Raw genomic sequence first — 115343 nt, forward strand, 5'->3', positions numbered from 1 at the left:
AGCACGCTGCCCGAGACCGGTTCGTCGAAGCCGATCAGGAGGCGCAGCAGCGTCGACTTGCCGCAGCCGCTCGGGCCGACGACGGCGACGAATTCGCCGGGCCGGACCGTCAGTGAGACGTCGTCCAGGACCAGCGGCCCGTCGTCGGTGTAGCGGAAGGAGACGCCGCGTGCCTCGATGCCGCCCCGCAGCTCGCCCGGCTGCGTGCTCCCGGCGCGCACCTCGGGCGCCGCGTCGAGCACCGGCTTGATCTGCTCGAACATCGGGAGCACGGCGGCCGCCGAGATCAGCGCGCCGGTGAGCTGCGTGACGGACGTCAGGAGCATCGTCACGGCGGTGCTGAAGGTGAGGAATTCGCCCGCGGTCAGGCTGCCCCGGGCCGGGCCCGCGAGCAGGACGAACATGACGAGCGTGCAGAGCGGCAGATACACCGCGTTCAGGACCGTCGTGATGTTCTTGATGCGGCCGGCCCGCCGCTGCAGCTCCCGGCTGCGCGCGAACTCGCCCGCCCACGCCGCGTACGCGAAGCTCTCCGCGCCCGCCACCCGGAGCTTGGGCAGCCCGCGCAGGCTCTGGAACGCCTGGTTGTTCAGCTTGTTGGCGAGCTCCACCAGGCGCCGCTGCCAGCGCAGTTCCCACAGGCCGAGCGTGAGGAAGACGCCGGCGATGACGGTCAGCATCGCGAGGGCGGCCAGGGCGAGAGGGACGCTGTAGAGCAGCAGCAGGACGAGGTTCATCGCGCCGACCGAACCGGCCTGCAGGGCGACGGGACCGATCCCCGAAAGGACCCGGCGGATCGCGCTGACCCCCATGGCCGCGCTCGCCAGCTCACCGGTGGAGCGGGACGCGAAGAAGCGCGTGGGCAGCCGCAGCAGCCGGTCCCACACCGCAGGCTGGAGCGTGCTCTCCATGCGGCCCTCCATCCGCAGGACCGTGAGGTTCTGGAGCAGCATGAACGCCGCCGACACGACGCTGGTGATCATCACGGCCAGGGAGACCTGGACGATGAGGCTCTTCTCGCCGTTCGGCACGAACACACCGAGCACCTGCCCCGTCGCGATCGGCACCAGCGCGCCGATCACGACCGTCACCAGACCGGCGAGCACGAGGTTGCGCACGTCGCCGCCGGTGCCGCGCAGGCTGAAGCGGAACAGCCGCCAGGGCGTCAACGGCCGCTCGGGCAGCGGCCGGTAGAACATGACGCCCTGCGGCTCGAACTCGTCCGCGTTGGCCGCGTCGACGCGGGTGCGCCGCCCGGACGTGGGGTGCACCGCCTCGTATCCGCCGCGCCGCCACAGCAGCGCGACCGGTGTGCCGCTCGCGGCCCGGTGCCCCACCAGCGGGCCCGCGTTCTCGCGCCACCAGCGGCCGTCGAGCCGGACGGCACGGGTGCGGATGCCCGATGCCACCGCGACCTGCTCCACCGGATCGATCCGGTCGCTCACCGCACCGCCCTCGGCGGCGCCGGACAGCGTGATGCCCGCCGCGTCGGCGATCAGCCGGCAGGCGGCGTACGTCGCGTCGTGACCGCCCCCGGAGTCCGTACGGCGCACACCGCGCGCGCCCGAGCGGCCGATGGAGGCGATCAGCGTGCGGTCGGCCTGCTCGCGGACGCTCTCGCCCGCCTTGATGCCGGCCGCCGTGCGGTCCTCGTGGGCCCGCTCCAGGCGTTCGATCCAACGGTCGAGAGTGGCGAGCAGCCGGTACTGCTGGTTGACCATGCGCTGCCACATCGCGGCGTCCACGAGCAGGTCGCCCGCCGCTTCCGCGCTGTAGGCGGAGCCGTACTGCACGCTGCCCGGCGCGACCGGCATCCAGAGGATGTCGTCGTCGGCCACCACGTCGTCGCCCACCGTGCGGCCGTCAAGCGGCGCCTCGAACAGGACCCGGTGGCCGCGTCCGATGCCGAGCGCGAAGGCGTGCTCCAGCAGGCTCAGGGCCGCGTCCTGCGTGTCGTACTGGGAGGGGTACTGCTGTTCGTACGACCAGGTGTCGCCGTAGTCGGGGCGGTAGAGCTCGCGCAGCGGGATGCGGCGCAGCTCGCAGCCCTGGAGGGGGCGGCCCACGAGGGTGTGCTGGGGTCCTTCGACCGGGCCGAGGAGCAGCGCTCCCGGTTCGAGGCGGCCGAGGTAGTGCCAGTGGCCCTGCTGCACCGCGTCGACCGCGAACAGGTCGAGCGCGCCGGCCACGACGAACCACAGCACCTGTGGCCCCTCCAGGTGCACGCTGCGCAGCCCGGCGCAGTCGGCCGGGGTGCCGAGCGCGCCGAAAGCCGCACCCACCGCGTCGTACGCGTGCTGCTCGGGTGGTGAGGTCACCTCAGTGCTCCTTGACCAGGTCGGCGTAGGGGCCGCCGGCGGCGACGAGGTGTTCGTGACGGCCGCGCTCCACGATCCGGCCGTGGTCGAGCACCACGATCTCGTCGCTGTCGCGCACGGTGCTCAGCCGGTGGGCGATGACCACGCAGGCGCAGCCGCGGCGGCGCAGGTTGTCGATGATGACCTGTTCGGTCTCGGCGTCCAGGGCGCTGGTCACCTCGTCGAGCACGAGGATGCTCGGGCGGCGGACCAGGGCCCGCGCGATCTCCAGGCGCTGGCGCTGCCCGCCCGAGAAGTTGCGCCCGTCCTGCTCCACGCGGCCGTGGATGCCGCCTGGCCTGCGGGCCACGACCTCGTACAGGCAGGCGTCCTTGAGGGCGGCGACGACGTCCTCATCGGGGATCGACGGGTCCCACAGGGCGACGTTGTCGCGGATGGTGCCCTCGAAGAGGAAGACGTCCTGGTCGACGAAGGAGACGGAGGCGGCGAGCGCGCCCCGGGGGATGTCCTCCAGACGCTGTCCGTCGATGCGGATCGTGCCTTCCCAGGGGCTGTAGAGCCCCGATATCAGCCGGGACACCGTCGACTTGCCGCTCCCGGAACCGCCGACGAGCGCCACCTGCTGCCCCGGCCCGACCGACAGCGAGAAGCCGGTGAGGAGCGGCTTGTCGAGCGGGCTGTAGCCGAAGGTGATGTCGTCGAGGGTGACGTGGCCCTTGAGGCGGCGGGTGCTCGCGGCCGGTTCGGGGCGGGAGTAGAGCGGGTCGACGGGGAAGTTCTCGACGTCCTTGAGGCGGGCGACGTCGGCGGCGAAGTCCTGGATGCGGCCCGCGACACCGTTCAGGCGGGTGATCGGCGCGGTGAAGCGGGTGACGAGGGCCTGGAAGGCGACGAGCAGCCCGATCGACAGATGCCCCTCGACCGCGCGCAGACCGCCGATCCACAGGATCAGCGCGCTGTTGAGGGTCGCCAGCGTCGGCGCGACGACACCGAGCCAGGCGCTCGGCACGCCGAGGCGCTGCTGCTCCTCCAGGGTGGTGGCGTGCTGGCCTGCCCAGCGCCGGAAATAGCCGTTCTCACCTCCGGTGGCCTTCATGGTCTCGATCAACTGGAGGCCGGTGTACGAGGTGTTGGTGAGCTTGGCGCTGTCGGCGCGCAGCTTCTGGGTGCCGGTGGCGCGCAGCCGGATGACGACGCGCATCGCCACGATGTTCAGCAGGGCGATGCCGACACCGACGAGGGTGAGCTGCGGGTCGTACGTCCACAGCAGGGCCGCGTAGAGGAGCACGACGACGCCGTCGACCCCGGCGGCCGTGAGGTCGCGGGCCAGCGTCTCGGCGACCGCGTCGTTGGAGGCGAGGCGCTGCACGAGGTCGGCGGGGCTGCGCTGGGCGTAGAACGTGACGGGCAGGCGCAGCAGATGGCGGAAGAAGCGGGCGCTGCCGAGGGTGGAGGAGATGATGCGGCCGCGCAGCAGGTTGGCCTGTTGCAGCCAGGTCAGGACGACGGTGAGCGCGACCATGGCGCCCATCGAGGCGAACAGCGCCCCCAGCAACGAGGTCTGATGGCCTATCAGAAACAGATCGATGTACGTCCGGCTGAGCGCGGGCAGCGCCGCGCCGACCGCGACGAGCAGCAGGCTGGCCAGGAGCGCGGCGAGCATCGTGCCGGTGGTGCCGCGCAGCCGGGCGGGGAGGGCCTTCAGCACGCCGGGCCTGCGGCCTCCGGGACGGAAGCCGTCACCGGGTTCGAGGACGAGGACGACTCCGGTGAAGCTGGTGTCGAAGTCCTCCGACGGCACGAAGCGGCGGCCCTTGTCCGGGTCGTTGATGTACACGCCCCGGCGGCCGAGGCGGCGCCCCATGCCGTCGTACACGACGTAGTGGTTGAACTCCCAGAAGAGGATCGCGGGCGCCCGGACCTCGGCGAGCGCGGCCGGCTCCATCTGCATGCCCTTGGCCGTCAGACCGTAACCGCGCGCCGCCTTCAGGACGTTGCTGGCCCGTGAGCCGTCGCGGGAGACGCCGCACGCGATGCGCAGCTCCTCCAGGGGGACGTGCCGACCGTGGTGGGCGAGGACCATGGCGAGGGCGGCGGCGCCGCACTCCACGGCCTCCATCTGCAGGACGGTGGGCGTGCGGACGGTCCGCGGGCGCCTGCCCTTCGACGCGGGGCGCGGGGCCGCGCGGCGGCCGCGCCGCGGGGGCTCGGGGCGGTGCCTGCGGCGGCCGCCGGGGGGCGGCAGCTGCTGCTGGTGCGCGGGGGAGGGGTGCGGTGCTGCGGTCACGGAAGCAGCCAATCGATCGGGCGCTGCTCGGCGAGGTGGAAGGCGCCGGTGGCCAGGGTCATGGAGTCGAGCGCGAAGGGCGGCCCGTCGGCGGTGGACCAGGCGTAGCCGGACGTGGTGCCGGCGGACTCGTCGAGCCGTACGAGGACGGCGACGGGCGGCCCGTCCTTCGTGAACTGCCCGGCCAGCTCCTTGTCGCCGAGGAACCCGGCGATCTTCTGCCGGGTCTGCGCGGCACGCCCGACCGCCTTCACCTTGCCGCGCAGGGTCCCGTACTGCTGGGTGGGCACGGACTGGACGGTGAGGTCCACCGACGCGCCGACGGGGACGGTGGCCGCGCTGTCGGCGGGTACGTAGACCGTCGCGAGCAGCGGGTCGTCGCTGCCCGCCACCCGCTCCAGGGTTGCGACGTCGGCGCCGGTGGTGACGACGGTGCCGATCCTGGCGGCGAGTGAGGTCACGCGGCCCGCGGCGATCGCGCGTACGATCTTGTCGCCCTGGTCCGTGCGGACCTCGAGCACGGGAGCGCCTGCGGCGAGGCGCTTGCCCTCCTCGGCCAGGACGCGGGTCACCTGACCGGTGACGGGGCTCTGCAGGACGTAACTGCCCTGGCCGTGCGTGAGGATGCCCGGCGCGCGGAGCGTGGAGGAGACCGAGCCGGTCACGGCCCAGACGCTCGCGGCGGCCATGACGACGAGGGTGACGGCGAGGACGAGCACGCCCTGGGGGCGGGCGTAGCGCACCGGAAGGTCGAGTTCCTCGGGCGACTGCAGCTTGGACAGGGCCTGCTGGCGGAACTGCACGGAACGCTTCCCTTACTGTGCCTGTGGCGACTGTGCCTGTGCCGGAACCTGTGGCGACGGTGCCTGTGGCGTCCGTGAGCCCCGGAACCAGAGGCTCCGGGGCTCACGAATCATGGCGTCTCAGTGAGCGAGAGGCTCAGAGACCGGCGGTCAGGCCGGAGGCCAGGCCGGTGACGGCACCGGTGTTGATGCCGGTGGCACCCTCGACCGTGCCGACGACGCCGGCGACGACGCCCGAGACGGGGGCGATGGAGTCAACGGTGCTGGTGACGTTGCCCGCGACACCGGCGACGAGGCCACCGGAGACGTTGTCGAGGTCGGCGTCGGAAATCTCGAGGGTCTCGACCTGGGGGACGTTGTTCATGGTGTGAGCTGCCCTTCTCATGAATGGTGCATAGGTGTTTCCAACTCCGCGGAACCTGGGGATTCGAATTCCGCGGCGAGCCAGGATCAAAGCACGTTCGCAGCTCGTACATCCAATCGACGGAGCGGCCGTCGGGCACGGTTGCGGCGCCGAATCACCGCTGCGTGCAGGCGGTTTCACCGCGTGACGGCAGCTCCTTCACAAGATTCACAGAAGGAAATCGAGGGCACGGCGGGACTCCCTTCAACAAAACGGACATGCGCGCGCCGGAAAGTCGGCCCGGTGGTCGATGCAGGGAAATTCACGCGGGGCGCGGGTCGAATTGCGTGACCGGACTGCGCATTCGATGTGCAGGTTTTTTGAAGGCGTGCGCCGGGTGCTCCCGGGGCGGGGCCTTAATCCGTTGTTAACTCTGCGTAACTCGATCGTACTTGACCGTAGTTGCTCGGGAAGGTTGACTTCTCGTTCGCCGGCACCGCACCGCACCGCACTGCCCCGCCCCGTCCTCGACGCGAGAGCGAGTCCGTGACTTCATCGTCTGTGCAGAGCTCCGACCTGCTCGTACCTCTCGATCTGGCTTTCTGGAACATCGAGACCGCCGAACACCCCATGCATCTGGGCGCGCTCGGCGTCTTCGAGGCCGACGGGCCCGGCGCGGCCGACCGCGCCACCGACCTCCTCGCGACCCGCGCGGCGGCCGTCCCGGGACTCCGCATGCGCATACGCCCCGTCCTGGTGCCCGTCGGCGGGGCGGTACGCGTACCGGCGCCCGCCTTCGACCCCCTGGAGCACATACGCCTCGCGGCGCCCGTGGCGGACTTCCACGCCGCCGCGGGGGAGCTGATGCGGCGGCCGGTGGAGCGTGGGCGGCCCCCGTGGGAGGCGCACGTGCTGCCGGGTGCGGACGGCACGTCCTTCGCGGTCCTCTTCAAGTTCCACCACGCGCTCGCCGACGGGCTGCGCGCGCTGACGCTCGGCGCGGCCCTCCTGGACCCCGTCGACCTCCCCGCGCCCCGGGAGCGGCCATCGGCCCCCGCGGCCTCCCGCTGGTCGGTCCTGGACCCGCGCACCCTGCCCGACCGCGTCCGCGGCACGGTCGCGGAGGTGGGCCGGGCCCTCGGTATCGGCACGTCCGTCGCACGTGCCACCTTGGGCGTACGCTCCTGCGCCGCGCTCACCGCGGCCGCCTCCGGCACCCGCCGCACCGCCGGGGTCGTCCTCGACCTGGACGACGTGCACCTGGTGCGCAAGGCCGTGGGCGGCACCGTCAACGACGTACTGATCGCGGTGGTCGCCGGCGCCCTGCGTCGCTGGCTCGACGAGCGCGGCGACTGCAGCGAGGGCGTCGAGCCGCGCGCCCTCATCCCGGTCTCGCGGCGCCGCCCGCGCTCCGCGCAGCCCCAGGGCAACCGGCTCTCCGGTTATCTGGTCCGGCTCCCCGTCGGCCACGAGGACCCCCTGGACCGGCTGCGCGCCGTACGCGCCGCCATGGACCGGAACAAGGAGGCGGGCCCGGAGCGGGGCGCCGGAGCCGTGGCGCTGCTCGCCGAGCACGTGCCGCCGCTCGGACACCGGATCGGCGGGCCCGTCGTCGCGCAGGCCGCGCGGCTGCTCTTCGACATCCTCGTCACCAGCGTCCCGCTGCCCGGCACCGGCCTGCGGCTCGGCGGCTGCCGGCTCACCGAGGTCTACCCCTTCGCGCCCCTCGCCCGGGGGCAGTCCCTCGCCGTCGCCGTCTCCACCTACCGGGGCCGGGTCCACTACGGACTGGTCGCGGACGCCGCCGCCGTACCCGATCTGGAGCTGCTAGCGCAGAGCGTGCGGGACGAGATCGACAGCCTCGTCGCGGCCTGCGCCGAGCAGGCGGGTTTGGCGACAGGGCCCGCCGCTACGTAAAGTTCCGCTTTTGGAGCTTCCGCGGACGACCCGACGCACCGCGGCACGGAATGACATGAGGACAGCGGCGATGACGGTGACAGACGAAAGCCAGGAGGAGACCGTTTCCTACGGCCCGGGCATCGACCCGGACCGTCTCGCCGTCTGCCTCAGCGTGCTCGACGAACTCGACAAGCTCGACGTCGACCACCCGGACGCGATCGCCGTGCGCCGGGCCACGGCCGGGATCTACCGGACGGTGAAGCAGCGCCGCCGCCAGGAGCGCCGCGCCGCCAAGACCGCCCACGACAAGGCCGTCACCGAGGCCACCGCCACCGGTTCCGCGCAGCGCATCGACGACGAGACCGAGGGCCTGCTGCCCTCCTCGCGGACCGAGGAGGGCAGGATCGCGGGGATACTCCAGCGCCCGCGCTCCTGCTACACCTGCAAGACTCGGTACGTGGAAGTCGACTACTTCTACCACCAGCTCTGTCCGGAGTGCGCCCACCTGAACCGGAGCAAGCGCGACGCCCGCGCCGACCTCACCGGCAAGCGCGCCCTGCTCACCGGCGGCCGCGCCAAGATCGGCATGTACATCGCGCTGCGGCTGTTGCGTGACGGTGCTCACACCACCATCACGACGCGGTTCCCCAAGGACGCCATCCGCCGCTTCAAGGCGATGGACGACTCGGCCGACTGGCTCCACCGCCTGGAGGTCGTCGGCATCGACCTGCGCGACCCGGCGCAGTCCGTGGCCCTCGCCGAGCAGGTCGCCGCGGCGGGCCCGCTCGACATCCTGATCAACAACGCGACGCAGACCGTGCGCCGCCTGCCCTCCGCGTACGCCGCGCTGGTGGACGGCGAGAGCGCGCCGCTGCCCGCCGGGGAGCTGCCCGCCCACTCGGTGATCGGCGCCTTCAACTCCGGAGCGGTGGACGGCCTGGCCGCGCTGCCCGTCGGCACCAGCAGCCTGGACGCGCAGCAGGTCGCCGACCTCGCCCTCGTCGCCGGTAACGCCAGTGTCGCCCGGCACCTCGACGGCACCGCCATCGACGCGGGCGGCCTGGTCCCGGACGTCGTCGACAGCAACACCTGGGTGCAGACCATCGAGCAGATCTCCCCGGTGGAGCTGCTCGAAACCCAACTGTGCAACTACACCTCGCCGTTCATCCTGATCAGCGCGCTGCGGCAGGCCATGGCCGACGCCGCGAAGAAGGCGCCGAGCGGCCGCGCCTACGTGGTCAACGTCTCCGCGATGGAGGGCGTCTTCGGCCGCGGCTACAAGGGTGCGGGCCACCCGAACACCAACGCCGCGAAGGCCGCGATGAACATGGTGACGCGGACCAGCGCCCAGGAGATGTTCCAGACCGACGGCATCCTCATGACCTCGGTGGACACCGGCTGGATCACCGACGAGCGCCCGCACTACGACAAGCTGCGCCTCGCGGAGGAGGGCTTCCACGCCCCGCTCGACCTGATCGACGGCGCCGCCCGCGTGTACGACCCGGTCGTGCGCGGCGAGGCGGGGGAGGACCTGTACGGCGTCTTCCTGAAGGACTACGCGCAGGGCAAGTGGTAGTCAGCACGTCGTAGCCGAGAGTCGTCTCAGCTTTTGGACAGCCGGTCCGGGTGTCGCGCGGTGCGCGTCCCGGACCGGCTGTCTGTTTCTCGCCAGTCGTGGCCCGTCCCGCACCCCCGGCCCCCGCAGCCGCAGGCCGCCGCGCGGGGTCCGTTGTCCGGAATCCACCCCGACTCAGCTCCCCATCGAGCGCCGCGCCGCTCATTTGGTTAATGTAGGGCGAACGGGCGGCCACGAGAGATCCACAAGCATCCCTCGGCCGCTCCGGGGACAGGCCGGCACCACGGCTGCGGTCCCGCCAGAGAACGGCGCCACCGCGACCGAACTGCCCTTGTCCTTCCGTTACGCGACACAAAGGAGTGCGCGGTGACACCAGATCTGACGAAGCACGAAAAGCGACCGGCGGAACGCGGCGGCGAACGGGCCGGCAGGCCCAAGAAGCTCCGCAACCTGGAGGCGTGGTCCAAGGCGGCCCCCATCCGTCTGGCCGGCTACGAGGACGACCTCGCCGAGCCGCACATCCTCCCCGGCATCGACTGAGCCGCCGCCGGGCCCGGTTATCGCACCGGTGCACTTCGCTCTTCGCCCTGTGCCCCCTGCCGTCGACGGCAGGGGGCGCCGGTGTGTCCGGGCCCGTCGACGTGAGACGCATTGACCCCCACAGTGTCAGCACGATTGCATGCTTGTGGTCCTCCGGTGGGGAGCCGGAGGGGAGACCATGTCCTGGCTGGGGGGAAAATGAGTGGAAATGCGAACCGGAGCACCGTCAGACGGGTGCGGACCGCGCTGAGCGCGGCGATCGTGGTCTGCGCGGTCACAGCGGTCCTGCCCGGAGCCGCCGCGGCCGAGCCCATGAGCGCCGCGGCCGAGCCCACGACCACGGCGGGCGTCGAGAGGATCAGCGTCGCGGGCGACGGCACCCAGGCCGACGGCGACTCCGCCGGCGCCTCGATCACCCCCGACGGCCGCCGCGTCGTCTTCTCGTCGGCGGCGAAGAACCTCACCACCGACACCCCGTCCGAAGGCGACAAGGTGTACGTCCGCGACCGGCAGGCGGGGCAGACCCACCGGATGGGGCACCTGACCCCGGTCCAGCCCCCGGTGATCAGCGGCAACGGAGAGTACGTCGCCTATCCGCTGCAGTGGATGAACAACGTACGGATCCGCCACTACGAGGTCAGCACCGGAAGGACGGCCTCCGGCAGCTGCGCGCTCTTCACCTGCAACCAGCCGTCGATGAACGCGAACGGCCGCATCACCTCGTATGCCAGCATCTCCTACCGGCAAGCGACGTACGGACAGCGCGTCCAGGTCGAGAACTGGGACACCAACACCGTCGAGACCGTCGCCACCTTCGACCACACCGTCCCCTCCCGGCCCTCCCTCAGCGGCGACGGCCGCCACATCGCCTACCAGGACGGCAAGGCGCAGGACGTCTTCGTGCGGGACCGGACCGGCGGCACCACCTCGGGACCGATCGAGGGCCCGGCCAAGGACGCGACACTCGTCCAGCTCAGCGAGGACGGCGGCACGGTCCTCTACCTCTCGGGCTCCGACACCTACGTCCACGACCTGGCCTCCGGCACCGCGCAACAGGTGCCCGACGTCCGGGGCGTCGCCATCGACCCCACCGGCCGCTATCTGCTGTACGCCCCGCACGACACGACCGGACCGTCGCTCGTGCTGCGCGACCTGACCACCGGCACCGACAGAATTGTCTCCGACCGGCCCGCATCGGCCGTACCCGACGCGGTCAGCGCCGACGGGCGCGACGTGGTCTTCCAGTCCGCGGTCGACGACATCGTGCCCGGCGACACCAACGGCAAGTCGGACGTCTTCGTCCGCCACTTCGACTGATCGTTCCGCGTTGACATGTGAGGGAGTGAGTGTCTGTAATGGTGCTCGTGCCGCGTGGCGCCGACCAAAGAGCAGTGGGCAGGCCGGCGATCGGGCGAGCACCATCACTCAAGGACGACGCCGATGACCACGTCGTGAGTTCACACCGCGCGTAACGGCCCATGCCGTTCGCGGTCTTCGCGCCCCAGGGCTTCCGCCCGATCCGCGCGCCCTCGCGCGCCCCGGCCACGCCTCATCCGCGTGACCCTCCCTCACTTGACCGCGCCCGACGCGGACTTGAACATCCGTACGGAGACCTGACACCGTCATGCCCACACCCTTCAACCAGTCCGTCATCGACGAGTTCCGCGCCAACGGCGGCAAGGTCGGCGGCCCCTTCGAAGGCGGCGACCTCCTGCTGCTCACCACCACCGGCGCGAAATCCGGCAAGGAGCACACCACCCCGCTCGGCTTCGTCCGGGACAGCGAAACGCTCCTGGTCATCGGGTCGAACCTCGGCGGCCCCAGGCACCCGGACTGGTACCACAACGTCCTCGCCCACCCCACGGTGACCGTCGAGCTCGGCACCGACACGTTCGAGGCGATCGCCGTCCCGGCCGAGGGGGAGCGGCGCGACCGGCTCTTCGAGCGCGCGGTCGCCGCCGAACCCGGATACGGCGACTACCAGACACGCACCAGCCGGATCCTGCCGGTCGTCGTCCTGGAACGGCCCGCGCACGCGGCCGACATCCCCGAAGAGGCGGCCACCTTCGCGGACAAGATGGTCCAGGTCCACCGCTGGCTCCGCGGCCAGCTGCGGCACGTACGCGACGAGACCGACGCGTACTTCGCCGCGCTCGCCGCACACCGGGGGCCGGGGGTGCCTCCGTCGCCGGGCCTCGGGCTGCAGATCCGCCAGCACTGCCTGGCGTTCTGCGACGCCCTGGAGTTCCACCACACCGGCGAGGACGCCCACCTCTTCCCCGTCATGGCGGGCCACCACCCCGAACTGCGCGAGACCTTCGACCGGCTCGCCGAGGAGCATCGGGCCATCGGCCGCGTCCAGGGAGACCTGGCCGCACTCCTCGCGGCCGTCGGGGGTGCGGAGCCCGAGCGGTTCCGTGCCGAACTCGCCCGGATGAGCGAGGAGTTGACCGCTCACCTCGATTACGAGGAGGAGGCTCTGCTGCCGGTCCTGGCCGGGCTCCCGTGGCCTCCCGTGCCCCCGGACGGGGAGTGAGCCCAAGCCGGAGCGGGCTCAGGCCCGCGCAGGCCCCGTGCTCTCCCGTTCGATGAGCCGCGGCAACGGCACCTGAACCGTCGCCGCGGGGCCGCCGTCGAGGAGGGCGAGGAGCTCGCGGGCCGCCGTCCGGCCGAACGACAGCGTGTCCCGGGACAGGGCCGTCAGCCACGGATGCACCATGCGGCACAGCGCCGAGTCCTCCCAGGCGACGACCGAGACGTCCTCCGGGACCGCGAAACCCAGGGAGCTCGCGGCGGCGACACCGGCGACGGCCATCACGTCGTTGTCGTACACGAGCGCGGTCGGCGGCTCCGCGGACTCCAGCATCCGCCGGGTGGCCGCGGCGCCCTCGGCGTCGGAGTAGTCCGTCGTCACCGAACGCACCCCCGACAGGCCCCGGCCCGCCGCCTCGACGCGCAGCGTCCTGATCCGCCGCTCGGTGTGCGCCAGCCCCTCCAGGCCCGCGATGTGCACGATGCGGCGGTGCCCGAGCGCGTACAGATGGCCCACCACCGAGGCCATCGCGCCCGCGTCGTCCGCCCACACCGTGGACAGGCCCGGCGGCCCGGCCTCCGGGTCCGGCACGCCGCCCGTCACCACCGCGGGCAGCCCCAGCTCGTCGAGGAGCGCGGGGCGCGGGTCGTCCGTGCGCGGGTCCACCACCAGGACGCCGTCCACCCGGTGCTCGGCCCACCAGCGGCGGTAGACCGCGCACTCGGCGGCCACGTCCTCCACCACCTGGAAGAGCAGCCCCAAGTGCCGCTCGGTGAGCACCTGCTGGATGCCCGAGATCAGCTGCAGGAAGAACGAGTCGACGCCCAGCGTCGCCGCCGGGCGCGCCACGACGAGGCCCACCGTCGCCGAGCCCTCGCCGGACAGGGCGCGCGCCGCCGTGCTGGGCCGCCAGCCCAGCTGCTCCGCGACCCGGCGCACCCGGTCACGGGTGATGTCGGAGACGCCGGGCCGGCCGTTGAGCGCGAAGGAGACGGCGCTCTCGGAGACCCCGGCCCGGCGCGCGATGTCCTTCATGGTCGGCCGGCGCGCCGGTGACCGCTTGCCTTGCACCCGTTGCCCCTTTCCTGGCTGCCGGATACTAATGCGCTTGAGCGGTGAGACTCTAAAGCGCATTAGTCAGCGACTGCAAGGCTTTCAACACACCCATCTGACCTGGGGAGTTGTCCCCCAGGTCGCCCGGTCTTCGAATTCGGTTCCCCGAATCCATTGACTTTGCGCCACCGTTCCGTGCAGGGTCTGCCTCGGCGTGGATTGCCCGGCTCGGACGGTCGCAGTCACCGCCGCCTCACGCTGGGCCGAGCAAAGGAGCCGTTTCACCGTGCGTATCTCCCGTATCCCCCGCAGAGCGGTCGCCGCAGGCGCCGTCCTCGCCGTCCTGCTGCCGCTGAGCGCCTGTGGCGACGGAGGTGACGACAGCGGTTCCACGGACGCGTCGGGGAAGATCGAAGGCAAGATCACCTTCCAGACCTGGAACCTGAAGGCCAACTTCAAGCCCTACTTCGAGGGGCTCGTCGACGAGTTCGAGAAGAAGTACCCCGGCACCGAGGTGAAGTGGGTCGACCAGCCCGGCGAGGGCTACGCCGACAAGATCAGCGCCGACGCCGCCGCGGGCACGCTCCCCGACGTCGTCAACGTCTCGCCCGACCTGGTCGCCCCGCTCGCCAAGGCCGGCCTCGCCCTGGACCTCGGCAAGGCCGCCGGGAAGTACGAGAAGGAGTACCTCCCGGGCGCCTGGAAGAGCCACCAGATACCGGGCATGGACGGGACGTACGCCTTCCCCTGGTACCTCAACACCGGCCCGCTCTTCTACAACAAGCGCCTCTTCAGGGACGCGGGTCTCGACGAGAACAAGCCCCCGAAGACGTACGACCAGCTCTTCGACAACGCCCTGGAGCTCGCGGAGAAGAGCGACGGCAAGGTCGCCACCCTCGCCAACGTCCCGACCATCGAGGACTTCGGCCGCTACGGCGTGCCGCTCATGAACAAGGAAGGCACCGGCTTCACCTTCAACGACGCCAAGGGCGTCGAACTCCTCACGAAGTACAAGAAGTTGTACGACGCCAAGGCGCTCGACGGGCAGGCGCTGACCGCCACGCCCGAGTCGACGGGCAAGAAGTTCCTCACCGAGGCCGTCGCCATGAACCCCGGCAGCGCGCTCGACCTGGAGAAGTTCAAGAAGGACGCGCCGAAGCTCTACAAGAACATCGGCATCACCCCGCAGATCAGCAGCACCGGCAAGGACAACATGTACGTGATGGGCGTGATGGTGAACGCCCGCACCAAGCAGACGCCGGCCGCCGTCGCCTTCGCGCACTTCGTCACCGACGCCAAGCACCAGATGGAGTTCGCCAAGAAGGTCGCGATCTTCCCCAGCACCAAGGGCTCCCTCGACGACCCGTACTTCACGAAGCAGGACGGCAAGGAGGAGACCCGGGTCCGCGTCGCCGCCGCGAAGTCCATCAAGACCGCGGTGAACTACACGCCCGTGCTGTTCAGCGAGCAGATGAAGGTCGAGCTGCGCAACGCCGTCGCCAGGGCGCTGCAGGGCAAGGAAAGCCCGAAGGAAGCGCTTGACAACGCTGTCAAGAACTGTGACCGGCTGTTGAAGACCAGCTGAGGCCAGGGACCCGTACGACCATGAAGAGCCCCACCGCCGCCACGGCGGCCACATCCGACACCGGCGCCGCCAACCCCGCGCTCGCGCTCAAGGGGCCCGGCCCCGACGGGCGCGGCGGCCGCCGCCGCATCCGCCGCCAACTGCCCACCAGCCCCTGGCTGTTCGCCGCCCCGGGGCTCGTGATCGTCGCGGTCTTCATCCTCTATCCGTTCGTCAGCACCCTCAACAACGCCTTCACGGACAAGCGGACGCTGATACCGGGGGAGTACGTCGGCCTCGCCAATTTCCGTGAACTGCTGCACGACGACATGTTCTGGATCGGCCTGCGCAACAGCACGATCTACGTCCTCGTGGTCGTCCCGGCCCTCGTCCTGCTGCCCCTGCTCCTCGCGATGCTCGTCCAGAAGCACATCCCCGGCATCACCTTCTTCCGGTCCGCCTTCTACACCCCGGTGGTCGCCTCGATCGTCGTCGTGGGCCTGATCTGGGTGTGGATGCTGGACGAGCGCGGCCTGGTCAACGCCGTCCTCGAAGCGGTCGGCGTCGGGAAGGTCGGCTTCCTCAGCGACCAGTGGCTGCTGCTGTTCAGCGCCATGGCCGTCACGGTCTGGAAGGGCCTCGGCTACTACATGATCATCTATCTCGCGGCGCTCGCCAACGTGCCGCGCGAGCTCCACGAGGCGGCGGCGGTCGACGGCGCCGGGGCGTTCCGCCGCTTCCTCACCGTCACCGTGCCCGCCGTGCGCTCCACCATGGTCCTGGTCGGCGCGCTCTCCTCGGTCGCCGCCTTCAAGGTGTTCTCCGAGGTCTATCTGATGGCCGGGCCCACCGGCGGCCCGGCCGGCGAGGACACCACGCTCGTGATGCTGGTGCAGCGCGTCGGCACCGGCCTGACCGGACGGGTCGGCTACGCCTCGGCCATCTCGGTCGTCGTCTTCGTCGTCACCGTCGCGCTCATGCTGCTCGTGCTGCGGGCGGACCGGAAGGAGGACGCGTGACCACCGTCGACAAGATCCCCCCGACGGCCGCCGAGCGCGCCGCGGCCCCAAAGCCCCGCCGCCGCCGGATCACCGACGAGAACGGCCGCCGGATGCCCGTGTGGGAGATCGTCCTGCGCTACGGACTCCTCCTCGCCGTACTGGCGTTGATGATCGGCCCGTTCCTCTGGCAGCTCTCCACGTCCCTGAAGGGACCGCACGAGGACATCTTCAGCTCCCCGCCGAAGTTCCTGCCGTCCGACCCCACCTTCCACAACTACGAGCGGGTCGCCGACACCATCCCCGTCTGGGACTACGCCCTCAACTCCCTGAAGGTGGCCGCCGCCAACGTCGTCACCAACTGCGTGGGCGCGACGCTCGCCGGATACGCGCTCGCCCGCCTGCGCTACCGCGGCCGCAAAGCGGCGACCGTCGTCTTCATCCTGGCCATGCTGGTCCCCGTCGAAGGCATCATCATCGCCCAGTTCACCACCATGCGTGAGCTCGGCCTGAACAACACCCTCGTCGGCGTGCTGCTGCCCGGCTGCGTCTCCGCGCTCAACGTCCTGCTGATGCGCAACGCCTTCCTGAACGTGCCCTACGAGATCGAGGAAGCCGCGTTCGTGGACGGCGCCAACGTCTGGCAGCGGTTCCTGCGCATCGCGCTGCCCGCCGTCAAGGGCACCCTCGCGGTCGTCGCGATCTTCGCCTTCATGGGGGCCTGGGACGACTTCCTGTGGCCGCTCATCGTGCTCAGCGACCCGGAGCGGTTCACCCTCACCATCGGCCTGAACTACCTGCACGGCACCTTCGCCAACGACGAGCGCCTCGTCGCCGCGGGCACGGTCATCGCCGTGCTCCCGCTGATCGTCCTCTTCGCCTGCCTCCAGCGGTACTTCTTCCGCGGCGTCGGCGAAGGCGCGGTCAAGGGCTGACCCCGCTCCTCCTCGACGGCGCTCCTCCTCGACGGCGCTCCTCCTCGACGGCGCTCCTCCTCGACGGCCTCACCAGAACCAGGATCCGCATTTGCCTTCCGCATCGCCTTCGGGCACGCCGCGCTTCGGCGCCAACTACACGCCCGCCCAGGGGTGGTTCCACCACTGGCTCGACTTCGACATCGACGCCGTACGCACCGACCTCGACGCGATCGCCTCGCTGGGCCTCGACCACATCCGGGTCTTCCCGATCTGGCCGTACTTCCAGCCCAACCGCACCCTGATCCGGCCGCGCGCCGTCGACCAGCTGGTCCAGCTCGCCGATGCCGCCGCCGAACGCGGACTCGACGTGAACGTCGACGGCCTCCAGGGGCACCTGTCCAGCTTCGACTTCCTGCCCGCCTGGACGCAGACCTGGCACCGGCGGAACATCTTCACCGACCCCGAGGTGGTGTCCGGGCAGGCCGCGTACCTGCGCACGCTCGCCGCGGCCCTCGCCGACCGGCCCAACTTCATCGGCATGACCATCGGCAACGAGATCAACCAGTTCGCCGCGGGCCCGCACCCCGACCCCGACCGCATCACCCCGGAGCAGGCGGAGAGCTGGCTGCGCACCGTCCTCGCCGCCTGCGAGGAGGGTGCGCCCGGCAAGCTGCACCTGCACGCCGAGTACGACGCCGCCTGGTACCAGGACGACCAGCCCTTCACCCCGGCGCAGGCCGCCCGGCTCGGCGCCGTCACCGCTGTGCACTCCTGGGTGTTCAACGGCACGGCCCAGCGTCACGGGCGCACCGGCACGGCCACCCGGGCCCACGCGGCGTACATGATCGAGCTGTCCAAGGCCTGGGCCGACGACCCGCGCAGGCCCGTCTGGCTCCAGGAGGTCGGCGCGCCCGCACCGCTGATTCCGGCGGAGCACGCAGCGGAGTTCACCGAGGAGACCGTCGCCGCCGCGCTCGACTGCCAGGACGTGTGGGGCGTGACGTGGTGGTGCTCCCACGACGTCTCGCGCGATCTCGCGGACTTTCCCGAACTGGAGTACAGCCTTGGTCTGTTGACCAATGGCGGTGAGGTCAAGCCGGCGGGGGCCGCGATCGCCCGCGTGGCGAAGGAGTGGCGGGGGCGGGAGTACGCTCCGGCGGCCCGGACGACCGCGCTCGTCGTCGACGACGCCGTGGGGCGGCGGTCCGCGTGTGCCCCCGGGGGAGCGGTCTTCGAGGCGTTCGCCCGCCTTGCCGCGGACGGGGTGCGACCCGCGGTGGTCCTTGCCGGACGGGTGGGGGACGCCGAGTACCTCGCTGCGCGAGGCATCAGCGATGTGGTGCTGCCGGCCGACGTCGGGTAGCGCCCCGTCGCGCACGGGGCTCCGCCCTGGGCCCTCGCCTCCTCGCCACGGGGCTCCGCCCCGGACCCCGCTCCTCAAACGCCGGAGGGGCTGAATTTGCCCCCCCTCACCGACCGACCCTCCTTGGAGAACCCTCATGCATGACGACCGCACCCTGGTCGAAGCCCGACTCAAGCGCGTACTGGACGAGCGCATCCGGCCCGCCGTATATCCCGCCTCCGTACCGCTGGACGTCGCGGTGTGGAACGCGCCGGGTGAGCCGGTGCCGGTGGCCGAGGGGCTCGCCGCCGAGCCGTCGCCGACGGCGGTCGGCGAGAAGTGGGGCGCGCCCTGGGGGACCAGCTGGTTCCGGGTGACCGGGACCGTGCCGAAGGAGTGGGCGGGGAAGACCGTCGAGGCGATCCTCGACCTCGGCTTCGACGAGAACATGCCCGGTTTCCAGTGCGAGGGCCTCGTCTACCGGCCCGACGGCACCCCGGTGAAGGGCCTCAACCCGCGCAACCAGTGGGTGCGGATCGCCGCACCCGCCGAGGGCGGCGAAGACGTGCGGCTGCACATCGAGGCCGCGTCCAACCCCGTCATCCTCGACTACCACCCCTTCCTGCCCACCCAGCTGGGCGACAAGGAGACCGCGGGAAGCGAACCCCAGTACAAGCTGGAGCGCATGGACCTCGCCGTCTTCGACGAGACGGTGTGGCAGCTCGTCATCGACCTGGAGGTCCTCGGTGAGCTGATGCAGGAGCTGCCCGAGGACTCCGGGCGGCGCTACGCCATCGTGCGCGCGGTCGGCCGTGCGCTCGACGCCGTCGACCTCCAGGACGTGAACGGCTCGGCCGCCGCCGCACGGGCCGAGATCCACGACGTGCTCACCACCCCCGCCGAGCCCTCCGCCCACCGCATCAGCGCCGTCGGCCACGCCCACATCGACTCCGCCTGGCTGTGGCCGCTGCGCGAGACGGTGCGCAAGGTGGCGCGGACGACGTCGAACATGACCGCGCTCATCGAGGACGAGCCCGACTTCGTCTTCGCCATGTCGCAGGCGCAGCAGTGGGCGTGGATCAAGGAGCACCGGCCCGAGGTATGGGCGAAGGTCAAGAAGGCGGTCGCGGACGGCCGGTTCGTGCCGGCGGGCGGCATGTGGGTCGAGTCGGACACGAACATGCCGGGCTCGGAGGCGATGGCCCGTCAGTTCGTGCACGGCAAGCGGTTCTTCCTCGACGAGTTCGGCGTCGAGAACGACGAGGCGTGGCTGCCCGACACCTTCGGCTTCGCCGCCGGGCTCCCGCAGATCATCAAGGCGGCGGGCTCCAAGTGGCTGCTCACGCAGAAGATCTCCTGGTCGCAGACCAACCGCTTCCCGCACCACACCTTCAACTGGGAAGGCATCGACGGCACCCGCATCTTCACGCACTTCCCGCCCGTCGACACCTACAACTGCTCGATGAAGGGCAGCGAGATCGCCCACGCGGCGAAGAACTTCAAGGACAAGGGTGTCGCCCGGCACTCCCTCGCACCCACCGGCTGGGGCGACGGAGGCGGCGGCACCACCCGCGAGATGATCGCGAAGGCCGCGCGGATGCGGGACCTGGAGGGCTCGGCGACGGTTCAGTGGGAGACGCCGCAGGAGTTCTTCGAGAAGGCCGAGGCCGAGTACCCGAACGCCCCCGTCTGGGTCGGAGAGCTCTACCTCGAACTGCACCGCGCGACGCTCACCAGCCAAGCGGGCACCAAGCAGGGCAACCGCCGCAGCGAGCACCTGCTGCGCGAGGCGGAGCTGTGGGCCGCGACGGCCGCCGTCCGGTGCGAGGAATTCACGTACCCCTACGAGCAGTTGGACCGCATCTGGAAGACGGTGCTGCTCCACCAGTTCCACGACATCCTGCCCGGCTCGTCCATCGCCTGGGTGCACCGCGAGGCCCGCGCGACCTACGCGGCGCTCGCCCAGGAACTCGACGGCATCATCGCCAAGGCGCAGCGCGCACTCGCCGGTGACGGGACCGACGCCCTGGTCTTCAACTCCACGCCGCACACCCGCGACGGCGTCCCCGCGGGCGGTGCCGGGGCCGCCGAGACCGACGGCGAGGCGACGGTCACCCCGCGCGCGGAGGGCGGCTTCGTCCTCGACAACGGCCTGCTGCGGGTGGAGATCGACGGGCGCGGTCTGATCGTCTCCGCGTACGACCTCGTGGGCGGCCGGGAGACCGTCCCGCCCGGGCAGGCGGCGAACCTGCCGCAGCTCCACGCCGACTTCCCGAACATGTGGGACGCGTGGGACGTCGACGAGTTCTACCGCAACACCGTCAGTGACCTCACGGACGCCGACGAGGTCGTGGCGGGCGAGGGTGCGTCGGTCCGGGTCGTGCGCACCTTCGGCGACTCGCGCCTAACGCAGGTGCTCTCGCTCACCCCCGGCGGTCGGCGCCTCGACATCGACACCGAGGTCGACTGGCACGAGACGGAGAAGTTCCTCAAGCTCGCCTTCCCGCTGGACATCCACGCTGAGCGGTACGCGTCGGAGACCCAGTTCGGCCACTTCTACCGCGCCACGCACACCAACACGAGCTGGGAGGCCGCCAAGTTCGAGGCGTGCAACCACCGCTTCGTGCACATCGAGGAACCGGGCTGGGGCGTCGCCCTGGTCAACGACTCGACGTACGGCCACGACGTGACCCGCACCGTCCGCGCCGAGGACTCCGGCACGACCACGACGGTCCGCGTCTCGCTGCTGCGCGCCCCGCGCTTCCCCGACCCCGAGACGGACCAGGGCGTGCACCGCTTCCGGCACGCGCTGGTGCCGGGCGCGGGGATCGGCGACGCGGTGCGCGAGGGCTACCGCGTCAACCTGCCCGAGCGCCGGCTCACCGGTGGCTCCGAGGTGGCGCCGCTGGTGACGGTCGACGACGACGCGGTGGTCGTCACGGCGGTCAAGCTCGCCGACGACGGGAGCGGTGACGTGGTCGTCCGCTTCCACGAGGCACACGGCGGCCGGGCCCGCCCCACCCTGACGGCGGGCTTCCCGGTCGGCTCGGTCACGGTGACCGACCTGCTGGAGCGGCCGCTCGACGGGGTGCCGGCACCGGACCTCGCAGCTGGCGCGGTGTCGCTGCGGCTCCGGCCGTTCGAGCTGGTGACGCTGCGCTTCACGCGGGCCTGACGCGCTCCGGTCAGTCCCTCACCCGTCGGCCCGCAGCCACACGCGCAGCGGGCCGACGGGTTCGAAGCCGTGGCGGAGCGCGGCGGTCAGGTCGTCCCCGTGCTCGTAGCCGACGACCGGCACACCGGGCCAGAGCCGGGCCGTGGCGTCCAGACAGGAGCGCCATGCGGTGTCGAGACCGTCGTCGGCGGCGAAGAGATTGGAGATGCCGACGACGCCGGCGCCGGGGTAGGCGACGGCGCCCGCATGGATGCGGCCCTCGCCCGTGCCCGCCAGGAACACCGCTCCGTCGTCGAGCAGCGGCGGCCGGAACAGATCGCCGCTCTCTCCGTCGCCGCTCCACGCGGCTTCCCACGCGGCGAGCCCGTCGGCGTCTTCGACGGGTCGCCAGCCTTCCGGCCCGGGCATGGGTTCCCCCGCGGGCCGGTGGATCCACCGCGCCTCGAACAGCACCTCGAAACTGGCCCCGGACAGGTCCAGCGTGCCGAAGCTGTCCTTGACGGAGGCGCCGGGGGAGGCGAGATCGATGCGGGGGAGTACGTCGTCGGGCGTCACGTCGGGCGAGAGCGTCACGGCGTCGGGGTACAGCGGGGGAGTACGCCGGGGACTGGCCCACACACCGCCTTCGACGGCACCGGGCACGCCGTGGGACCGGCAGACGGCGTCGCACCAGGCGGCGTTGTTGCGGACGGCCGCGGTCAGGAGCGGGGTGGCGCGCGAGTCGGTGATCACGGGGGGATGGTGCCAGAACACCTCGCGCCCGTCGCGCGCTTTTCTTTCGGCCGCCTTGCCGCCGAGGGGTGCCCGGGCGGTGGGCAGGTGGCACATGATGAGCCCCTGGGGCTGTCGAGCAGCGGGGGTACGGCATGGGGTCGACGGAGCTCGCGGCCATGGCGGTGGGTGTGGTCACCGCCGTGGCGACGGGGGCGGCGAGTGGCGTCGGGGAGGGGGCGGGGGTCGCCGTCACCGAGCTGGTGCGGGCCCGGCTCGCCGGAACCGAGCGGGGGCGGGCGGCGCTGGCCGGACTCGACGACGCGGGAGCGGGCGACTCCGCACGCGCGGCGGCGCAGGCGGTCCTGCGGGAGGAGATCGACGGCGACCCGGAGCTGGAGCGTCAGCTGGCCTTCCACCTCCACGCGCCCACGACGTACTACCGCGACTCCATGGTCATCGACCGCAGCACGATCTCGCGCAGCCAGATCTCGTTCGGCCCCCTGACCATCACGAAGTCCCCGGGTCCCCTCGCGGTCCTCGCGCTGACCGGCGTACTGCTGCTGGCCCTGGTGGCGCTCGGCGTGTACGGGGGGACGCGGCTCCTCACCGACGACGGCCCCCGGGACACCGCGGCGCAGCGGAGCGCTGAGAGAGACGGCAAGGGCGTGTCGGAGGGGAAGGGGACTGCCGGCGCGGACATCGGCAGCGGCGCGGCCGACCGCACCCGCGCGCTGACCGTGGCGCAGACGCGCGGCGCCCTGCCCGCCCGGCAGGACCTGCGGCCCGGCTGGGTCCCGCAGGGCAGGGCCGGCGCCAAGGAGGCCGAGCGGTCCGGCGGCTGTCACGAGGGAGGCGTGCTGTACGCGTTGGCGTCGCCGGGGTCCGGCTACGTCCGCGCCGAGTTCCGGATCTTCGCCTGCACCTCGCCCGCCCAGGCGGGACGCGCGCACCAGCAGCTCGTCGAGGATCAGTCCGGCTACGACAGGACGACACCGCTCTCGCTGCCGCCCCTCGGCGACAAGAGCTCGACCTTCACGTACTACAAGGAGCCCGAGGACAGCACGAACGCCATGGCCGTCGTCCGGGTGGGCAGCACCGTGGCCTGGCTGCGGCTCGGAGAGGTGGGCGACCTGCCCGGATACGAGGCACAGCTCGAAGAGCTGGCCCGGGCCTTCGTCGGGCGGATCGAGCAGACCCTGGCCGACGACTGACCGCGCCGACCAGCTGGGTTCACCCCTCCCACTGCGCCCACAGTTCACCCCTCCCACTGCGCCCGCAGCCAGTCCTCCACCTCGCCCACATGTGCCGCCGCCGCGGCCCGGGCCGCCTCCGGGTCGCGTGCCACGAGTGCCCGGTGGATGCGGGCGTGTTCGCGGCGGGTGCGTTCGAAGGCGCCTTCCTCCTGGTAGCCGCGCCACACCCGTGCGCGGAACGTGCGCGAGGAGAGGCCCTCCAGTATCGCGGCCATCGTGTCGTTGCCCGCCGCGAAGGCGATCGTGCGGTGGAACGCCAGATCGTGGGAGAGGATCTCCTCCGGGTCGTCGGTGGCGTTCATGGCCTCCAAATGCTTCTCCACGTCGGCCAGTTGGGTCTCCGTGATCCGGGCCGCGGCCAGTGCGGTCGCCGTGGACTCCAGGACGCGGCGTACTTCCAGGAGCTCGACGAGTTGCGGTCCGCGGGACAGGTCCGCCACCACGCCGAAGGTCTCCAGGAGGTCCCCGGCCTCCAGCTGCGTGACGTAGATGCCGGAGCCGTGCCGTGCTTCGAGGACGCCGAGCACCGTCAGCGCGCGGATCGCCTCCCTCATGGAGCTGCGGGAGATGCCCAGCTGGACGGCCAAGTCCCGTTCCGTGGGCAGACGTTGGCCCGGTTCGAGACGTCCCTCGCCGATCATCGCCTTGATCTGCTCGATGGCCCGCTGCGTCACGGTGCCCTTCTGCGGGGCGGACTGCTCTGGCTGGTCCACGTAACGCTCCTCTGCTGGCCGAGTGCGCCGCAGTCTAGCCAGAGATGTGGTCTGACCACTACGGCCGGAGACCGCGAAAAGTCGGCGTCGAGGGGTGTTGTGGGCGGCAAGTGGTCTGATAAATATTCGCGTCATCAGGCCCCGGAAACCCGCTCGATCACTCTCGATCACGCTCCACCCTTCTTCGTTCACCTTCGGTGAGGAGCCGTCAGATGGCCGGCAGGAAAGTGCGCAACAGGCCCAGCAGCACGCGGACGTCGCGGGCGGTGCGCGCCGCCGCCGCGGCCGCCTGCGCGTCCCTCGTCCTCGCCGCGTGCGGCAGTACGAAGGACGCCGCGTCGCCCGGCGGCGGAGGCGGCGGGGAGGGCAAGGTCGGGGTGATCCTGCCCCTGCTGACCTCGCCGTTCTGGCAGTCGTACAACGACTACGTCCCGAAGATGGCGAAGTCCGAGGACGTCGACGCCATGAAGACGGTCAACTCCAACAGCGACCCCTCGCAGCAGATCACCGACATCAACAACCAGCTGAACCAGGGCGTGCGGGGCCTCGTCGTCGCGCCGCTCGACAGCGCCGCGATCGCCGCGGGCCTCGACCAGGCCGAGCGCAAGGGCGTGCCCGTCGTCGCCGTGGACGTCGCGCCCGAGAAGGGCAAGGTCGCCATGGTGGTGCGGGCGAACAACGTCGCGTACGGCGAGAAGGCCTGTGACTACCTCGGCGGCCGGGTCAAGACCGGCAAGGTCGTGCAGGTCATGGGGGACCTCGCGTCCGTCAACGGCCGCGAGCGGTCCAAGGCCTTCCGCGACTGCGTGAAAAAGAAGCACCCGAAGCTGAAGATCCTTGAGATCCCCGCCAAGTGGGAGTCCGACACGGCCGCCGCCAAGCTGGACACGCTGCTGAACTCCCACCCCGACATCAAGGGCATCTACCTCCAGGCGGGCGGCGTCTACCTCGCGCCCACCCTGCAGACCCTCAAGTCCAAGGGAATGCTGAAGAAGGCGGGTGAGAAGGGGCACATCACCGTCGTCTCGAACGACGGCATCCCGCAGGAGTTCGACGCCATCCGCAAGGGCCACATCGACGCCACCGTCTCGCAGCCCGCCGACGCCTACGCCAAGTACGGCATGCACTACATCAAGGCCGCGATGAAGGGCGAAAAGTTCAAGCCGGGCCCGACCGACCACGGCTCGACCATCGTCAAGCTGCCCAGCGGCATCCTCGAGGACCAACTGCCCGCCCCGCTCGTCACCAAGGAGAACGTCGACGACGCCGAGCTGTGGGGCAACACGGTCGAATGAATGCGCACCCGAGGAACATCCCGCTCGTCGAGGCGTCCGGCATCGTGAAACGGTACGGGCCCACCGTCGCGCTGCGGGACGGCCGCCTCACCGTCCTGCCGGGCGAGTCGCACGCCCTCGTCGGCCGCAACGGCGCGGGCAAGTCCACCCTCGTCACCGTCCTCACCGGCCTTCAGGCACCCGACGCGGGCACCGTCCGCTTCGACGGGGAACCCGCGCCGCCGCTGACCGACCGCGACGCCTGGCGCCGCAAGGTGGCCTGCGTCTACCAGAAGCCCACCGTCGTACCGGACCTGACGGTCGCCGAGAACCTCTTCATCAACCGGCAGCCGACGGGCCGCGGCGGCTTCATCAGCTGGCGGCGGCTGCGCACCGAGGCGGCGCGGGTCCTCGACACCTGGGACGTCCGCGTCGACCCCGAGGCCCGCACCGCCGACCTCAAGGTCGAGGACCGCCAAATGGTCGAGATAGCCCGCGCGTTGAGCTTCGGCGCGCGGTTCATCGTCCTCGACGAGCCGACCGCGCAACTCGACAACCGAGAGATCGAGCGCCTCTTCACCCACATGCGCGCCCTCCAGGAATCCGGCGTCACCTTCCTGTTCATCTCGCACCACCTCCAGGAGGTGTACGAGGTGTGCCAGACCGTCACCGTGCTGCGCGACGCCCGCTGGATCACCAGCGCACCCGTCGCCGAGCTGCCGCGCGCCGCGCTGGTGGAGGCCATGGCCGGCGAGGTCATCGCGCGGCAGGCCGACGCCGAGGACGCCGTCGCACGCGCCGGGGTCCCCGCCGACGCCCCCGTGGTGCTCGACGTCAAGGGCCTGACCGGCGAGTCGTACGCCGACATCGACCTCACCGTGCGCCGGGGCGAGGTCGTCGGCCTCGCGGGATCCAGCGCCAGCGGCAAGGTCCACCTCGCGGAGAGCTTCGCCGGACTCCACACCCCGACCGCGGGCTCCGCCCGACTGGGCGGCGAGCGACTGCCGTTCGGGGATGTGCCCGCCGCCCTGCGCGCCGGAGTGGGCTGCGTCCCGCGCGACCGCCACGTCCAGGGCCTCGTCCCCGGCATGACCGTCGGGGACAACGCCACGATGAGCGTCCTCGACCGGCTCGGCCGCCACGGCTTCGTCGGCACCGACGCCAGACGCCGCTTCGCCGATGACCTCATCGAGCGCCTCGACATCCACGCCGACGGCCCCGACCAGCCCGTCTCCGACCTCTCCGGCGGCAACGCCCAGAAGGTCGTGATGGCCCGCGCCCTCGCCTCCGACCCGCGTCTGCTCGTCCTCATCAACCCGACCGCCGGCGTCGACGTGAAATCCAAGGAGTCTCTGCTCGCCCGCGTGGACCACGCCCGCGAGGACGGCACCGCCGTGCTCGTCGTCTCCGACGAACTCGACGACCTGCGCCGCTGCGACCGCGTGCTGGTCCTCTTCCACGGCCGGATCGTCGCGGAGCACGCGGCGGGCTGGCCGGACCACACCCTGATCGCGTCGATCGAGGGCGTGGACCGGACGAGCCCCGTCAGAGGCGCGGAGAACGGCGCGACCAGCCACAACACACTCTCGGGCGAACCACAAGGAGACCACCATGGCTGACCTCAAGGCCCCGGCCGTGACGGCGGCCACCCCCGGACGGACGGGCCGCGACGCGGCCTCGGCCAGATCCGTACTCCTGCGCCGGGCCCGCGAACTGGCCCTGGTTCCCGCCCTGTTGCTGCTCGTACTGCTCGGCGCACTGCTCAACGACACGTTCCTGACCGAGCGGAACCTCATCTCCGTCCTCGGCGCGTCCGCCGCGCTCGCGATGGTCGTCCTCGCCGAGTCGCTCGTCCTCATCACCGGCAAGTTCGATCTGTCCCTGGAGTCGGTCGTCGGCATCGCGCCCGCCGTCGGCGCGCTCCTCGTGCTGCCCGCCGCCCAGGCCGGATTCGGCACGGACCTGCCCGCCGCCGTCGGCATCCTCGCCATCCTGCTCGTCGGCGCGGCCATCGGCGCCTTCAACGGCGTCCTCGTCGTCAAGCTCAAGCTCAACGCGTTCATCGTGACGCTCGCCATGCTGATCGTGCTGCGCGGCCTGCTCGTCGGCGCCACCGAGGGCAAGACCCTCTTCGGCATGCCCGAGGCCTTCTACACCCTCGCCACCTCCACCTTCCTGCACGTCCCCCTGTCGGTGTGGCTCGCGGCGGCCGCCTTCGGCATCGCGGGCTTCGTGCTCAAGTACCACCGCGTGGGCCGCGCCCTGTACGCGATCGGCGGCAACCCGGAAGCGGCGCGGGCCGCCGGCATCCGCGTCGAACGCGTCATGCTCGGCGTGTTCGTCGTCGCGGGAGCGCTCGCCGCGATCGGCGGGCTCATGCAGACCGGCTACGTGGGCGCCATCAACGCCAACCAGGGCCAGAACATGATCTTCACGGTGTTCGCCGCCGCCGTCATCGGAGGCATCAGCCTCGACGGCGGCAAGGGCACCATGTCCGGCGCCCTCACCGGCGTCCTGCTCCTCGGTGTCGTACAGAACCTGCTCACCCTCGCCCAGGTGCCGTCCTTCTGGATCCAGGCCATCTACGGCGGAATCATCCTGGTCGCCCTGATGATCGCGCGCGTCACCACGGGCCGCGCACAGGACTGACCCCGCAACGGTCCGCCGCCCCCTGCCTGCGCGACCCGCCCCTTCCGGAAAGGCCTCCTGTGTCCCCGACCACCACCCGCATCACCGCGGTCGACACCTACGACATACGGTTCCCGACCTCACGGGAACTGGACGGGTCCGACGCGATGAACCCGGACCCCGACTACTCCGCCGCCTACGTGGTGCTGCGCACCGACGCGGGCGACGGCCTGGCGGGGCACGGCTTCACCTTCACCATCGGCCGCGGCAACGACGTCCAGGTCGCCGCGATCCACTCCCTGCGCCACCACGTGATCGGCCGCCCCGTCGACGAGCTGTGCGCCGACCCCGGCACGCTCAACCGCGACCTCGTCGGCGACAGCCAGCTGCGCTGGCTCGGCCCCGAGAAGGGCGTGATGCACATGGCCATCGGCGCCGTCGTCAACGCCGTCTGGGACCTGGCGGCCAAGCGGGCCCGCAAGCCGCTGTGGCAGCTGCTCGCCGACGCCACGCCCGAATGGCTCGTCTCCCAGGTCGACTTCCGCTACATCGCCGACGCCCTCACTCCGGACGAGGCCCTGGGGCTGCTGCGGTCCGGCCGCGCGGGCGCGGCGGACCGCACGGCCCGGCTCAAGGAGCAGGGCTTCCCCGGCTACACCACGTCGCCCGGCTGGCTCGGCTACAGCGACGAGAAGCTCACCCGGCTCGCCCGGCAGGCCGTCGCCGACGGCTTCACCCAGATCAAGCTGAAGGTCGGCGCCGACCTCGCCGACGACATCCGCCGCTGCCGCACCGCCCGCGAGGCCATCGGCCCCGACATCCGCCTGGCCGTCGACGCCAACCAGCGCTGGAACGTCGACGAGGCCGTCCGGTGGACGCGCGCCCTCGCCGAGTTCGACCCCTACTGGGTCGAGGAGCCCACCAGCCCCGACGACGTCCTCGGCCACGCCGCGATCCGCACGGCCGTCGCCCCCGTCAAGGTCGCCACCGGCGAACACGTGCAGAACCGCATCGTCTTCAAACAGCTCCTCCAAGCCGGCGCCATCGACATCCTCCAGATAGACGCGGCACGGGTCGGCGGGGTCAACGAGAACCTCGCCATCCTGCTGCTCGCCGCCAAGTTCGGCGTGCCCGTCTGCCCGCACGCGGGCGGCGTCGGCCTGTGCGAGCTCGTCCAGCACCTGTCGATGTTCGACTACGTGGCGCTCGCGGGCACCACCGAGAACCGCGTCATCGAGTACGTCGACCACCTCCACGAGCACTTCACCGACCCGGTGCTGATCCGCGCGGGCCACTACACGGCCCCGACCGCACCGGGCTTCTCGGCGACCATGCGGGCCGAGTCCGTCGCCGAGTTCACCTATCCGGACGGCACGTTCTGGGCCGCCGACCTCGCACAGGACGGCCCCGTAGAGGACGGCCCCGCACCTGACCACCTCGCACAGGACAAGGGAGCAGCCGCATGACCGACTTCCACGGGCTCAAGGCCCTGGTCACCGGCGGGGCGTCCGGCATCGGCCGGGCCACCGCCGAACTCCTCACCGCGCGCGGAGCGGACGTGGCCGTCCTCGACCTCGACCCGAGCGGGGTGCACGAGCCCCTTCGCGCGTACGTCGCCGACGTCAGCGACGACGCGTCCGTACGGGAGGCCGTCGCCTCGGCCGCGGCCGACCTCGGCGGCCTCGACGTCCTGGTCAACAACGCGGGCATCGGCGCGCAGGGCACCGTCGAGGACAACGACGACGCCCAGTGGCACACCGTCCTCGACGTCAACGTCCTCGGCGTCGTCCGCACCAGCCGCGCCGCCCTGCCCCACCTGCGCGTCTCGACGAGCGCGGCCATCGTCAACACCTGCTCCATCGCCGCGACCGCCGGCCTTCCGCAACGCGCCCTGTACGCGGCGTCGAAGGGAGCGGTCCTCTCCCTCACCCTCGCCATGGCCGCCGACCACGTGCGCGAAGGGGTGCGCGTCAACTGCGTCAACCCCGGCACCGTCGACACCCCGTGGGTCGGCCGGCTCCTGGACGCCGCCCCCGATCCGGCCGCCGAACGGGCGGCGCTCGCGGCCCGCCAGCCCACCGGCCGCCTCGTCACCGCGGAGGAGGTCGCGGGCGCCATCGCCTACTTGGCGAGCCCCATCTCCGGAGCCACCACGGGCACCGCGCTCGCCGTCGACGGCGGCATGCAGGGCCTGCGGCTCCGGCCGGTGAACCGGTGAGCGGCCCGGTGCGGCGGCGCGCCCTCGGACGCAGCGGCGTCGAGGTGACCGAGCTGTCGTTCGGCGCCGCCGGTATCGGCAACCTGTACGCGCCGGTCACCGACGAACAGGCGGCCACCGCCCTCGACCGCGCCTGGCACGTGGGCATCCGCTACTTCGACACCGCCCCGCACTACGGCCTCGGCCTGTCCGAGCGCAGGCTGGGCGAGGCGCTGCGCGGCCGGGACCGCTCCTCGTACGTCATCTCGACGAAGGTCGGCAGGCTCCTGGCGCCCGCCGACGAGGTGACCGGCGACGACCTCGCCGACGGCGGCTTCGCGGTGCCGCGCACGCACCGCAGGATCTGGGACTTCAGCGCGGACGGCGTGCGCCGCTCCCTCGAGTCCAGCCTCGACCGGCTCGGCGTCGACCGCGTCGACGTCGTCTTCCTGCACGACCCCGACGACCACGCCGAAGAGGCCTTCCGCGAGGGCTACCCGGCGCTGGAGAAGCTTCGCTCCGAAGGCGTGGTCGGCGCGATCGGCGCGGGCATGAACCAGGCGGAGATGCTCACCCGCTTCGTCCGCGAGACCGACGTCGACGCCGTGCTCTGCGCCGGCCGCTACACACTCCTCGACCACCGGGCCCTCACCGAACTGCTGCCCGCGGCGAGCGAACGCGGCACCTCGGTCGTCATCGGCGGCGTCTTCAACTCCGGCCTGCTCGCCGACCCCAGACCCGGGGCACGCTTCGACTACACCGAGGCGCCGCCCGGACCGCTGGCGCGCGCCCGGGCCCTGCGGGCGGTCGCCGAACGGCACGGCACCACGCTCCGGGCCGCCGCGCTCGCCTTCCCCTCCGGCCACCCGGCCGTCGCCAGCGTGCTCGTCGGCGTCCGCGCGCCCGAGCAGGTCACCGACGCCGCCGAACAGTTCGCCGCCGAGGTGCCCGCCGGTTTCTGGCAGGAGGCGAGGGAGACCGGACTGCTGCCGCCGGAGGTGCCGGTCCCCGGAGAGACAGGGGAAGCCGGGCCGGAAGACATACCGGGGGACGTACGGGGAAGGCACCGGCTGTGAGAGTCGCCCTGCACACCAAGGTCCGCGCCGACCGCGTCGACGCCTACGACGCCGCGCACCGCGAGGTGCCCGCCGAACTCACCGCCGCGATCCGTGCCGCGGGTGTGTCGTCCTGGACGATCTGGCGCAGCGGCACCGACCTCTTCCACCTCCTGGAGTGCGAGGACTACGGTCGCGTGCTCGCCGAACTGGAGCGCCTTCCGGTCAACATCGCCTGGCAGGCGCGGATGGCCGAGCTGCTCGACGTGGCCCACGACTACTCCGCCGAGGGCGCAGGCGCCGGACTGCCCGTCGTGTGGGAGCTGCCGTGACCGGGACCGGGCCGCTCCTCGTCGACGCCCACCACCACGTGTGGGACCTCTCCGTGCGCGACCAGGAATGGATCACCGGCGACGCCCTCGCACCGCTCCGCAGGAACTTCACCCTGGCCGACCTCGCGCCCGAGGCCCGCGCGGCGGGTGTCGGCGCCACGGTCCTCGTCCAGACCGTGACCGTCCCGGAAGAGACCCCGGAGCTGCTCGCCCTCGCGGCGGACCACGACCTCGTCGCGGGCGTCGTCGGGTGGACGGACCTCACCCGCCCGGACGTGGCCGACCGGCTGGCCGCGCTCCGCGAACTGCCGGGCGGGCAGCACCTGGTGGGCATCCGCCACCAGGTGCAGGGCGAGCCCGAGCCGGAGTGGCTGCTGCGCCCCGACGTCCGCAGGGGTTTGGCGGCAGTCGCCGCCGCCGGCCTCGCCTACGACCTCGTCGTCCTGCCGCATCAGCTGCCGGCCTGTGCCAAGGCGGCGGCCGACCTGCCCGAACTCACCTTCGTACTGGACCACTTGGGCAAGCCGCCCATCGTGTCGGGTGCCGTCGAACCCTGGGCGTCCGCGGTCCGCGCGCTCGCCGCGCGTCCCAACACCGTGTGCAAGCTCTCCGGCATGGTCACCGAGGCGGACCACGCGACATGGACCGTCGACGATTTGCGGCCCTTCGCGGACACCGTGGTCGAGGCGTTCGGGCCCCGGCGGCTGATGTTCGGCTCCGACTGGCCCGTCAGCACGCTCGCGGCCGGTTACGGCGAAGTCCTGGACGCCGCACGGCTGTTGACGGGCTACTTGGACCCGGCTGAGCGCGTCGAGGTGTTCGGTGGCACGGCCCGGCGCGTCTACGGCCTCTGAACGGGCGGGGCGAGCCGCGTCGGCGACAGGAACTCCCGGACGTACGTACGCTCCCAGCAGGCGCCCGTCTCGCGCAGCTCGCGCCGGGTCGTGTACCGGTAGCGGTAGAGCCGGGCGCGGATGTACGCGGGCGGTGCGTCGGGCGGGAACGGCGAACTCCGCAGCAGCCGCAGCGTGTCCCGGTCACCGTCCAGGAGGCGCTCCACGAGCGGCCCGAACCACGCTCGCGCGTACGCGGGGGAGAGCCCGGCGAACCACATCATCCAGTCGAGCCGCAGGTGGTACGGGGCGAACTGGCGCGGCCAGCGGCGCACGTCACCGGGTTTTCCCTTGAACTCGTACGCCCGCCAGTCGCCGTCCTCGCGCGGCACCTCGTCCGCCGTGCCCTCGATGACGACCTCCTGGCGGACGCGGCTGACGCTGCCGAACGCGCCGTACGCGTTGACGAGGTGCAACGGGTCGAACGAGCGGTTCATGACCTGCCGCCGGGACAGCAGGTTGCGCACCGGGCGGTAGCTCAGCGCCAGGAGCAGCGCGGAGACCGCGGTCACCACCACCACGTACCAGAGGGGTGCCTCCCCGACAGGGGGTGCCGCGTGCCAGGCGGACAGGTCGAGTGCGGACGCCGCGAGCACGATGGTGAGCCAGTTCAGCCAGGCGAAGTTGCCCGAGAGGACCAGCCACAGCTGGGTCACGATCATGAGGGAGGCCGCACCCGTCGCCACCGGCTGCGGCGTGAACAACAGGACCGGCACGGCCAGTTGGGTGACGTGGTTGGCCGCGACCTCCACCCGGTGCACGGGCCTCGGCAGATGGTGGAAGAACCAGCTCAGCGGGCCGGGCATCGGCTGCGTCTCGTGGTGGAAGTACAGACACGTGAGCTTGCGCCAGCACACGTCGCCGCGCATCTTGATCAGCCCGGCGCCGAACTCCACGCGGAAGAGCACCCACCGCAGGAGAAGGAGCACCAGAACGGGCGGCGCCACCCGGTCGTTGCCGAGGAAGACCGCGAGGAACCCCACCTCCAGGAGCAGCGACTCCCAGCCGAAGCCGTACCAGGTCTGGCCCACGTTCACGATGGAGAGGTACAGCGCCCAGGGCACCAGCCACAGCAGCATCGCGCCCCACAGCGGCAGCAGCCCGTCCGCACCGGCCAGCAGCGCCACCGCCACCGCGCAGCCCGCCCAGGCACAGAGCGCGAAGAAGCGGTCCGAGTAGTGGAGCTGGAAGAGGCTCGGCGCCCGCCGGAACGGCACCTGTGCCACGTACCGCGGCACCGGCAGCATTCCGCGCTCACCGATGAGCGCCCGGAACTGCAGGGCGGCTCCCAGGAAGGCCACGAAATACAGCGCGGCCAGGGCCCGCTGGAAGATCAGCCGGCTCAACCAGTACGCGTCCGCGGTGAACCACTCCACGTGCCCATTGTGCCGTCGGCCAGGCGGTTCGGCCGTCCCGCGCGGGTGCCTCCCCTCGGTCTGCGGGTCCGCCGGGGGCGACCCGAACCGGTCAGACGCCGGGTGAGGGAGCCATGCGGAACGGGCCAATCGTTCCCCGGCCCTCTCGTCGCTGCCGTCCCATTCGCCACGGTGGTCTTTTCGTCCGGTCGGCAGCAGCCTTCCCGAAATTCGCCGAGTTCCGTCATCAGGCAAATACGCAAGAGTTTCCGAATGATATGGAGCGGCTGCGTCCGATTGCCGGGGATGTGGCGCATTCGTGACGGTAATGGCGTCGCATTGAGTCAAATAACGCTGGTAGTTGATTTTCAGATATGGCAGAGTCGTCCGTCGGGTGGCCGGTTCAGTCGATGGAATTGATCCAGCTGGTCTTACGGCCGCTCACGGATCAGCCGTCAGCCGCGGGGGAGAAGTCGGCTCATGAACTTGGTGGAACGCGGTGAAGAACTCTCGATCATGGAACACATGCTCGACTCGTGTGCGAGCGGGCATGGCGGAGTCATTCTGGTCAGCGGCGCGGTCGCCAGTGGCAAGACCGCGCTGCTGCGCGCTTTCGAGGCGCGCGTCCACGCCTCGGGTGCACTGCACTTGCAGGCCACAGCGTCGGATGCGGAGAGCGACCTGCCCCTCGGGGTGATGGGACAACTGCTCCTCGGCGCCGATCTGCCCGCCGCGGACGCCCGGCGCGCGGCCCGGCTCGTGGAGCTCATCGCCGGCTCGGCCCAGTCGCGGCGAGCAGCGGGGGAACTGCCCGCCGTGGCCATGAACGAGATTCCCGAGCTCTGCGGGATTCTACTCGAAAAAGCCAGGGAAAGGCCCCTGGTGCTCAGTATCGACGACGCGCGGCATGCCGACGAACACTCCCTGGAATGCCTCCTCTTCCTCGCCCGCCGACTGGCCGTCAGTCGCATTCTGGTCGTGCTGGGCGAGAACAGCGGCTTCCTGGCGGGACACGCGAGATTGCGTGTCGATTTGCTGCGTCTGCCGGGCTGCCGAAATATCAGGCTCGGCCCGCTCAGGCGCTCCGGAGTCGCAGAAATGATCTCCCTATTCGGTGAGCCCGGGTGGCGGACGCGCAAGCTCGTCTCGGAGATCCACCACATCGGCGGCGGCAGCCCGCTGCTGACCCGCGCGCTCATCGAGGACCACCGCGCCGCGGGCGCCGGAACCACACCGTCCGCAGGTCTGGTGCCGGGTGAGTCGTTCGTACGGGCCGTCGCGACCTGCCTGTACCGCAGCGACCTCGCCACGCGGCGCACCGCCTGGGCCCTCGCGGTGGCGGGCGCCGACATGTCCCTCGCCGAACTGGTGGAGGTCCTCGGCACCAGCAGGGAGTCGCTCCTGCGCAGCCTGCGGGCACTGAACGAGGCGGGTCTCCTCGACGCGGGCTGGTTCCGCCACGACGCCGGGCGCGCCGCGGTGCTCAGGAGCCTGGAGCCCGCCGACCGGGCCCGCGTCGAGGCCCGCTGCGCCCAGGTGCTGCACGAGCACGGGGCGGCCTCGGCCGTCGTCGTGCGGCACCTCATCGCGGCGGAGACGGCCGACGCGCCCTGGGCGCGGCGCACCCTGATCGAGGCGGCCGAGCGCGCCCTCGCCGACGACGAGGTCGACCTCGCCCTCACCTGCCTGCGCATCGCCCGCGACAGCGGCACCGACCCGGACCAGGCCCTGGAGATCCGGGCCGCGCTCACCCGGGCGGGCTGGCGCGTCAACCCGGCCGGTGTCGCCCAGCACCTGCCCGAGCTCACCACTGCGGCGCTCGACGGGCGCCTCGGCACCCGGGACGCCGACGAACTCGTCGGCCACCTGCTCTGGTTCGGCCGGGCCGAGCGCGCCCTCGACGTGCTCCGTGCCGTCGAGCGGCAGAGCACCGCGTCGCCGGGACGGTCCGGCCCCGGCGTCCGGTACCGGCACGACTGCCCGCGCCGCTGGATGACGTACGCCTATCCGGGACTGCCCGCCTCCGCCGGGGCCTGCCTGGGCGGCACACCGGAGCACACGACGGCGGAGGACACGAGTCCGCAGCACGCGGCGGCGCTCGCGCGAAGCCCCCATCAGCGGGCCGCCACCCTGGTGAAGGCCCTCCTCGACGGGCCGGGCGACGACGTGGTGGTCCGGGCCGAGCAGATCCTGCAGAGCACCCGCCTCGACGACGGCACGCTGACGCCGCTCCTGGTCGCGCTCAACTCCCTGCTCCTCGCCGACCGCCTGGACGCGGCGGGCTTCTGGTGCGAGACGCTCCTCAAGGAGGCCGTCGAGCGGCGCGCCCCCATGTGGCAGGCGCTGCTCGCCGCGGCCAAGGCGCGCATCGAGCTCAGGACGGGCGCACTCGTCGCCGCGCGGGAGTCGGCGCGCTCCGCGCTCGCCCTCGTCCCCGCGGACGGCTGGGGCGTGGCCGTCGTCTCGCCCGTGGCCACCGCCGTGTTCACCAGGACCGTCATGGGCCGGCTCGACGAGGCCGCCGCCCATCTCAGCATTCCGGTACCGGACGCCGCGTTCCAGACCGCCGACGGCCTGCTCTATCTGCGCGCCCGCGGCCACTACTACCTCGCGGCCGGACGCCCCTACGCCGCACTCGACGACTTCCTCACCTGCGGGGACCTCATGCGACGCTGGGACTTCGACCTGCCGGCCCTTGTGCCGTGGCGCACCGACGCGGCCGAAGCCCACCTGTCGCTGGGCGACCGCGACCGCGCCCGGGCCCTGGCCGAGGAGCAACTGGCCCTGAGCGACCGGAAGAACGACTGCGCGCGAGCCGTCTCGCTGCGGATGCTCGCCACCACGCTGAACGCCGCGCACCGGCCGCCGCTGCTCGGCGAGGCCATCGACATCCTGCGGGACCGCGGGCACCGCCTCGAACTGGTCCGCGCCACCGACGAGTTGGCGCGCGCGCAGCGCGAGCTCGGCAAGGTCGGCCAGGCGCGCGCCCTGGCCAGGAAGGCGCAGCGGCTCGCCGGGGAGTGCGGAGTGCCCGTGCCCAGCATGCCGGCCGCGGCCGACGCCGGCAGCCCGCACCCCGCCGAACAGCCGTGGTCCTCCGGGAACCGCCGACATCCCGAGGAGCTCAGCAACGCGGAGCTGCGTGTGGCCACGCTCGCCGTCCGTGGCCACACCAACCGCCAGATCGCCGACAAGCTCTGCATCACGATCAGCACCGTCGAGCAGCATCTGACGCGGGCGTACCGCAAGCTCGCCGTCCAGCGGCGGGCGGACCTCGCGGCCAAGCTGAACCCCCTCGCGGGACCGGGGGAGGAGGACCGCGAGGGGGCCGCGTCGCACGACGCCTGTGACCGGCTGCACGTGGGCTGACGACCGGACGTCGGTCATGTCCGTCTCCCCGTTGGTGAGCACGGCCGGCATCTCCTTGTCGAGGTGTCGCGAGGTGTCGCGAGGCCCTGGCGCAGTCGCGGTGGTGCGGTTCCGTTTCTACGCGGCGGTCGGTCACACCGCGGTCCGAAGATCTGTGACCGGCTCACAGGAAGCCCGGGCGCGTCGGGCGTGCCCGGGCTGTGACCGGTGCGTGACGACGGTTCGGGCACCGTGGACTTCATGATCAGTTCCCCGATGAGGCCCCCGCGATGAGGGTCCTGGTGGTCGAGGACCACGCCGAGCTCGCTCAGTCGGTGGCGCGGGTGCTGCGCCGCGAGGGCATGGCGGTCGACGTCGCCCCCGACGGCGCCGACGCCCTCGAACGCACCTCCGTGGTCGACTACGACGTGGTCGTGCTCGACCGGGACCTGCCCGGCGTGCCCGGCGACGAGGTGTGCCGTCGGCTCGCCGAACAGAGCGTCCAGGCGCGGGTGTTGATGCTGACGGCCACCGGCACGACCACCCGCCGCGTGGCGGGCTTCGGCCTCGGCGCGGACGACTACCTCCTCAAGCCGTTCGCCTACGCCGAGCTGGTGTCCCGCATCCGGGCGCTCGGCCGCCGCTCGCGGGCGGCGCTGCCCCCGGTCCTCGTCCGCGGCGACCTCAGACTCGACCCGGCGCAGCGGGTCGCGTCGCGCGCCGGGGAGCGTCTCGCGCTCACGCCCAAGGAGTTCGCGGTCCTGGAGTACCTGCTCGCGGCCCGGGGCCGGGTCGTGTCGGCCGAGGAGCTCCTGGAACGGGTGTGGGACGAGGCGACGGATCCGTTCACCACCACGGTCAAGGCGACCATCAACCGCCTGAGGCCGAAGCTCGGCACCCCGCCCGTCATCGAGACCATTCCTCGGAGCGGCTACCGGATTTGAGGGACCCATGCGCCTGCCCTCGCTCACCACACGCCTCACACTGCTGTACGGCGCGCTGTTCGTCGCCTCGGGGGCGGTCCTGCTCGCCATCACGTATCTGCTCGTCGCCCGGTTCCCGGCGGACCGTGTGGTCGTCGAAGGAACCGGAACCGGAGCGGGTCCCGGAGCCGGGCCCGGCGCCCGCACCGCCGCCAGGACCGGCGACGTCGTCGGCCGGCTGCACGAACAGGCGGTGCGTCAGCACGCTGACCTGCTGCGGGAGTTGCTCGTGCAGTCCGGGATCGCCCTGGCCGTCATGGTGGTGGTCGCCGCCGTGCTCGGCCGTCTTGTCGCCCGGCGTGCGCTGCGCCCGCTGCGCGCGATGACCGGCGCCATCCGCCGCATCTCGGCGCACACCCTCCACGAGCGGCTGGCCGTCCAGGGGCCCGCTGACGAGATCAAGGACCTCGCCGACACCGTGGACGGGCTCCTCGGCCGCCTGGAGACGGCGCTCGACTCCCACCGGCGCTTCGTCGCCAACGCCGCCCACGAACTGCGCACCCCGCTCACCCTGGAACACGCCCTGCTGGAGGAGGCGCTCATCGACCGCGACGCCACCGCGGAATCGTTTCGCGCCCACTTCGAGCGGCTGTTGCAGGTCAGTGAACAGCAGGCCCGGCTCCTGGAGTCACTGCTGACGCTCGCGGGCAGTCAGCGGGGCCTCGGACACCGGGAGCGGCTGGACCTCGCCCGCGTCACCGAGTGGGTCCTGCACGCCTCGCGTCCGCGGATCGAGGGGCTCGGGCTGCGGGTGGAGACCGCCATCGGTTCCGCGGCCGTGCTGGGCGACCCGGCCCTGGTCCAGCGGCTGGTGTCCGACCTCGTGGACAACGCGGTGGGTCACAACACCCCGGGCGGGCAGGTGCGGATCACCACCGGCGGCCGGGGCGGGCACGCGGTCCTCGCCGTGGCCAACACCGGCACGCGGGTGCCGCCGGATGAGGTGGAACGGCTCTTCGAACCCTTCCAGCGCCTCGGCCGCACGGCGGCCGACGGCCATCACGGCCTCGGCCTCTCCATCGTGCACGCCATCGCCCTCGCCCACGACGCCGTGATCAGCGCCCGGGCACGGCCGGACGGCGGGCTCGCGGTGGAGGTCGCCTTTCCGCCCTGGCCCGGTGAGCACGGTGAGTTCGGTGCGTCCGGTGAGTCCGCTGAGTTGAGAAAGTCGGTTGAGTCGCACGGGCCGGGCGAGGGCGTCATCGATATTGCGCAGTTGGACAAGAGTGCCGGTCTTCATTGAGGAAATGGCCCCGGCGCTTCTACCGTGGTCGCCCGACGTATTTCCCCGACGGTTCCCTGCGCTTTCCGCGGTTTTCCGGAGTGCGGACGGATTTCGGTCCGGTCGGGGAATATCACGTATTCGCGATCAGTCCCGCCCCGCCGGGACACCGTTCACGGGAGGCACCCCTTGGTTGTCGTGATGGCCCCGGAGGCCACGCAGGAAGACGTCGACGCGGTCGTCGAACTGGTCCGCACGGCCGGCGGGGACGCCTTCGTCAGCCGAGGCGTCACCCGGACGATCGTCGGCCTGGTGGGAGACGTGGCGGCGTTCGGCGCCCTCAACCTGTCCCACCTGCGCGGGGTCCTGGACGTCGTGCGCATCTCGGTGCCGTACAAGCTGGTCAGCAGGGAACACCACCTCGACCGCTCCGTCGTGACCGTCGGCGGCGTGCCCATCGGCCCCGACACCCTGACCGTGATCGCCGGGCCCTGCGCGGTGGAGACCCACTCGCAGACCCTGGCCGCCGCGCGGATGGCACAGACGGCCGGGGCCGCGCTGCTGCGGGGCGGGGCCTTCAAGCCGCGCACGTCGCCGTACGCGTACCAGGGGCTCGGCGAGACCGGGCTGCGCATCCTCGCCGACGTACGGGAGGAGACGGGCCTTCCGGTCGTCACCGAGGTCATCGACCCGGCCAGCGTCGAACTGGTCGCCCCCTACGCGGACATGCTGCAGATCGGCACCCGCAACATGCACAACTTCGCGCTGCTCCAAGAGGTCGGCGCGGCCGGCCAGCCCGTGCTCCTCAAGCGCGGCTTCGGGGCCACGATCGAGGAGTGGCTGATGGCCGCCGAGTACATCGCGCAGCGCGGCAACCTCGACATCGTGCTGTGCGAGCGCGGCATCCGCACCTTCGAGACCGCCACCCGCAACACCCTGGACATCAGCGCCGTGCCGGTGGTCCAGCGCCTGTCCCACCTCCCAGTGATCGTGGACCCCTCGCACTCGGGCGGCCGCAAGGACCTCGTCCTGCCGCTGACCCGTGCCGCCCTCGCGGTCGGCGCGGACGGCGTGATGATCGACGTGCACCCCGAGCCGGGCAGGGCCCTCTGCGACGGCGACCAGGCCCTGACCCGGACGGAGATCGGTTCGGTGGCGAGCGCCGTCGACACGCTGACGCCGCTGATGGGCCGCACCCTCGCGCGGCCGGTCGCCGGTGCGCGGGCCGGTAGGGGTGAATAGGGGTGGCGGAACCCGTGGCGCGTTATTAGTGAGGGGTTCCAGGGCGGAAAGCACGTTGTTAGGGTGAAAGTGCCCGGTCGGGGGAAATTCTCCCGCGGCCGGGCGCGCGGATTCCCGCCGAAGGGACCGGGGTGCGAGCGCGGGTGAATTCTGTAATCCGGGAGAACACACCCGCGGGGCACGCGACGCATTCACTTCAGGGGCCCTCGACCAAGGGCAAATGCGTACGTGACCGTGACGCACGGCGGAGCGGACCGACGGCGGCAGGGGGACTCGGCGCTGGGGCGCGGCCGGGCGGTGTGCCGGGACGCGCGCACGGGGGACAACAGAGCTTGAGGGGGAGTTGAGTTGGCAACACCTGAGCACGCAGAGATCGACCGGCTCATGGTCGTCGAAGTCGAGATCGGCTCGCTGTCGACGACGGACTCACCACGGACGACCGGAGTCGATCCGGAGCACGTTCAGGCACTCGCGGTCGTACAGACGCCGCTGCCGCCGATCACCGTGCACCGTCCGACGATGCGGGTCATCGACGGCCTGCACCGCTTGCGCGCCGCCGAACTCCAGGGGCGCAGCAAGATCGCGGTGAAGTACTTCGACGGCGCGGAGGACGACGCCTTCGTGCTCGCCGTCGAATCGAACGTCACGCACGGTCTGCCGCTGACGACGGCGGACCGCAAGCGGGCGGCGGCGCGCATCATCGCCTCCCACCCGCAGTGGTCGGACCGGATGATCGCGTCGGTCAGCGGCATCGCGCCCGGCACCGTCGCGGACCTCCGCAGGCGCGCCCCGGGCGGCCGGCAGGGCGACGAGAGCCGGATCGGCCACGACGGCCGGGTCCGGCCCATCAACGGCGCGGAGGGGCGCAGGCTCGCCGGTGAGCTGATCGCCCAGAACCCGGGCCTGTCGCTGCGCCAGGTGGCCCGGGTCGCGGCCATCTCGCCGGAGACGGTGCGCGACGTGCGCAACCGCATGATGCGGGGCGAGGACCCCGTGCCGCAGCGCGGGAAGCAGACGAACCGCGACGACCGGGGCACCGCCCCGCGCGTCGCCCGGCCCTCGGCCGTGCCCGACCGGGACGCGGCCCAGGACCGGGCCACCGCGGTCAAGCGGCTCAAGGCCGACCCGGCGCTGCGCTTCAGCGAGATCGGCCGCACCTTGCTGCGGCTGCTCAGCATCCACACGATCAGCAGGGAGGAGTGGGACCAGATCATCGACAAGGTGCCGCCGCACTGCAGGGGCGTCGTGGCCTACCTCGCCGGCGAGAGCGCCGAGATGTGGACGGAGGTCGCGGTACGGGTCCAGAGCAAGGTCGCCGAGTCGGCGTAGCGGGGGCGGTGCTCACACGTAGCAAGGGCGGTGCCCGACACGTAGCGGGGGCGGTGCTCACCAGTGGGGCACCGCCTCTCCCGCGTGCGCGCCCGGGGGCCTCCGCCTAGCGTGGGCCCATGGAGCACGACCCGGCGGGGCAATGCCGCTGCGGACAGCCGGCCGGGGAGCCGGCCGGCTGTTTCCTCGCGCTGTACGGGGCCGCGCTGCGCATGGGCCGCTTCGACTGGGACCTGGACACGGGCCTGATGACCATGGACGCCACGGCCCACGAGGTCTTCGACGTGCGCCCCGAGGAGTACGACAACCGGCCAGAGACCCTCGCCTTCCGCGTCCCGACCGTCGAGGGGCACCGCCTGGACCAGATCGTCTCGCACGCCCTCAAGGACGGCAGCGACACGTACGGCGCGTACTTCCGGATCCGCTGCCGCACCGGCGCGCTGCGCTGGACCCACACGCAGGGCTGCATCCAGCGGGACGCCACCGGCCGGCCCCGCCGCATCGTGGGCATCGTCAGAGACGCCACCCGGGAGCTGGGCGACAGCCCCGCCGCGCTGCGCGAGCGGGCCGACGAGGAGGCCGAGCGGCGCCGCACCACCAGCCTCGTCCAGGGCACCACGGCGGCCCTCGCGCACGCCCGCACGGTGCGGGACGTCATCGACGTGCTCCGGGACACCCACGGCCTCGCCCACCTGGGGGCGTCGAACCTCGTCATGGGGCTCGTCGAGGCGGGCCGCATCCGCCTCGTCGCCGAGGGGCCCGCGGGCAGCTTCGTGCCCGGCACCCGTCTCACGGGCATCGACGAGGAGTACCCGATGAGCGAGGTCGTCCGCACCCTCGCGCCGCGCTACATCGAGACGGCCGACGACTTCGCCGAGTCCTACCCGCTGCTCTGGCCGCACATCGACGAACTCGGCATCACCGCGGCCGCCTACCTCCCGCTGATCGCGCAGGCCCGCCCCATCGGCGCGCTCGGCCTGCTCTACCAGGACAAGACCGGCTTCACCGAGGAGGAGCGCAACGTCCTGGTGGCGCTCAGCAGCAGCATCGCGCAGAGCCTGCAGCGCGCCATGTTCTACGAGCAGGAGAAGGACCTCGCCCAGGGCCTCCAGCAGGCCATGCTGCCGCGCACCATCCCCGGCGTGCGGGGTGCGGAGATCGCCGTCCGGTACCGCTCCGCGGCGCTCGGCCGGGACATCGGCGGCGACTGGTACGACGTGATCCCGCTGCCCGGGGGCCGCGTCGGCGCCGTCATCGGCGACGTGCAGGGCCACGACACCCACGCGGCCGCCGTCATGGGCCAGCTCCGCATCGTCCTTCGCGCGTACGCCGCCGAAGGACACACGCCCGCCACCGTCATGGCCCGCGCCTCCGGCTTCCTGCACGAGCTGGACACCGAGCGCTTCGCCACCTGCCTGTACGCGGAGGCGGACCTGTCGACCGGTGTGGTGCAGCTGGTGCGGGCCGGACACCTCGACCCGCTCGTCCTGCTCGCCGACGGATCCTCCCGGCGGGTGCCGGTCGACGGCGGCCTGCCGCTCGGCCTGTCCGCCGAGTTCGGGCGGCTCGACTATCCGGTCACGACTCTCGATCTCGACGCGGAACAGACCTTGCTGCTGTGCACCGACGGCCTCGTGGAAGTACCGGGCGCCGACCTCGACGACGGCATGCGGGCCCTGGCGGAGCTCGCCGCCGTCGGCCCCCGGGACCTGCAGCGGCTCGCCGACCGGCTCTGCGGCATCGTCGACGGCCGCGGCGGGGACGACGACGCCGCGCTCCTCCTGCTGCGCCGCCGCCCGGCCGACGCGCCCCGCTCGGGCGGCCGCCTGCGGCAGCACGTCGCGCCGAGCGACCCGGAGGCGCTCGCCGAGGCCCGGCACATGATCCGGGCCGCGGTGCGGGCCTGGGGCGCGGGCGAGCGGGCCGACGAGATCGAGCTGGTCGCCGACGAGATGATCACCAACGCCCTGATGCACACCGACGGTTCCGCGGTCGTGACCGTGCGGGTCCTGAGCGGCACCGACCGGCGGCTGCGCGTCGACGTGGAGGACTCGTCCAGCGCTCTGCCGCGCCGCCGCGACGCCGGCGAGTCCGGGGTGTCGGGCCGCGGCCTGCTCCTGGTGGACCGGCTCGCGGACGTGTGGGGCGTGGACGCCCGCGGCAGCGGCAAGTGCGTGTGGTGCGAGTTCGTCGTGCCCGCGGGCAGAGCGCGGAGGTGAGGGAGAACGATGCCGGAACTGCCCGAAGTGGAAGCGCTGCGAGAGTTCCTGACGGTCCATCTGGTCGGCCGGGAGATCGTGCGCGTCCTGCCCACCGCGATCAGCGTCCTCAAGACGTACGACCCACCGCTCACCGCCCTCGAAGGACGCGCCGTCACCGCCGTGGAGCGGCACGGCAAGTTCCTGGACATCGACGCCGACGGCACGCACCTCGTCACGCACCTCGCCCGGGCGGGCTGGCTGCGGTGGCACGACCGGCTCCCCGACGGCGTACCGCGCCCCGGCAAGGGCCCGCTGGCGCTGCGCGTGGCCCTGGAGACGGGGGAGGGCTTCGACCTCACGGAGGCGGGCACCCAGAAGCGCCTGGCGGTGTACGTCACGCGGGCGCCGGGGGAGCTGCCGGGCATCGCGCGCCTCGGCCCCGACCCGCTGGCCGCCGACTTCGACGAAGAGCGGTTCGCCCGCCTCCTGGCGGGTGAACGGCGCCAGATCAAGGGGGCGTTGCGGGACCAGAGCCTGATCGCGGGCATCGGAAACGCGTACAGCGACGAGATCCTGCACGCGGCCCGCATGTCCCCGTTCCGGCTCACGTCGAGCCTCACCGAGGAGGAAGTCCATGGGCTGCATGTGGCGCTGCTGGCTACGCTGACCGAGGCGGTGGAGCGCTCGCGCGGGGTCGCGGCGGGCCGCCTCAAGTCGGAGAAGAAGAGCGGTCTGCGCGTGCACGGCCGCACCGGCGAGCCGTGCCCGGTGTGCGGCGACACGATCAGGGAGGTCTCCTTCGCCGACTCCTCGCTGCAGTACTGCCCGACGTGCCAGACGGGCGGGAAGCTGCTCGCGGACCGGCGGCTGTCCCGGCTGCTGAAATAGCGGCGCCGGTCACGGGCGCGGCAGGGTCAGGAGCGGCTCCCCGTCGGCGGTGCGCACTTCGTACCGCTCCGTCTGCCCGGTGCGCAGGGCAGCGGCGCCCCGGGTGCGCACGGTCGGCGCGGGGACCCGCCACGTCGTGACGGTCTGCTCGGAGCCGTCGGTGCCGACGGCGACCAGTTCGCAGACCCGCCCGTCGGCCGCCGCGTCCCGCACCGTGAGCCCGATCTCCGCGCCCCAGGCCCGGTCCCGGGCGGTCAGCGTGGCCGAGACCCCGCTGCGGGCGTCCCGCGCGCTGATCCGCACCGGGCTCGGCTGGTTCGCCGTCACGACGGTCACGGCGGGGGCGCCGAGGGCCAGCACGACCCCGACGGCGACGCCGCACAGCCGCCGCCCGCGCCGCGCGCCGTGCAGCCGCCCCGCCTCTCGCAGGAGGCGGTCCAGCAGGCCCGGAGAGGGCGCGGCGAACGGCTCGACGGGCGTCGGTGTCACCCGCCCGTACAGCTCCAACTGGAGGGCTGCCGTATGGAGTTCGTCGAGCGAGAAGAGGCAGGCGGGGCAGCCCACGAGGTGATCCTCGAAGCGGAAGGCGTCCGCCTCGTCCAGTACGCCGAGCGCGTAGGCGCCCGCGTCACGATGCCGCTCCAGGGGCCTCATGGCGATCCTTGCCGTTCGGTGTCGCTGCCGGGTGCTGGTGTTCCTCCTCCGGTACGCAGCGGACCGCCGAATCATTCAAGGCCACGGCCCGCTCAGAACAGATGGATCGCCAGGTGGCTCAGCGGCAGCCCGAGCCGCCACGCGGGCGTCCACACCTTCGGCCCGTCCTCCTCGCCCTGCCCGCCGCGGCCGGGCACCGCGTCCAGGTCGGGGGCGAGCAGCTCGGTCTCCTGCAGCCAGCGCCACGCCCGGTCGGCGAGCTCCAGGTCGGGCCGGGGGCCGCCCGTGGCGACGGCGTCCGCCGTGCGGAGCGCCATCCGCTCGCGCACCCAGTCCTGCCACGGCTGGCCGTACGCGGTCAGGCTCAGCCAGGTCTCCAACTGGGAGATCACGCGGATTCCGGACAGCTCGCCCTCGCTGTCCGACAGGAAGATCGTCAGCGCGAGGGCGTCGCGCCCCGCCCGGTACTCGAAGGACGTGGGCGGCATCAGATCGCCGGTGCGCAGCAGCTCGTCGGCGATGTACTCGGCGTACAACCACGCCATGGGGACAGCCAGTCCGCCCTCCTTGGGGCCGTCCGCGTTCCCTCTGCTCTCGTGCCGCATCCGTTCCGCCTTCCTCCGGTCCGCGCGCGCTCCGGCTCTGGCCCCCCAATCCGGCACACGGTGAGGACAGCCGATTACCCGCAAGGGGTGCGGAGCAAGGGGCTTTACGGAGGCTTGACCCGGGCCCCGGTTTCACCGCAGGTGAGCCGCTGTGTGTTGTTCGCGTCACAGGCGGTGCCGTTTGACGCCGTTTCAGCGACTACAGCGGCCTTGCTGCTTGATTATCCGATAATTCCGTATGTGGATTCGTCTGGCTGGATATCGCCCCCACCGACGGAGCCCGAGCATGAAGCAGCACGCACGGACCACACGGCACACACGAACCACCGTCACCTCGAGAAACGGACCGCGGGCACTGCGCCCGCGCCCCGCGACAGCCGCCGCTGCGGCCCTCCTGATCGCGGGCGCCGCGGGCACGACAGCGTGCTCCTCGGTCCCGGCCCCGGCCCACTCCCCGGCCGGGATGGCCGCGGCCGACCGGCGCGGCTTCACGCTCGCCGCCTCCGGAGACGTCCTGCCGCACGCCTCGGTCATCCGCAAGGCCCGCGCCGACGCGGACGGCGACGGCTACGACTTCGCCCCGATGCTCGCGGGCGCCAGGCCCGTCATCCGCAAGGCCGATCTGGCGATCTGCCACATGGAGACCGTCTACGGAGCGGACGGCGACTACAGCGGCTACCCCGCCTTCAAGTCGCCGCCCCAGGTGGCCCGCGCCCTCAAGGCCACCGGGTACGACTCGTGCTCCACCGCCTCCAACCACACCCTCGACGACGGCGCGGCAGGGGTGCGCCGCACCCTCGACGCGCTCGACAAGGCGGGCGTCAAGCACGTGGGTTCGGCCCGCTCGGCCGCCGAGGACAAGAAACCGGCGTGGCTCCGCGCGGGCGACGCCAAGGTCGCGCAGCTCGCGTACACCTACGGCACGAACGGCTATCCGCTCCCCAAGGGCAAGCCCTGGTCGGTCGACCTCATCGACCGCGCCAAGATCGTCGCGGATGCCCGGCGGGCCCGGAAGTCGGGCGCCGACGTCGTGGTCGTCAGCCTGCACTGGGGAACGGAGTGGCAGGACGAGCCCGACCGGCAGCAGCTGCGGCTCGGCAAGCAGCTCACGGCGTCGCGGACGGGCGGGCGCCCGGACATCGACCTCATCCTCGGCACGCACGCCCACGTCCCGCAGGCCTACGAGAAGGTGAACGGCACCTGGGTGATCTACGGCATGGGCGACCAGATCGCCGGCGAGATGGTCAACCACGAGGGCGACGACGACCCGCGCGGCAACCAGGGCACCATCGGCCGCTTCACCTTCGCTCCGCCCGCGCGTCCCGGCGCCCGCTGGCAGGTGACGAAGGCCGAGTTCCTGCCGATGTGGTTCGACCCGGACGACATGCGCGTCGTCAACCTCAACCGGGCGCTGGACCGCGGCGCCGACGTACGCGACGTACGCGACCGCATCCGCCGTGTCGTCCTGAGCCGCGGCGCGGGCAAGCACGGCCTCGTCATGGGCAAGTAGACCCGCGTCACGCCCCGGTGCCGCGCTCCGCCTTCGCCAGCTCCGACTTCCGGTAGGAGTACCCGAAGTACACGACGAGACCGAGCGCGAACCACACGGCGAACCGCGCCCAGGTCTGCCACTGCAGGAACGTGATCAGCCAGATGGAGAAGATCACTCCGATCGCGGGTACCACCGGCATCCCCGGGCAGCGGAAGGTGCGCGGCAGATCAGGGCGCTTGTAGCGCAGCACGATCACCGCGACGCACACCACGACGAACGCCAACAGGATGCCGATGTTGGTCAGTTCGGCCGCCTCGCCGATCGGCAGGAACCCGGCGATGGCGGCCGACGCGATCCCCACGATCCAGGTCACGCGCGTCGGCACGTGCCGGGTCGGGTGCGTCTTGGCGAACCACTTGGGAAGGAGGCCGTCGCGCGACATGCTGAACCACACCCGGGTGCAGCCCAGCATGAACGTGAACATCACCGTGAGGATGCCGATGATCGCGCCCACCGCGATGACGTCCGCGAGACCGCCGAGCCCCACCGACTTGAACGCCGTGGAGAAGCCGCTCTCCGGGTCGACGTCCTTGTAGCTCTGCATGCCCGTCAGGACCAGGCAGGCGAGCACGTACAGCACCATCGAGATGGCGAGGGAGTAGAGGATCGCCTTCGGCATGTGCCGCTGCGCGTCCTTGGACTCCTCCGCGGCCGTACTCATCGCGTCGTAACCGAAGACCGCGAAGAAGACGGTCGCCGCGCCCGTGAACGCGCCGCTGATCCCGTACGGGAAGAACGGCTCGTAGTTGCCGGTCTCGATGTGGAAGAAGCCGACCGCGATCACGAGGAGCACCACGATCACCTTCAGCACGACCACGATCATCTCGAAGCGCGCGGCGTTCTTGATGCCGAGGGTCAGCAGATACGCGATGAACAGGCACAGCACCGCGGCGAACAGGTCGACCTTGTGCCCGTCGCCGGTGCCCGGCGCGCCCATCATCCAGCTCGGCAGCTCGGCCCCCAGCTCCTCGACCAGGAAGCCGAAGTAGCCGGAGATGCCGATCGCGACGACCGCCACGATGGCGGTGTACTCCAGCAGCAGGTCCCAGCCGATGAACCAGCCGGTCAGCTCGCCGAGCACCACATAGCCGTAGGTGTACGCCGACCCGGCCTTCGGGATCATGCCCGCGAACTCGGCGTACGAGAAGGCGGCGGCCGCGCTCGCGACCCCCGCGATCAGGAAGGAGATCAGCACCGCGGGGCCCGCCGTGCCGTTCGCCACGGCGCCGGCGAGGCTGAAGATGCCGGCACCGATGATGCCGCCGACACCGATCGCGGTGAGCTGCCAGAGTCCGAGGGTCTTCGCGAGCCCGCCGCCCGCCCCCGTCTCCGTCTCGTCGATGTGCTCGATGGGCTTGCGGCGCAGTACGCCCTGTCCCATCCGGAGTCCCGACATGATCTCCACCTCTTCGCAGACGGCAGTCGGCTGATGGCGGATCATGATGGCCCAGCCCGGGGCGCGACGGAAGACGCCACACCTCGGGCGTCCGCCGGGGCGTCACGGCGGGGGCCATTCAGGTGCGCGCGCGGCTCACGGCACCACGGTCACCGGCCACCGGCCGGCCTTCACGAGGCGGACGGCGACCGAACCGACGATGCGGTGGCCCGCCTGCTCGGAGGCGCCGACCACGACGGCGTCGGCCTTCAGGTCGTCCGCTGCGGTGACCAGGCCGGTGTAGGGGTCGCCGCGGAACGTGTGGAACTCCCACCGGACGTCGAATATGTCCTTCACCCGCTCCGTCGCGGCCCGGATCTCCGCGATCAGCCCCTCGGCGATCTCGTCGGTGGTCTCGGCGACCGGCACACCGAACGCGGCGCCCGCGGCGAGCACCGGCTGGATGTATACGACGGCGAGCAGCGCCCGCTGCCGCCGGGCCAGGCCGCCGGCATATGCCGCCGCGCGGAGCGATGAATCGGAACCATCGACTCCGACCACGATCACCTTGGGCCCGTCGGTGCCGCGTTCGAACTGCTGGGACTGGTCTGCACTCACGCCGAGAGGTTAGCGGAGGCAGTCGTACCGCCTGTGTTCCGGGCGGCCGTGCCCCGTCCCGCCGCTCTCGGCGCGCGCCCCGGCGCACCTCTTCCTAGAGTCGTGCCCATGACGGTCAGCACGGAGGCGCCCGCGTCCGGCGGGCGGATACGCTCCCGAGACGGCTTCCTCGGCCGCGTCCCCGAAGGGTTCGCCGCCTTCTTCGGAGCCCTCGGCGTCTTCTGCGCGGTCCTCGCCGTCATCGCGCCGCTGCGCCGCCTGCTCATGCCCGTCATTCGCTTCTTGGACCTCGTCACGGTCCCGGTCAGCGCGAACCTCGCGTACGCCGTCTTCCTCTTCCTGCTCGCCGCCGCGACCGCCGCCCGCAAGAAGGTCACCTGGTGGCTCATCGTCACCTATTTGGGCCTTCTCCTCGCCTTCGACGTGCTCGGCGCGGCCCTCGGCTACTGGGCCGAGTCCCTGCCCTCCTTCGTCGTCTGCGGCGCCGCCTTCGTCCTGCTGATCCTGGCCCGCAAGGAGTTCTCCGCGGACTCCCGGCGCGGCGCCGTCCGGCGGGCCCTCGCGGTGCTCGTCGCGGGCCTCGGCCTCGCGATCCTGCTCGGCTGGGGTCTGGTGGAGCTGTTCCCCGGCACGCTGGTGCGCGGCGAGCGGCTGCTCTGGGCGGCGAACCGGGTCTGCGGCGGGCTGATCCACGGCCACGACTACTTCGACGGCACACCCTCGCGCACCCTGTACTTCTGGCTCGGCCTGTTCGGCGCCCTCGCCCTGCTGAACGCCGCCGCCACGCTCTTCCGCTCCCAGCGCATGGAAGCGGCCCTGCACGGCGACGAGGAACCCCGCATCCGCGCCCTCCTCGGCGCCTACGGCGACCAGGACTCGCTCGGCTACTTCGCCACCCGGCGCGACAAGGCCGTCGTCTTCTCGCCCAGCGGCAAGGCCGCCGTCACCTACCGCGTCGAGGCCGGCGTCTGCCTGGCCAGCGGCGACCCCGTCGGCGACCGCGAGGCCTGGCCGCACGCCATCGCCGCCTGGCTGGACGTGGCCCGGCGGTACGCCTGGGCCCCCGCGGTGATGGGCGCATCCGAGGACGGCGCCACCGCGTACGCCCGCGCCGGGCTCGGCGCGCTGCAGCTCGGCGACGAGGCGATCCTGCACGTCGCCGACTTCGACCTGGACGGCCGCGACATGCGCGTCACCCGCCAGGCCGTGAACCGCGTCCGCCGCACCGGCGCCACCGCCCGCATCCGCCGCCACTCCATGCTCACCGACGAGGAGATGGAGGAGATCGTCGACAAGGCCGACGCCTGGCGGGACACCGAGACCGAGCGCGGCTTCTCCATGGCCCTCGACCGGCTCGGCGACCCCGAGGACGGCGACTGCCTCCTCGTCGAGGCCCTGGACGCCGACGGCAGGCTCCTCGCGCTGCTCTCCCTCGTCCCGTGGGGCAGGGACGGCATCTCCCTTGACCTGATGCGCCGCGACCGCGCCGCGCCCAACGGCGTCATGGAGTTCATGGTCGCCGAACTGTGCGCGGCGGCGCCCAGGTCCGGCGTGCGCCGCATCTCCCTGAACTTCGCGGTGTTCCGCTCGGTCTTCGAGGAGGGCGGCCGGATCGGCGCGGGCCCGGTGCTGCGGCTGTGGCGCAGACTGCTCCTGTTCTTCTCCAAGTGGTGGCAGCTCGAAGCGCTCTACCGCTCGAACGCCAAGTACCACCCCGAGTGGTACCCGCGCTTCATCTGCTACGGCGACAGCGGCGCCCTCGCCCGCATCAGCCTCGCCTCCGGCATCGCCGAGGGCTTCGTCTCCGTGCCGTCCCTGCGCAAGCTGTGGGGCAACGGCCACAAGCCCCGCGGCGTCAACCGGCCCGCCACCACCGAGGGCCTCCCCTCCATCGCCGCACTCGGCCTCGCGGGCCGGGACGACACCGCCGACGCCGACCCCACGTCGAAGCTCCCGGAACAGATCCGCATCCGCCACCGCAAACTCGACCGGCTGCGCTCCGCGGGCATCGACCCCTATCCGGTCGGCCTGCCCCCACGCACCCACGAACTCGCCGGCATCCACCCCGGCATGACGGGCGATCAGGTCACCGTCGCCGGCCGCGTCATGCTCGTACGCGACTTCGGCGGCGTCGTCTTCGCCGTCCTGCGCGACTGGTCCGGCGACCGCCAGCTCGCCCTCACCCGCGCCACCTCGGGCCCCGGGACCCTGAACCGCTTCACCACCGGCACCGACATCGGCGACCACATCACCGCCACCGGCACGGTCGGCACCAGCGACCGGGGCGAGCTCACCGTCTTCGTCACCGACTGGCGGCTCACCGGCAAGTGCCTGCGCCCGCTGCCCGACAAACGCCGGGGCCTGACCGACCCCGAGGCCAAGGTGCGCCGCCGCTACCTCGACCTCATCGCGAGCCCCGGCGCACGCGACGTGGTCCGGGCCCGCTCCACCGCCGTCCAGGCCCTGCGCCAGGGCCTCCTCGACCGCGGCTACCTGGAGGTCGAGACGCCGATGCTCCAGCAGATCCACGGCGGCGCCAACGCCCGTCCCTTCACCACCCACATCAACGCCTACGACCTCGACCTCCACCTGCGCATCGCCCCCGAGCTGTATCTGAAGCGGCTCTGCGTCGGCGGCATGGAGAAGGTCTTCGAGATGGGCCGCACCTTCCGCAACGAAGGCGTCTCCTACAAGCACAACCCCGAATTCACGATGCTGGAGGCCTACCAGGCCTTCGCCGACTACGACGTGATGCTCGACCTCACCCGCGAACTCATCCAGGGCGCCGCGACCGCCGCCTTCGGCAGACCCGTGGCGTACAAGGACGGCGTCGAGCACGACATCTCCGGACCCTGGCCGGTCAGGACCGTCTACGGCGCGATCTCGGAGGCGCTCGGCGAGGAGATCGACGCGGACACCCCGACGGAGACCCTGCACCGGCTCTGCGACCGGGCCGCCGTCCCGTACACGGCGGACGACGGCCGCGGCGACGTCGTCCTCGAAATGTACGAGCGGCTCGTCGAGGAGAGGACGGAGCTGCCCACCTTCTACAAGGACTTCCCGACCGACGTCTCCCCGCTCACCCGCCGGCACCGCACCGACCCGCGCCTGGCCGAACGCTGGGACCTCGTCGCCTTCGGCACCGAACTGGGCACCGCCTACTCCGAGTTGACCGACCCCGTGGAGCAGCGCCGCCGCCTCACCGCGCAGTCACTGCGCGCCGCCGGGGGAGACCCCGAGGCCATGGAGCTCGACGAGGACTTCCTCGACGCCCTGGAGTACGCGATGCCGCCCACCGGCGGTCTCGGCATCGGCGTCGACCGGCTCGTCATGTTCCTCACCGGCCTGACCATCCGCGAGACCCTCCCCTTCCCCCTCGTCCGCCGCGTCTGATCGGGTGCTTTCGGGGCCCGCCGCGGGTGTTGATGTTCCGGGTGGGCTGTCGCCCATGCGACGGATTAGTCATGAAAGACGATCAGCTGTCGCCAGGGCGTCGGGTGCTGCTCCGCGCCGCCGCGGTCCTCGGGCTCGCCACGACCGCGGGCTGCGCGGGCACGGAAGGACCGGCCACGCCCGGTCCCACCGCCACCGGGCGGGCGCCCGCCGGGGGCCCGCAGGCCGCACGCGCCCTCAAGCCCTCCGCGTACCGGCTGCGGCCCATCGCGGGCAGCGGCCCGCAGCGCCACACGAGGGCCCTGTCCCACGTGCGCAAGGCACCGATCCTGCGCATGCCGGGCCGCGACCGGTCGATGGTCCTCACATTCGACGACGGGCCCGATCCCAGCTTCACCCCGGGCATCCTGCGGACCCTGCGCCGGCACGACGTCCGCGCGATGTTCTTCGTGTGCGGCGAAATGGCCGCCGAGAGCCCGGACCTGCTGCGCGAGATGGCCGACGACGGGCATGCGATCGGCAACCACACCTGGAGCCACCCGCTGCTGCCCCGCCTCGGCAGGGCCACGATGCGCGAGGAGATCGAGCGCACCTGCGACGTCATCGAGGACGTGACCGGTACGCCCCCGGAGTGGTTCCGGGCCCCCTACGGCGCGTGGAACCGCAACGCCTTCCAGCTGGGCGCCCAACTCGGCATGGAGCCGCTGGCCTGGACGGTCGACACCCTCGACTGGACCGAACCCGGCGCGCGGACCATCGTGCGCCGCGTCCGCGCGGGCGCGGGCCCGGGCGTCGTGGTGCTCTCGCACGACGCGGGGGGCGACCGCTCGGGCAGCGTCGAGGCGCTGCGCAGCTACCTTCCGGAACTCCTGGACTCCGGGTACCGCATCACGCTGCCCCACCCCCACCTGGTCTGAACCGCGGACCGGCACACCGGCCCGGCCCGGTCCCGCGTCAGCTTCCGGCGACCAGGCGGGCGAACACCACGACATTCCCGTCGTATCCCGCGTGCTTCGAGAAACCGCCGCCGCAGGTGATGACGCGCAATTCCGGAGTTCCGCTGTTTCCGTAGACCCGCTCGCCCGGGAAATTGTCCTTGTCGAACACTTCGACGCCGTAGATCTCGAAAGTGGCCGTCTTCTTGTCCCTGCGCTCGACCTCGACGCGCTGCCCCTTCTTCAGCGAACCGAGGCCGTAGAAGACGGCGGGGCCCTGCTGGTTGTCCACATGGCCGACCACCACGGCGGTGCCCGTCTCACCCGGTGACACGGCGCCCGTGAACCAGCCGGCGAGATTAGGGTCCCCCGGCGGCGGCGCGTCCACCCAGCCCTCGGAGTCCAGCCCCACCTGCATGATCGGCGCGTCCACCTGGATGCCCTTGATGCGGATGCGCTCCGCGGGCGAGAACGTCAGGGGCGCGGGAGCGCCGTCGCCCGACTCGGGAGCGCGGTCCGCGGCAGCGGCGGACGCGGGCTGCGGCGGGCCCACGTCGAATTCCCCCGAGCCGTTGCGGATCAGCGCGAGACCGGTCAGCAGGACAAGCGCCATCACGCCCCACGGGGCGCGCTTCCGCTGCTTTTCGTCCTCCTGAAAACCCTGGAGATCCTGGGATTCGAAATCGTCGGCCGGCTGGGGCGAAGGCATTCTCTATCCCCTCTCGACGCGGCAGACGTGCCGCGTCCGTAGCGCGTACCAAAACGCTAAGCGCGGGGCACGCGGCGTGCGAAAGGGCGGGAGCGAACGGGTGGCTCCGGGGCCGGGGTGCGCCATCCGAGTCGCCCCGGGCAGGAAATTTCTGACGGTCCGTGACCTGCGGCGATGCCGGGTTGCGCGGACGCGCCCCGGCGTGTCGTCTCACCAGGACGGCCGAGCGCCGAAATGCGGGCCTGACCTCGGCATCTGAGGGTCAGTCTGGGAGGCGCTCTCGCCGATCGACCGGGGACGGTATCCCCGGGGCGCCTTCCGCGGAGGATTGCCATGCGTACTTCTCGTATGCGGACCACTCGTGCCGTCGCGGTCGCCGCCGCGGCCGTCGGGGCCCTCGGGCTCGCCGCCCCGACCGCGTCCGCGTGGGCCGACCCGACCAACATCGTGGCGATGCCCAGCGTGATCCCGAGAGGCGGCCACCTGACGGTGACCGTCGACGGATCCTCCTGCCAGTCGCCCGGCAGCAAGATCACCTCGCACGCCTTCCCGGACGCCAAGCTGCACAGCATCGCGGGCGGCACCACGGCGAGCGCCACCGCGGTCGTCCACTCGCACGCCCACCCCGGCGCGTATGACATCACCGCTCACTGCGGCGGCAAGACCCTGACCCGCCCCGCGGCGTTCACCGTCATCCACGGCGGCGTGCGCGGCGGCTTCGGCGGCAGCACGAACTCCGGGGCCACCGGCACCGACATGGCCATCGGCGGTGCCCTGGTCACGGCGGCGCTCGTCGGCGGCGGCGTCTTCTGGATGCGCCGCCGCTCCGAGAACAAGATCTGAGTCTCCGCCGGGCCGGCGCGACCCCTTCCGCCCCGTGCCCGGCGTACACCCTGCTCGCACGGCAGGTGACCGCCCTTCGCCCCCGGGACCTGGAGACGCCCGGGGGCGAAGCGCCGCGGCGGGCGGGTCAGGAGTTGCCCTCGCCGGTGCGGCGGCGCGTCTTGTAGTACGCGGCACCCAGGGTGCCCAGGATCAGGGCGCCGCCGAGGGCGATCTCATGCAGGTCGAGTCCGCCCAGGCTGCCGCCGACGCCGGCCTTGACGCCCTTCTGCGGGTTGTGGTGCGTGTTGCCGTCAGGGCGGGTGTTGCCGTCGGGGCGGCCGGTGGCGATGGTGAGGTCGGTCTTGTCGCTGCCGGGGTTGCTGCCGTTACAGGTGAACGTCACCTCGTACATCGCGCCGGGCTTCGCGTCCCAGAACACGTGGGCGGTGGCGGACTTCTGCCCCTTGGGGATGGTCGTGTCGTCGAAGACGCCTGAGGTGACCTTGGTCTCGCCGTCGCAGCCGTCGACGTTGAGGGTGACCTGTCCGCCGGCGGCGACCGTCTTGGGGGTGATGCTGAAGCCGAACGCGGTCACGTTCTCCTCGCCCCTGGGGGCGGTCGCGGACGCGGTCGGGGCGGTGAGGGTGAGGGCGGAAGCGGTGAGCAGGGCGGCCGAAGCGACGCGTATCGCGCGCATGATCAATCCTCCGGGTCCACGAGGAGCAGTTGCGGACCTTCTTCCGCTGATGCCTGAAATGCACCTCGATGCCCGAAACGCTAGATAGTGGCCCAGGTCCGCGCGATCCGTGTCGCGCGAACGGGGCAATGGTGTGGGCCGGTCGGGGGACGGGGACGGCGTGGCGGCTTCACGTCCTCGGCGAGGACCGCGGGTTCACGTCCTCGCCGCCGACGACGGCTTCATGACTTCGTCCACACGTGCGGTCCGCCCCGCCACTCGACGAGGTGCGGGTCGTCGAGCGCCATGTCGGCCTCGCCGAGCCCCGCGTGCCGCAGCAGCTCGGTCAGCTCGTGGTCGCTGTGTGCGACACCGACCTCCCGTCCGCGCACGGTGACCCGCCGTCCGCCGTCGGCGTCGGCGGGCGGATGGACGACGATCGGTGACTGCCAGGCCATGGCACCAGAGTGCGCCGTGCGGACGCGCGGCGCAGCGCGGTTCACGGCCAACGCGCGTCGGTTCGCGTCACCCCGCGCACCGACCGGGCACGCGCGGCAGGGCCGTTCCCGTGCCTCAACAGGCCGCCCACGCCCGGATGTTGGCGTACTTTCAAGATCCCTGTCGTACTGTGGTGCCGACCGCACGGAGAATCGCACGGGGGAATGATCGTGGAACAGGCGTCCCGGGCTGCTGACGCGGCCTCCCCGAAGGTCGTGGTGGTCGTCCCCACGTACGACGAACGGGAGAATCTGCCCCGCCTCGTCGGGCTGCTCAAGGAGCTGGAGCTGCCGAACCTGCACGTTCTCGTGGTCGACGACAATTCGCCCGACGGCACCGGCGACGTCGCCGACGGGATCGCGGCGGAGTCGGCCGGAACGGTCACGGTCCTGCACCGCACCGAGAAGGACGGCCTCGGCCGTGCCTATGTGGCCGGCATGACCCGCGCCCTCGCCGACGGCGCCGACGTGGTCGTCCAGATGGACGCCGACCTCTCGCACCCCGCGCGGGCGCTCCCGCTCATGGTGCGCACCCTGCTCGCGGGCGGCGACGACCTGGCCGTCGTGCTGGGTTCGCGGTACGTGGCGGGCGGCGCGCTCGCCACCGAGTGGGCCTGGCACCGCAAGGCGCTGTCCGCCTGGGCGAACTTCTACGTCAACGCCGTCCTGCGGCTCGGCGTCAAGGACGCCACGGCGGGCTTCAAGGCGTGGCGGGCCACCGCGCTGGCAGCGATCGACCTGCCGTCGGTGCGGAGCAACGGCTACTCCTTCCAGGTCGAGACGAACTACCGGGCGATCCGCCGCGGTCTGCGCATCGTCGAGGTGCCGATCACCTTCGAGGAGCGCGCCAGCGGCGAGTCGAAGCTCAGCCTGCGGGTGCAGGCGGAGTCGGCGATCACCCCGTGGAAGCTGCGGTTCGGCCGCCGGGGCGCGGGGAGCTGACGGGCAGGCCCGGCTCCCCGCGTCGAGGGGCGGGACCCGGTCAGCCGCCGAGATCCGGGAACAGCGCCCTGAACGGTTCCGCCGTCGCGGCGACGCCACGGCTGTAGGGCGCGTCGAAGTCCCAGATGAGGAAGAGCAGGAAGGCGAAGAGGGCGGAGAAGAGTCCGGCGAGGACCAGTTCGCGTGGGGTGCGGCGGATCTGCAGGGCGAAGAGCATGCCGATGGTGACCAGGCCTCCGGTGATGAGGCCGAACCAGACCACCGCGGGCATGGTCGCGCCGACGCTGTCCGCGCGGGCGCTGCGGGCGTCGTCCGCGGCCGCCACCGAGTCGACCAGCGGCTGATAGGCCTGCGCCTCGAAGTCCGACTTCGGCTCGTAGTCCGTCACGTCGTGCCGGATGCGGGCCAGCAGCTCCGCGCCGCGGTCGGTGAGTTCGTTCTTGGACCTCATGGTGTCCCACTCGGTGGTGACGACATGGCTGACATAAGTGTGGACATCGGCGCGGATACGGTTCCGGACCTCCTCGGGATAGATCCGCGCCCGCTCCGAGACCTCGTGCAGCGCCTGGGCCTCGAGGCGTACGTGTTCCTGGGCGGCGCCGCGCGCCTCCCACACTCCCGCGATGGCCAGACCGAGGACGATGGCGTACACGACACCGATCATCATCGTCATGTACTCGATGACGTCCGGGGTCTCGGACGCGTCGTAGTCCGCGCCGGTCCTGCGGTGGCGCAGCAGAGTCACGATGAGCACAACACCGCAAGCGGCCACCATCGCGAGGGTGAGAACAAGCCATTCCGACATGGAAACCTCCGGCGGTCAGCGCGGGCGGAGCGCGGCGACGGCGAGCACCGCGGGCGCCGTGATGAGCAGGGTGAGCGAGACGAGGGACGGGCCGTGGCGCGGCGGCTGCTTGCGGGGCGGGGCCTTGTACTCCGGATATTTCACGGCCGCGGGGGGCTTCGGCTTCGGAGGGCGGGCGGAGGGCTTGGGCTTGGGCTTGGGTTCGGGCTTCGGATCGGGTGCTGGGGCGGCGGACGGGGGTGGCGGGGGCGGCGGTGCCGCGGGCCGCGCGGACGGCTCGGGCGGTGGTGCCGGAGCGGGCGGCGGGGGTGGCTCCGGGGCGGGCGGCTTCGGAGGTGGGGGCGGTGGCGGGGGAGGCGGTGGCGGCGGCGGTGGCTTCGGGTGGTGTGTGGGCCCGGCCCAGCAGTCGCCGTCGCCCGAGACGGCCACGTTGTCGCCGCCCGAAGCGCCACCGTTCTGATTGATCGACGCGTACCCGCAGTTGTCGGCGGAGGCGGAGCCGGCGGCCGTCGACGCGGCGAGCAGCAACGCCAGCGCGACGAGCGCCAACACGCGTGCGACTAGGGGCGACAAGGCTCGTGGAGTTCCGTGCACGACGGGGAGCATGAGCCGCGTACGCCCTCGGCACGCCCGCGAAGCCCATGAATGACCCGAAGGAAGGACCCGCCCCCGACAGGGGTTCGACCGTGGGCGTCCCCGGCTCCGCCGCTCCCCGGTGCACAAAGAATCTTGCGGCGGGGTTGAACGCGACGGCCGTCCCGGCCCGTACCTAGGGCCATGTGTGACGCAACCGGGCGCCACAACACCTGTGCTGACACTGGGAGTCAAGGATGCTGCATCCAAGTGGGGGTTCCCCCCGGGCCAGGCGGAACGCCTCGCTCGTAGCGACAGCCGCGGCCCTGCTGGCGCTGACGACGGCGTGCGGTCAGGAGAAGGGCGACCAGTCTCCGAACGGGCAGAACGTGGGCAACGAGGCACCCGCGAAGAGCGACGGCTACGGCGCGGGCGACGGTTACGGGGAGGACTCCGGCGCCGCCGACAAGGGCGCGGGCGCCAAAGCGAAGTCCGCGGGCCAACTCGCCGTGTGGGACAGCAAGAAGCTCGGCAAGGTCGTCACCGACAGCGCGGGCTTCACCCTCTACCGCTTCGACAAGGACACCGCCCAGCCACCCAAGTCCAACTGCGACGCGGCCTGTCTGAAGGCGTGGCCCGTCGTCGCGGCCGACGGCTCCAAGGCCCCGCCGGGAGTCGACGCGTCCCTGCTCGGCGAGGTCACCGCCGCCGACGGCACCAAGCAGCTCACCATCGACGGCTGGCCGATGTACCGGTACGCGAAGGACACCCGGCCTGGCGACGCCAAGGGGCAGGGAGTCGGCGGCACTTGGTTCGCGGCCGCCCCCGACGGCAAGAAGGCCGCACCGGCGGCCGACACCGCCCCCGTCGACCCCGCGGGCCTGTCCACCCGCAAGGACCCGAAGCTCGGCGAGATCGTCGTCGACAAGAACGGCATGACCGTCTACCGCTTCACGAAGGACTCCGCCTGGCCGATGAAGTCGGCCTGCACCGGCGCCTGCCTCGACAAGTGGCCCGTCGTGGAGCCCGTGGACAAGAGCGCCACTCGAGGAATCCTCAAGAAGGGCTTTACCGTCTTCGACCGGCCCGACGGCAAGAAGCAGCAGACGATCGACTGCTGGCCGCTGTACACCTTCGCCGGTGACAAGAAGCCCGGGGACACCAACGGCCAAGGCGTGGGCGGCACTTGGTACGCCGCGAGCCCCTCGGGGAAAGCGGTGGGCGCTCCCTAGCGGCCAGAGCGGCAATCGGACAGACCGGCCCGTCCCCTCCCATATCACAGGGAGGGGACGGGCCGGTCCTTCGTGTGGGATAAGGCACTTGCCAAAGGCAGTGACCGAGAACGGACGACCAATTTCCGGTTTGACTCGCTCCCTTGGCGGACGATCAGTAGCCTCACCCTCGAACACCGGATCGCCCGTTCCGCCCCCTACGCCTTGGAGTCTTGATGGAGCGTCCCGCCTGGGCACCGCCGGGCATCGACATCTCGATGCCCAGCGTGTCCCGCATCTACGACTACTACCTGGGCGGTTCGCACAACTTCGAGGTGGACAGGGAGGCGGCCCGCGAGGCCATGGAGCACATGCCGGGCCTCCCGAAGATCATGCAGGCCAACCGCGCCTTCATGCGGCGCGCGGTGCGCCACGCCGTCGCCGAGGGCGTCACCCAGTTCCTCGACATCGGCTCCGGCATCCCGACGTTCGGCAACGTCCACGAGGTGGCGCAGGAGGCCAGCCCCGAGGCCCGCGTCGTGTACGTGGACCACGACCCGGTCGCCGTCGCGCACAGCCGCAGCGTGCTCGAAGGCACCGAGCGGACCGCGGCCCTCGCCGGCGACCTGCGCAAGCCCCGGGACATTCTGGGCAGTTCGGAGCTCGCTTCGGTCCTCGACCTGGACCGCCCGGTGGCGCTCCTCCTCGTCGCCGTCCTGCACTTCGTCGAGGACGCGTACGATCCTTGCGCGGCGGTCGCCGAGCTGCGGGACGCGACTGCGCCCGGCAGCCTCGTCATCCTCAGTCACGCCTCGTACGAAGGGATCCCCGTTCCCCCCGAGCAAGCCGGCCGGACGGTCGGTGTATACAAGAACATCCGCAATCCACTGATCATGCGCTCGCGCGACCAGATCGCGCGGTTCTTCGAGGGATACGACATGGTGGAACCCGGCCTGGTGCCGATGCCGCACTGGCGGCCCGACACCGCGCCCGAGGAGGAGGACCCGTACTCCTTCTCGGGATTCGCGGGCGTGGGACGGAAGCGTTGAGCGGCGAGCAGGACGGACCCGAGGGCAGACTCCGCAGGTTCGCCACCATCTGGAGCCGTGCGATCTTCCCCGTGACAGCCACCTCGCTGACCCGTCCCGAGTTCGAGCAGCAACTGGTGCCGCTCGCCAGGCGGTTGAACGACGCGCTCCAGGAGCGGGTCTTCGACGCGGCGAAGAGCCGGGCCGTCGGCGCCGCGCTCATCGGCACGCACTGCACCGACCCCGAGGCCCTCAGCCGCACCCTCGACTGCGTCGACGCCTATCTGGTCCTCTACTGCGGCGGCGAAGGACCTCAGGAAGCGCTGCGGGCCCGCTCCGCGCGCATCCAGCACGCCATGGCCGCGGGCTTCGCCCAGGCGCTGCGGGAACGCACCCTCGCCGAGCAGGAAGCGATCTCCCGCGCCGCCCTGAGCGCGCGCAGCGCCGTCGCCGAGGCCCTGCACGCCAGCGAGGCCCGCTTCCGCGCCGTCTTCCACGGCGCCGCGATCGGCATCGGGATCGCGGATCTCGAAGGCCGGATCCTCGAGGTCAACGACGCGCTGATCCGCATGTTCGGCGGCCTGGAGCACCAGCTCCGGGGACGCAACGTGGGGGAGTGGACCCACCCTGACGACTCGCCGCACGTCTGGAAGCTGTACGAGGAGCTCGTGCGCGGCGAGCGTGAGCACTACCGCGTGGAGAAGGCCTTCTACCGCCCCGACGGCACGGTGCTGTGGACGAACCTGACCGTGTCGCTGCTGCGCGACGCGGACGGCGCCCCGCAGTACCAGCTGGCGCTGATGGAGGACACCACCGAGCGCCGCCTGCTCAACCTCCGCCTGCGGTACGAGGCGACGCACGACGCGCTCACCGGCCTGCCCAACCGCACCCTGTTCTTCGAGCGTCTGGAGAAGGCCCTCGCGGCGGGCGCGGACGCCCGCTTCGGGCTCTGCTACCTCGACCTGGACGGCTTCAAGACCGTCAACGACAGCCTCGGGCACGCGGCAGGCGACCGGCTGCTCGTCGAGGTCGCCGACCGGCTGCAGTCCTGCGCGACCGCTCCCGGCGAGATGGTGGCCCGGCTCGGCGGCGACGAGTTCGTGGCGCTCACCACGGGACCGGACACCGAGACCGAGGTGGACGAGCTCGCCGGACGCATCATGAACGCGCTCGCCGCCCCCATCCGCGTCGACGGCCGCGAGCTGACCGTGCGCGGCAGCATCGGCATCGTGGAGGGCCCCGCGGGCGAGCGCGGCGCCGCGGAGGTCCTGCGCAGCGCCGACATCACGATGTACCGCGCCAAGTCCGCGGGCGGCAACCGCTACGAACTCGCCGACCCCGAGGCCGACGCGCGCGCCATCACCCGGCACGGCCTGACCACCGCGCTGCCCGCCGCCCTGGAGCGCGGCGAGTTCTTCATCGAGTACCAGCCGCTCGTGCACCTCGCCGACGGCAGCGTGCGCGGCGCCGAGGCGCTGGTGCGCTGGCTGCACCCGCAGCACGGCGTCATCGGCCCGGACCGCTTCATCCCGCTCGCCGAGCACACCGGCCTGATCGTGCCGCTCGGCCGCTGGGTCCTCGCGGAGTCCGTACGCCAGGCCCGCCTGTGGGAGGCGCGCACCCTCGACGGGGCGGCCGCCGCCGGGCCCCTGCGCGTCAACGTGAACCTCTCACCCATGCAGCTGACCCACCCCGGCCTGGTCTCCGACACGGTCGACATCCTGGAGCGCGAGGGCCTGGAGCCGGGCGCACTCTGCCTGGAGGTCACCGAGTCCGCCCTGATAGGGGCCGACGACGACCTGCTCAAGCCGCTGCGCAGGCTCGCCGAGATGGGCGTGGACATCGCGCTCGACGACTTCGGCACGGGCTACTCCAACCTCGCCAACCTGCGCCGTCTGCCGGTGAGCGTGCTCAAGCTGGACCGCTCGTTCACCCAGGGCATGCAGCACTTCCCCGCCGACCCCGTCGACCTGAAGATCGTCGAGGGGATCGTCGCGCTCGCGCACAGTCTCGACCTCGCGGTCACCGTCGAGGGCGTCGAGACGGGCGCGCAGGCGGACCAGCTGCGGGAGCTCGGCTGCGACACGGCGCAGGGCTGGTACTACGCCCGCCCGGGCCCGCCCGACCGGCTGCACGAGCTGGCCCTCGCCGACGCGACGGGCTGACCCGTGATCCGCTGGACGTACGCCTTCATCGACCGGCCCCGCGACCGCTTCGCCCGGGCCTGCGCCTTCTGGACTGCGGTCACCGGCACGCGCCTGTCCGAACTCCGGGGCGCCGACGCCGAGTTCGCGACGCTGCTGCCGCGCGCCCCCGCCGACGCGTGCGTGAAGGCGCAGGCCGTGGCGGGGCCCGCCGGCGCACACCTCGACCTCGCGGTGGACGACGTCGCCGCGACGGCGCGGGAGGCTCGCGGCCTCGGCGCCGCCCCGGTGCACGCGGAGGAGGGCCTCGAAGTCCTGCGCTCGCCGGGCGGGCAGCTGTTCTGCGTCGTGCCCTGGGCGGGGGAGACGGCCCGACCGGCGCCGGTGGAGGTGCCCGGCGGTGCCACCAGCCGCCTGGACCAGGTGTGCCTGGATGTGACCCCGGAGGCGTACGAGAGGGAAGTCGCCTTCTGGGTGGCGCTCACGGGGTGGGAGTCCGTAGCGGGCAGCCGTTCCGAGTTCCATGTCGTGCAGTCGCCTCCGGACCTCCCGGTCCGGCTCCTGTTGCAGCGTCTCGGCCCGGACGGGCGCACCGGGGCCCACCTCGACCTGGCCTGTTCGGACCCGGACGCGGTGCGCGCCCGGCACGAGAGCCACGGGGCGGTCTTCGTATCGCGTGGCGCGCACTGGCTCGTGATGCGGGACCCGGCGGGCGGCACGTACTGCCTGACGGGCCGTGACCCTTCGACGGGCACGCTGCCGCCCAGGAAAGAGGCACGTTAACGCGCTGCCTCAGCGGGCCAGCAGCATCCGCTGGAGTTCCCGCGCCGCCCGCGGCGGTGCCACGTCGCTGCGGTGGGCGAGCGCGATCGTGCGGTGCAGGCTCGGGCTGGCCAGGGGCGTCATCCGCAGGTCGGGTCCGGAGCGCTCCGCGACCATGCGCGGGACGACCGCCACCCCGAGCCCGGCCCGCACGAAGCCGAGCACCGCGTCCATCTCGCCGCCCTCCACCGCGAACTCGGGCTCGAACCCCGCGGCGCGGCAGGCGGTGACGGTGAGCTCCCGCAGGTCGTAGCCGTGCCGGAACATCACGAGGCGCTCGCCCTGCAGATCCGCGATCCGGACCGCCCCGCCGAGGCCCCGCCAGGTCGGCGATGACACCACGACCAGGTCCTCGCGGAGCAGCTCCACGGTCGTCAGGGCGGGTGACGGCGACGGCAGCGGCAGCACCACAAGGGCCAGGTCGAGGGCGCCGCGCGCCAGTTCGCGTACGAGATCGTGGGAGCCGCCCTCCTCGATGAGGAGCTGGATGCCGGGGTGGCGGTCGTGGAAGGCGCGGAGCACGTCCGGCAGCAGACCCGTGCACACGCTCGGCGTGGCACCGAGGCGGATGCGGCCGCGGCGCAGCTGCGCCAGCTCCTGCACCTCGATCCGGGCGGTGTCCGCGTCGGCGAGGATCCGGCGGGCCAGCGGCAGCAGCGCCTCGCCCGCGTCGGTGAGGGTGATGTTGCCCCGGGCCCGGCTGAAGAGCTCCGCACCCAGCTCCTTCTCCAGCGCCCGGATCTGCTGCGAGAGCGACGGCTGCGAGACGTGCACCGCCTCCGCGGCCCGCGTGAAGTGCCGGGTCTCGGCGACCGCGACGAAGTAGTGCAGCTGCTGGAATTGCATACCCGCAGGATACGGCGGCCGATAGGCAGAGGCTATGGAGATGAGCCGAACCATCTCTTGGACCGATGGGGACTTTCGGCCGTAGCGTCTCAGACATGGCTCTGGCAACGCGGACGGACAAACGACCGTCCATGACCCGCACGCTGTGGGACTCCACCATCGGCAAGAAGACGGTGATGGCGGTGAGCGGCTTGATCATGCTGCTCTACCTGTTCCTGCACATGATCGGGAACCTGAAGATCTTCTTCGGCCCGGCGGAGATCAACCACTACGCGCACTGGCTCCGCACGATCGGCGAGCCCTTCATGCACTACGAGTGGACGCTCTGGCTGCTCCGCGTGGTGCTCGTCGTCGCCGTCGTCGCGCACGCCACCGCCGCGTACCAGCTGAGCCGCCGCGACATCAGGGCGCGCCCCACCCAGTACGTGCACAAGAGGCGCGAGGCGAGCTTCGCGACCCGCACCATGCGCTGGGGCGGCATCATCCTCGCCCTCTTCATCGTCTGGCACATCCTCGACCTGACGACCGGCACCGTGCACCCGGGGAACTACCAGCACCTGCACCCGTACCAGAACATCATCGACACCTTCTCCACCTGGTACGGCAACGTCATCTACATCGTCGCCGTGGTCGCCGTCGGCTTCCACGTGCGGCACGGACTGTGGAGCGCCGCACAGACCCTGGGCGTGGGCACCGCGACCCGCGACCGCGTCCTCAAGCCCCTGGCCAACGGCCTCGCCGTCGTGCTGACCGTGGGCTTCGTCTCCGTACCCGTCGCCGTCATGACCGGACTGGTGAGCTGACCCATGAACCACTCCAGTGAGTACTCCGCGTACACGACGGGAGAGCCGCTCGTCGACACCAAGGCCCCCGGCGGGCCGATCGCCGAGCGCTGGGACACCCGCCGCTTCGAGGCGAAGCTGGTCAACCCGGCCAACCGCCGCAAGCAGACCGTGATCGTCGTCGGCACCGGCCTGGCCGGCGGCTCCGCCGGAGCCACCCTCGCCGAACAGGGCTACCACGTCGTCCAGTTCTGCTACCAGGACTCCCCGCGCCGCGCCCACTCGATCGCCGCGCAGGGCGGCATCAACGCCGCGAAGAACTACCGCAACGACGGCGACTCCATCCACCGCCTCTTCTACGACACCGTCAAGGGCGGCGACTTCCGCGCCCGCGAGTCCAACGTGCACCGCCTCGCGCAGATCTCCGTCGAGATCATCGACCAGTGCGTCGCGCAGGGCGTGCCGTTCGCCCGCGAGTACGGCGGGCTCCTCGACACCCGCTCCTTCGGCGGCGTCCAGGTGTCCCGCACCTTCTACGCCCGCGGCCAGACGGGGCAGCAACTGCTCCTCGGCGCCTACCAGGCGCTCAGCCGGCAGATCGCCGCGGGGAACGTGGAGATGCATCCGCGTACGGAAATGCTCGACGTCATCGTCGTCGACGGGCGGGCGCGCGGCATCGTCGCCCGCGACCTGATCACCGGGAAGATCGACACGTACTTCGCCGACGCCGTCGTCCTCGCATCCGGCGGCTACGGCAACGTCTTCTACCTGTCGACGAACGCCATGAACTCCAACGCCACCGCCGTCTGGCGGGCCCACCGGCGCGGCGCTTATTTCGCCAACCCCTGCTTCACCCAGATCCACCCCACCTGCATCCCGCGCACCGGCGACCACCAGTCCAAGCTCACCCTGATGAGCGAGTCGCTGCGCAACGACGGCCGCATCTGGGTGCCGAAGGCGCGCGGCGACCAGCGGCCGCCGAACGAGATCCCCGAGGACGAGCGCGACTACTACCTGGAGCGCATCTACCCCTCCTTCGGCAACCTCGTGCCCCGCGACATCGCCTCCCGCGCCGCGAAGAACGTCTGCGACGAGGGGCGCGGCGTCGGGCCCGGCGGGCAGGGCGTCTACCTGGACTTCGCCGACGCCATCCGGCGCATGGGCAAGAAGAAGGTCGAGGAGAAGTACGGCAACCTCTTCGACATGTACGAGCGGATCACCGCGGAGAACCCGTACGAGGTGCCGATGCGGATCTACCCCGCCGTGCACTACACGATGGGCGGCCTGTGGGTCGACTACGACCTCCAGACCACCGTCCCCGGCCTCTTCGCGGTCGGCGAGGCCAACTTCTCCGACCACGGCGCCAACCGGCTCGGCGCGAGCGCCCTCATGCAGGGCCTCGCCGACGGCTACTTCGTCCTGCCGTCCACCATCAACGACTACCTCGCGCGCAACCCGCACAAGGACGAGGTGAGCGACGAGCACCCCGTCGTCCAGGAGGTCCTCGCCGAGACTGAGGACCGGCTGAACCTCCTCCTCTCCGTCGACGGCGACCGCACCCCCGACTCCTTCCACCGCGAACTGGGCGAAGTCATGTGGGAGTTCTGCGGCATGGCCCGCACGGAGGCGGGGCTGCGCAAGGCCCTGGAGCGCATCCCGCAGATCCGCGAGGAGTTCTGGCGCCGCATCAAGGTGCCCGGCACCGGCGAGGAGTTCAACCAGTCCCTGGAGAAGGCCAACCGCATCGTCGACTACCTCGAACTCGCCGAGCTGATGTGCCTCGACGCCCTGCACCGCGCCGAGTCCTGCGGCGGTCACTTCCGCGAGGAGTCGCAGACGCCCGACGGCGAGGCCGCCCGCCGCGACGAGGAGTTCTCCTACGCCGCCGCCTGGGAGTTCACCGCCACCGGCGAGGCCCCCGTCCTTCACAAAGAAGACCTCGTCTTCGAGTACGTCCACCCCACTCAGCGGAGCTACGCATGAAGCTCACCCTGCGCGTCTGGCGCCAGAAGAACGCCGACGCCGACGGCGCGATGTCCACCTACGAGGTGGACGGCATCTCCTCGGACATGTCCTTCCTGGAGATGCTCGACACCCTCAACGAAGAGCTCATCGTCAAGGGCGAGGACCCCGTCGCCTTCGACCACGACTGCCGCGAGGGCATCTGCGGCGCCTGCTCGCTCGTCATCAACGGCGACGCGCACGGGCCCGAGCGCACCACCACCTGCCAGCTCCACATGCGGTCCTTCAAGGACGGCGACACGATCGACATCGAGCCGTGGCGCGCCGCCGCGTTCCCGGTCGTCAAGGACCTGGTGGTGGACCGCTCCGCCTTCGACCGCATCATCCAGTCCGGCGGCTACATCAGCGCCCCGACCGGCTCCGCCCCCGAGGCCCACGCGGCCCCGGTGCCGAAGCCGGACGCCGACTTCGCCTTCGAGCACGCCGAGTGCATCGGCTGCGGGGCGTGCGTCGCGGCCTGCCCCAACGGGTCGGCCATGCTCTTCACCTCGGCCAAGGTCAACCACCTCAACGTGCTTCCGCAGGGTGCGCCCGAGCGGGAGACCCGGGTCCTCGACATGGTCGCGCAGATGGACGCGGAGGGGTTCGGCGGCTGCACGCTGACCGGCGAGTGCGCCACCGCCTGCCCGAAGGGCATTCCGCTGCCGTCCATCGCCGCGATGAACAAGGAGTGGCTGCGGGCCACCCGGAAGGTGAGCCGGTAGCTCCGGCGGTGGGGCCGGGTGGGACCCGCGGGTCCGATGTGGCCGGTCGCGCAGTTCCCCGCGCCCCTGAGAGGCGCGTACCTTGCGCCCCATGTATCCCGGAGCGTACGACCCCGCGAGGACGGCCGTCGTCAGCGCCGACGGCACACGGACCCTCACCTACGGACAACTCGAAGAACGCTCCCTGCGGCTCGCGGACCATCTGCGGGCCGCGGGTCTGCGCCGGGGCGACCACCTCGCCCTGCTCTGCGACAACGACCCGCGCGCCATGGAGGTCTACTGGGCGGCCATGCGCTCCGGGCTCTATCTCACCGCCGTCAACCATCACTTGACGGCGGAGGAGGCCGCCTACATCGTGCGCGACTGCGGGGCGGGCGCGCTGATCGTCGCCGGATCGCTCGCCGAACTGGGCGCGCAGGTAACGGAGTTGGCGGGCGGGCCGCAGCTCGTGCTCGGGCTCGACGACGGGTCGTACGACAAGGCGCTGGAGGCCGCCTCCGCCGTGCCGCCCGAGCGGCAGCCGCTCGGTACCGACATGCTCTACTCCTCCGGCACCACAGGACGGCCGAAGGGCATCGAGCCGGCCCTCCCCGAAGGAGACGTGCGGGACGGGCCCACGACGTACACCGTGGTCTTCCAGGCGATGTACGGCTTCGGCGAGGACACCGTCTACCTCTGCCCCGCGCCGATCTACCACGCGGCACCCCTGCGCTTCTGCGGTGTGGTGACCGCGCTCGGCGGCACCGTCGTCCTGATGGAGTCCTTCGACGCCGAGGCGGCCCTCGCGGCCGTGCAGCGGCACAGGGTGACGCACAGTCAGTGGGTGCCGACCATGTTCGTGCGCATGCTGAAGCTCCCCGCGGAGGTGCGCGAGCGGTACGACCTGTCGTCGATGAAGGTCGCCATCCACGCCGCCGCGCCCTGCCCCATCGAGGTCAAACGGCGGATGATGGAGTGGTGGGGGCCCGTCCTGTACGAGTACTACTCGTCGACGGAGGGCAACGGCATCACCTTCATCTCCCCGCAGGAGTGGCTGCGCAAGCCCGGGTCCGTCGGCCGGGACGGGTTCCTCGGAACCCTGCGGATCTGCGACGAGGAGGGGCGGGTCCTGCCGCCCGGCGAGACCGGGACGGTCTACTTCGAGCGCGACGAACCGTCCTTCCGCTACCACAAGGACGAGACCCGCACCCGCGAGGCCCAGCACCCCGAGCACCCGAACTGGACGACCACCGGCGACATCGGCCACGTCGACGAGGACGGCTACCTCTTCCTCACCGACCGCAAGGCCTTCATGATCATCTCGGGCGGTGTGAACGTCTACCCGCAGGAGGCCGAGGACGTCCTCGTGCTGCACCCGGCCGTCGCCGACGTCGCGGTCGTCGGGGTGCCCGACCCGGAGATGGGCGAGGCGGTCAAGGCGGTCGTCCAGGTCGAGCCGGGCGTCGAGCCCGGACCCGGACTGGAGCGCGAACTCATCGCCTTCGCCCGGGACCGCCTCGCGCACTACAAGGCTCCCCGCAGCGTCGACTTCACCGCGTCCCTGCCGCGCACACCCACGGGCAAGCTGGCGAAGTCGCGGCTGCGCGACGCTTATCGGAACGGGTGACGCGTGTCGGAACGGGTGATGGGCCGGGCCCGCGCCGCCGGTGCCGTGCCGCCGGTCATCCGCCCGGCGTGCCCAGCGCACGGGCCAGGTACGGCGCCGTGCGACTGTTCTCCGCGCGGGAGACCTCCGCCGGGGTGCCCGTCGCCACGATCCGGCCGCCCCGGTCGCCGCCGCCCGGGCCCAGGTCGATCACGTGGTCGGTGACCGCCACCATCGCCATGTCGTGCTCGACGACGACCACGGAGTTGCCCGCGTCGACCAGCTCGTGCAGGCGGTGCGTGAGGAGTTCGGCGTCGGCCGGGTGCAGGCCCGTCGTGGGCTCGTCCAGGAGGTAGAGCGTGTGGCCCCGCCGGACGCGCTGCAACTCGCCCGCCAGCTTGATGCGTTGGGCCTCACCGCCGGACAGCTCCGTGGCCGGCTGGCCGAGCCGCAGGTAGCCGAGGCCGACGTCGAGGAGCGTGCGCAGGCTGCGTACGACGGGCGGGGTGTCGGCGAAGAACTCCGCGGCGGACTCCACGGTCAGGTCGAGGACCTCCGCGATGTTCCTGCCCCGATACGTCACTTCGAGCGTCTCGGGGTTGTACCGGGCGCCCGCGCAGTCGGGGCACGGCGCGTACGTGCTCGGCAGGAAGAGCAGCTCGACGCTGACGAACCCCTCGCCCTGGCAGGTCTCGCACCGCCCGCCCGCCACGTTGAAGGAGAACCGGCCCACGCCGTAACCGCGCTCCTTCGCCGTCTCCGTGGCCGCGAAGACCTTGCGGACGACGTCGAAGAGACCGGTGTAGGTGGCGAGGTTGGAGCGGGGGGTGCGCCCGATCGGCTTCTGGTCGACGCGGACCAGCCTGCCGACGCCCGGCAGGTCCTCGGTGATCTCGCCGACGAGCGTGGACTTGCCCGAGCCCGACACGCCGGTGACGGCCGTGAACGCGCCGAGCGGGATCTCCGCCGTCACCTCGCGGAGGTTGTGCCGGGTGACCGGGCCGACCTTCAACCAGCCCTGGGCGGCGCGCACTTCACGTGCGGGGACGGGTGATGCGTCGAAGAGGAAGCGGGCCGTCGCCGACTCCCGGACGCCCGCGAGCTCCGCCACCGGGCCGCTGTGCAGGATCCGCCCGCCGTGCTCGCCCGCCTGCGGGCCGACGTCGACGAGCCAGTCCGCGTGCCGCATGACATCGAGGTGGTGCTCGACGACGAAGACGGAGTTGCCTGCCTCCTTGAGCCGGTCGAGGACCGTCAACAGGGCCTCCGTGTCCGCCGGATGGAGTCCCGCCGACGGCTCGTCCAGGACGTACACCACACCGAAGAGCCCCGAGCGCAGCTGGGTCGCGAGGCGCAGGCGCTGCAGTTCGCCCGCCGACAGGGTGGGCGCGGCGCGGTCCGGGCTGAGGTAGCCGAGGCCGAGCTCGGTGACGGTCGCGATGCGGGCCAGCAGGTCTTCGGTCAGGACGCGCGCCGTCTCCGACGAGCCGGCCGCGCCGGCGAGGACGTCGGCGAGCTCGGAGAGCGGCAGCGCGGCGAGCTCGGCGATCGTACGGCCCGCGAACGTCACCGCCATCGCCTCCGGCCGCAGCCTGCTCCCGCCGCACGCCGGGCACGGCGCGCTCGCCAGGAACCGCTCGGCCCTGGCGCGCAGCGTCTGGCTCTTGGAGTCCGCGAAGGTCTTCAGCACATAGCGCCGGGCGCTCATGTAGGTGCCCTGGTAGGGGCGGTGGATCCGGCCGGCCTCCCGCACCGGGTGGACCGTCACGACCGGCTGCTCGTCCGTGAACAGGATCCAGTCGCGGTCCTCCTGCGGCAGTTCGCGCCAGGGGCGGTCCACGTCGTGGCCGAGGGCGTCGAGGACGTCCCGCAGGTTCTTGCCCTGCCAGGCGCCGGGCCAGGCGGCGATGGCGCCCTCGCGGATGGACAGCGAGGGGTCGGGGACCAGCAGCTCCTCGGTGGTCCGGTGGACGCGGCCCAGGCCGTGGCACTCGGGGCACGCGCCGGCCGTCGTGTTGGGCGAGAAGGCGTCCGAGTCGAGCCGTTCGGCGCCCTCCGGGTAGCGGCCCGCGCGCGAGAAGAGCATCCGCAGGGAGTTGGAGAGCGTGGTCACCGTGCCGACGGAGGAGCGGGAGGTCGGCGCCGAGCGGCGCTGCTGGAGCGAGACGGCCGGCGGCAGCCCGGTGATCTCGCCGACCTTCGGGGCGCCCACCTGGTGGATCAGCCGCCTGGCGTACGGCGCGACGGACTCGAAGTAGCGCCGCTGGGCCTCGGCGTAGATCGTGCCGAACGCGAGCGAGGACTTCCCCGAACCCGAGACGCCCGTGAAGACCGCGAGGACGTCGCGCGGGATGTCCACGTCGACGCCCTGGAGGTTGTGCTCCCGGGCACCCCGGACGCGTACGAACGGATCGTGGGGGCTGTGCATGGTGGGACTCCGTACGCGGCTCGGGGGCAAACCCCACAATTCTAGGCCGCGGGCGGCCGCGCGAGCCGGTAGGGGTGAATAGGGGTGTCGCAATAGGGGTCGGAATTGTGGTACGCCGGCGTCGGCAGTCGATCCGGGCGCTTTCTGGAAAGGCACGGGGAACGCATTCCGTGGATATTGCGCAGCCGTTCCTTCACGCGGTGCCCCAGGAATTCCAAGGTCCGCCCCGCGACGGATTCACCAGTCCCGTCGGACCGCCCGCAGTGCGCGCGCCGCAGTCACGTCCGCGCATCCCGCGAGCCCCAGCGCGTCCCGGAACTCGTCCGACAGGAGTTCGAGGACCCGCCGCGCCCCGTCCTCACCGCCCACCGCGAGACCCCAGAGCGGCGGGCGCCCCACCAGCACGCCGGACGCGCCGAGAGCCAGCGCCCTGAGCACGTCCGTACCGCTGCGGATGCCGCTGTCCAGCAGGACCTCGCACCGGCCGGCCAGCGCCGCCACCACGTCCGGCAGCGCGTCGACGCTCGGCACCGCGCCGTCCAGCTGGCGGCCGCCGTGGTTCGAGACCACCACGGCGTCGACCCCGCACTCGGCGGCACGCACCGCGTCCTCGGCCGCGAGGACACCCTTCAGGACCAGCGGCAGCCCGGTCCGCTCCCGCAGCGCCACCACCGACGACCACGTCAGCGACGACGAGAACGCCGCCTCGGTGTGCGCGGCCAGCGCGGAAGCCGCGCCGGAAGGAGGCCGGTGGGCCGCGGAGGACCCCGCCGCGAGGTGGGCGGCGCGCACGTGGTCCGGCAGAGCGAACCGGTTGCGCACGTCGCGCAGCCTGCGGCCCATCCACGGCACGTCGACCGTCAGCACGATCGCCTCCGCGCCGGCGTCCTCGGCCCGCCGGACCAGGTCGAGGGAGCGCCCCGGCTCCCGCAGCCAGTACAGCTGGAACCAGACGGCACCGCCGACCGCGGTGAGCCGCTCGACCGGGACGCTGCTGAGGGTGCTCGCGGTGAACGGCACCCCGACCGCCTTCGCCGCCCGGGCGGCGGCCAGTTCTCCCTCGGGGTGCACGAGCCGCTGGTAGGCGACCGGCGCGACCGCGAGCGGCAGCCGGGCCGGTCGCCCGAGCAGGGTGGCCTCCGTCGTGCACCGCGACACGTCCCGGAGGAGGCGCGGCACGACGAAGACCCGGTCGAGGGCGGCGCGGTTGGCGCCGAGTGTCACCTCCGCGCCACTGCCGCCGCCCACGAAGTCCCGGACGGCGGCGGGCAGGACCGCGTCGGCGGCGCGTTCCGCGTCGGCCAGACAGTGCAGACCGTCGGCCGAGGCCGTGGTCGGGGCCGTGGCCGACGTCGGGGGATTCGCCTCAGCGCTGGTCGAAGCCACGCTGCTTCGTCCGCTCCAGCTCCACCGCTTCGTAGAGCGCCTTGATGTTCGCGCTGCCGAAGGTCGCCGCTCCCTGGCGTTCGATGACCTCGAAGAACAGGGTCTTCCGCGGGTGGGTCGACGCCGTGAAGATCTGGAAGAGCCGCCCGTCGTGGTCCTCGTCGGCGAGCACGTGCGTCGAGCGCAGGTCGGCCAGCCGCTGCTCGCCCAGCTCGACGCGCCGGCCCAGCAGGTCGTAGTACGACGACGGGGTGCGCAGGAACGTCACGCCGCGCTCCGACAGGGCCCGCACCGAACCCACCGCGTCCCGCGAGGAGAACGCCAGGTGCTGGACGCCCGCGCCCCCGTGCCCCTTGAGGAACTCGTCGATCTGGCCGGTGGCGGCCGACGTGTCGGGCTCGATGAGGGTCAGGGTCACGGTCCCCGAGCGGCTCTGCACGACCTTCGACTCCATGGCCTGCGTGCCCACGACGATGTGCTCCTCGAAGACGAACCGGAAGCCGAGGGCGTCGCGGTAGTACGCGACCATCGCGTCGAGGTCGCCCGCGGGCAGGCACACCGCGACGTGGTCGAGCTCCAACAGGCCGACCGCGTCGGACCGTTCGCCGCCCGGCGCCTCCACAGGGACGTGGCCGACGGGCAGCCCGGGTCCTTCCCCGGGGGCGCGCCGGACGAGCGTGTGGACCAGGTCACCGAAGCCGCGGAGCGCCGCGGTGGTGCCGGGCCCCTCCTCGGTCCGTGGCGTCGGGTGCCGGTGGGCCCGGGCGCCGCGCGCGAGCGCCGCGTGGAAGGCCGCTTCCGGGTCGGCGGTGCGGAGCGCGATGTCCGCGACGCCGTCGCCGTGGGCCAGCACGTACGCGGACGCGGGGTGCAGCTCGGAGGTCGCCTGGGTCAGGACGAGCGTGATCTCCCCTTGGCGCACGGTGATGCCGCGGTGCTCCGCGGAGGCGCTGGTGCCGATCACGGTGAAGGCGTACCGGTCGGTCCAGTGGGCCACCGCCGCGTCCAGGTCCTCGACGTACATCTCCACGTAGTCGATGGAGAGATCCGCGAGCGGATCCGCTGATTCTGCTGATTCCGGTGATTCCGATAATTCCCTCATGAGTGTCTCCAGATCCGGAGAGAAATGAGCTCCTGGGACTCTACGAGCCCGGTCGCGAATCTGGCTACGGCAGATATGGACGCCGGACTTCGCCGTCCAGCGAGGCGACTTCGCGGGGCCGCGGATAAAACCCGCGGCCCCTTATCCTTCAGCTTTCGGTTTATGGCCGATGGCCTTTTGGACGGGTGATGACTTGTGATGCGCACCATGGCCGTCATCGGGACGGGCCTGATCGGCACCTCCGTCGCGCTGGCCGTGAGCCGGCGGGGCGTGACGGTGTACCTGTCCGACCGTGACCCCGCCGCGGCCCGGACGGCCGCCGCGCTCGGCGCCGGACTCGCGAGGACGCCGGCCGAACCGGTGGACCTGGCCGTGCTCGCCGTACCGCCCAGCCAAGTGGGCGCCGTGCTCGCCGAGGCACAGGAGCGCCGCCTCGCCGACAGCTACACCGACGTGGCGTCCGTGAAGGCCGAGCCGGAGCGGGCCGCGCTGAGCCACGCCCCCGACCCGGACCGGTACGTCGGCGGCCACCCCCTGGCTGGACGGGAGCGCTCGGGCCCGCTCGCCGCCCGCGCCGACCTGTTCCGGGGCCGCAGCTGGGTGCTGACCCCGTCCCCGCTCACCTCGGACGAGACCTTCGACCGGGCCCTGGAACTGGTCGCCCTGTGCGGTGCCGCCCCGGTCGTGATGCGCAGCAAGGAACACGATGCCGCCGTCGCCGTGACCTCCCACGTACCCCACCTCATGGCCAGCCTGATGGCCGCACGGCTGTGCGAGGGCCCGGCCGACCTGCCCCGACTCGCCGGGCAGGGCCTGCGCGACGCCACCCGGATCGCGGGCGGCGACTCGCGGCTCTGGGGCGACATCCTCCAGGCCAACGCCCCGGCGATCGCCGGCGTCCTCAGGGACCTGCACAGGGACCTCTCCCGCCTCGTTCCGGCACTGGACGCGCTCGCCACCCCCGGCGGGCGGGAGCGGGACGTCGGCATGCAGACCCTGGTGGACCTGCTCGACCGGGGCATCTCCGGCCTCGCGGAGATCCCGGACGCCCGGTCCGGCGCCTCGCCCGAAGACCTGCGCGTACGGGTCGCCGTCTCGGACCGTCCCGGCGAACTGGCGCGGCTCCTCGCCGCCGTGGCGGACCTCGGCATCGTCGCGGACGACGCGCGGGTCGAGGACGCCCGGGCCGGGGGTGACGCGGACGGCGGAGGGTTCGCCGTACGCTTCACCGTCCCGCCGCGCACCGCGGACCGGCTCGTGGCCGTGCTCGGCGCCAGGGGATGGGACGCCGTTGTCGTACGGGACACGACCGTCCCGGCGGGCCCGTCGGACCGTCGCCCCGCGTGACCGCCGCCCGTCGTGTTGAAGCGTGTCCGCGCCTGTCCAAGTGTGCGAATCGGCCGGTTGGACGCGGTGGTGAACCGTCGGGAACCGTGTGACTCTGAGCGACGGATGACACTTTCCCGACAACTTCCGGACGCCTGGGGGAAATCGATGCCGGACCTGACGGCCGACGGCTCCGCACACTCCGCCACGAACCGAGCGGCGTTCGACCGCAGGGGACTGCGCCAGGGCGCACCGGGAAACCCCGGGCCACCCGAGACCACCGTGAAGATCCTCGGCCGCGTCTGGGCGGCGCCCCTGGTCGTCGGGCCGCTCTCCGCCCCGGCCCGCCCCGGCGGCGAGCTCGCCGTGGTCCGCGCCGCGGGCGCCGCCCAACTCCCCGCCGTGGTCGGCGCCTTCGCCGAACGCGCCTTCAGCGAACTCTCCTCGGCCACCGACGTCCCGCCGTGGCTGCGCACCTACGCCTTCCGGGACCGCGACACCGGCCGCCGGCTCGCCGCGCGGGCCGAGGACGCCGGATTCGGAGCGGTGCTCCTCGCGCTGGGCAGCCACGACGACATCCGCCTCAGGAAGGTCGCCGCCCCCGCCAACCTCACGCGGCCCACACCGTCGAACGACGTCCGCACCCTGCTCGACACCCACGCCGACTGGGCCCACGTGACGGATCTGCGCGCGGCCACCGCGCTGCCGCTCCTTGTCGCGGGCGCACCCACCGCGTCCGACGCGCTCCGCGCCGTGGACAGCGGCGCCGACGGCATCGTGGTCACCTCCCTCGACGCGCTTCCCGCGATCGCGGAGACCGTGGCGGGCCGCTGCCCGGTCCTGCTGAGCGGCGGGATCCGGCGCGGCGCGGACATCCTCGTGTCGCTCGCGGCCGGTGCCGACGCGGTGTTCGCCGGGCGCCCCGTCCTCGACGGGCTGCGGGCCGGCGGGCGCGCGGGTGTGGCGGAGGCGCTGGACGGCCTCGTCCGGGAGCTGGGCGGCGCGATGACGTTCACCGGCACAGCCACCGTCGCGGACATCGGCCCGGGCCTGGTCCGCACCGGGCCGCCCGCCGCGGACACGGCACCGCCCGCGGCCGCGCGGCCGCTGCGGAAGGCCGAGCTGCACGCCAGCGTGTCCGCCCCGGTCCTGGACACGATGACCTTCCTCAACGAGATCACCACCCGCTACCCGGAGGCGATCTCCTTCGCGCCGGGGCGCCCCCACGACGGCTTCTTCGACACCGAACAGATCTTCACCCACCTCCGCCGGTACCTGAACCACCTCGAGGAGCAAGGGTTCTCACCGCAGCAGGTGCGCACCGCCATGTACCAGTACGGGCCCACCGCGGGCCAGATCCGCGAGATCATCGCCGACTCGCTGCGCGCCGACGAGAACATCGACGTCCCGGCCGAGTCGATCGTGGTGACCGTCGGCGCGCAGGAGGCCATGCTCCTCGTCCTGCGCGCCCTGATCACCAGCCCCGACGACGTGCTCCTGGTCTCCAGCCCCTGTTACGTGGGCATCACCGGAGCGGCCCGTCTCCTGGACATCGCCGTCACTCCCGTCGAGGAACACGAGGACGGCGTCTCCTGCGCCGACTTGGAAGCGGCGATCAGGAACGAGCGGGCCCGCGGGCGCCGCCCCCGCGCCTTCTACGTCGTCCCCGACCACTCCAACCCGTCGGGCACCACGATGGGACCGCAAACGCGGGCCGAACTCCTCGAACTCGCCGCCCGGCACGGCATCCTCATCCTGGAGGACAGCCCCTACCGCCTGGTCAGCCCCGGCCCGCCGCTGCCGACGCTGAAGTCCCAGGACCGTGCGCACACGGTCGTCCACCTGGGCTCCTTCTCCAAGACCGTGTTCCCGGGCGCCCGCGTCGGCTTCGTCGTCGCCGACCAGCCCGTCGTCGACGAGTCCGGGCACACCGGCCTGCTCGCGGACGAACTCTCCAAGATCAAGAGCATGGTGACGGTCAACACCTCATCGCTCAGCCAGGCCGCCGTGGCGGGCACGCTCCTCGCGGCGGGCGGCCGGGTCTCGGAGCTGAACGCGGCGGCGGCCACGTATTACGGCGACGCCATGCGGGCCACGCTCAGGGAACTCGACGTACACCTGCCCGCGGAGCGGCGGGAGGCCCTCGGGGTGCGGTGGAACGAACCCACCGGCGGGTTCTTCCTCACCCTGCGGGTGCCCTTCCGCGCGGACAACGCCGCGCTGATCCGCTCGGCACAGGACTTCGGCGTCATCTGGACGCCGATGACGTACTTCCATCCCGGCGGCGGGGGCCTGCACGGCATCCGCCTGTCGACCAGCTATCTGACGCCCGCCCAGATCCGGGAGGGCACCGCGCGACTCGTGCGGTTCATCGAGGCGGAGAGCGCGCGAGCCACGACCTGACACAAGGAAGGACAGACAGTGACCGGCACCGAGACCATGCGGCACCTGCGCAGCAAGCCACGAATGTGGGGGTGGACCTTCCGATGACCACGGGGATCGCAGCATCGACGACCACGGACCTCGCACCGCCCGGCACCCTCGACGACGTCCTGACACCGGGGGGACCCGCCACGGCGGTCGCCCACCCCCGCATCGTCGGCGTGGGCACGGCCGTGACCGCCGCGTCCTACTCGCAGCCGGAGGTGCTCGACGCCTTCGGGATCACCGACCCCAAAGTGCGCTCGGTGTTCCTCAACAGCGCGATCGAACGGCGCAACCTCGCCCTTCCTCCGGAGGACGCCCACGGCGTCCGCGCCCCCGAGTCCCAGGGCGACCTCCTCGACAAACACAAGGCACTGGCCCTGGAGATGGGCGGCGAGGCCCTGCGCGCCTGCCTGAAGAAGGCCGGCGCCGACCTCGCGGACCTGCGCCACCTGTGCTGCGTGACCTCCACCGGACTGCTCACGCCCGGGATCAGCGCCCTTCTCATACGCGAGTTGGGCATCGACCGCCACTGCAGCAGGACCGACATCGTCGGCATGGGCTGCAACGCGGGCCTCAACGCCCTCGGCGTGGTGGCGGGCTGGTCGGCGGCCCACCCCGGGGAACTCGCCGTCGTGCTCTGCGTGGAGGCGTGCTCGGCCGCGTACACCGTGGACTCGACGATGCGGACGGCGGTCGTCAACAGCCTGTTCGGCGACGGCGCGGCGGCCGTCGCACTGCTCACGGGACCGGGCACCGGCACGCATATGGGCCCGGACCCGGAGGACGTGGACCCCGAGGCGCCGGCCGTCCTGAAGTTCGCTAGCTGCGTCATCCCCGAAGCGGTCGACGCCATGCGCTACGACTGGGACCGCGTCCAAGGCAGGTTCAGCTTCTTCCTCGACCCGCAGATCCCCTACGTGGTGGGCGCGCACGCCGAACTGGTCGTCGACCGGCTCCTGGCGGGCACCGGGCTGCGCAGGAGCGACATCCGCCACTGGCTGGTGCACTCAGGCGGCAAGAAGGTCATCGACGCGGTCGTCGTCAACCTCGGACTGACCCGCCACGACGTCCGGCACACCGTCGGTGTGCTGCGCGACCACGGGAACGTGTCCAGCGGCTCGTTCCTGTTCTCGTACGAACGCCTCCTCGACGAGGGGGTGACCCGGCCCGGCGAGTACGGAGTGCTCATGACCATGGGGCCGGGCTCCACGATCGAGACGGCGCTGATCCGATGGTGAGGACGGAACGGACCATGTACGCACTGGAGTTGGACGGATCCGAACCCCTGTCGGCCACGGCGGTCAAGGCCGTCGCCGCCCTCTGCGACCGCACCGAGGACGGGGGAGACGGTGTCGTCGCCCTGCACGTCACCGGGGCGCCGAAGGACGGCTGGGCCGATGGCCTCGACGTCATGCTGGTCACCAAGTGGGAGCGGGCGCTGCGCCGCCTGGAGCGGCTGCCCGCGGCCACGGTCGCGGTGGCGCGCGGCGACTGCGGCGGGACCGCGCTCGAAGCGTTCCTGGCCGCCGACGTCCGCGTCGCCTGCCCGGACACGCGGCTGCTCCTCCCGCGCGACACCAAGGCCACCTGGCCCGGGATGGCCGGCTACCGCCTGGTCCGGCTCGCCGGGGTCGCCCGGATCCGCAAGGCCGTCCTGTTCGGCCGGACCATCGAGGCGGCCGAGGCGCTGGCGCTGGGCGTCGTCGACGAGCTGACGGACGATCCGGAGGCCGCGGTCGCGGGCGTCGCCGAGCTGGCCGGCGGGCTTTCCGGCAAGGAGGTCGCGATCCGGCGGCAGTTGATGTTCGACGCCGCGACGACCGGCTTCGAGGACGCACTCGGCGCGCATCTCGCGGCCTGTGACCGTGCGTTGCGGCACGTGGCGGCCGGAGCGGCGGAGGAGGCCTCGTGACGGCCACGCTCCCGAGCCAACCGCCGCACCCGGGACAGCCGTCAGCACCGCAGCAGCCGGTGCACCCGTCCCCGCCCGGTCGCGCCGACGTGCGGGACGCCTGGGCGGAGCTCGTCGCGGGGACCGGCGTCGTGGCCCGCGTCGACGAGCTGGTGGCCGGTCTGCCGGAGCCGCCCGCCCGCACTGCCGAGCAGCGCGCCGAGGTCGCCGCGGCCAAGGACGCGGCGCGCGCACTGCGGGTCGCCTTTCTCGACACGCACGCGGACGCCGTCTACGACCGGCTGACCGCGGACCGCACCCAATCCCCGCGCATCGAGGAACTCCTCGCCGCCGCGGCCGTCGCCTTCCCTGGCCTGGTGCCCGGCGAAGCCCGGCTCGCGGCCGAGCGGAGCAGGACGCAGGCCGCCAAGGAGGGGGACGAGATCGACCAGGGCATCTTCCTGCGGGCCGTGCTCCGCTCCCCGTCCGCTGGCCCGCATCTGCTCGACGCCATGCTGCGGCCGACCCCTCGCGCGCTGGGGCTCCTCGAGGAGTTCACCCGTACCGGAGTGGTGGAGATGGAGTCGGTGCGCGTCGAACGGCGCGCCGACGGTGTGGCGCGGCTGACCATGTGCAGGGACGACTGCCTGAACGCCGAGGACGTCCGCCAGGTCGACGACATGGAGACCGCCGTCGACCTCGCGCTGCTCGACCCGGCGGTCCGGGGCGGACTGCTGCGCGGCGGGGAGATGACGCACCCCCGCCACCGCGGCCGGCGCGTCTTCAGCGCGGGCATCAACCTCAAGAGCCTGAGCGCCGGTGACATCCCGCTCGTCGGGTTCCTGCTGCGCCGCGAGCTCGGCTACCTCCACAAGATCGTGCGCGGGGTGCGCGCCGACCACCCCGGCCGGTGGCACTCGCCCCTCGCGGAGAAGCCGTGGGTCGCGGCCGTCGACGGCTTCGCCATCGGGGGCGGCGCCCAGCTCCTGCTGGTCTGCGACCACGTGCTCGCCGCGTCGGACGCCTACCTCAGCCTGCCCGCCGCGAAGGAGGGGATCATCCCCGGCGTCGCCAACTTCCGCTTCAGCAGGTACGTCGGGCCGCGCCTGTCCCGGCAGGTGATTCTGGAGGGCCGCAGGATCAGGGCCGCCGAGCCCGACGCGCGGCTGCTCGTCGACGAGGTCGTGGAGCCCGAGGACATGGACGCCGCCGTCGAGGCGAGCCTGGCCCGGCTCGACGGCGCCGCGGTGCTCGCCAACCGGCGGATGCTCAACCTCGCGGAGGAACCGCCGGACGCGTTCCGCGCGTACCTGGCGGAGTTCGCCCTCCAACAGGCCCTCCGCATCTACGGCCAGGACGTCATCGACAAGGTCGGCCGCTTCGGTGCGACACCGCACGGCTGAGGGGACACCGCCATGCCGATCGCCCGGATCAACGGGACCAACCTCGGCTACGACGAGTACGGCACCGGAGAGCCGGTCGTCATGGTCACCGGCACCGGTGCCCCCGGCCGGATGTGGCGGACCCACCAGGTGCCCGCCCTCACCGGCGCGGGCTACCGGGTCATCACGCTCGACAACCGGGGGATCCCGCCGAGCGACCCGTGCCCCGACGGGTTCACCCTCGTCGACATGGTCGCGGACGTCGCCGGACTCATCGAGCACCTGGGCGCGGGTGACGGCGCGTGCCGGGTCGTCGGCTACTCCCTGGGCGCGATCGTGGTCCAGGAACTGCTGCTGACCCGGCCCGACCTCGTGCGCCAGGCCGTCCTGATGGCGACCAGCGGACGCACCGACGCCCTCACCGCCGCGATGACCGCGGCCGACGTGGAACTCAGCGACGCCGGAGGCAAACTCCCGCCCCGCTTCGCGGCCTACGTACAGGCCCTGCAGAACCTCTCCCCGCGCACGCTCAACGACGAGGAGCGCCTGCGGGACTGGCTCGCGGTCCTGGAGATGTCGGCCGTGGACGCCACGGCGACGGGCGTGCGCGGCCAGCTCGGGCTCCAGCTCATCCCTGACCGGCTGGCCGCGTACCGCCGCATCGACAGGCCGTGCCTGGTCATCGGGTTCCAGGACGACCTGGTCATCCGCCCGCACCTGTCCCGCGAGGTCGCGCGGAGCATTCCCGGCTGCTCCTACACGGAGATCCCGGGCTGCGGCCACTACGGATATCTGGAGAGGCCCGCGGCGGTGAATTCGGCGATCACCGAATTCTTCGCAGGCCGCCTGGACAACCTTGTCGGCCCCGAATCACCCCGCTAGCGTGAAACACGTCCTGCCGACGGAAATTGAGCCGACGGAAATTGATCGGAGTGGTTATGCCGAACCCGTTCGACGACGAAAACGGCACCTTCCTGGTTCTCGTGAACGACGAGAACCAGCATTCGCTCTGGCCCGCCTTCGCCGAGGTGCCGGCCGGCTGGAAGGCCGTGTTCGGAGAAGACACGCGCAAGGCCTGCCTGGACTACATCGAGGAGAACTGGACGGACATGCGTCCCAAGAGTCTCATCGACGAGATGGAGAAGTCCGAAGCCGCCGGCTAGGCGCTCCCCGACCGAAACGACAACGAAAACAGGAGGTTTTCGTGGCCATGATCGGCGGCCCGGGGCCGGTACTGATGCGGGGGATGGGTCCTGACGAGTCGGTGACCAAGCAGAAGATAAAGCCTGGCACGGCCAAGCGAATCCTCCCCTATACGAAACCGTATCGCTTCAACATAGGCGTTCTCCTGGTCGTCACCGTGCTCAACGCGGGCAATGTGGTGGCCACGCCCCTTCTCTTCAAGTACCTGATCGACGACGGCATCGTCGAGGGCAACACGTCGGTGGTCGTGTGGATCTCGGTGATCGTCGCCGTCCTCGCCCTGCTGAGCACCGGCTTCGGCTTCGCGGAGGCCTGGTACTCGGGCCGGGTCAGCGAGGGGCTCATCTACGACCTGCGCACCAAGATCTTCGACCACGTGCAGCGACAGCCGCTGGCGTTCTTCACCCGTGCCCAGACCGGGTCCCTCGTCAGCCGCCTCAACACCGATGTCGTCGGCGCCCAACAGGCGGTCACGGCACTGCTGTCCACGGTGGTGTCCGCGGGACTGACCCTGCTCCTCGTCCTCGGCGCGATGTTCTACCTCTCCTGGGTGGTCACCCTGGTCTCCCTCGTGGTGATCCCGCTCTTCATCCTGCCGGGCCGGGTCGTCGGCCGCAGGCTGCAGCGGATCATGCGGGAGCACATGCAGGTCAACGCCGAGGTCGGCTCGTTCATGAACGAGCGCTTCAACGTGACCGGCGCCCTGCTGAGCAAGCTGTACGGCCGCCCCGCGACCGAGACGGGCATGTTCTCCCGGCTGGCGCGCAAGGGCCGCGACCTGGGGGTCCTGACCTCCGTCTACGGCAAGATGCTCTTCCTGACGATGACGCTCGTCGGCGCCATCGCCACCGCCCTCGTCTACGGCATCGGCGGCGCCCTCGTCATCGAGGGCACGTTCCAGATCGGCACGCTGGTGGCCCTCGCGACGCTGCTCACCCGGCTGATGGGCCCCATCAACCAGCTGTCGAGCGCGCAGACGAGCGTGCTGACCGCCCTCGTCAGCTTCGACCGGCTCTTCGAGATCCTCGACCTGAAGCCGCTGATCTCCGAGAAGCCCGACGCGGTGCCCCTGCCGGCCGCCGCGGCCACGGCCGCCGCCGACGGGAGTTCCAGGGCACCGGAGGTCACGTTCGAGAACGTGTCGTTCCGCTACCCGAAGGCCTCGGACGTCTCCCTCGCCTCGCTGGAGTCCATCGCGCTCCCCTCGCAGGAGCGCGCGCAGAACACCTGGACCCTGCGCGACCTCACCTTCACCGTGCCCGCGGGCAAACTCACCGCCCTGGTCGGCCCGTCGGGCGCGGGCAAGACCACCATCACCCACCTGGTGCCGCGGCTCTACGACCCCGTCGAGGGCGTCATCCGGATCGGCGGCCACGACATCCGCGACGTGACGCTGAAGTCGCTGAACGACACCGTTGGCATGGTCACGCAGGACGCGCACCTCTTCCACGCGACCATCCGCGACAACCTCACCTACGCGCGGCCCGACGCCACCGAGCAGGAACTGATCGACGCGTGCAAGGCCGCGCAGATCTGGGACCTGATCGAGTCGCTGCCCGACGGCTTCGACACCGTGGTCGGCGACCGCGGCTACCGCTTCTCCGGCGGCGAGAAACAGCGCGTGGCCATGGCGCGGCTGCTGCTCAAGGCCCCGCCCATCGTCGTACTCGACGAGGCCACCGCCCACCTCGACTCGGAGTCCGAGGCGGCACTGCAACGGGCCCTGAAGACCGCACTGAAGGGCCGCACCTCGCTGGTGATCGCGCACCGCCTGTCCACCATCAGGGACGCCGACCAGATCCTCGTCATCGACAAGGGCCGCGTCCAGGAACGCGGCACGCACGAGGAACTGATGCAACTGGAGGGCATGTACGCGGAGTTGTACCGCACACAGTTCTCCCGCCAGCCCTCGAAGAACGGCGACGGGCCCGTGCCCGAGCCGGTCGGCGGTCCGCACGGCCCCGGCCCCGTCCTGACCGGCGGCCCCGGCGGCCCCGGCGGACCGATGCCGGGCGGCCCGCACGGAGCCTTCCCCGGCGGCCCGGGAGTCTTCCTGGCCGGCCCTGGCGGACCCGGCGGACCCGGAGGCCCCGGCGGACCGGGTGGACCGGGCGGTCCCGGCGGCCCACCGCCCCAGGGCCACGGATGACCCCTGGTCACGGATGAGATGAGCCCTGCCCCTCCCACGGCATCCGCGATGCGGCACCCCGCATCGCGGATGCCGTTCCGTCACACCGGCCCGCGCTCGGCGCCCCGCCGGTACGCTGAATCGTGGCGGCGGGCTGTGACCAGTGTGTGACCCCCGCTCGGAGATCCTGTCAGCCATGATCCATCGGGGGGTGGGGCTGTGAGGGTGCTGGTGGTAGAGGACCAGGCCGAACTCGCGGATTCCGTGGCCAGAGTGCTGCGCCGCGAAGGAATGGCGGTCGACGTCGTCTACGACGGCGAGGGCGCCCTGGAGCGCGCCTCCGTCGTCGACTACGACGTGGTCGTACTCGACCGCGACCTGCCCACCGTGCACGGCGACGAGGTGTGCGGCGCCCTGATGTCGGAACCCGCCCGCACGAGAGTCCTGATGCTCACGGCGTCCGGGACGATCGCGGACCGGGTGGAAGGACTCAGCCTCGGCGCCGACGACTACCTCCCCAAACCCTTCGCGTACGCCGAACTGGTCGCCCGCATCCGGGCGGTGGCCCGCCGCGCCCAGCCTGCCGTGCCGCCGATCCTCGTCCACGGCGACCTGCGGCTCGACCCGGCCCAGCGGATCGCGACCCGCGCCGGGCAGCGGCTCTCGCTCACCCCCAAGGAGTTCGCGGTCCTCGAATACCTGATGGCGGCCCGCGGCCGCGTCGTGTCCGCCGAGGAACTCCTCGAACGGGTGTGGGACGAGGCGACCGACCCGTTCACCACGACGGTCAAGGCGACCATCAACAGGCTGCGGCCGAAGCTCGGTTCACCACCGGTGATCGAGACCGTGCCCCGCGGCGGGTACCGGATCCGACGATGACCTGAGGATGCGAAGCGAGATGCCGATGCGTCTGCGAAGTGCGGCCCGCGCGGCCCTGTCCCGAGCCGGACTCGTCTCGCGCCTCCTGCCCCGACGGGTCCGCATGCGGCTCACCCTGCTGTACGGCCTGCTGTTCGTCGTGTCCGGCGCCGTCCTGCTCACGATCACCTACCTGCTGGTCAACCGCCCCAACAGCACCGTGCTCGTCAGCCGCCGCGGCGGCTCGGGCCCACCCGGCGACGCCGGCGTCCACATGTACCGGCGCGACCAGGTCCCGGGAGCCGTCGACAGCTTCGCCCACGCACAACAGCAGCAGGCGATGCGTCAGCACGCCGCCGAGATGCAGCACCTGCTGACCCAGTCCGGCATCGCGCTGGCGATCATGGCGGTGATCGCCATAGGTCTCGGCTGGCTGGTCGCGGGGCGCGTACTGCGACCGCTGCGCACCATCACCACCACCGTCCAGCGCATCTCCGCGCACAACGTGCACGAGCGCCTCGCCGTCGAAGGGCCGGGCGACGAGCTGAAGGACCTGGCCGACACCGTCGACGGCCTCCTCGGCCGGCTGGAGGCCGCGCTGGACTCCCACAAGCGCTTCGTCGCCAACGCCGCACACGAACTGCGCACCCCCCTGACCGTCGAACACGCTCTCCTTGAGGAGTCCCTGATCGACCGCGAGGCGACCGTCGACTCCTTCCGCGCCAACTTCGAGCGGCTGCTGACCCTCAGCGAACAGCAGGCCCGCCTCCTGGAGTCACTGCTGACCCTGTCCGGCAGCGAGCGCGGCCTCGACCGCAGGGAACCGCTGGACCTGGCGGAGCTGGCCGACGACGTGGTCCTCGCGTCCCGGCCGGAGGCCGACCGGCGGGGGCTGCGCGTGGAGACGCACATCGAACCGGCGTTCACCTGGGGCGACGACGCGCTCGTCGAGCGTCTCGTCGCCAACCTCCTGGACAACGCCATGGGTTACAACGCGCCCGACGGCTGGGTGGCGGTCGTGACCGGCGTCAGGAACGGGCGCGCCTTCGTCCGCGTCTCCAACACCGGCCCGCAGATCCCGCCCGCCGGAGTGAGCCGCCTCTTCGAGCCGTTCCAGCGCCTCGGCCGGACGGCCGACAACGGACACCACGGTCTCGGCCTCTCCATCGTCCGCTCCATCGCGGTGGCCCACGACGCGACCCTGAACGCGCACGCGCGGCCCCAGGGCGGCCTCGTCGTCGAAGTGGACTTCCCCCTGCGGACACCGGCACCACCGCCCCCGCACCAGGCACCGCCGCCCCCGCACCAGGCACCGCCGCTCCCGCACCAGGCACCGGCGGAACGTTCAGGAATGACCACCGCGGACGGTCGCGCCCATTCCCCCCTGGGTCATAGCATTTAATTCTCCGTGCGAGGCCACGCGCCTTTTCCTTTGCATGCCCGTCCGGCATGCCTGAGCGCGTACCCGTATCTCTGTCCAAGTGCGAAAAGTGCGCGGTTGGACGGCTCGTACGGCCTTGACAGACATAGCTGGTAAGCCGAGGGGGATTACTCGGCCAGGGGGAATGATGAACGGCAACGCTGCTCATGCTCTGCCCCTCCTTGACGCCCAGGAGGGAATATGGCTGGCGCAACGCGTGGCGGGCTCGCGCCGGTTGTACAGCGTCGGGCAGTACGTCGAGATATTCGGGCCCGTCGACGAGAACTTATTCGAGCGCGTACTGCGGCAGTTGACGGACGAGACGGAAATCCTGCACGCGTGCTTCGAGGACGACGGCGCCGGCGGATCACGAATGATCTTTCCTGATCCGGCGAGCAACACATCGAAAGACGCCGAAGAGGCGGACGGCGCGGTCACCGAATTCCTCGACCTCACCGCCGAGGAGGACCCGAAGGCGGCCGCAGAAGCGTGGATGCGGGCGGAACTGAACCAGGAGATCACCGCCCACGCCGACCGCCCCTTCTCGCACGCCCTCTTCCGCCTGGCACCCGACCACCACATCTGGTACCAGCGCTACGACCACCTCCTGATGGACGCCTACGGCTGCTCCCTGCTCGCCCGCCGTGCCGCGGACGTCTACACGGCTCTGCTCGACGGGAAACCCTTCGCCCCGGCGGACCACGCCCCGCTGCGCGAACTGATGGAGCAGGAGTCCGCCCACCGTGCCTCCGGGCGCCACGAGGCCGACCGGAGGTACTGGCACGAGCGCTTCGGGGACCGCCCCGACGTGACCGTGGTCCCCGGCCACAGGACGACGCCGGGCCCTGCCAATCCCGAAGCATCCGAAGACTCCGAAGCTCGCGCCGCATCCGACGCGCCCGGAGCGGTTCTGCGTGAGACGGGGCACCTGCCGCCACGCGCCGTCGCGGCACTGCGCGCGGCGGCCACCCGGGCCGACGTGAGCTGGCCCCGCCTCGTCGTCGCGGCGGTCGCCGCCTTCGTGGGCAGGCTGAGCGGTTCCGGCGAGGCGATCCTGAGCCTCCCGGTGGCCGGCCGCACGAGCCACCAGGCCCGGCGCACCCCGTGCACGATGGCGAACATCCTGCCGCTCCGCCTCCCTGTGACCGCCGACACGAACCTCCTCGACCTCGCGCGGACGGCGGCCGGAGAGATCGGCGACCTCATCGACCACCAGGACTTCCGGGGTGAGCGCCTGCGCCGCGAGCTCAACTGGCCCACCGGCGACCGCTGGTACTTCGGCCCGTACGTGAACGTCATGCCGATGGCCGGCGAAACCCTGTCCTTCGGCGGCCGACGGGCCGTCGTGCGCGACCTGTCCAGCCGCCGCGTCGAGGAGTTCGGCGTGCTGGTGAGCGGCGCGTCCGCCGACCGGGGCATGGAGATCACCTTCGAGGCCGACGCGCACACCTACGACCGCGACTGGCTCCGCGGCAGCCACCGCTCCTTCCTGCACTTCCTGGAACAGCTCACGGCCGACCCGGCGCAGCGAGTGGGACACGTGCCGCTGATGGCCGAGCCCGAGCGAGGCGTGACGCTCGCCGCCTGGAACGCCACCGCGCGCCCGACAGCGGCGGACACGGTGCCGAAGCTGCTGGCTCGCCAGCTCGGCTGGTCGGCGGACGCGGTGGCGGTCGCGGACGGTGAACGGTCCATTTCCTACGGGGAGTTGGATGTGGCGGCGGGTCGTCTGGCGTCGTATCTGGCGGGTGTGGGGGTGGGGCGTGGTGATCGTGTCGCGGTGGTGATGGAGCGGTCGGTTGATTTGGTGGTCGCTCTGTTGGGGGTGTGGCGTGCGGGGGCGGCGTATGTGCCGGTGGATGTGGAGTATCCGGCGGAGCGGGTGGCGTTCCTGCTGGAGGACTCCGAGCCGGTAGCGGTCGTGTGCACAGAAGCACACCGGGACGCCATCCCCGTGGGTATGGGGGCGCAGGTCGTGGTGCTGGACGACCCGGGGGTCCGTGCGGACGTCGCGGCGTGCCACGCCGATGGTCCGGCGGTGTCGGTGGGTGCCGGGGACGTGGCGTATGTGATGTATACGTCGGGCTCGTCGGGGGCGCCGAAGGGTGTGGCGGTTCCGCACGGGGCTGTGGCGGGGCTGGTGGGGGATTCGGGCTGGTCAGTGGGTGCGGGCGATGCGGTGTTGATGCATGCGCCGCATGCGTTTGATGTGTCGCTGTTCGAGGTGTGGGTGCCGCTGGCGGCGGGTGGCCGGGTGGTGGTTGCCGGGCCGGGTGTTGTGGATGCCGGTCGGATTCGTGCGGCGGTCGATGGCGGTGTGTCGGTGTTGCATGTGACGGCGGGGATGTTCCGGGTGCTTGCGGAGGAGTCCCCGGAGTGTTTCACCGGGCTGAGGGAGGTGCTGACCGGTGGTGATGTGGTGCCGGTCGGTGCGGTGGCGCGGGTGCGGGAGGTGTGCCCGGGCGTGGCGGTACGGCATCTGTACGGGCCCACCGAGATCACTCTGTGTGCGACATGGCATGTGCTGCCGGCGGGGGTCACCGGTCGTCCGGCCCTGCCGATCGGGCGCCCGCTCACCAACCGGCAGGTGTACGTCCTGGACGCGGCGCTGCAGCCGGTCCCGCCCGGAGTGGTGGGGGAGTTGTACGTGGCGGGGTCCGGCCTGGCACGCGGTTACCTGCGGCGCCCCGGTCTGACGGCGGAACGCTTCGTGGCGTGTCCGTTCGGCGTGGGGCGCATGTACCGCACAGGTGACTTGGCCCGGTGGTCGGGCGAGGGCGAGCTGCTGTTCGTGGGGCGTGCGGACGAGCAGGTGAAGGTGCGTGGCTTCCGGGTCGAGCCGGGTGAGGTCGAGTCGGTGCTCGCCGGGTACGCGGGGGTCGGGCAGGCCGTCGTGGTGGCCCGGCAGGACGGCGCTGCGGCCGGCGACAAGCGGCTGATCGGCTATGTCGTGCCGGACGAACGGCAGCGGGAGCGGGGTGCCCTCGACCCCCGAGCCGTACGCGAGTACGTGGCGGATCGCCTGCCGGAGTACATGGTTCCGGCGGCCGTTCTGGCCCTGGACGCACTGCCGATCACGGCCAACGGCAAGCTCGACCGCGCCGCCCTCCCGTCCCCCGACTTCGCGGGCGTGGGCGCTGTCCGTGGTCCGGCGACGCCCATGGAGGAGGTGCTGTGCGGCCTGTACGGCGAGGTCCTCGGCCTGGGACGGGTCGGCACCGACGTGTCCTTCTTCGACCTGGGCGGGGATTCGCTGCTGGGCATGCGGCTGGTGGCGCGGGTGCGTGCGGTGCTGGATGTGGAGGTGGGGATCGGGGAGCTGTTCGGGGCGCCGACGGTGGCGGGGCTCGCCGGGCTGATCGGTGGGCGTGCGGGCGTGGTCGGGGAGCGGGTGGAGCTGCGGCCGTGGGTGCGGCCGGATGTGGTGCCGCTGTCGTTCGCGCAGCAGCGGATGTGGTTCCTGAACCGACTTGAGGAAACGGTTCCGGGCGCGGCATCGGCGTACAACTTGCCGTGGGCGCTTCGGATTTCGGGCGTGCTGGACGTGACCGCGTTGGAGGCCGCGGTGGGTGACGTGGCCGACCGTCACGAGAGCCTGCGCACCGTCCTGCCCGAGGTGAACGGCGTACCCCGTCAGCGCGTCCTGGACGGCGCAGCGGGCCGGCCACCCCTGCTGACCGGCGAGTGCACCGAGCAGCAGGTCGACGAGGTACTGGCGCAGCAGGCGGCACGCGGCTTCGACCTGCGCACCGACCTGCCGTGGCGGGTGTGTCTGATAACGGTCGACACGTATGAGTACGTGTTGTCGGTGGTGGCGCATCACGTGGCGGTGGACGGCTGGTCGATGGGTGTGCTGGCACGTGATCTGGAGGTGGCGTATGCGGCGCGATGTGAGGGGCGGGCGCCGGGCTGGGATGCGTTGCCAGTGCAGTACGCGGATTACGCGCTGTGGCAGCGTGAGGTGCTGGGGGAGCTGGAGGATCCGGCGAGTGTCTTGAGTGGCCAACTGGCGTACTGGCGTGATGCGTTGGAGGCCATCCCGCAGGAGTTGGTGCTGCCGGTGGACCGGGCGCGGCCCGCGGTGCCGTCGTTCCAGGGGCGACTGGTGCCGGTGGCGGCGGACGCGCTCACGCATGGCCGGCTGGTGGAGGTGGCCGGACAGGGCCGGGCGACGATGTTCATGGTGGTGCACGCGGCGGTGGCGCTCCTCCTGTCCCGCCTGGGAGCGGGCGACGACATCCCGCTGGGCACGCCGGTCGCGGGCCGCGGGGACGCGGCGTTGGAGGAGCTGGCCGGGTTCTTCGTCAACACCCTTGTCCTGCGCACGGACGTGAGCGGTGATCCGACCTTCGCCGAACTCCTTGAGCGGGTCCGGGCCGCGGACTTGGCGGCGTACGCCCACCAGGACGTCCCCTTCGAGCGCCTGGTCGAGGAGGTCAACCCGGCCCGTTCGGTGTCCCGCAACCCGCTGTTCCAGGTGATGCTCTCCCTGGACAACGTGCCCGAGCCGCAGTGGCGGTTCCGCGGCGCGGAGGTGCGCTCCGCGTCGATGGTCTCCCCGGTCGCCCGCTTCGACCTCGCGGTGACCCTCACGGAACGGCGCGACGAACGCGGCGCGCCCGCCGGCCTCGGCGGCGAGCTCCTCTACGCGACCGACCTCTTCGACGACCGCACCGCGCGGGCCCTGGCGGACCGGCTGGGCCGCGTCCTCGCGCAGGTCGCCTCTGATCCGGACCTCCGCCTCAGCGAGATCGACATCCTGACGCCCGCCGAGCGCTCGCAGACCGTGGAGCGCTGGAACGATACGGCGGCCGCTGCCCCGGACGCGTCGGTGCCGGAACTGTTCGCCGCACACGCGAAGCGCACGCCCGACGCCGTGGCGGTGCGGTCTGGCTCGGACGCCCTGTCCTACGGGGAGTTGGATGTGGCGGCGGGTCGTCTGGCGTCGTATCTGGCGGGTGTGGGGGTGGGGCGTGGTGATCGTGTCGCGGTCGTGATGGAGCGCTCGACCGATCTGGTGGTCGCTCTGTTGGCGGTGTGGCGTGCGGGGGCGGCGTATGTGCCGGTGGATGTGGAGTATCCGGCGGAGCGGGTGGCGTTCCTGCTGGAGGACTCGGAACCGGTGGCGGTGGTGTGCACCGGGGCACATCGGGACGCGATCCCTGCGGGCACACAGCTCGTGGTGCTGGACGATCCGGGGGTGCGTGCGGCGATTGCAGGGTGTCCGGTTGGCCGCTCGGTTGTCGGTATCGGCGCGGAGGACGTGGCGTATGTGATGTATACGTCGGGGTCGTCGGGGGTGCCGAAGGGTGTGGCGGTTCCGCATGGTGCTGTGGCGGGGCTGGTGGGGGATTCGGGCTGGTCGGTGGGTGCGGGTGATGCGGTGTTGATGCATGCGCCGCATGCCTTTGATGTGTCGTTGTTCGAGGTGTGGGTGCCGCTCGTAGCAGGCGGCCAGGTAGTGGTGGCCGGGCCGGGCGTGGTCGATGCCGGTCGGATTCGTACCGCCATTGCCGGCGGTGTGTCGGTGCTGCATGTGACGGCGGGGATGTTCCGGGTGCTTGCGGAGGAGTCCCCGGAGTGTTTCGCCGGGTTGAAGGAGGTGCTGACGGGCGGCGATGTGGTGCCGGCCGGTGCGGTGGCACGGGTGCGGCAGGCATGTCCCGGCATCGCGGTACGGCACCTCTACGGCCCCACCGAGATCACCCTCTGCGCGACGACACACTTGCTGCGGCCCGAGGAAGAGGCGGGTCGGACACTCCCCATCGGCCGCCCGCTCGCGAACCGGCAGGTGTACGTCCTGGACGCGGCGCTGCAGCCCGTCCCGCCCGGCGTCACGGGCGAGCTCTACATCGCCGGGTCCGGCCTGGCACGCGGGTATCTGCGACGGCCTGCTCTGACGGCGGAACGCTTCGTGGCCTGCCCGTTCGGCGGCGACGGTGGCGGACGGCGGATGTACCGGACCGGCGACCTGGTCCGGTGGACGGCTGACGGCGAGCTGCTGTTCGTGGGGCGCGCGGACGAGCAGGTGAAGGTGCGCGGCTTCCGGGTGGAGCCGGGTGAGGTCGAGTCGGCGCTCGCCGGACACGCGTCGGTCGGCCAAGTGGCGGTGGTGGCCCGCGAGGACCGCCCCGGCGACAAGCGGCTGGTCGCCTACGTCGTGCCCGCCACCCGGCGGAGCCTCGACCCCCGGGAGATACGGGACTACGCGGCGAGGACACTGCCCGAGTACATGGTCCCGGCAGCCGTTCTGCTCCTCGACGCCCTGCCGATCACGGCCAACGGCAAGCTCGACCGCGCCGCCCTCCCGGCACCTGACTTCACCGCCCGGGTCTCCCGGCGCGAGCCGCGCACGCAGACCGAGGAGATCCTGTGCGGCCTGTTCGCCGAGGTGCTCGGCCTGGAGTGGGTCGGGATCGAGGACGGCTTCTTCGACCTGGGCGGGGACTCGCTGTCAGGGATGCGGTTGGTGGCGCGGGTGCGTGCGGTGCTGGATGTGGAGGTGGGGATCGGGGAGCTGTTCGGGGCGCCGACGGTGGCAGGGCTCGCCGGGCTGATCGGTGGGCGTGCGGGCGTGGGGGAGGGGCGGCTGGAGTTGCGGCCGTGGGTGCGGCCGGATGTGGTGCCGCTGTCGTTCGCGCAGCAGCGGATGTGGTTCCTGAACCGCCTTGAGGAGACGGTTCCGGGGGCGTCTTCCGCGTACAACTTGCCGTTGGCGCTACGGATTTCGGGCGTGCTGGACGTGGCCGCGCTGGAGGCCGCGCTGGGTGATGTGGCCGACCGGCACGAGAGCCTGCGCACGGTCCTGCCCGACGTCGACGGTGTTCCGCATCAGCAGGTGCGGCACGGCGATGCGGGGCGGCCGCCGCTGGTCGTGGTGCGCGCCGACGAGGCCGACCTCGACCGGACCCTCGCCGGACAGCTGGCCACCGGCTTCGACCTGCGCACCGATTTGCCGTGGCGGGTGTGTCTGATAACGGTCGACACGTATGAGTACGTGTTGTCGGTGGTGGCGCATCACGTTGCGGTGGACGGCTGGTCGATGGGTGTGCTGGCACGTGACTTGGAGGTGGCGTACGCAGCGCGGTGTCAGGGGCGGGCGCCGGGCTGGGATGCGTTGCCGGTGCAGTACGCGGATTACGCGCTGTGGCAGCGCGAGGTGCTGGGGGAGCTGGACGATCCGGCGAGTGTCCTGAGCGGCCAACTGGCGTACTGGCGCGACGCATTACGCGGCGTCCCTCAGGAGTTGGTGCTGCCGGTGGACCGGGCGCGGCCTGCGGTGCCGTCGTTCCAGGGGCGGCTGGTCCCGGTGGCAGCCGATGCGTTCACGCACGGCCGGCTGGTGGAGGTGGCCGGGCAGGGCCGGGCGACGATGTTCATGGTGGTGCATGCGGCGGTGGCGCTGTTGCTGTCTCGCCTGGGTGCCGGGGACGACATCGCTGTGGGAACCCCGGCGGCGGGCCGCGGGGACGCGGCGTTGGAGGAGCTGGCCGGGTTCTTCGTCAACACCCTCGTCCTCCGTGCCGACGTGAGCGGTGATCCGACTTTCGCCGAGCTCCTTGAGCGGGTCCGGGCCACGGATCTGGCGGCGTACGCCCACCAGGACGTCCCCTTCGAGCGCCTGGTCGAAGAGCTGAATCCGACCCGCTCGCTCTCCCGCAACCCGCTCTTCCAGGTGATGCTGGCCCTCCAGAACGTCCCCGAAGTCGCCTGGGAGCTGCCGGGCGTCGACGTCCGGCCCGCACCGCTGCCGCCCGAACTCTCCGCCCGCTTCGACCTGGCGGTATCTATGGTCGAGCGGCGCGACGAGCATGGCGCGCCCGCCGGCCTCGACGGCGAGATCCTCTACGCGACCGACCTCTTCGACGACCACACCGCGCGGGCCTTGGCGGAGCGCCTGACCCACGTACTCGAACAGGTCGCGGCCGACCCCGGCCTCCGCCTCAGCGAGATCGACATCCTGACGCCCGCCGAACGCATCCGCATCGTCGAGCACTGGAACGACACGGCGTCCCCGGTCCCGGACGCGTTGGCACCCGAGCAGTTCGGCCGGCAGGTGGCGGCGTCCCCGCACGCGGTGGCGTTGGTGTCGGGCGAAGAGCGGCTCACGTACGGCGAGTTGGGTGGAAAGGTGAGCCGTCTTGCCCGGTACCTGATGGGTGTCGGGGTGGGGCCGGAGGTCCGGGTGGCCGTGGTGGGTGAGCGGTCGACGGAGCTGGTGGTGTCACTGCTCGCGGTGTCGTCGGCGGGTGGCGTGTTCGTGCCGGTGGACGCGGGATATCCGGCGGAGCGGCTCGCGTATGTGTTGAGTGACGCGGATCCGTCGGTGGTGGTCTGTACGACGGCCTCGCGGGGTGTGGTGCCCGACGGTTTTGCCGGGCGGGTCGTGGTGGTGGACGACCCGGTGGTGGCGCGTGAGATCGGGCGGCTTCCGGCGGGTCCGGTGCGGGACGCGGAGCGGTCGGTGCCGCTGACGGCTGCCCACGCCGCGTACGTCATCTACACCTCAGGTTCCACCGGCACACCCAAAGGCGTCGCCGTGTCGCACCACGGGCTGCGGAACCTCGTGGCGGAGAACGTGCGGCGGTACGCGATCGGCCCGGACAGCCGTGTGCTGCAACTGGTCTCGCCGAGCTTCGACGTCTCCCTCGCGGACATCTGGCCCACCCTGTGCGCGGGCGGCCGGCTCGTGCTCGCCCCGACACGGCTCGACATCTCCGGCGAGGAACTGGCCCGCCTGGTCCGCACCCGGCGCATCACCCACGCCGCGATCCCGCCGACCTTCCTCTCGCAGATGCCCCCGGAGGAACTGCCGGACCTCCGCCTGCTGATCACCGGCGGCGAGGCCATGCCCGCGGAGGTGCGGCGGCGGTGGTCGAAGGGCCGCGCCATGTACAACCAGTACGGGGTCACCGAGTCGACGATCATCTCCACGGCCGGCCTCATCCGGCACGGCGCCCCCGACGGCGAAGGACCACCGCCGATCGGCGCCCCCGTCACCAACACCCAGGCGTACGTACTGGACGCGTCCCTGCGCCCGGTGCCGGTGGGCGTGCCGGGGGAGCTGTACGTCGCCGGTGCCGGACTCGCCCGCGGCTACCTCGGGCGACCGGGGCTCTCCGCTCAGCGCTTCGTGGCGAACCCCTTCGCACCGGACCCCTTCGAACCCGGCCGGCGGATGTACCGCACCGGCGACGTCGTCCGCTGGACCAACGACGGCCGGCTGGTCTTCGCGGGCCGCGCCGACGACCAGCTCAAGATCCGCGGACACCGCGTCGAACCCGGCGAGATAGAGGCGGCCCTCGCGGCCTGCCCCGGCGTGCGCCATGCCGCGGTGACGATCAGGGAGGACCGGCCCGGCGAGCGCCGCCTCATCGGCTATGTGGCCGCCGACGGGCGGACGGTCGACGGCGGGACGGTCCGCGAGTACGTCGCCGGGGTGCTGCCGGAGTACATGGTGCCGACGGCGGTGCTGGTCCTGGACGCCCTGCCGCGCACCGCCCACGGCAAGGTCGACCGGGCCGCGCTGCCCGCCCCCGACTTCGCCGGGCGCGCCACGAGCCGGGAGCCGCGGACGGCGACCGAGCGGATCCTGTGCGACCTCTTCGCCGACATGCTGGGACTCGACCGGGTGGGCGCCGAGGACAGCTTCTTCGAGCTGGGCGGCGACTCGATCAGCTCGATGCAGCTGGTGTCGCGGGCCCGCCGGGCAGGTCTCGTCGTGACGCCCCGGCAGGTCTTCGAGGAGAAGACCCCCGAACGCCTCGCGGAGGTGGCGGAGCCCGCCGGGGACGAGGCCGCGGCGGACGACACCGGCGTCGGCGAGGTGCCGTGGACACCGGTGATGCGAGCCTTCGGCGAGAAGGTCGCGGGCCCCGGGTTCACCCAGTGGATGACGGTGGGCGCACCGGCCGGTCTGGGCCTGGACGTTCTCGCGGCAGGCCTGAACGCCGTCCTCGACACGCACGACATGCTGCGGGCCCGCACCGTGCCCGGCGAGCCCAAACTGATCGTCGGCGAGCCTGGATCGGTCGACGCGACGGGGTTGGTGTCGCGCGTCGACGCGACGGTCACGGCTGCGGTCCCGGGGAACGCCATCGCCGCCGAAACACTGGACGTGGACGTGGACGTGGACGTGGACGCGGACGCGGTCGCGGACAGGGCGGCACGGGAAGCCGCGCGGCGGATCGATCCGGCGGCCGGGGAGATGGTGCGGGCCGTGTGGATCGACGCCGGCCCCGGGCGCACAGGACGTGTGGTCCTGGTGGCCCACCACCTCGTGGTCGACGGCGTGTCCTGGCGCGTGCTGATCCCGGACCTGCGGACCGCGTGCGAGGCCGTGGCCGCGGGGCGGACACCGCGACTCGACCCGGTGGGAACGTCGTTCCGTCGCTGGTCGGAACTGCTGGCCCAGGAGGCGACCGACGAGCGGCGCGTCGCCGAGCTGCCGGACTGGCTGAACCTGCTGGGTGAGCACCAACCACCCTTGACCCACCGCGCGTTGGACCCGGCAATGGACACCGCACGAACCTTGCGCCGCCGGTCGTGGACCGTCCCCTGCGAACAGGTGGAGACCCTGGTGAGCCGGACACCGGCCGCCTTCCACTGCGGACCGCACGAGGTGCTCCTCGCCACCCTGGCTGGCGCGGTGGCGCACTGGCGCCCCGCCCGGGCAGCCGGGCTGCTGCTCGACATCGAGCGGCACGGGCGCGAACCCCTGGACGGAACCGACCTGTTGCGGACGGTGGGCTGGTTCACGAGCGCGCACCCGGTGCGGCTCGACGTGACCGGCGCCGATCTGGACGACGCTATGGCGGGCGGCCCGGCTGCCGGTACGTTGGTGAAGGCCGTCAAGGAGCAGGTGAGGGCGGTCCCCGGCGACGGCCTCGGCTACGGCCTGCTGCGTCACCTCAACGCCCGGACGGCTCCGGTCCTCGAAGCCGCCCCGACGGCACAGATCGGCTTCAACTACCTGGGCCGGTTCGCCACAGGGGCGGGAGCGGGCGCGGGCGCGGGGCCAGAGACGGAGGCGCAGGAGGGGTCTGCGACTCAGGTCGGGCAAGACGCGCAGGCCGGGCAAGACGAGCAGGCCGGGCAAGACGAGCAGGCCGGGCAAGGCGAGCAGGCCGGGCAAGGCGAGCAGGCCGGGCAAGACAAGCAGGCCGGGCAGGCCGGGCAGGCCGGCCAGGCCGCGGAGGCCGGGCACGTCGGACCCTGGCAGCAGGCAGGACCCGCCGCCGCCGGCGGCACGGACGCCGTGGACACCCCCGCACCACACGCCCTGGAAGGAATCGCGGCCGTCCGGGACACACCGGATGGCCCCGAACTCACCGTCACGCTCAGCTGGCCGGGCCGGCTCCTTGCCGAGGCCGACGCGGAACGTCTCGGCCGGACCTGGGTGCGCATGCTGACCGGCCTGGCCGCGCACACCGACGACCCCACCGCGGGCGGGCACACCCCGTCCGACTTCCACCTCCTCCAGCTGGAGCAGGACGAGGTCGACCAGTTCCAAGCGATCGCAGCGAACCTCGAGGGAGGTCTGTCCCGGTGAAGTCTTCAACCGCCGCGCACGGCTCGGCCCTGGCCGCAGTGTGGCCGCTGTCCCCGCTGCAGGAAGGGATGCTGTTCCACGCGGACTTCGACGACCGGGGCCCCGATGTCTACGCCGTCCAGTTCCTGCTGGACGTGACAGGACCGTTGGACGCCGGCCGCCTGCGCGCCTCCTGGGAGGCGCTGCTCGGCAGGCACGCGGCGCTGCGGGCCAGCTTCCACCGCAGGAAGTCCGGCGAAGCGGTGCAGCTCATCACCCGGACAGTGACCCTGCCCTGGCGAGACATCGACCTCTCGGGCCTCGCCGAGCCCGACATGACCGACCAGGCGGAGAAGCTGGCCGCACAGGAACGGGCCCAGCGTCTCGACCTGACGGTGCCCCCGCTGCTCCGCCTCCTCCTCGTACGGCTCGGCGAGCGACGGCACCGCCTCGTCGTGACGTCCCACCACCTCCTGATGGACGGCTGGTCGATGCCGGTCCTCCTGAACGAGCTCTCCCAGGTGTACGAGGCGGGCGGTGACTCGTCCGTACTCGGGCGCGCGGCCTCCTACGGCGATTACCTGGCCTGGCTGGGACGCCAGGACAAGGAGGCCGCGCGCGCCGCCTGGCGGGCCGAGCTCGCCGGGGCCGACGAGCCGACGCTCGTGGCACCGGCGGACCCGAGCGGCGCCCTCGTCCTGCCGGAAGAGACCTCCCTGTGGCTCTCCGAAGAGGAGACGCGGGCATTGACGGAGGCGGGCCGCTCCCACGGACTCACGGTGAATACGCTGGTCCAGGGCGCGTGGGCGCTCGTACTCGCCCGTCTCGCCGGCCGCACGGCGGACGTCGTCTTCGGCGCGACCGTCGCGGGCCGCCCGGCCGAACTGCCGGGCGCGGAGTCGATGATCGGCCTGCTCATCAACACGCTGCCGGTCCGCGTACGCCTCGACGGCACGCAGCCCGTCGCCGACATGCTGGCCCGGCTGCAGGAACGCCAGTCAGGCCTGATCGCCCACCAGCACCTGGGCCTCGCCGAGATCCAGCGGCTCACGGGACCCGGAGCGGTCTTCGACACCCTCGTGGTCTACGAGAACTACCCCGCGCCACCCGCCCGCCCGACGACCGGCGACGTGCCCACCTTCTCCGCATCCGCGGGCCACCAGGCGACCAACTACCCGGTGACCCTCGGCATCCTCACCACCGACCGCCTCCACCTCCGCGTGACCTCCCGGCCGGACCTGATCACCCGGGAGGATGCCGCCGCCATGGGCCGACGGCTCATCCGGGTCCTCCAGCAGATCGTCGCCGACCCGTCGACGCCGGTGGCCCGCATCGACGTACTCGGCGCACCGGAGCGCGGACTGGTCGTGGACCACTGGAACGACACGGCGGCCGCAGTACCGGACGCGTCGGTGCCGGACCAGTTCGCCGCGCAGGCGGTGCGCACGCCGGAGGCGGTGGCGGTGCGGTGTGGTGCGGATGTCGTGGCGTACGGGGAGTTGGAGGCGCGGGCGAATCGGCTGGCGCGTTATCTGACTCGGCTCGGGGTGGGGCCGGAGTCGCGTGTGGGTCTGTGTCTGCCGCGTGGTGTGGACATGGTGGTGGCGGAGCTGGCGGTGTGGAAGGCGGGTGGTGCTTTCGTCCCGCTGGATCCGGAGTATCCGGTGGACCGGTTGTCGTTCATGGTGGCCGACAGTGGTGCGGCCGTGGTGCTGGGCGTCGCGGAGAGCCTGGCGGAGGTGTCGCTCGGCGAGGCGCAGACGGTGAGGCTGGACGATCCGGAGGTCGCCCGGACCCTCACCACGGAGAGTGCAGCCCCCTTGGGCCTGCGCGTGGCGCGGGAGCAACTGGCGTATGTGATCTACACGTCGGGTTCGACGGGACGCCCCAAAGGTGTGGGGGTGGCGCATGGTGGCGTGGCGAACCTCGCTGCGGCGATGCGTCCGGTATTGGGCGTCTCCGAGGGGACTGTCGTCCTGCAGTTCGCGTCGTTCAGTTTCGACGCGGCGGTGCTGGATGTGGCGGTGACGCTGTCGGGCGGCGGCACGTTGGCGATCGCCTCGTCGGAGGAGCGTGCCCAGCCTTCGGCGCTGGCGGAGATGATCGAGACGGCCGGAGTGAGCACGGCCAGCGTCGTGCCCTCCCTGCTGGGCGTCCTGGACCCGCCGGCGGTGCGAGGCGTACGCAACTGGGTCCTCGGCGCGGAGCTGCTGACCGGTGAACTTGCGAGCCGTTGGGTCGGCCGGGCGCAGGTGTGGAACACCTACGGCCCCACCGAAGCCACCGTGATGTCCACCGCAGGACCGGTGGACGCCACGACCGGCCCGTCCGACGCCCCACCACCGATAGGCCGCCCGCTCGGGAACGTACGCACGTACGTCCTGGACGCCTTCCTGCGGCCGGTCCCGGTGGGCTCGACGGGGGAGCTGTACGTCGCGGGGCCGGGGGTGGCCCGGGGGTATGTGGGCCGCCCTGGACTGACGGCGGAACGTTTCGTGGCGTGCCCGTTCGGCGCGGGCGGCGGCCGGATGTACCGCACCGGCGACCTGGCCCGCTGGACGGCCGACGGGCAGCTGGCCTTTGCCGGCCGGGCGGACGAGCAGGTGAAGGTCCGCGGATTCCGCGTCGAGCCGGGCGAGGTGGAGGCGGCGCTCGTGGCGCACCCCAGCGTGCGGCAAACGGTGGTGGTGGCCCGCGAGGACCGTCCCGGCGAGAAGCGCCTTGTCGGTTACGTCGTACGCGATGGTCAGAAGGATGTAGATCCGGAGCTGTTGCGTGCGTTCGTGGCGGGGGTGTTGCCGGAGTACATGGTGCCGGTGGCGGTGGTGGTGCTGGACGCCTTGCCGTTGACGGTGAACGGGAAGGTGGATCGGGCGGCTCTTCCCGCGCCGGACTTCGCGGAGCGGGTGTCGGGGCGTGAGCCGCGTACGGAGGTGGAGCGGATCCTGTGTGGGCTGTTCGCCGAGGTGTTGGGGTTGGAGCGGGTCGGGGTCGAGGACGGGTTCTTCGAGCTGGGCGGTGACTCGATCAGCTCGATGCAGTTGGCATCCCGGGCCCGCCGCGCCGGACTGGTCATTACGCCTCGCCAGGTGTTCGAGGAGAAGACTCCGGAACGGCTGGCGGCTGTGGTGCAGACGCCCGGCGAGGCGCGCCCCGCAGTCGATGTCGGCGTGGGCGAGGTGCCCTGGACCCCGGTCATGCGGGCGCTGGGTGAGCGGGCCGCACGGCCGGGGTTTGCGCAGTGGGTGGTGCTGGGTGCCCCGGCCGGACTGGGCCTGGATGTTGTTGCGGCAGGCCTCGCAGCCGTTCTCGATACGCATGACATGTTGCGGGCGCGCGCTGTTCCTGGTGAGGCGAAGCTGGTCGTGGGTGAGCCGGGGTCGGTCGATGCCGGGGCTTTGGTCTCGCGTGTCGACGCGGTGGGCGCCGATCCGGATGTGTTGGGGGAGATCGGGGTGGCGGCCGCGCAGGAGGCGGTGGGGCGGCTGGATCCGGTGGCCGGGGTGATGGTGCGGGCCGTATGGGTGGATGCGGGGCCTGAGCGGCTGGGTCAACTCATCGTCGTAGGGCATCACTTGGTGGTGGATGGTGTGTCCTGGCGGGTGCTGGTTCCGGACCTGCGGGCCGCGTGTGAGGCGGTGGCCGAGGGGCGTGCGCCGAAGCTGGAACCGGCCGGGACCTCGTTCCGCCGCTGGGCCGAGCTGCTGGTGGCCGAGGCGACCGAGGAAAGTCGGGTCGCGGAGCTGGACGAGTGGTTGGGTCTGCTGGGCGACCCCCAACCCGCTCTCGCGCGACGGAGGTTGGACTCGTACATCGACACCGTAGGCACGCTGCACCACAAGGCGTGGTCCGTGCCGTCGGCGCAGGTCGCGACGTTGCTGGGCGGCACGGCGACCGCATTCCACTGCGGCGTCGACGACATCCTGCTGGCAGCTCTGGCCGGCGCGGTCACGCGCTGGAGGCCTGAGGTGGCAGCACCAGCGACTTCCGGTCCAGCTGCTTCCGGATTCCTGGTGGACGTCGAGGGACACGGCCGCGAGCCGATCGGGGAAGTCGATCTGTCGCGCACGGTCGGCTGGTTCGCCAGCACCCACCCGGCCAGGGTGGACACGACTGGTATCGATCTCACCCGGGTCATGGCAGGCGGACCCGCAGCCGGCGCGCTGCTGAAGACGGTCAAGGAGCAGTTGCGCGCGATACCTGGCGACGGACTCGGCTACGAACTGCTGCGCCACCTCAACCCGGAGACCGGTCCGGTACTGCGCGCCCGGCCCACCCCTGAGATCGGCTTCAACTACATGGGCCGTTTCGCGGCCGAAGCGAACCAGGGGCAGCCTGAGGCCTGGCAGTTGTCGGGTGAGACCGCCATCGGCGGTTCGATCGATCCGGACATGCCCCTTCACCACCTCCTTGAGGCGGGCGCGATGGTTCGGGACACGCCGGGTGGGCCGGAGCTGACGGTCACCCTGAGCTGGCCCGGCCACCTCGTGACGGACGCCGAGGCCGAGCGCATCGGCCGGACCTGGGTGGAGATGCTGGGCGGCCTCGCCGACCACACCGAAGCTCCCGCAGCGGGCGGCCACACGCCCTCCGACTTCCCTCTCCTCGACCTCGCGCAGGACGAAGTCGACGAGTTCGAAGGCCACTGATCCCGACTGACCGACCCTTCCGCTGTTGCCGCTGTGAGGAGACAGAGACGATGACCCGATCCCTTGTCGAGGATGTCTGGCCGCTGTCGCCGTTGCAGGAAGGGCTGCTGTTCCACGCCGCCTTCGACGACCAGGGGCCGGACGTCTACCAGGGGCAGCGCATGCTGGAGCTGGTCGGACCTCTGGACGTGGAACGGCTGCGACGGTCGTGGCAGGCACTGCTGGCCAGGCACGGCGCGCTGCGGGCGAGCTTCCGGGGCCGCAAGTCCGGGGAGGCGGTGCAGGTCATCGCGCGCGAGGCCGTGCTGCCGTGGAACATGGTGGACGCTTCCGGCCTGCCGGAGGACGCGGCCCTCGCAGAGACCGAGCGGCTGGCGGCTCGGGAGCGGACGCAACGCTTCGACCCGGCGAACGCCCCGCTGCTGCGGCTCCTCCTGGTCCGGCTGGGCGAGGAAAGGCACCGGCTGGTCGTCACCAGTCACCACGTCGTGATGGACGGCTGGTCCATGGCGGTGCTCTTCAACGAACTGCCCGCCGTGTACGCGGCGGGCGGCCACACCCGGGCCCTGCCCCGCACGACGTCCTACCGCGATTACCTGGCCTGGCTGAACCGGCAGGACAAGGGTGCCGCGCGGGCCGCCTGGCGGGCGGAGCTTGCCGGGGCCGACGAGCCGACGCTGGTGGCACCGGCGGACCCGGGCCGGACGCCCGTGACCCCCGAAAGCCTGATCACCCACGTCTCAGAGGAGCTGACGCAGGGCCTCGCCCAGGCGGCCCGTGCCGTCGGAGTCACGGTGAACACGGTGATCCAGGGCGCGTGGGCGCTGGTCCTTTCCCGCCTCGCCGGGCGTACCGACGTCGTCTTCGGTGCCACAGCGGCCGGTCGCCCGGCCGAACTGCCGGGCGTGGAATCGATGATCGGCCTGTTCATCAACACGCTCCCGGTACGCCTACGCCTCGACGGCGCGCAGCCCGTCGCGGAGCTGCTCACCGCCCTCCAGGAACGCCAGGCCGGCCTCATGGCCCACCAGCACCTCGGACTGCCCGAGATCCAGAAACTCGCGGGCCCCGGAGCGGTCTTCGACACGATCGTCGTGTACGAGAACTACCCGCGCCCCCCGGAGGAGGAACCCGCCCCCGGCACCTTCGCCATCCGGTTCCTCGGCGGCGAGGAGGCGGCGCACTACCCGCTCACGCTGGTCGTGGCGCCCGAGGCCGACCGGATGGGCTTCAAGCTCGACTACCGCCCCGACCTGTTCGACCGTGCCGCCGCCCAGTCGGTCATCGACCGGCTCACACGGGTCCTCGAACAACTGGTGGCCGATCCGTCGCTGCCCGTGGGACACGTCGACGTGGTGGGCGCGGCGGAGCGGTCGCTGGTGGTGGAGGGCTGGAACGCGACACAACGGCCGGCACCGGTGGGGACCGTCCCTGAACTGATCGCCCGCCAGGTGGAACGCGCACCGGGCACGGTGGCGATCGCGGACGGTGAACGGTCCATTTCCTACGGGGAGTTGGATGTGGCGGCGGGTCGTCTGGCGTCGTATCTGGCGGGTGTGGGGGTGGGGCGTGGTGATCGTGTCGCGGTGGTGATGGAGCGGTCGGTCGATCTGGTGGTTGCGCTGTTGGGGGTGTGGCGTGCTGGGGCGGCGTATGTGCCGGTGGATGTGGAGTATCCGGGGGAGCGGGTGGCGTTCCTGCTGGAGGACTCGGCGCCGGTAGCGGTCGTCTGCACGGAGGCCTATCGGGGCGTGGTTCCCGCGGATGTCGGGGCGCGGCTGGTGGTGCTGGACGATCCGGGGGTGCGTGCGGCTGTTGCGGGGTGTCCGGTTGGCCGCTCGGTCGTCGGGATCGGGGCGGAGGACGTGGCGTATGTGATGTATACGTCGGGGTCGTCGGGGGTGCCGAAGGGTGTGGCGGTTCCGCATGGTGCGGTGGCGGGGCTGGTGGGGGATTCGGGCTGGTCGGTGGGTGCGGGTGATGCGGTGTTGATGCATGCGCCGCATGCCTTTGATGTGTCGTTGTTCGAGGTGTGGGTTCCGCTGGCGGCTGGTGGCCGTGTGGTGGTGGCTGGGCCGGGCGTGGTCGATGCGGGCCGTATTCGTACCGCTATTGCCGGTGGTGTGTCGGTGTTGCATGTGACGGCGGGGATGTTCCGGGTGCTTGCGGAGGAGTCCCCGGAGTGTTTCGCCGGGCTGAAGGAAGTGCTGACCGGTGGTGATGTGGTGCCGGCCGGTGCGGTGGCACGGGTGCGGGAGGTGTGCCCGGACGTGGCAGTACGGCACCTCTACGGCCCCACCGAGATCACCCTGTGTGCGACATGGCATGTGCTGCCGGTGGGTGCGCCCAGCCGTCCGGCCCTGCCGATCGGGCGCCCGCTCGCCAACCGGCAGGTGTACGTCCTGGACGCCTTCCTGCGCCCGGTCCCGCCCGGTGTCACGGGCGAGCTCTACATCGCCGGGTCCGGCCTGGCATGCGGTTACCTGCGACGGCCTGCCTTGACGGCGGAACGCTTTGTGGCGTGCCCCTTCGGCGGGGCCGGGCGTATGTATCGAACCGGCGACCTCGTGCGCTGGTCCGGTGAGGGTGAGTTGTTGTTCGTGGGGCGTGCGGACGAGCAGGTCAAGATCCGTGGGTTCCGGGTGGAGCTGGGCGAGGTCGAGGCCGTACTTGCCGGACATGAGTCCGTGGGGCAAGCAGTGGTGGTGGCTCGCCGGGACACCCCGGGCGGTGAGAAGCGCCTCGTGGGTTACGTCGTGCTTGATAACCGGCACGACGTGGATCCCGAGCAGATACGTGCGTACGTGGCGGGAGTGCTGCCCGAGTACATGGTGCCAGTGGCGGTGGTGGTTCTGGACGCCTTGCCGTTGACGGTGAACGGGAAGGTGGACCGGGCGGCACTTCCCGCGCCGGACTTCGCGGAGCGGGTGTCGGGGCGTGAGCCGCGTACGGAGGTGGAGCGGATCCTGTGTGGGCTGTTCGCCGAGGTGTTGGGGTTGGAGCGGGTCGGGGTCGAGGACGGGTTCTTCGAGCTGGGCGGTGACTCGATCAGCTCCATGCAGCTGGCATCCCGGGCCCGCCGCGCCGGGCTCGTCCTCACACCCCGCCAGGTCTTCACCGAGAAGAGCCCCGAACGGCTGGCACTGGTCGTTGAGACGGCGGCCGACCGTGATGTGCGGACTGCGGACGTCGGTACCGGCCCAGTTCCGTGGACGCCGGTCATGCGGGCGCTGGGTGAGCGGGCCGCACGGCCGGGGTTCGCGCAGTGGGTGGTGCTGGGTGCCCCGGCCGGACTGGGCCTGGATGTTCTTGCGGCAGGCCTCGCAGCCGTTCTCGATACGCATGACATGTTGCGGGCGCGCGCTGTTCCCGGTGAGGCGACGCTGGTCGTGGGTGAGCCGGGGTCGGTCGATGCCGGGGCTTTGGTCTCTCGTGTCGACGCGACGGGTGCCACTACGGATGTGTTGGGGGAGATCGGGGTGGCGGCCGCGCAGGAGGCGGCGGGGCGGCTGGATCCGGTGTCCGGGGTGATGGTGCGGGCCGTATGGGTGGATGCGGGGCCTGAGCGGCTGGGTCAACTCATCTTCGTAGCGCATCACCTGGTGGTGGACGGTGTGTCCTGGCGGGTGCTGGTTCCGGACCTGCGGGCCGCGTGTGAGGCGGTGGCCGAGGGGCGTGCGCCGAAGCTGGAACCGGCCGGGACCTCGTTCCGCCGCTGGGCGGAACTCCTGGCGACGGAGGCGACCGACGAGAGCCGGGTCGCGGAGCTGGACGAGTGGCTTGAACTGCTGGGCGAGGCTCAACAGCCCATCGGACAACGGGCTGTCGACCCCGACGTCGACACCGCTCGGACCCTGCACCAGCAGACCTGGGTGGTGCCGCCGGAGCAGGCCGAAGCGTTGCTCGGTCCGGCACCTGCTGCCTTCCACTGCGGCGTCGACGACGTCCTGCTGGCGGCCCTGACGGCCGCCGTCGCGCACTGCGGGCCGGAGGCAGCGGCGGCGTCCGGCCTACTGGTGGACGTCGAGGGGCACGGTCGTGAGCCGAGCGGCGACGTGGATCTGTCACGCACGGTGGGCTGGTTCACCAGCGCACACCCGGTCAGGGTCGACGCGAGCGGTATCGATCTCACCCAGGTCATGGCGGGTGGACCCGCAGCCGGGACGCTGCTGAAGACGGTCAAGGAGCAGTTGCGCGCGGTCCCGGGTGACGGACTTGGCTACGAACTGCTCCGCCACCTCAACCCGGAAACAGCCCTGCTTCTCCGCGCCCGTCCAGCCCCTGAGATCGGCTTCAACTACATGGGCCGCTTCGCCGGGGGCGCGCCCAGGGAGCATCAAGGGGAATCGCGCGCCTGGCAGTTGGCAGGCGAGACCGCGATCGGCGGCACCGTCGCCCCGGATCTTCCCCTGCCGCACGCCCTGGAGGCGAACGCGTCCGTTCGTGACACGGCCCACGGGCCCGAGCTGGAGATCCGGCTCAGCTGGCCGGGCGGAGTGCTGACGCGGGACGAGGCCGAGCGGTTCGGCCGTACCTGGGTGGCGATGCTGGCCGGCCTTGCCGCGCACACCACCGCCGACCCCACCGTGGGCGGACACACACCCTCCGACTTCCCCCTCCTCGGCGCTGCCCTCACGCAGGCCGACGTCGACAGGGTGGAGGCGGCGGTGCCGGGCCTGGCCGACGTATGGCCGTTGTCGCCGTTGCAGGAAGGCATGCTGTTCCACGCCACGTACGACCGGGAAGGCCCCGACGCCTACCAGAGTCAGCGTGTGCTCGCCGTCGACGGCCCGCTGGACGCCCGGCGGCTGCGGGCGGCCTGGGAAGCGCTGGTCGCCCGGCACGACGCGCTGCGCGCCGGCTTCCACCGCCTCGCCTCGGGCGAGGCCGTGCAGGCGGTGGCCCAGCGCGTTGAACTTCCTTGGAGCGAGGTCGACTTGACGGGCCTCGCCTGGGAGGACGCCCTCGCCGAAGCGGACCGACTCGCCGAGAACGAGGCGGCGGCGCGGCTTGACCTGACAGTTGCGCCACTGCTGCGCCTGCTGCTGATCCGCCTCGGCACGGACCGGTACCGGCTCGTCGTCACCAGCCACCACATCGTGGCCGACGGATGGTCGACGCCGGTCATGCTCAACGAGGTCTCGGCGACCTACGCGGCAGCCACCGCGACCGACACCGTCATCGCCGTCACTGCCAAAACGACCGCCACGCCCCCGACCCGGTCGGCCTCGTACCGGGACTACCTCTCCTGGCTGGGCAGCCAGGACAAGGAAGCCGCGCGGGCCGCCTGGCGGGCGGAGCTCGCCGGGACCGACGAGCCGACGCTCGTGGCGCCCGCGGATCTCGGCGGCGGCCTCGTCCTGTCCGAGGAACGTTCGGTGCGGCTGTCCACGGAGGCGACGCGGGCCCTCACCGAATGGGCCCGTTCCCAGGGGCTGACCGTCAACACCGTCGTGCAGGGCGCGTGGGCGCTGGTCCTCGCCCGCCTCGCCCGGCGTACGGACGTCGTGTTCGGTACGACGGTGGCGGGGCGGCCACCGGAGATTCCCGGCATCGAGTCGATGATCGGCCTGTTCATCAACACCCTGCCGGTACGCGTACGCCTCGACGGCGCGCAGCCCGTCGCGGAGCTGCTCACCGCGCTGCAGGAGCGACAGGCCGCGTTGCTCCCCCACCAGCACACAGGCCTTGCCGAGATCCAGGCGCTCGGCGGGCCCGGCGCGGTCTTCGACACGATGCTGATGGTCGAGAACTACCCCCGGAACACCTCCCGGCTCACGGACACAGCCACCAGCACCGACACCACTGCCAGCACCCATACCACTGCCGGCACCGACACCACCGCCGGCACCGCCCCCACCCCCGTCACCCTCACCCAGCTCAGCAGCCAGGCGGGCACCCACTACCCGCTGGCCATAGGCGTCGTCCCGGACGACCGCATCGAGGTCCGGGTGACGTACCGGCCGGACGTGTTCGACGGGCAGCGGGCCCTTCAGGTAGGCCGGCAGCTCATGCGGGTGCTCGAGCAGATCGCGGCCGACCCGGCGTTGCGCGTGAGCGACATCGACGTACTGGAGACGGCCGAGCGCACCTCGGTCGTGGAGCGGTGGAACGACACGGCCGGCCCGGTCCGCACAGGGACATTGGGTGCGCTCTTCGACGAGCAGGTGCGCCGCTCCCCGGACGCGCCGGCCGTGATCGGGGCGGGCCGGCAGTGGACGTACGCCGAACTCGGCCGGGCGGCCGACCGTGTGGCGCACGAGCTGGTGACGCGCGGCGTACGCCGGGGGCACCTGGTCGGCGTGATCATGGAGCGGTCCGTGGACGTGGTCGCGGTGCTGCTGGGCGTGGCCCGGGCCGGGGCGGCGTTCGTACCGGTCGATCCCGCGTACCCGGCGGAGCGGATCGCGCACGTGCTCGCCGACGCGGACCCCGCACTGGTCGTGTGCACGACGGCGACCGAGCCGGTGATCCCCACGGGCACCACCCGCGCCCCCCGCTGGGTGCTGGACACCCCGGTGTCCGCCTCCGCGCTCGCCAGGAGTGCAACCTGGCCGGTTCGGCCCGCGTGCCGCGTGGAGGACCCCGCGTACGTGATCTACACCTCGGGTTCGACGGGTACGCCCAAGGGCGTGGTCGTCACGCACGGCGGCATCGGCAACCTCGCCACCGGCCAGATCGAACGCTTCGCCGTACGACCGGACTCACGTGTCCTGCAACTGGCCTCGTGGAGCTTCGACGCCGCCGTCTCCGAAATGTGCATGGCGCTGCTGTCAGGCGCCGCACTGGTCGTGGTCGACGGTGAAAGGCTGCCGCCGCACGGCAGGCTGGAGGAGGTCGCCGCCGAGTTCGGCGTCACCCACATGACCGTGCCCCCGTCGGTCCTCGGGACCGTCGACGCCCTGCCGGACACCGTGGAGACACTGGTGGTGGCGGGCGAGGAGTGCCCCTCCTGGCTGGCGCGGCGCTGGTCGGACCGTCGCCTGGTCAACGCGTACGGCCCCACCGAGGTGACCGTCTGCGCGGCGATGAGCGAACCCTTGCGGCCGGCGGCGGGGGTGGGCCCCGTCCCGGTTGGCCGCCCCTTGGTCAACACCCGTGCCTACGTGCTCGACGTCTTCCTGAAACCGGTGGCCCCGGGGACCGTGGGCGAGCTGTACGTCGCGGGGCCCGGCCTCGCGCGCGGCTACCTGCACCGGTCCGGCCTGACGGCGGAGCGCTTCGTGGCGTGCCCCTTCGGCGCGGGCGGGCGGATGTACCGGACCGGCGACCTCGTGCGCTGGTCGGCCGAGGGTGAGCTGCTGTTCGTGGGGCGCGCGGACGCGCAGGTCAAGGTCCGTGGGTTCCGTGTGGAGCTGGGTGAGATCGAGGCCGCACTCGCCGGACACGAGTCGGTCGGTCAGGCGGCGGTGGTCGCCCGCGAGGACCGCCCCGGCGAGAAGCGCCTTGTCGGATACGTCGCGCCTCATGACCAGGAGGACGCCGATCCCGAGCAGCTGCGCGCGTTCGTGGCGGGGGTGCTGCCGGAGTACATGGTGCCGGTGGCGGTGGTGGTGCTGGACGCGTTGCCGTTGACGGTGAACGGGAAGGTGGACCGGGCGGCTCTGCCCGCGCCGGACTTCGCGGAGCGGGTGTCGGGGCGTGAGCCGCGTACGGAGGCGGAGCGGGTCCTGTGTGATCTGTTCGCCGAGGTGTTGGGGTTGGAGCGGGTCGGGGTCGAGGACGGGTTCTTCGAGCTGGGCGGTGACTCGATCAGCTCCATGCAGTTGGCATCCCGGGCCCGCCAGGCGGGCCTCGTCCTCACGCCCCGCCAGGTGTTCGAGGAGAAGACGGCGGAACGGCTCGCGCTCGTCGTGGAGACGGCGGCCCGTGAGGTCGCGCCCGCCGATGTCGGTGTGGGCGAGGTGCCCTGGACGCCGGTCATGCGGGCGCTGGGCGACCGCGTCACCAGCGCCGAATTCGCGCAGTGGGTGGTGCTTGCCACCCCGGCCGGGCTGCGCCCGGACGTCCTCGCGACGGGGCTGAACGCCGTACTTGACACGCATGACATGCTGCGGGCCCGCACCGTCCCGGGCAAGCCGAAGCTGTTCGTCGGTGAGCCGGGAACGCCGGACGCCGAGAGCCTGACCATCCGCGTGGACGCGTCGAACATCGGCGCGGACGGCCCGGACCTGGGCGAGCTGGCCCGGTCCGCTGTGGGCCGACTCGACCCGGCAGCGGGTGTGATGCTGCAGGCGGTATGGGCCGACGCGGGCCCCGAACGAACCGGTCAACTCATCCTTGTCGCCCACCATTTGGTCACGGACGGTGTGTCCTGGCGCGTCCTGGTCCCGGACCTGCGGGCCGCGTGCGAGGCGGCGGCCGACGGGCGGACGCCCCGGCTCGACCCGGCCGGCACGTCGTTCCGCCGCTGGGCTGAGCTGCTGGCCTCCCAGGCGACCGACGAGAGCCGGGTCGCAGAGCTGGAAGACTGGCTGGCCCTACTGGGCGAGGCCCAGCAGTCACAACAGGCTCGGCAGAGCCAACACCCCGTCGCGCGACGAGCGTTGGACCCCGACATCGACACTGCCCGGACCGCGCGCCGCCGTACCTGGGTGGTGCCACCGGAGCAGGCCGAGGTGCTGCTCAGCCGTACGGCGACCGCCTTCCACTGCGGTGTCGACGACGTCCTGCTGGCGGCACTGACAGCCGCCGTCACGCACTGCGGGCCGGAGGCGGCGGCGTCCGGCCTCCTCATCAACGTCGAGGGACACGGTCGGGAGCCGATCAGTGACGTGGACCTGTCGCGCACGGTCGGCTGGTTCACCAGCGCACACCCGGTCAGGGTGGACGCGAGCGGTATCGATCTCACCCAGGTCGTGGCGGGCGGGCCCGCGGCCGGGACGCTGCTGAAGACGGTCAAGGAGCACCTGCGCGCGGTCCCGGGCGACGGACTCGGCTACGAACTCCTCCGCCACCTCAACCCGGATACGGCGCCTCTGCTCCGCGCCCGCCCCGCCCCGGAGATCGCCTTCAACTACATGGGCCGCTTCACCGGGGGCGCGCCCAAGGAGCACCAAGGCGCGCCCCACGTGTGGCAGTTGACCGGCGAGACCGCGATCGGCGGAACCGTCGCCCCCGACATGCCCCTGCAACACGCCCTGGACGCCGGGGCCGCGGTGCGCGACACCCCGGAAGGACCGGAGCTGACGCTCACGCTGAGCTGGGCGGGCGAACTGGTGCCGGAGGCCGAGGCCGAGCGGCTCGGCCGGACCTGGGCGGCGATGCTGGACGGCCTTGCCGCACATACCATCGCCGACCCCGCCGCGGGCGGGCACACACCCTCCGATTTCCCCCTCATGGGCGCCGCCCTGACGCAGGGCGATGTGGAGGACCTCGCTGCCGCGGTGCCCGGACTGACCGACGTATGGCCGCTGTCGCCTCTGCAGGAAGGCATGCTGTTCCACGCCACCTACGACGAGGACGGCCCTGACGTCTACGAAGGCCAGCGGGCCCTTGAGCTCGACGGCCCGTTGGACGCGGCCCGGCTGCGCGACGCGTGGCGGGCCCTGGTACGTCGGCACCCGACCCTGCGCGCGAGCTTCCACCGCCTGGCATCGGGTGAGGCCGCGCAGGTCGTGGCGCGAGACGTGGAACTTCCCTGGCGCGAGGCCGACTTGACGGGCCTCGCCCAGGACGAGGTGCAGGCTGAGACCGAGCGCCTCGCCGCGAGCGAACGCGCGGAACGGATCGATGTCACGCGGGCGCCGCTGATGCGGCTGCTCCTGATCCGCCTCGGCGAAAACCGTCACCACCTGGTCATCACCAGCCACCACATCATCATGGACGGCTGGTCCCTGCCCGTCCTGATCGGCGACCTGTCCGCCGCCTACGAGGCCCTGGCGACGGGCGGCGACGAACGGGACCTGCCGGCGGTGACGTCGTACCGCGAGTACCTGGCCTGGCTCGACCGTCAGGACAAGGAGAAGGCGCGGCAGGCCTGGCGCACGGAACTGGCGGGTCTGGACGAGCCGACGCTCGTCGTGCCCGCGGACTCGGTGCGCGTGCCTGTCGTGCCCGACCGGGTGCGCTTCGCGTTCCCCGAGGAACTGTCGCGGAGCGTCGCCGCACTGGCCCGCGACCGCGGACTGACGGTGAACACGCTGGTGCAGGGCGCGTGGGCGCTGCTGCTCGCACGCCTCGCCGGGCGCACCGACGTGGTGTTCGGCGCCACCGTGGCGGGGCGGCCCCCCGACCTGCCCGGCGCGGAATCGGCGATCGGCCTCTTCATCAACACCCTCCCCGTGCGGGTCCGCCTCGACGCCCGGCAGCCCGCCGCCGAGATGCTGGCCGGACTCCAGGAACGCCAGGTCGCCCTCATGGCCCACCAGCACGTGGGCCTCTCCGAGATCCGCCAACTCGCCGGAGTGGGCGCGGACTTCGACACGCTCGTCGTCTACGAGAACTACCCCCACCCGCCCGCGACCGACGCGTCCCCCGGGGCCCTCACCATCCGCCCCGCGGGCATGCCGCAGGACATGGGCCACTACCCGCTGACCTTCGTCGTCTCACCGGGCGAACGCATGCAGGGCGACTTCGTCTTCCGGCCGGACGTGTACGACCGCGCCCGCGCCGAGCGGATGGTCGCCTCACTGGTGCGGGTCCTTGAACAGCTGGTCGCCGACCCGTCGGTTCCCGTGGGCCGCGTCGACGTCGCCGACCCCGACGTGCGCGACCGGGTCCTGCGCCAGTGGAACGCCACAGGAGCGCCGGCGGCCCCGGCGCCACTTCCGGAGCTGCTCGGCCGACAGGTGGTGGCATCGCCGGACGCGGTGGCGCTGGAGGCGGGTGAAGAGCGGCTGTCCTACGCCGAGTTGAGCTCGGAGGCGAGCCGTCTCGCCCGGCACTTGGTGGCCGCGGGCGTGGGGCCCGAGGTCCGGGTGGCCGTGGTGGGGGAGCGGTCCGCCTCCCTGCTCGTCTCCCTGCTTGCGGTGTCGCTGGCGGGAGGTGTCTTCGTGCCGGTGGACGCGGGATATCCGGCGGAGCGGGTCGCGTACGTCCTGCGTGACGCGGATCCGGCGGTGGTGGTGTGCACGACGGCCTCGCGGGGTGTGGTGCCCGAGGGGTTCGCGGGGCGGGTCGTGGTGGTGGACGACCCGGTGGTGGCGCGTGAGATCGGGCGGCTTCCGGCGGGTCCGGTGCGGGACGCGGAGCGGTCGGTGCCGCTGACGGCCGCCCACGCCGCGTACGTCATCTACACCTCGGGCTCCACCGGCGCGCCCAAGGGTGTCGTCGTCACCCACGCGGGCCTGGAGAACCTCGCGCGGGCCCAGATCGACCGCTTCGGCGTGCGGGC

The 115343-nt window shown here is 71.9% G+C and carries 73 protein-coding genes (2 of these 73 cut by a window edge); 52 read left to right on the forward strand and 21 right to left on the reverse strand.

Features of this window, described 5'->3' with window-relative positions:
* From ACZ7LU_RS06855 to ACZ7LU_RS06870, 4 genes are all read right to left on the reverse strand, one after another.
* Positions 1-2318, reverse strand: the 5' portion of a protein-coding gene (locus ACZ7LU_RS06855; RefSeq protein ID WP_471915927.1) for an NHLP bacteriocin export ABC transporter permease/ATPase subunit. The gene continues 532 nt to the left of window position 1, outside the view; 2318 of the gene's 2850 nt are visible here — the first part of the coding sequence; its start codon is at positions 2316-2318; its stop codon lies off the left edge, out of view.
* A 1-nt stretch (position 2319) separates the two neighbouring features.
* Positions 2320-4605, reverse strand: coding sequence for an NHLP family bacteriocin export ABC transporter peptidase/permease/ATPase subunit (locus tag ACZ7LU_RS06860; RefSeq protein WP_468713737.1), 2286 nt, complete (start codon positions 4603-4605; stop codon positions 2320-2322).
* The gene (locus tag ACZ7LU_RS06865; protein WP_471915928.1) at positions 4602-5408 is read right to left on the reverse strand and encodes a biotin/lipoyl-containing protein; all 807 of its coding nucleotides are present in this window, start codon (positions 5406-5408) and stop codon (positions 4602-4604) included. The genes ACZ7LU_RS06860 and ACZ7LU_RS06865 overlap by 4 nt, the downstream gene beginning before the upstream one ends.
* A 136-nt stretch (positions 5409-5544) precedes the next feature.
* A complete protein-coding gene (locus ACZ7LU_RS06870; RefSeq protein WP_398299957.1) occupies positions 5545-5772 on the reverse strand; it encodes a type A2 lantipeptide in 228 nt (75 codons plus the stop codon).
* A 525-nt stretch (positions 5773-6297) separates the two neighbouring features.
* Here ACZ7LU_RS06870 and ACZ7LU_RS06875 point away from each other — a divergent pair.
* From ACZ7LU_RS06875 to ACZ7LU_RS06895, 5 genes are all read left to right on the forward strand, one after another.
* On the forward strand, positions 6298-7668 hold the full coding sequence (locus ACZ7LU_RS06875) for a wax ester/triacylglycerol synthase family O-acyltransferase (RefSeq protein WP_471915929.1): 1371 nt from the start codon (positions 6298-6300) through the stop codon (positions 7666-7668).
* Positions 7669-7738: 70 nt separating this feature from the next.
* Positions 7739-9226, forward strand: a complete 1488-nt coding sequence (locus tag ACZ7LU_RS06880) for an SDR family NAD(P)-dependent oxidoreductase (RefSeq protein WP_471915930.1) — start codon at positions 7739-7741, stop codon at positions 9224-9226.
* 366 nt (positions 9227-9592) lie between these two features.
* Complete coding sequence (locus tag ACZ7LU_RS06885; protein WP_398298812.1) at positions 9593-9766, forward strand: hypothetical protein; 174 nt, start codon at positions 9593-9595, stop codon at positions 9764-9766.
* A gap of 234 nt (positions 9767-10000) precedes the next feature.
* Positions 10001-11083 carry a hypothetical protein gene (locus ACZ7LU_RS06890; RefSeq protein ID WP_471915931.1) on the forward strand — a complete coding sequence of 361 codons (1083 nt, stop codon included), beginning with the start codon at positions 10001-10003 and terminating at the stop codon, positions 11081-11083.
* Between the two features lie 307 nt (positions 11084-11390).
* On the forward strand, positions 11391-12302 hold the full coding sequence (locus ACZ7LU_RS06895) for a nitroreductase/quinone reductase family protein (protein ID WP_471915932.1): 912 nt from the start codon (positions 11391-11393) through the stop codon (positions 12300-12302).
* A gap of 18 nt (positions 12303-12320) precedes the next feature.
* On the opposite strand, the gene ACZ7LU_RS06900 is transcribed toward ACZ7LU_RS06895, so the two are convergent.
* A complete protein-coding gene (locus ACZ7LU_RS06900) occupies positions 12321-13334 on the reverse strand; it encodes a LacI family DNA-binding transcriptional regulator (RefSeq protein ID WP_471916493.1) in 1014 nt (337 codons plus the stop codon).
* A gap of 304 nt (positions 13335-13638) precedes the next feature.
* On the opposite strand from ACZ7LU_RS06900, the gene ACZ7LU_RS06905 reads away from it, so the two are divergent.
* The 5 genes from ACZ7LU_RS06905 to ACZ7LU_RS06925 all read left to right on the forward strand — a co-directional run bounded on the left by ACZ7LU_RS06905 (position 13639) and on the right by ACZ7LU_RS06925 (position 21348).
* Entirely contained in the window at positions 13639-14937 is a 1299-nt protein-coding gene (locus ACZ7LU_RS06905; protein ID WP_468310715.1) for an extracellular solute-binding protein, read from the forward strand.
* Positions 14938-14957: 20 nt separating this feature from the next.
* Positions 14958-15935 carry a carbohydrate ABC transporter permease gene (locus ACZ7LU_RS06910; RefSeq protein WP_471915933.1) on the forward strand — a complete coding sequence of 326 codons (978 nt, stop codon included), beginning with the start codon at positions 14958-14960 and terminating at the stop codon, positions 15933-15935.
* Positions 15936-16027: 92 nt separating this feature from the next.
* On the forward strand, positions 16028-16849 hold the full coding sequence (locus ACZ7LU_RS06915; protein WP_398299955.1) for a carbohydrate ABC transporter permease: 822 nt from the start codon (positions 16028-16030) through the stop codon (positions 16847-16849).
* 91 nt (positions 16850-16940) lie between these two features.
* The gene (locus ACZ7LU_RS06920) at positions 16941-18194 is read left to right on the forward strand and encodes a glycoside hydrolase 5 family protein (RefSeq protein WP_471915934.1); all 1254 of its coding nucleotides are present in this window, start codon (positions 16941-16943) and stop codon (positions 18192-18194) included.
* A gap of 136 nt (positions 18195-18330) precedes the next feature.
* The gene (locus ACZ7LU_RS06925) at positions 18331-21348 is read left to right on the forward strand and encodes an alpha-mannosidase (RefSeq protein WP_471915935.1); all 3018 of its coding nucleotides are present in this window, start codon (positions 18331-18333) and stop codon (positions 21346-21348) included.
* Between the two features lie 18 nt (positions 21349-21366).
* Here ACZ7LU_RS06925 and ACZ7LU_RS06930 read toward each other — a convergent pair whose 3' ends face one another.
* Complete coding sequence (locus tag ACZ7LU_RS06930) at positions 21367-22077, reverse strand: hypothetical protein (RefSeq protein ID WP_471916494.1); 711 nt, start codon at positions 22075-22077, stop codon at positions 21367-21369.
* A gap of 137 nt (positions 22078-22214) precedes the next feature.
* Here ACZ7LU_RS06930 and ACZ7LU_RS06935 point away from each other — a divergent pair, with 137 nt between their 5' ends.
* Positions 22215-23273: a hypothetical protein gene (locus tag ACZ7LU_RS06935; RefSeq protein ID WP_471915936.1), complete on the forward strand. Its 1059-nt coding sequence runs from the start codon at positions 22215-22217 to the stop codon at positions 23271-23273.
* A gap of 44 nt (positions 23274-23317) precedes the next feature.
* Here ACZ7LU_RS06935 and ACZ7LU_RS06940 read toward each other — a convergent pair whose 3' ends face one another.
* The gene (locus ACZ7LU_RS06940) at positions 23318-24028 is read right to left on the reverse strand and encodes a FadR/GntR family transcriptional regulator (RefSeq protein ID WP_398298794.1); all 711 of its coding nucleotides are present in this window, start codon (positions 24026-24028) and stop codon (positions 23318-23320) included.
* 212 nt (positions 24029-24240) lie between these two features.
* Between ACZ7LU_RS06940 and ACZ7LU_RS06945 the strand changes: the two genes are divergently transcribed.
* From ACZ7LU_RS06945 to ACZ7LU_RS06980, 8 genes are read left to right on the forward strand one after another with little or no spacing between them, the layout of a single operon-like run.
* Positions 24241-25323 carry a sugar ABC transporter substrate-binding protein gene (locus ACZ7LU_RS06945; protein ID WP_471915937.1) on the forward strand — a complete coding sequence of 361 codons (1083 nt, stop codon included), beginning with the start codon at positions 24241-24243 and terminating at the stop codon, positions 25321-25323.
* Positions 25320-26921, forward strand: coding sequence for a sugar ABC transporter ATP-binding protein (locus ACZ7LU_RS06950; RefSeq protein WP_471915938.1), 1602 nt, complete (start codon positions 25320-25322; stop codon positions 26919-26921). Before ACZ7LU_RS06945 ends, ACZ7LU_RS06950 begins: the two co-directional genes overlap by 4 nt.
* The gene (locus tag ACZ7LU_RS06955; protein ID WP_471915939.1) at positions 26914-27951 is read left to right on the forward strand and encodes an ABC transporter permease; all 1038 of its coding nucleotides are present in this window, start codon (positions 26914-26916) and stop codon (positions 27949-27951) included. Before ACZ7LU_RS06950 ends, ACZ7LU_RS06955 begins: the two co-directional genes overlap by 8 nt.
* Before the next feature lie 59 nt (positions 27952-28010).
* Complete coding sequence (locus tag ACZ7LU_RS06960) at positions 28011-29396, forward strand: L-fuconate dehydratase (protein ID WP_471915940.1); 1386 nt, start codon at positions 28011-28013, stop codon at positions 29394-29396.
* Positions 29393-30148: an SDR family NAD(P)-dependent oxidoreductase gene (locus ACZ7LU_RS06965; RefSeq protein WP_471915941.1), complete on the forward strand. Its 756-nt coding sequence runs from the start codon at positions 29393-29395 to the stop codon at positions 30146-30148. Before ACZ7LU_RS06960 ends, ACZ7LU_RS06965 begins: the two co-directional genes overlap by 4 nt.
* Entirely contained in the window at positions 30145-31203 is a 1059-nt protein-coding gene (locus ACZ7LU_RS06970) for an aldo/keto reductase (protein ID WP_471915942.1), read from the forward strand. Before ACZ7LU_RS06965 ends, ACZ7LU_RS06970 begins: the two co-directional genes overlap by 4 nt.
* Positions 31200-31514, forward strand: coding sequence for an L-rhamnose mutarotase (locus ACZ7LU_RS06975; protein ID WP_468084068.1), 315 nt, complete (start codon positions 31200-31202; stop codon positions 31512-31514). Before ACZ7LU_RS06970 ends, ACZ7LU_RS06975 begins: the two co-directional genes overlap by 4 nt.
* On the forward strand, positions 31511-32368 hold the full coding sequence (locus ACZ7LU_RS06980; protein ID WP_471915943.1) for an amidohydrolase family protein: 858 nt from the start codon (positions 31511-31513) through the stop codon (positions 32366-32368). Before ACZ7LU_RS06975 ends, ACZ7LU_RS06980 begins: the two co-directional genes overlap by 4 nt.
* Here the strand turns inward: ACZ7LU_RS06980 and ACZ7LU_RS06985 are convergent.
* On the reverse strand, positions 32356-33783 hold the full coding sequence (locus tag ACZ7LU_RS06985) for a lipase maturation factor family protein (protein ID WP_471915944.1): 1428 nt from the start codon (positions 33781-33783) through the stop codon (positions 32356-32358). The two genes, ACZ7LU_RS06980 and ACZ7LU_RS06985, sit on opposite strands and share 13 nt — an antisense overlap.
* Positions 33784-34242: 459 nt before the next feature.
* Between ACZ7LU_RS06985 and ACZ7LU_RS06990 the strand changes: the two genes are divergently transcribed.
* From ACZ7LU_RS06990 to ACZ7LU_RS07020, 7 genes are all read left to right on the forward strand, one after another.
* Positions 34243-37131, forward strand: coding sequence for a helix-turn-helix transcriptional regulator (locus tag ACZ7LU_RS06990; RefSeq protein WP_471915945.1), 2889 nt, complete (start codon positions 34243-34245; stop codon positions 37129-37131).
* A gap of 269 nt (positions 37132-37400) precedes the next feature.
* Entirely contained in the window at positions 37401-38054 is a 654-nt protein-coding gene (locus tag ACZ7LU_RS06995) for a response regulator transcription factor (protein ID WP_471915946.1), read from the forward strand.
* Between the two features lie 7 nt (positions 38055-38061).
* The gene (locus tag ACZ7LU_RS07000) at positions 38062-39336 is read left to right on the forward strand and encodes a sensor histidine kinase (RefSeq protein ID WP_471915947.1); all 1275 of its coding nucleotides are present in this window, start codon (positions 38062-38064) and stop codon (positions 39334-39336) included.
* 177 nt (positions 39337-39513) lie between these two features.
* Positions 39514-40557, forward strand: a complete 1044-nt coding sequence (aroF, locus tag ACZ7LU_RS07005) for a 3-deoxy-7-phosphoheptulonate synthase (RefSeq protein ID WP_471916495.1) — start codon at positions 39514-39516, stop codon at positions 40555-40557.
* 348 nt (positions 40558-40905) lie between these two features.
* The gene (locus ACZ7LU_RS07010) at positions 40906-41886 is read left to right on the forward strand and encodes a streptomycin biosynthesis protein (RefSeq protein ID WP_468084078.1); all 981 of its coding nucleotides are present in this window, start codon (positions 40906-40908) and stop codon (positions 41884-41886) included.
* Between the two features lie 119 nt (positions 41887-42005).
* A complete protein-coding gene (locus ACZ7LU_RS07015) occupies positions 42006-44105 on the forward strand; it encodes a SpoIIE family protein phosphatase (RefSeq protein WP_398298766.1) in 2100 nt (699 codons plus the stop codon).
* A 9-nt stretch (positions 44106-44114) separates the two neighbouring features.
* Positions 44115-44975, forward strand: a complete 861-nt coding sequence (locus ACZ7LU_RS07020) for an Fpg/Nei family DNA glycosylase (protein WP_471915948.1) — start codon at positions 44115-44117, stop codon at positions 44973-44975.
* 9 nt (positions 44976-44984) lie between these two features.
* Here the strand turns inward: ACZ7LU_RS07020 and ACZ7LU_RS07025 are convergent, their stop codons facing one another.
* Positions 44985-45629 (reverse strand): zf-HC2 domain-containing protein, encoded by a 645-nt coding sequence (locus ACZ7LU_RS07025; RefSeq protein WP_471915949.1) that lies wholly within the window; start codon positions 45627-45629, stop codon positions 44985-44987.
* A gap of 92 nt (positions 45630-45721) precedes the next feature.
* A complete protein-coding gene (locus ACZ7LU_RS07030) occupies positions 45722-46234 on the reverse strand; it encodes a hypothetical protein (RefSeq protein WP_471915950.1) in 513 nt (170 codons plus the stop codon).
* Positions 46235-46520: 286 nt separating this feature from the next.
* Here ACZ7LU_RS07030 and ACZ7LU_RS07035 point away from each other — a divergent pair, with 286 nt between their 5' ends.
* Complete coding sequence (locus tag ACZ7LU_RS07035; RefSeq protein WP_471915951.1) at positions 46521-47744, forward strand: CapA family protein; 1224 nt, start codon at positions 46521-46523, stop codon at positions 47742-47744.
* Between the two features lie 7 nt (positions 47745-47751).
* Here ACZ7LU_RS07035 and ACZ7LU_RS07040 read toward each other — a convergent pair whose 3' ends face one another.
* Positions 47752-49182 (reverse strand): amino acid permease, encoded by a 1431-nt coding sequence (locus ACZ7LU_RS07040; RefSeq protein WP_471915952.1) that lies wholly within the window; start codon positions 49180-49182, stop codon positions 47752-47754.
* 135 nt (positions 49183-49317) lie between these two features.
* Complete coding sequence (locus ACZ7LU_RS07045; RefSeq protein WP_362989340.1) at positions 49318-49779, reverse strand: universal stress protein; 462 nt, start codon at positions 49777-49779, stop codon at positions 49318-49320.
* Between the two features lie 108 nt (positions 49780-49887).
* On the opposite strand from ACZ7LU_RS07045, the gene lysX reads away from it, so the two are divergent.
* Both lysX and ACZ7LU_RS07055 read left to right on the forward strand, forming a co-directional pair.
* Positions 49888-53172, forward strand: coding sequence for a bifunctional lysylphosphatidylglycerol synthetase/lysine--tRNA ligase LysX (lysX, locus tag ACZ7LU_RS07050; RefSeq protein WP_471915953.1), 3285 nt, complete (start codon positions 49888-49890; stop codon positions 53170-53172).
* 71 nt (positions 53173-53243) lie between these two features.
* Positions 53244-54089: a polysaccharide deacetylase family protein gene (locus ACZ7LU_RS07055; RefSeq protein WP_471915954.1), complete on the forward strand. Its 846-nt coding sequence runs from the start codon at positions 53244-53246 to the stop codon at positions 54087-54089.
* A gap of 37 nt (positions 54090-54126) precedes the next feature.
* Here the strand turns inward: ACZ7LU_RS07055 and ACZ7LU_RS07060 are convergent, their stop codons facing one another.
* Positions 54127-54816, reverse strand: coding sequence for a class F sortase (locus ACZ7LU_RS07060; protein WP_398298750.1), 690 nt, complete (start codon positions 54814-54816; stop codon positions 54127-54129).
* A gap of 348 nt (positions 54817-55164) precedes the next feature.
* On the opposite strand from ACZ7LU_RS07060, the gene ACZ7LU_RS07065 reads away from it, so the two are divergent.
* Positions 55165-55659 carry a hypothetical protein gene (locus ACZ7LU_RS07065; protein WP_468085005.1) on the forward strand — a complete coding sequence of 165 codons (495 nt, stop codon included), beginning with the start codon at positions 55165-55167 and terminating at the stop codon, positions 55657-55659.
* A gap of 127 nt (positions 55660-55786) precedes the next feature.
* Here the strand turns inward: ACZ7LU_RS07065 and ACZ7LU_RS07070 are convergent, their stop codons facing one another.
* Both ACZ7LU_RS07070 and ACZ7LU_RS07075 read right to left on the reverse strand, forming a co-directional pair.
* Positions 55787-56338, reverse strand: coding sequence for a hypothetical protein (locus ACZ7LU_RS07070; RefSeq protein WP_468559117.1), 552 nt, complete (start codon positions 56336-56338; stop codon positions 55787-55789).
* Between the two features lie 221 nt (positions 56339-56559).
* Positions 56560-56775 (reverse strand): hypothetical protein, encoded by a 216-nt coding sequence (locus ACZ7LU_RS07075; protein WP_471915955.1) that lies wholly within the window; start codon positions 56773-56775, stop codon positions 56560-56562.
* Positions 56776-56979: 204 nt separating this feature from the next.
* Between ACZ7LU_RS07075 and ACZ7LU_RS07080 the strand changes: the two genes are divergently transcribed.
* Positions 56980-57756 carry a polyprenol monophosphomannose synthase gene (locus ACZ7LU_RS07080; protein ID WP_398298744.1) on the forward strand — a complete coding sequence of 259 codons (777 nt, stop codon included), beginning with the start codon at positions 56980-56982 and terminating at the stop codon, positions 57754-57756.
* A 40-nt stretch (positions 57757-57796) separates the two neighbouring features.
* Here the strand turns inward: ACZ7LU_RS07080 and ACZ7LU_RS07085 are convergent, their stop codons facing one another.
* Both ACZ7LU_RS07085 and ACZ7LU_RS07090 read right to left on the reverse strand, forming a co-directional pair.
* Complete coding sequence (locus ACZ7LU_RS07085) at positions 57797-58561, reverse strand: bestrophin-like domain (protein ID WP_471915956.1); 765 nt, start codon at positions 58559-58561, stop codon at positions 57797-57799.
* 15 nt (positions 58562-58576) lie between these two features.
* Positions 58577-59113 carry a hypothetical protein gene (locus tag ACZ7LU_RS07090; protein ID WP_471915957.1) on the reverse strand — a complete coding sequence of 179 codons (537 nt, stop codon included), beginning with the start codon at positions 59111-59113 and terminating at the stop codon, positions 58577-58579.
* Positions 59114-59391: 278 nt separating this feature from the next.
* Between ACZ7LU_RS07090 and ACZ7LU_RS07095 the strand changes: the two genes are divergently transcribed.
* The 4 genes from ACZ7LU_RS07095 to ACZ7LU_RS07110 all read left to right on the forward strand — a co-directional run bounded on the left by ACZ7LU_RS07095 (position 59392) and on the right by ACZ7LU_RS07110 (position 64300).
* Positions 59392-60366, forward strand: a complete 975-nt coding sequence (locus ACZ7LU_RS07095) for an SCO0930 family lipoprotein (RefSeq protein WP_468084095.1) — start codon at positions 59392-59394, stop codon at positions 60364-60366.
* 215 nt (positions 60367-60581) lie between these two features.
* Positions 60582-61394, forward strand: coding sequence for an SAM-dependent methyltransferase (locus ACZ7LU_RS07100; protein WP_468559119.1), 813 nt, complete (start codon positions 60582-60584; stop codon positions 61392-61394).
* Positions 61391-63538, forward strand: coding sequence for a putative bifunctional diguanylate cyclase/phosphodiesterase (locus ACZ7LU_RS07105; RefSeq protein WP_470979463.1), 2148 nt, complete (start codon positions 61391-61393; stop codon positions 63536-63538). The genes ACZ7LU_RS07100 and ACZ7LU_RS07105 overlap by 4 nt, the downstream gene beginning before the upstream one ends.
* A gap of 3 nt (positions 63539-63541) precedes the next feature.
* Positions 63542-64300 (forward strand): VOC family protein, encoded by a 759-nt coding sequence (locus ACZ7LU_RS07110; protein WP_471915958.1) that lies wholly within the window; start codon positions 63542-63544, stop codon positions 64298-64300.
* Between the two features lie 9 nt (positions 64301-64309).
* Here the strand turns inward: ACZ7LU_RS07110 and ACZ7LU_RS07115 are convergent, their stop codons facing one another.
* Entirely contained in the window at positions 64310-65185 is an 876-nt protein-coding gene (locus tag ACZ7LU_RS07115) for a LysR family transcriptional regulator (RefSeq protein WP_468559125.1), read from the reverse strand.
* Between the two features lie 95 nt (positions 65186-65280).
* Between ACZ7LU_RS07115 and ACZ7LU_RS07120 the strand changes: the two genes are divergently transcribed.
* The 4 genes from ACZ7LU_RS07120 (at position 65281) to ACZ7LU_RS07135 (ending at position 70299) form a co-directional block, all read left to right on the forward strand.
* A complete protein-coding gene (locus ACZ7LU_RS07120) occupies positions 65281-65988 on the forward strand; it encodes a succinate dehydrogenase (RefSeq protein ID WP_398298729.1) in 708 nt (235 codons plus the stop codon).
* A gap of 3 nt (positions 65989-65991) precedes the next feature.
* Positions 65992-67950, forward strand: coding sequence for a fumarate reductase/succinate dehydrogenase flavoprotein subunit (locus ACZ7LU_RS07125; protein ID WP_468084101.1), 1959 nt, complete (start codon positions 65992-65994; stop codon positions 67948-67950).
* Positions 67947-68693: a succinate dehydrogenase/fumarate reductase iron-sulfur subunit gene (locus tag ACZ7LU_RS07130; RefSeq protein ID WP_398298725.1), complete on the forward strand. Its 747-nt coding sequence runs from the start codon at positions 67947-67949 to the stop codon at positions 68691-68693. The genes ACZ7LU_RS07125 and ACZ7LU_RS07130 overlap by 4 nt, the downstream gene beginning before the upstream one ends.
* Positions 68694-68784: 91 nt before the next feature.
* Positions 68785-70299 carry an acyl-CoA synthetase gene (locus ACZ7LU_RS07135; RefSeq protein WP_471915959.1) on the forward strand — a complete coding sequence of 505 codons (1515 nt, stop codon included), beginning with the start codon at positions 68785-68787 and terminating at the stop codon, positions 70297-70299.
* 55 nt (positions 70300-70354) lie between these two features.
* Here ACZ7LU_RS07135 and ACZ7LU_RS07140 read toward each other — a convergent pair whose 3' ends face one another.
* The 3 genes from ACZ7LU_RS07140 to hppD all read right to left on the reverse strand — a co-directional run bounded on the left by ACZ7LU_RS07140 (position 70355) and on the right by hppD (position 75194).
* On the reverse strand, positions 70355-72706 hold the full coding sequence (locus tag ACZ7LU_RS07140) for an ATP-binding cassette domain-containing protein (protein ID WP_471915960.1): 2352 nt from the start codon (positions 72704-72706) through the stop codon (positions 70355-70357).
* Positions 72707-72943: 237 nt separating this feature from the next.
* Positions 72944-74020, reverse strand: coding sequence for an alpha-hydroxy acid oxidase (locus tag ACZ7LU_RS07145; RefSeq protein WP_471916496.1), 1077 nt, complete (start codon positions 74018-74020; stop codon positions 72944-72946).
* Between the two features lie 52 nt (positions 74021-74072).
* Entirely contained in the window at positions 74073-75194 is a 1122-nt protein-coding gene (gene hppD, locus ACZ7LU_RS07150; protein WP_471915961.1) for a 4-hydroxyphenylpyruvate dioxygenase, read from the reverse strand.
* Positions 75195-75392: 198 nt separating this feature from the next.
* Between hppD and ACZ7LU_RS07155 the strand changes: the two genes are divergently transcribed.
* The 13 genes from ACZ7LU_RS07155 to ACZ7LU_RS07215 form a co-directional block, all read left to right on the forward strand.
* Positions 75393-76541, forward strand: a complete 1149-nt coding sequence (locus ACZ7LU_RS07155) for a prephenate dehydrogenase (RefSeq protein ID WP_471915962.1) — start codon at positions 75393-75395, stop codon at positions 76539-76541.
* A 147-nt stretch (positions 76542-76688) separates the two neighbouring features.
* Positions 76689-78923 (forward strand): aminotransferase class I/II-fold pyridoxal phosphate-dependent enzyme, encoded by a 2235-nt coding sequence (locus ACZ7LU_RS07160; RefSeq protein WP_471915963.1) that lies wholly within the window; start codon positions 76689-76691, stop codon positions 78921-78923.
* An 83-nt stretch (positions 78924-79006) separates the two neighbouring features.
* The gene (dpgA, locus tag ACZ7LU_RS07165) at positions 79007-80185 is read left to right on the forward strand and encodes a 3,5-dihydroxyphenylacetyl-CoA synthase DpgA (protein ID WP_468713812.1); all 1179 of its coding nucleotides are present in this window, start codon (positions 79007-79009) and stop codon (positions 80183-80185) included.
* A gap of 14 nt (positions 80186-80199) precedes the next feature.
* A complete protein-coding gene (gene dpgB, locus ACZ7LU_RS07170) occupies positions 80200-80859 on the forward strand; it encodes an enoyl-CoA-hydratase DpgB (protein WP_471915964.1) in 660 nt (219 codons plus the stop codon).
* An 89-nt stretch (positions 80860-80948) separates the two neighbouring features.
* On the forward strand, positions 80949-82241 hold the full coding sequence (gene dpgC / locus ACZ7LU_RS07175) for a (3,5-dihydroxyphenyl)acetyl-CoA 1,2-dioxygenase DpgC (protein ID WP_471916497.1): 1293 nt from the start codon (positions 80949-80951) through the stop codon (positions 82239-82241).
* Positions 82242-82253: 12 nt separating this feature from the next.
* Positions 82254-83102 (forward strand): alpha/beta fold hydrolase, encoded by an 849-nt coding sequence (locus ACZ7LU_RS07180; RefSeq protein WP_471915965.1) that lies wholly within the window; start codon positions 82254-82256, stop codon positions 83100-83102.
* 56 nt (positions 83103-83158) lie between these two features.
* Complete coding sequence (locus ACZ7LU_RS07185; RefSeq protein ID WP_398298708.1) at positions 83159-83383, forward strand: MbtH family protein; 225 nt, start codon at positions 83159-83161, stop codon at positions 83381-83383.
* 47 nt (positions 83384-83430) lie between these two features.
* Entirely contained in the window at positions 83431-85572 is a 2142-nt protein-coding gene (locus ACZ7LU_RS07190; protein WP_468714581.1) for an ABC transporter ATP-binding protein, read from the forward strand.
* A 198-nt stretch (positions 85573-85770) separates the two neighbouring features.
* Positions 85771-86430, forward strand: a complete 660-nt coding sequence (locus ACZ7LU_RS07195) for a response regulator transcription factor (RefSeq protein WP_398298706.1) — start codon at positions 85771-85773, stop codon at positions 86428-86430.
* Positions 86431-86455: 25 nt separating this feature from the next.
* Positions 86456-87811: a sensor histidine kinase gene (locus tag ACZ7LU_RS07200; RefSeq protein ID WP_471915966.1), complete on the forward strand. Its 1356-nt coding sequence runs from the start codon at positions 86456-86458 to the stop codon at positions 87809-87811.
* A gap of 163 nt (positions 87812-87974) precedes the next feature.
* Positions 87975-99380 (forward strand): amino acid adenylation domain-containing protein, encoded by an 11406-nt coding sequence (locus ACZ7LU_RS07205; protein WP_471915967.1) that lies wholly within the window; start codon positions 87975-87977, stop codon positions 99378-99380.
* The gene (locus tag ACZ7LU_RS07210; RefSeq protein ID WP_471915968.1) at positions 99377-104008 is read left to right on the forward strand and encodes an amino acid adenylation domain-containing protein; all 4632 of its coding nucleotides are present in this window, start codon (positions 99377-99379) and stop codon (positions 104006-104008) included. Before ACZ7LU_RS07205 ends, ACZ7LU_RS07210 begins: the two co-directional genes overlap by 4 nt.
* A gap of 50 nt (positions 104009-104058) precedes the next feature.
* Positions 104059-115343 carry the 5' portion of an amino acid adenylation domain-containing protein gene (locus ACZ7LU_RS07215; protein ID WP_471915969.1) on the forward strand. Its footprint extends 2791 nt past the window's final position, so the window shows 11285 of its 14076 coding nt (coding positions 1-11285); the start codon lies at positions 104059-104061; its stop codon lies off the right edge, out of view.

This window comes from Streptomyces sp. NPDC039462, from assembly GCF_055639375.1.

What these genes read in the sequence shown, in the direction of transcription:
- ACZ7LU_RS07135 (WP_471915959.1), top strand. Translation starts at nt 68,785, where the DNA reads ATGTATCCCGGAGCGTACGACCCCGCGAGGACGGCCGTCGTCAGCGCC.
- dpgB (WP_471915964.1), top strand. Translation starts at nt 80,200, where the DNA reads ATGTACGCACTGGAGTTGGACGGATCCGAACCCCTGTCGGCCACGGCG.
- ACZ7LU_RS07085 (WP_471915956.1), bottom strand. Translation starts at nt 58,561, where the DNA reads ATGTCGGAATGGCTTGTTCTCACCCTCGCGATGGTGGCCGCTTGCGGT.
- ACZ7LU_RS07125 (WP_468084101.1), top strand. Translation starts at nt 65,992, where the DNA reads ATGAACCACTCCAGTGAGTACTCCGCGTACACGACGGGAGAGCCGCTC.
- hppD (WP_471915961.1), bottom strand. Translation starts at nt 75,194, where the DNA reads ATGAGGGAATTATCGGAATCACCGGAATCAGCAGAATCAGCGGATCCG.
- ACZ7LU_RS06995 (WP_471915946.1), top strand. Translation starts at nt 37,401, where the DNA reads ATGAGGGTCCTGGTGGTCGAGGACCACGCCGAGCTCGCTCAGTCGGTG.
- ACZ7LU_RS07080 (WP_398298744.1), top strand. Translation starts at nt 56,980, where the DNA reads ATGATCGTGGAACAGGCGTCCCGGGCTGCTGACGCGGCCTCCCCGAAG.
- ACZ7LU_RS07205 (WP_471915967.1), top strand. Translation starts at nt 87,975, where the DNA reads ATGATGAACGGCAACGCTGCTCATGCTCTGCCCCTCCTTGACGCCCAG.
- ACZ7LU_RS07040 (WP_471915952.1), bottom strand. Translation starts at nt 49,182, where the DNA reads ATGTCGGGACTCCGGATGGGACAGGGCGTACTGCGCCGCAAGCCCATC.
- ACZ7LU_RS06895 (WP_471915932.1), top strand. Translation starts at nt 11,391, where the DNA reads ATGCCCACACCCTTCAACCAGTCCGTCATCGACGAGTTCCGCGCCAAC.
- ACZ7LU_RS06990 (WP_471915945.1), top strand. Translation starts at nt 34,243, where the DNA reads ATGAACTTGGTGGAACGCGGTGAAGAACTCTCGATCATGGAACACATG.
- ACZ7LU_RS06915 (WP_398299955.1), top strand. Translation starts at nt 16,028, where the DNA reads ATGCCCGTGTGGGAGATCGTCCTGCGCTACGGACTCCTCCTCGCCGTA.
- ACZ7LU_RS07020 (WP_471915948.1), top strand. Translation starts at nt 44,115, where the DNA reads ATGCCGGAACTGCCCGAAGTGGAAGCGCTGCGAGAGTTCCTGACGGTC.
- ACZ7LU_RS07185 (WP_398298708.1), top strand. Translation starts at nt 83,159, where the DNA reads ATGCCGAACCCGTTCGACGACGAAAACGGCACCTTCCTGGTTCTCGTG.
- ACZ7LU_RS06925 (WP_471915935.1), top strand. Translation starts at nt 18,331, where the DNA reads ATGCATGACGACCGCACCCTGGTCGAAGCCCGACTCAAGCGCGTACTG.
- ACZ7LU_RS07070 (WP_468559117.1), bottom strand. Translation starts at nt 56,338, where the DNA reads ATGCGCGCGATACGCGTCGCTTCGGCCGCCCTGCTCACCGCTTCCGCC.
- ACZ7LU_RS07190 (WP_468714581.1), top strand. Translation starts at nt 83,431, where the DNA reads ATGATCGGCGGCCCGGGGCCGGTACTGATGCGGGGGATGGGTCCTGAC.
- ACZ7LU_RS06965 (WP_471915941.1), top strand. Translation starts at nt 29,393, where the DNA reads ATGACCGACTTCCACGGGCTCAAGGCCCTGGTCACCGGCGGGGCGTCC.
- ACZ7LU_RS06950 (WP_471915938.1), top strand. Translation starts at nt 25,320, where the DNA reads ATGAATGCGCACCCGAGGAACATCCCGCTCGTCGAGGCGTCCGGCATC.
- ACZ7LU_RS06935 (WP_471915936.1), top strand. Translation starts at nt 22,215, where the DNA reads ATGGGGTCGACGGAGCTCGCGGCCATGGCGGTGGGTGTGGTCACCGCC.
- ACZ7LU_RS07035 (WP_471915951.1), top strand. Translation starts at nt 46,521, where the DNA reads ATGAAGCAGCACGCACGGACCACACGGCACACACGAACCACCGTCACC.
- ACZ7LU_RS07140 (WP_471915960.1), bottom strand. Translation starts at nt 72,706, where the DNA reads ATGCACAGCCCCCACGATCCGTTCGTACGCGTCCGGGGTGCCCGGGAG.
- ACZ7LU_RS07095 (WP_468084095.1), top strand. Translation starts at nt 59,392, where the DNA reads ATGCTGCATCCAAGTGGGGGTTCCCCCCGGGCCAGGCGGAACGCCTCG.
- ACZ7LU_RS07075 (WP_471915955.1), bottom strand. Translation starts at nt 56,775, where the DNA reads ATGGCCTGGCAGTCACCGATCGTCGTCCATCCGCCCGCCGACGCCGAC.
- ACZ7LU_RS06955 (WP_471915939.1), top strand. Translation starts at nt 26,914, where the DNA reads ATGGCTGACCTCAAGGCCCCGGCCGTGACGGCGGCCACCCCCGGACGG.
- ACZ7LU_RS07065 (WP_468085005.1), top strand. Translation starts at nt 55,165, where the DNA reads ATGCGGACCACTCGTGCCGTCGCGGTCGCCGCCGCGGCCGTCGGGGCC.
- ACZ7LU_RS07055 (WP_471915954.1), top strand. Translation starts at nt 53,244, where the DNA reads ATGAAAGACGATCAGCTGTCGCCAGGGCGTCGGGTGCTGCTCCGCGCC.
- ACZ7LU_RS07000 (WP_471915947.1), top strand. Translation starts at nt 38,062, where the DNA reads ATGCGCCTGCCCTCGCTCACCACACGCCTCACACTGCTGTACGGCGCG.
- ACZ7LU_RS06880 (WP_471915930.1), top strand. Translation starts at nt 7,739, where the DNA reads ATGACGGTGACAGACGAAAGCCAGGAGGAGACCGTTTCCTACGGCCCG.
- ACZ7LU_RS06945 (WP_471915937.1), top strand. Translation starts at nt 24,241, where the DNA reads ATGGCCGGCAGGAAAGTGCGCAACAGGCCCAGCAGCACGCGGACGTCG.
- ACZ7LU_RS07180 (WP_471915965.1), top strand. Translation starts at nt 82,254, where the DNA reads ATGCCGATCGCCCGGATCAACGGGACCAACCTCGGCTACGACGAGTAC.
- ACZ7LU_RS07030 (WP_471915950.1), bottom strand. Translation starts at nt 46,234, where the DNA reads ATGCGGCACGAGAGCAGAGGGAACGCGGACGGCCCCAAGGAGGGCGGA.
- ACZ7LU_RS07120 (WP_398298729.1), top strand. Translation starts at nt 65,281, where the DNA reads ATGGCTCTGGCAACGCGGACGGACAAACGACCGTCCATGACCCGCACG.
- ACZ7LU_RS07060 (WP_398298750.1), bottom strand. Translation starts at nt 54,816, where the DNA reads ATGCCTTCGCCCCAGCCGGCCGACGATTTCGAATCCCAGGATCTCCAG.
- ACZ7LU_RS06870 (WP_398299957.1), bottom strand. Translation starts at nt 5,772, where the DNA reads ATGAACAACGTCCCCCAGGTCGAGACCCTCGAGATTTCCGACGCCGAC.
- ACZ7LU_RS07025 (WP_471915949.1), bottom strand. Translation starts at nt 45,629, where the DNA reads ATGAGGCCCCTGGAGCGGCATCGTGACGCGGGCGCCTACGCGCTCGGC.
- ACZ7LU_RS07155 (WP_471915962.1), top strand. Translation starts at nt 75,393, where the DNA reads ATGCGCACCATGGCCGTCATCGGGACGGGCCTGATCGGCACCTCCGTC.
- ACZ7LU_RS07200 (WP_471915966.1), top strand. Translation starts at nt 86,456, where the DNA reads ATGCGTCTGCGAAGTGCGGCCCGCGCGGCCCTGTCCCGAGCCGGACTC.
- ACZ7LU_RS07130 (WP_398298725.1), top strand. Translation starts at nt 67,947, where the DNA reads ATGAAGCTCACCCTGCGCGTCTGGCGCCAGAAGAACGCCGACGCCGAC.
- ACZ7LU_RS07100 (WP_468559119.1), top strand. Translation starts at nt 60,582, where the DNA reads ATGGAGCGTCCCGCCTGGGCACCGCCGGGCATCGACATCTCGATGCCC.
- ACZ7LU_RS07115 (WP_468559125.1), bottom strand. Translation starts at nt 65,185, where the DNA reads ATGCAATTCCAGCAGCTGCACTACTTCGTCGCGGTCGCCGAGACCCGG.
- ACZ7LU_RS06900 (WP_471916493.1), bottom strand. Translation starts at nt 13,334, where the DNA reads ATGAAGGACATCGCGCGCCGGGCCGGGGTCTCCGAGAGCGCCGTCTCC.
- lysX (WP_471915953.1), top strand. Translation starts at nt 49,888, where the DNA reads ATGACGGTCAGCACGGAGGCGCCCGCGTCCGGCGGGCGGATACGCTCC.
- ACZ7LU_RS06910 (WP_471915933.1), top strand. Translation starts at nt 14,958, where the DNA reads ATGAAGAGCCCCACCGCCGCCACGGCGGCCACATCCGACACCGGCGCC.
- dpgA (WP_468713812.1), top strand. Translation starts at nt 79,007, where the DNA reads ATGACCACGGGGATCGCAGCATCGACGACCACGGACCTCGCACCGCCC.
- ACZ7LU_RS07160 (WP_471915963.1), top strand. Translation starts at nt 76,689, where the DNA reads ATGCCGGACCTGACGGCCGACGGCTCCGCACACTCCGCCACGAACCGA.
- ACZ7LU_RS07015 (WP_398298766.1), top strand. Translation starts at nt 42,006, where the DNA reads ATGGAGCACGACCCGGCGGGGCAATGCCGCTGCGGACAGCCGGCCGGG.